The sequence below is a fragment of the Parabacteroides sp. Y3-G-102 genome (genome assembly GCF_023656845.1).
GTDB classification, from domain to species: domain Bacteria; phylum Bacteroidota; class Bacteroidia; order Bacteroidales; family Tannerellaceae; genus Parabacteroides; species Parabacteroides distasonis.
In genome coordinates, this window is record NZ_JAMOKU010000012.1 from 1 (window position 1) to 115,343 (window position 115,343).

At 44.4% G+C, this 115,343-nt stretch carries 102 protein-coding genes and 1 pseudogene (1 of these 103 running past the window's edge); 63 read left to right on the forward strand and 40 right to left on the reverse strand.

Features of this window, described 5'->3' with window-relative positions; all coding sequences use genetic code 11:
* Positions 1-87 precede the first annotated feature (87 nt).
* The 11 genes from NBH16_RS07615 (at position 88) to NBH16_RS07665 (ending at position 10,716) form a co-directional block, all read left to right on the forward strand.
* Positions 88-690, forward strand: a complete 603-nt coding sequence (locus NBH16_RS07615; protein WP_250788327.1) for an acyltransferase — start codon at positions 88-90, stop codon at positions 688-690.
* A 76-nt stretch (positions 691-766) separates the two neighbouring features.
* Complete coding sequence (locus tag NBH16_RS07620; protein ID WP_005865540.1) at positions 767-1,873, forward strand: glycosyltransferase family 4 protein; 1,107 nt, start codon at positions 767-769, stop codon at positions 1,871-1,873.
* Position 1,874: 1 nt separating this feature from the next.
* Positions 1,875-2,708 carry a glycosyltransferase family 2 protein gene (locus tag NBH16_RS07625; protein WP_005865542.1) on the forward strand — a complete coding sequence of 278 codons (834 nt, stop codon included), beginning with the start codon at positions 1,875-1,877 and terminating at the stop codon, positions 2,706-2,708.
* Complete coding sequence (locus tag NBH16_RS07630) at positions 2,696-3,556, forward strand: hypothetical protein (RefSeq protein ID WP_227154289.1); 861 nt, start codon at positions 2,696-2,698, stop codon at positions 3,554-3,556. Before NBH16_RS07625 ends, NBH16_RS07630 begins: the two co-directional genes overlap by 13 nt.
* Positions 3,557-3,565: 9 nt before the next feature.
* A complete protein-coding gene (locus tag NBH16_RS07635; protein ID WP_048928343.1) occupies positions 3,566-4,879 on the forward strand; it encodes a UDP-glucose dehydrogenase family protein in 1,314 nt (437 codons plus the stop codon).
* A complete protein-coding gene (locus NBH16_RS07640; protein ID WP_227713816.1) occupies positions 4,876-5,985 on the forward strand; it encodes a glycosyltransferase in 1,110 nt (369 codons plus the stop codon). The genes NBH16_RS07635 and NBH16_RS07640 overlap by 4 nt, the downstream gene beginning before the upstream one ends.
* Positions 5,982-6,566, forward strand: coding sequence for a DapH/DapD/GlmU-related protein (locus tag NBH16_RS07645; RefSeq protein WP_009018610.1), 585 nt, complete (start codon positions 5,982-5,984; stop codon positions 6,564-6,566). The genes NBH16_RS07640 and NBH16_RS07645 overlap by 4 nt, the downstream gene beginning before the upstream one ends.
* A gap of 95 nt (positions 6,567-6,661) precedes the next feature.
* Entirely contained in the window at positions 6,662-7,753 is a 1,092-nt protein-coding gene (gene gmd, locus NBH16_RS07650; protein ID WP_005865553.1) for a GDP-mannose 4,6-dehydratase, read from the forward strand.
* On the forward strand, positions 7,753-8,835 hold the full coding sequence (locus NBH16_RS07655) for a GDP-L-fucose synthase family protein (protein ID WP_048928356.1): 1,083 nt from the start codon (positions 7,753-7,755) through the stop codon (positions 8,833-8,835). Before gmd ends, NBH16_RS07655 begins: the two co-directional genes overlap by 1 nt.
* Positions 8,836-8,923: 88 nt before the next feature.
* Positions 8,924-10,132, forward strand: coding sequence for an AAA family ATPase (locus NBH16_RS07660; RefSeq protein WP_005865557.1), 1,209 nt, complete (start codon positions 8,924-8,926; stop codon positions 10,130-10,132).
* A gap of 11 nt (positions 10,133-10,143) precedes the next feature.
* Positions 10,144-10,716 carry an RloB family protein gene (locus NBH16_RS07665; protein WP_005865560.1) on the forward strand — a complete coding sequence of 191 codons (573 nt, stop codon included), beginning with the start codon at positions 10,144-10,146 and terminating at the stop codon, positions 10,714-10,716.
* An 83-nt stretch (positions 10,717-10,799) separates the two neighbouring features.
* Here the strand turns inward: NBH16_RS07665 and NBH16_RS07670 are convergent, their stop codons facing one another.
* The 5 genes from NBH16_RS07670 to NBH16_RS07690 form a co-directional block, all read right to left on the reverse strand.
* Complete coding sequence (locus NBH16_RS07670) at positions 10,800-11,825, reverse strand: glycosyltransferase family 2 protein (protein ID WP_044546465.1); 1,026 nt, start codon at positions 11,823-11,825, stop codon at positions 10,800-10,802.
* Positions 11,822-12,712 carry a lysophospholipid acyltransferase family protein gene (locus NBH16_RS07675; RefSeq protein ID WP_005865563.1) on the reverse strand — a complete coding sequence of 297 codons (891 nt, stop codon included), beginning with the start codon at positions 12,710-12,712 and terminating at the stop codon, positions 11,822-11,824. Before NBH16_RS07675 ends, NBH16_RS07670 begins: the two co-directional genes overlap by 4 nt.
* A 1-nt stretch (position 12,713) precedes the next feature.
* Positions 12,714-14,048, reverse strand: coding sequence for a tRNA (N(6)-L-threonylcarbamoyladenosine(37)-C(2))-methylthiotransferase MtaB (mtaB, locus tag NBH16_RS07680; RefSeq protein WP_250788329.1), 1,335 nt, complete (start codon positions 14,046-14,048; stop codon positions 12,714-12,716).
* Between the two features lie 332 nt (positions 14,049-14,380).
* Positions 14,381-15,448: a DUF4934 domain-containing protein gene (locus tag NBH16_RS07685; protein WP_121962482.1), complete on the reverse strand. Its 1,068-nt coding sequence runs from the start codon at positions 15,446-15,448 to the stop codon at positions 14,381-14,383.
* Between the two features lie 85 nt (positions 15,449-15,533).
* Positions 15,534-17,249, reverse strand: a complete 1,716-nt coding sequence (locus tag NBH16_RS07690) for a beta-N-acetylhexosaminidase (RefSeq protein ID WP_121962483.1) — start codon at positions 17,247-17,249, stop codon at positions 15,534-15,536.
* 82 nt (positions 17,250-17,331) lie between these two features.
* Between NBH16_RS07690 and NBH16_RS07695 the strand changes: the two genes are divergently transcribed.
* The 3 genes from NBH16_RS07695 (at position 17,332) to NBH16_RS07705 (ending at position 21,564) form a co-directional block, all read left to right on the forward strand.
* The gene (locus tag NBH16_RS07695; RefSeq protein WP_217773214.1) at positions 17,332-18,996 is read left to right on the forward strand and encodes an AMP-binding protein; all 1,665 of its coding nucleotides are present in this window, start codon (positions 17,332-17,334) and stop codon (positions 18,994-18,996) included.
* Between the two features lie 165 nt (positions 18,997-19,161).
* The gene (locus tag NBH16_RS07700; RefSeq protein WP_057319968.1) at positions 19,162-19,377 is read left to right on the forward strand and encodes a PG1828 family lipoprotein; all 216 of its coding nucleotides are present in this window, start codon (positions 19,162-19,164) and stop codon (positions 19,375-19,377) included.
* A gap of 81 nt (positions 19,378-19,458) precedes the next feature.
* The gene (locus NBH16_RS07705; RefSeq protein WP_005865572.1) at positions 19,459-21,564 is read left to right on the forward strand and encodes an outer membrane beta-barrel family protein; all 2,106 of its coding nucleotides are present in this window, start codon (positions 19,459-19,461) and stop codon (positions 21,562-21,564) included.
* Here the strand turns inward: NBH16_RS07705 and NBH16_RS07710 are convergent.
* The 17 genes from NBH16_RS07710 to NBH16_RS07790 all read right to left on the reverse strand — a co-directional run bounded on the left by NBH16_RS07710 (position 21,559) and on the right by NBH16_RS07790 (position 42,542).
* Positions 21,559-22,869 (reverse strand): NAD(P)/FAD-dependent oxidoreductase, encoded by a 1,311-nt coding sequence (locus tag NBH16_RS07710; RefSeq protein WP_057326801.1) that lies wholly within the window; start codon positions 22,867-22,869, stop codon positions 21,559-21,561. The genes NBH16_RS07705 and NBH16_RS07710 overlap by 6 nt on opposite strands.
* A 444-nt stretch (positions 22,870-23,313) precedes the next feature.
* Positions 23,314-24,159, reverse strand: coding sequence for a helix-turn-helix domain-containing protein (locus NBH16_RS07715; RefSeq protein ID WP_005865576.1), 846 nt, complete (start codon positions 24,157-24,159; stop codon positions 23,314-23,316).
* A gap of 351 nt (positions 24,160-24,510) precedes the next feature.
* A complete protein-coding gene (locus NBH16_RS07720) occupies positions 24,511-25,932 on the reverse strand; it encodes a sialate O-acetylesterase (protein ID WP_158532761.1) in 1,422 nt (473 codons plus the stop codon).
* An 81-nt stretch (positions 25,933-26,013) separates the two neighbouring features.
* A complete protein-coding gene (locus NBH16_RS07725) occupies positions 26,014-27,213 on the reverse strand; it encodes an AGE family epimerase/isomerase (protein WP_057326803.1) in 1,200 nt (399 codons plus the stop codon).
* Positions 27,206-28,597 (reverse strand): MFS transporter, encoded by a 1,392-nt coding sequence (locus NBH16_RS07730; RefSeq protein ID WP_057326804.1) that lies wholly within the window; start codon positions 28,595-28,597, stop codon positions 27,206-27,208. Before NBH16_RS07730 ends, NBH16_RS07725 begins: the two co-directional genes overlap by 8 nt.
* An 18-nt stretch (positions 28,598-28,615) precedes the next feature.
* On the reverse strand, positions 28,616-29,788 hold the full coding sequence (locus NBH16_RS07735) for a glycoside hydrolase family 130 protein (RefSeq protein WP_044545548.1): 1,173 nt from the start codon (positions 29,786-29,788) through the stop codon (positions 28,616-28,618).
* A gap of 99 nt (positions 29,789-29,887) precedes the next feature.
* Positions 29,888-30,994 (reverse strand): glycoside hydrolase family 26 protein, encoded by a 1,107-nt coding sequence (locus NBH16_RS07740; protein ID WP_005865587.1) that lies wholly within the window; start codon positions 30,992-30,994, stop codon positions 29,888-29,890.
* Between the two features lie 85 nt (positions 30,995-31,079).
* On the reverse strand, positions 31,080-32,546 hold the full coding sequence (locus tag NBH16_RS07745; RefSeq protein ID WP_250788331.1) for a TolB-like translocation protein: 1,467 nt from the start codon (positions 32,544-32,546) through the stop codon (positions 31,080-31,082).
* Between the two features lie 6 nt (positions 32,547-32,552).
* Positions 32,553-34,322 carry a DUF6057 family protein gene (locus NBH16_RS07750; RefSeq protein ID WP_250788333.1) on the reverse strand — a complete coding sequence of 590 codons (1,770 nt, stop codon included), beginning with the start codon at positions 34,320-34,322 and terminating at the stop codon, positions 32,553-32,555.
* Between the two features lie 7 nt (positions 34,323-34,329).
* Positions 34,330-35,802: a TolB family protein gene (locus NBH16_RS07755; protein WP_005865593.1), complete on the reverse strand. Its 1,473-nt coding sequence runs from the start codon at positions 35,800-35,802 to the stop codon at positions 34,330-34,332.
* Positions 35,799-37,364 carry a DUF6057 family protein gene (locus tag NBH16_RS07760; protein ID WP_250788335.1) on the reverse strand — a complete coding sequence of 522 codons (1,566 nt, stop codon included), beginning with the start codon at positions 37,362-37,364 and terminating at the stop codon, positions 35,799-35,801. Before NBH16_RS07760 ends, NBH16_RS07755 begins: the two co-directional genes overlap by 4 nt.
* The gene (locus NBH16_RS07765) at positions 37,348-37,950 is read right to left on the reverse strand and encodes a DUF4369 domain-containing protein (RefSeq protein WP_005865597.1); all 603 of its coding nucleotides are present in this window, start codon (positions 37,948-37,950) and stop codon (positions 37,348-37,350) included. Before NBH16_RS07765 ends, NBH16_RS07760 begins: the two co-directional genes overlap by 17 nt.
* Before the next feature lie 184 nt (positions 37,951-38,134).
* Complete coding sequence (locus NBH16_RS07770; RefSeq protein WP_005855219.1) at positions 38,135-39,262, reverse strand: aspartate aminotransferase family protein; 1,128 nt, start codon at positions 39,260-39,262, stop codon at positions 38,135-38,137.
* A gap of 14 nt (positions 39,263-39,276) precedes the next feature.
* Positions 39,277-40,245, reverse strand: a complete 969-nt coding sequence (gene argC, locus NBH16_RS07775; RefSeq protein ID WP_005855221.1) for an N-acetyl-gamma-glutamyl-phosphate reductase — start codon at positions 40,243-40,245, stop codon at positions 39,277-39,279.
* Complete coding sequence (locus tag NBH16_RS07780; RefSeq protein ID WP_005855223.1) at positions 40,242-41,441, reverse strand: argininosuccinate synthase; 1,200 nt, start codon at positions 41,439-41,441, stop codon at positions 40,242-40,244. Before NBH16_RS07780 ends, argC begins: the two co-directional genes overlap by 4 nt.
* Before the next feature lie 38 nt (positions 41,442-41,479).
* Positions 41,480-42,073 (reverse strand): GNAT family N-acetyltransferase, encoded by a 594-nt coding sequence (locus NBH16_RS07785; protein WP_005865603.1) that lies wholly within the window; start codon positions 42,071-42,073, stop codon positions 41,480-41,482.
* A gap of 28 nt (positions 42,074-42,101) precedes the next feature.
* Positions 42,102-42,542 (reverse strand): arginine repressor, encoded by a 441-nt coding sequence (locus NBH16_RS07790; protein WP_005865605.1) that lies wholly within the window; start codon positions 42,540-42,542, stop codon positions 42,102-42,104.
* Between the two features lie 381 nt (positions 42,543-42,923).
* Between NBH16_RS07790 and NBH16_RS07795 the strand changes: the two genes are divergently transcribed.
* Positions 42,924-43,715, forward strand: coding sequence for a M48 family metallopeptidase (locus tag NBH16_RS07795; RefSeq protein ID WP_009276803.1), 792 nt, complete (start codon positions 42,924-42,926; stop codon positions 43,713-43,715).
* Between the two features lie 45 nt (positions 43,716-43,760).
* On the opposite strand, the gene NBH16_RS07800 is transcribed toward NBH16_RS07795, so the two are convergent.
* Positions 43,761-45,569 carry a MutS family DNA mismatch repair protein gene (locus NBH16_RS07800; RefSeq protein ID WP_158532767.1) on the reverse strand — a complete coding sequence of 603 codons (1,809 nt, stop codon included), beginning with the start codon at positions 45,567-45,569 and terminating at the stop codon, positions 43,761-43,763.
* Between the two features lie 154 nt (positions 45,570-45,723).
* Here NBH16_RS07800 and NBH16_RS07805 point away from each other — a divergent pair, with 154 nt between their 5' ends.
* The 11 genes from NBH16_RS07805 to NBH16_RS07855 all read left to right on the forward strand — a co-directional run bounded on the left by NBH16_RS07805 (position 45,724) and on the right by NBH16_RS07855 (position 56,722).
* Entirely contained in the window at positions 45,724-46,557 is an 834-nt protein-coding gene (locus NBH16_RS07805; protein ID WP_005855233.1) for a phospholipase A, read from the forward strand.
* 141 nt (positions 46,558-46,698) lie between these two features.
* Complete coding sequence (locus tag NBH16_RS07810; RefSeq protein WP_005855235.1) at positions 46,699-48,243, forward strand: acyl-CoA carboxylase subunit beta; 1,545 nt, start codon at positions 46,699-46,701, stop codon at positions 48,241-48,243.
* Positions 48,244-48,255: 12 nt separating this feature from the next.
* The gene (gene accC / locus NBH16_RS07815) at positions 48,256-49,767 is read left to right on the forward strand and encodes an acetyl-CoA carboxylase biotin carboxylase subunit (RefSeq protein WP_087345734.1); all 1,512 of its coding nucleotides are present in this window, start codon (positions 48,256-48,258) and stop codon (positions 49,765-49,767) included.
* Positions 49,768-49,784: 17 nt separating this feature from the next.
* A complete protein-coding gene (locus NBH16_RS07820) occupies positions 49,785-50,309 on the forward strand; it encodes a biotin/lipoyl-containing protein (protein ID WP_029257277.1) in 525 nt (174 codons plus the stop codon).
* Between the two features lie 168 nt (positions 50,310-50,477).
* Positions 50,478-51,905 (forward strand): sodium:proton antiporter NhaD, encoded by a 1,428-nt coding sequence (nhaD, locus tag NBH16_RS07825; protein WP_121961111.1) that lies wholly within the window; start codon positions 50,478-50,480, stop codon positions 51,903-51,905.
* 8 nt (positions 51,906-51,913) lie between these two features.
* On the forward strand, positions 51,914-52,768 hold the full coding sequence (locus tag NBH16_RS07830; protein WP_005865617.1) for an ATPase: 855 nt from the start codon (positions 51,914-51,916) through the stop codon (positions 52,766-52,768).
* Positions 52,769-52,771: 3 nt separating this feature from the next.
* Positions 52,772-53,602, forward strand: a complete 831-nt coding sequence (gene murQ / locus NBH16_RS07835; protein ID WP_005855245.1) for an N-acetylmuramic acid 6-phosphate etherase — start codon at positions 52,772-52,774, stop codon at positions 53,600-53,602.
* Positions 53,603-53,645: 43 nt separating this feature from the next.
* Positions 53,646-54,308: an MgtC/SapB family protein gene (locus NBH16_RS07840; RefSeq protein ID WP_005855247.1), complete on the forward strand. Its 663-nt coding sequence runs from the start codon at positions 53,646-53,648 to the stop codon at positions 54,306-54,308.
* A gap of 63 nt (positions 54,309-54,371) precedes the next feature.
* On the forward strand, positions 54,372-55,013 hold the full coding sequence (locus NBH16_RS07845) for a DUF8491 family protein (RefSeq protein ID WP_005855249.1): 642 nt from the start codon (positions 54,372-54,374) through the stop codon (positions 55,011-55,013).
* Positions 55,010-55,585 (forward strand): uracil-DNA glycosylase family protein, encoded by a 576-nt coding sequence (locus NBH16_RS07850; protein WP_009018630.1) that lies wholly within the window; start codon positions 55,010-55,012, stop codon positions 55,583-55,585. The genes NBH16_RS07845 and NBH16_RS07850 overlap by 4 nt, the downstream gene beginning before the upstream one ends.
* Before the next feature lie 207 nt (positions 55,586-55,792).
* A complete protein-coding gene (locus NBH16_RS07855) occupies positions 55,793-56,722 on the forward strand; it encodes an Abi family protein (RefSeq protein ID WP_284705626.1) in 930 nt (309 codons plus the stop codon).
* 444 nt (positions 56,723-57,166) lie between these two features.
* On the opposite strand, the pseudogene NBH16_RS07860 reads toward NBH16_RS07855, so the two are convergent.
* From NBH16_RS07860 to NBH16_RS07895, 8 genes and pseudogenes are all read right to left on the reverse strand, one after another.
* Positions 57,167-57,330 (reverse strand): annotated as a pseudogene (locus NBH16_RS07860) (Fic family protein); the annotation flags it as partial.
* 904 nt (positions 57,331-58,234) lie between these two features.
* Positions 58,235-58,606 (reverse strand): hypothetical protein, encoded by a 372-nt coding sequence (locus NBH16_RS07865; protein WP_034532378.1) that lies wholly within the window; start codon positions 58,604-58,606, stop codon positions 58,235-58,237.
* A gap of 12 nt (positions 58,607-58,618) precedes the next feature.
* Positions 58,619-59,467: a hypothetical protein gene (locus NBH16_RS07870; protein ID WP_250788336.1), complete on the reverse strand. Its 849-nt coding sequence runs from the start codon at positions 59,465-59,467 to the stop codon at positions 58,619-58,621.
* Positions 59,468-59,494: 27 nt separating this feature from the next.
* A complete protein-coding gene (locus tag NBH16_RS07875) occupies positions 59,495-61,273 on the reverse strand; it encodes a RagB/SusD family nutrient uptake outer membrane protein (protein ID WP_250788338.1) in 1,779 nt (592 codons plus the stop codon).
* 12 nt (positions 61,274-61,285) lie between these two features.
* The gene (locus tag NBH16_RS07880) at positions 61,286-64,519 is read right to left on the reverse strand and encodes a SusC/RagA family TonB-linked outer membrane protein (RefSeq protein ID WP_250788340.1); all 3,234 of its coding nucleotides are present in this window, start codon (positions 64,517-64,519) and stop codon (positions 61,286-61,288) included.
* Between the two features lie 364 nt (positions 64,520-64,883).
* Positions 64,884-65,762: an AraC family transcriptional regulator gene (locus tag NBH16_RS07885; RefSeq protein ID WP_250788341.1), complete on the reverse strand. Its 879-nt coding sequence runs from the start codon at positions 65,760-65,762 to the stop codon at positions 64,884-64,886.
* Positions 65,763-65,796: 34 nt separating this feature from the next.
* Positions 65,797-67,995, reverse strand: coding sequence for an alpha-galactosidase (locus NBH16_RS07890; protein WP_250788343.1), 2,199 nt, complete (start codon positions 67,993-67,995; stop codon positions 65,797-65,799).
* Between the two features lie 70 nt (positions 67,996-68,065).
* Positions 68,066-69,559 (reverse strand): IMP dehydrogenase, encoded by a 1,494-nt coding sequence (locus tag NBH16_RS07895; protein WP_005855263.1) that lies wholly within the window; start codon positions 69,557-69,559, stop codon positions 68,066-68,068.
* A gap of 160 nt (positions 69,560-69,719) precedes the next feature.
* On the opposite strand from NBH16_RS07895, the gene NBH16_RS07900 reads away from it, so the two are divergent.
* Positions 69,720-70,433, forward strand: coding sequence for a pirin family protein (locus tag NBH16_RS07900; RefSeq protein ID WP_008774439.1), 714 nt, complete (start codon positions 69,720-69,722; stop codon positions 70,431-70,433).
* Positions 70,434-70,508: 75 nt separating this feature from the next.
* Here NBH16_RS07900 and NBH16_RS07905 read toward each other — a convergent pair whose 3' ends face one another.
* Positions 70,509-71,801 (reverse strand): M64 family metallopeptidase, encoded by a 1,293-nt coding sequence (locus tag NBH16_RS07905; RefSeq protein ID WP_250788345.1) that lies wholly within the window; start codon positions 71,799-71,801, stop codon positions 70,509-70,511.
* Between the two features lie 109 nt (positions 71,802-71,910).
* Between NBH16_RS07905 and NBH16_RS07910 the strand changes: the two genes are divergently transcribed.
* Positions 71,911-72,393 (forward strand): pyridoxamine 5'-phosphate oxidase family protein, encoded by a 483-nt coding sequence (locus NBH16_RS07910; RefSeq protein WP_005865637.1) that lies wholly within the window; start codon positions 71,911-71,913, stop codon positions 72,391-72,393.
* 34 nt (positions 72,394-72,427) lie between these two features.
* Here the strand turns inward: NBH16_RS07910 and NBH16_RS07915 are convergent, their stop codons facing one another.
* The gene (locus tag NBH16_RS07915; protein ID WP_008774437.1) at positions 72,428-73,060 is read right to left on the reverse strand and encodes a peroxiredoxin; all 633 of its coding nucleotides are present in this window, start codon (positions 73,058-73,060) and stop codon (positions 72,428-72,430) included.
* A gap of 172 nt (positions 73,061-73,232) precedes the next feature.
* Here NBH16_RS07915 and NBH16_RS07920 point away from each other — a divergent pair, with 172 nt between their 5' ends.
* From NBH16_RS07920 to NBH16_RS07940, 5 genes are all read left to right on the forward strand, one after another.
* The gene (locus NBH16_RS07920; protein WP_121773109.1) at positions 73,233-75,101 is read left to right on the forward strand and encodes a PAS domain-containing sensor histidine kinase; all 1,869 of its coding nucleotides are present in this window, start codon (positions 73,233-73,235) and stop codon (positions 75,099-75,101) included.
* Positions 75,102-75,271: 170 nt separating this feature from the next.
* Positions 75,272-76,498 carry a quaternary amine ABC transporter ATP-binding protein gene (locus NBH16_RS07925; RefSeq protein WP_008781005.1) on the forward strand — a complete coding sequence of 409 codons (1,227 nt, stop codon included), beginning with the start codon at positions 75,272-75,274 and terminating at the stop codon, positions 76,496-76,498.
* Positions 76,495-77,328, forward strand: a complete 834-nt coding sequence (locus NBH16_RS07930) for an ABC transporter permease (RefSeq protein ID WP_005865644.1) — start codon at positions 76,495-76,497, stop codon at positions 77,326-77,328. Before NBH16_RS07925 ends, NBH16_RS07930 begins: the two co-directional genes overlap by 4 nt.
* Before the next feature lie 28 nt (positions 77,329-77,356).
* On the forward strand, positions 77,357-78,250 hold the full coding sequence (locus NBH16_RS07935; protein WP_250788347.1) for a glycine betaine ABC transporter substrate-binding protein: 894 nt from the start codon (positions 77,357-77,359) through the stop codon (positions 78,248-78,250).
* Positions 78,237-79,016, forward strand: coding sequence for an SGNH/GDSL hydrolase family protein (locus NBH16_RS07940; protein WP_121962498.1), 780 nt, complete (start codon positions 78,237-78,239; stop codon positions 79,014-79,016). The genes NBH16_RS07935 and NBH16_RS07940 overlap by 14 nt, the downstream gene beginning before the upstream one ends.
* Positions 79,017-79,098: 82 nt before the next feature.
* On the opposite strand, the gene NBH16_RS07945 is transcribed toward NBH16_RS07940, so the two are convergent.
* Entirely contained in the window at positions 79,099-79,581 is a 483-nt protein-coding gene (locus NBH16_RS07945; protein ID WP_250788349.1) for a ferritin, read from the reverse strand.
* An 87-nt stretch (positions 79,582-79,668) separates the two neighbouring features.
* Positions 79,669-80,097 (reverse strand): Hsp20/alpha crystallin family protein, encoded by a 429-nt coding sequence (locus NBH16_RS07950; protein WP_005855288.1) that lies wholly within the window; start codon positions 80,095-80,097, stop codon positions 79,669-79,671.
* Between the two features lie 348 nt (positions 80,098-80,445).
* Here NBH16_RS07950 and NBH16_RS07955 point away from each other — a divergent pair, with 348 nt between their 5' ends.
* The 6 genes from NBH16_RS07955 to NBH16_RS07980 all read left to right on the forward strand — a co-directional run bounded on the left by NBH16_RS07955 (position 80,446) and on the right by NBH16_RS07980 (position 85,423).
* Positions 80,446-81,909: a DUF4153 domain-containing protein gene (locus tag NBH16_RS07955; protein ID WP_250788351.1), complete on the forward strand. Its 1,464-nt coding sequence runs from the start codon at positions 80,446-80,448 to the stop codon at positions 81,907-81,909.
* 6 nt (positions 81,910-81,915) lie between these two features.
* Positions 81,916-82,542 carry an NUDIX hydrolase gene (locus NBH16_RS07960; RefSeq protein WP_005855292.1) on the forward strand — a complete coding sequence of 209 codons (627 nt, stop codon included), beginning with the start codon at positions 81,916-81,918 and terminating at the stop codon, positions 82,540-82,542.
* A gap of 43 nt (positions 82,543-82,585) precedes the next feature.
* Positions 82,586-82,936 carry an L-rhamnose mutarotase gene (locus NBH16_RS07965; protein WP_250788352.1) on the forward strand — a complete coding sequence of 117 codons (351 nt, stop codon included), beginning with the start codon at positions 82,586-82,588 and terminating at the stop codon, positions 82,934-82,936.
* An 8-nt stretch (positions 82,937-82,944) separates the two neighbouring features.
* Positions 82,945-84,168 carry a sugar MFS transporter gene (locus tag NBH16_RS07970; protein ID WP_146334484.1) on the forward strand — a complete coding sequence of 408 codons (1,224 nt, stop codon included), beginning with the start codon at positions 82,945-82,947 and terminating at the stop codon, positions 84,166-84,168.
* A 153-nt stretch (positions 84,169-84,321) separates the two neighbouring features.
* Entirely contained in the window at positions 84,322-84,870 is a 549-nt protein-coding gene (locus NBH16_RS07975) for a PDZ domain-containing protein (RefSeq protein WP_250788353.1), read from the forward strand.
* Position 84,871: 1 nt separating this feature from the next.
* Positions 84,872-85,423: an MshD gene (locus NBH16_RS07980; protein ID WP_122370082.1), complete on the forward strand. Its 552-nt coding sequence runs from the start codon at positions 84,872-84,874 to the stop codon at positions 85,421-85,423.
* Positions 85,424-85,477: 54 nt separating this feature from the next.
* Here NBH16_RS07980 and NBH16_RS07985 read toward each other — a convergent pair whose 3' ends face one another.
* Complete coding sequence (locus tag NBH16_RS07985) at positions 85,478-86,311, reverse strand: OmpA family protein (protein ID WP_011965889.1); 834 nt, start codon at positions 86,309-86,311, stop codon at positions 85,478-85,480.
* Between the two features lie 101 nt (positions 86,312-86,412).
* Between NBH16_RS07985 and nrfH the strand changes: the two genes are divergently transcribed.
* From nrfH to NBH16_RS08025, 8 genes are all read left to right on the forward strand, one after another.
* Positions 86,413-87,003, forward strand: coding sequence for a cytochrome c nitrite reductase small subunit (nrfH, locus tag NBH16_RS07990; protein ID WP_008781009.1), 591 nt, complete (start codon positions 86,413-86,415; stop codon positions 87,001-87,003).
* Positions 87,004-87,021: 18 nt separating this feature from the next.
* Complete coding sequence (gene nrfA, locus NBH16_RS07995) at positions 87,022-88,506, forward strand: ammonia-forming cytochrome c nitrite reductase (protein ID WP_005865667.1); 1,485 nt, start codon at positions 87,022-87,024, stop codon at positions 88,504-88,506.
* A gap of 2 nt (positions 88,507-88,508) precedes the next feature.
* Positions 88,509-89,699: a cytochrome c biogenesis ResB family protein gene (locus NBH16_RS08000; protein ID WP_122246894.1), complete on the forward strand. Its 1,191-nt coding sequence runs from the start codon at positions 88,509-88,511 to the stop codon at positions 89,697-89,699.
* Between the two features lies 1 nt (position 89,700).
* Positions 89,701-90,495, forward strand: coding sequence for a cytochrome c biogenesis protein CcsA (ccsA, locus tag NBH16_RS08005; RefSeq protein WP_211737195.1), 795 nt, complete (start codon positions 89,701-89,703; stop codon positions 90,493-90,495).
* Positions 90,496-90,511: 16 nt separating this feature from the next.
* The gene (locus NBH16_RS08010; protein ID WP_211737197.1) at positions 90,512-91,804 is read left to right on the forward strand and encodes an alginate export family protein; all 1,293 of its coding nucleotides are present in this window, start codon (positions 90,512-90,514) and stop codon (positions 91,802-91,804) included.
* Between the two features lie 59 nt (positions 91,805-91,863).
* Positions 91,864-92,529 (forward strand): Crp/Fnr family transcriptional regulator, encoded by a 666-nt coding sequence (locus NBH16_RS08015; protein ID WP_005865675.1) that lies wholly within the window; start codon positions 91,864-91,866, stop codon positions 92,527-92,529.
* Between the two features lie 58 nt (positions 92,530-92,587).
* Positions 92,588-93,928 (forward strand): sigma-54-dependent transcriptional regulator, encoded by a 1,341-nt coding sequence (locus NBH16_RS08020; protein ID WP_211737199.1) that lies wholly within the window; start codon positions 92,588-92,590, stop codon positions 93,926-93,928.
* A gap of 128 nt (positions 93,929-94,056) precedes the next feature.
* The gene (locus tag NBH16_RS08025; protein ID WP_122370090.1) at positions 94,057-95,772 is read left to right on the forward strand and encodes a sensor histidine kinase; all 1,716 of its coding nucleotides are present in this window, start codon (positions 94,057-94,059) and stop codon (positions 95,770-95,772) included.
* 20 nt (positions 95,773-95,792) lie between these two features.
* Here NBH16_RS08025 and NBH16_RS08030 read toward each other — a convergent pair whose 3' ends face one another.
* The 4 genes from NBH16_RS08030 to NBH16_RS08045 all read right to left on the reverse strand — a co-directional run bounded on the left by NBH16_RS08030 (position 95,793) and on the right by NBH16_RS08045 (position 98,115).
* The gene (locus NBH16_RS08030) at positions 95,793-96,629 is read right to left on the reverse strand and encodes a head GIN domain-containing protein (protein ID WP_009276823.1); all 837 of its coding nucleotides are present in this window, start codon (positions 96,627-96,629) and stop codon (positions 95,793-95,795) included.
* Positions 96,630-96,771: 142 nt separating this feature from the next.
* Positions 96,772-96,993, reverse strand: a complete 222-nt coding sequence (locus NBH16_RS08035; protein WP_005855327.1) for a hypothetical protein — start codon at positions 96,991-96,993, stop codon at positions 96,772-96,774.
* A 75-nt stretch (positions 96,994-97,068) separates the two neighbouring features.
* On the reverse strand, positions 97,069-97,491 hold the full coding sequence (gene mscL, locus NBH16_RS08040) for a large-conductance mechanosensitive channel protein MscL (RefSeq protein ID WP_005855329.1): 423 nt from the start codon (positions 97,489-97,491) through the stop codon (positions 97,069-97,071).
* A gap of 81 nt (positions 97,492-97,572) precedes the next feature.
* Entirely contained in the window at positions 97,573-98,115 is a 543-nt protein-coding gene (locus NBH16_RS08045) for a lipocalin family protein (RefSeq protein ID WP_005855331.1), read from the reverse strand.
* Between the two features lie 398 nt (positions 98,116-98,513).
* Between NBH16_RS08045 and NBH16_RS08050 the strand changes: the two genes are divergently transcribed.
* From NBH16_RS08050 to NBH16_RS08125, 16 genes are all read left to right on the forward strand, one after another.
* Positions 98,514-99,446, forward strand: coding sequence for a tyrosine-type recombinase/integrase (locus NBH16_RS08050; protein WP_217773415.1), 933 nt, complete (start codon positions 98,514-98,516; stop codon positions 99,444-99,446).
* A gap of 507 nt (positions 99,447-99,953) precedes the next feature.
* The gene (gene nusG, locus NBH16_RS08055) at positions 99,954-101,072 is read left to right on the forward strand and encodes a transcription termination/antitermination protein NusG (RefSeq protein WP_195284181.1); all 1,119 of its coding nucleotides are present in this window, start codon (positions 99,954-99,956) and stop codon (positions 101,070-101,072) included.
* 65 nt (positions 101,073-101,137) lie between these two features.
* Positions 101,138-101,518, forward strand: a complete 381-nt coding sequence (locus NBH16_RS08060) for a hypothetical protein (RefSeq protein WP_158533096.1) — start codon at positions 101,138-101,140, stop codon at positions 101,516-101,518.
* A 387-nt stretch (positions 101,519-101,905) separates the two neighbouring features.
* Positions 101,906-103,723 carry a Coenzyme F420 hydrogenase/dehydrogenase, beta subunit C-terminal domain gene (locus NBH16_RS08065; protein ID WP_158533095.1) on the forward strand — a complete coding sequence of 606 codons (1,818 nt, stop codon included), beginning with the start codon at positions 101,906-101,908 and terminating at the stop codon, positions 103,721-103,723.
* An 18-nt stretch (positions 103,724-103,741) separates the two neighbouring features.
* A complete protein-coding gene (locus NBH16_RS08070) occupies positions 103,742-103,975 on the forward strand; it encodes an acyl carrier protein (protein ID WP_005859218.1) in 234 nt (77 codons plus the stop codon).
* Positions 103,972-104,949: a 3-oxoacyl-ACP synthase III family protein gene (locus tag NBH16_RS08075; RefSeq protein ID WP_158533093.1), complete on the forward strand. Its 978-nt coding sequence runs from the start codon at positions 103,972-103,974 to the stop codon at positions 104,947-104,949. Before NBH16_RS08070 ends, NBH16_RS08075 begins: the two co-directional genes overlap by 4 nt.
* A 45-nt stretch (positions 104,950-104,994) precedes the next feature.
* Positions 104,995-106,515, forward strand: coding sequence for an amino acid adenylation domain-containing protein (locus tag NBH16_RS08080; RefSeq protein ID WP_227154296.1), 1,521 nt, complete (start codon positions 104,995-104,997; stop codon positions 106,513-106,515).
* On the forward strand, positions 106,508-107,314 hold the full coding sequence (locus NBH16_RS08085) for a GNAT family N-acetyltransferase (RefSeq protein ID WP_158533092.1): 807 nt from the start codon (positions 106,508-106,510) through the stop codon (positions 107,312-107,314). Before NBH16_RS08080 ends, NBH16_RS08085 begins: the two co-directional genes overlap by 8 nt.
* A 37-nt stretch (positions 107,315-107,351) precedes the next feature.
* Positions 107,352-107,585 (forward strand): hypothetical protein, encoded by a 234-nt coding sequence (locus NBH16_RS08090; protein WP_008779271.1) that lies wholly within the window; start codon positions 107,352-107,354, stop codon positions 107,583-107,585.
* 119 nt (positions 107,586-107,704) lie between these two features.
* On the forward strand, positions 107,705-109,168 hold the full coding sequence (locus tag NBH16_RS08095; RefSeq protein ID WP_227157558.1) for an MATE family efflux transporter: 1,464 nt from the start codon (positions 107,705-107,707) through the stop codon (positions 109,166-109,168).
* A gap of 29 nt (positions 109,169-109,197) precedes the next feature.
* Complete coding sequence (locus tag NBH16_RS08100) at positions 109,198-110,103, forward strand: hypothetical protein (protein WP_005859204.1); 906 nt, start codon at positions 109,198-109,200, stop codon at positions 110,101-110,103.
* Positions 110,104-110,105: 2 nt separating this feature from the next.
* Complete coding sequence (locus NBH16_RS08105; RefSeq protein ID WP_158533090.1) at positions 110,106-110,939, forward strand: SDR family NAD(P)-dependent oxidoreductase; 834 nt, start codon at positions 110,106-110,108, stop codon at positions 110,937-110,939.
* A 153-nt stretch (positions 110,940-111,092) separates the two neighbouring features.
* On the forward strand, positions 111,093-112,043 hold the full coding sequence (locus NBH16_RS08110; RefSeq protein WP_229036883.1) for an acyltransferase family protein: 951 nt from the start codon (positions 111,093-111,095) through the stop codon (positions 112,041-112,043).
* Positions 112,044-112,114: 71 nt separating this feature from the next.
* Positions 112,115-113,266 carry a polysaccharide pyruvyl transferase family protein gene (locus tag NBH16_RS08115; RefSeq protein ID WP_158533087.1) on the forward strand — a complete coding sequence of 384 codons (1,152 nt, stop codon included), beginning with the start codon at positions 112,115-112,117 and terminating at the stop codon, positions 113,264-113,266.
* Positions 113,267-113,633: 367 nt separating this feature from the next.
* Positions 113,634-114,662: an EpsG family protein gene (locus tag NBH16_RS08120; RefSeq protein ID WP_192922605.1), complete on the forward strand. Its 1,029-nt coding sequence runs from the start codon at positions 113,634-113,636 to the stop codon at positions 114,660-114,662.
* Positions 114,663-114,670: 8 nt separating this feature from the next.
* Positions 114,671-115,343, forward strand: partial view of a glycosyltransferase gene (locus NBH16_RS08125; RefSeq protein ID WP_158533085.1) — the 5' portion only. 443 nt of this gene lie beyond the right edge of the window; only the first 673 of its 1,116 coding nucleotides appear in the window; it begins with the start codon at positions 114,671-114,673; its stop codon lies off the right edge, out of view.

A 115,343-nucleotide genomic window follows, 5' to 3' on the forward strand; every position in this document is an offset into this window, starting at 1 on the left:
GTATAAAGTGTGGGGACAGAACATGATTCACGGTCTTTATGACTAATGAAAACTCGGTCTTATTCCACACTTTGATGTTGAATGTTTATGCAAATTTATAACGATAAATTATTATACAATGAATATTTTTATCCAACCCCAGCTCCCTCATTATTGTTTATGATAAATGGTACGATGGTACTAGAAGGTGACGTTCAATTCTCTTCAGGCTGTACTTTGCGCATCAATGATGGAATATTGCAACTGGGAGAAAATGTCTGTTTTTCAGGTGGATGTAAAATCTTATGTAACAATCGGATATTTATTCGAGCGTATAGCCAGTTCGCTTTCGATTGTGTTTGTTGTGATACGAACTTTCATTATATACTTCAGAAAGACGGCTTGGTAAAGGATTGTGTGGGAATTATCGAAGTGGGGAATAGGAACTGGATTGGAAATTCTACTACCCTTATGCGGGGTACTCAACTTCCCGACAATACCATTGTGGCAAGTAGGAGTTTTGTGAATAAGAGTTTTTTAGGTTACCATGATGATGGAATACTTATAGCAGGTAGTCCTGGTAAAGTGGTTCGATTAGGGGATCAGCGTGTTTTTTCCGCACAGAAAGAGATGGAAATCAGAGCTTTCTTCAAAAAAAGTAAGATGACTGAAATGTGGTTAGCTGAATCAGATTTTTTCTTTTATGAATGATGAAATGAAGCTGTAGTATATTTATTGAATAATTGTTGATCCACAAAGTAACTAAAAAGTTGTAATTCTATAAGCGATGAAAATATTGCATGTTTTATACGAATTGAAATTTTCTGGGGCTGAGATCATGTATGTTGATGCAGCCGATGAATTTAGAAGCCTTGGGTGTGAATTGTATGTTATAAATTCGGCAGAAAGGTTGGGTAAATATGCCGACATGTTTAAAGATGCAGGTTACAAAGTATATCATCTACCTTGTCCGAGTGGATTGATTACCAGATGGAGTTATTGCCAACAAATAGTCCGGTTGGTGAAAAAAGAAGGAATAGATGTCATTCATACCCATGCATCGAATATGAAATGGGATATGGCTTTGGTTGCATGTCTGGCGGGAATACGTTCTGTCTACACTTTTCATAGTTGCTTTAAGTCCAGACCTATTTCATACCTTTACCATATATGGTTAAGATGGAGTGCAAAGAATTTGTTGAGTTGTAAATTCCAAACGATATCAGATAGTGTGTACGATAATGAACGTTTATATTATCATAATGACACGATAAAAATCTATAATTGGTTTGGGAATAAACGATTCTTTCCGGCTGATAAGGCAGAGAAGCAAGCTGTTAGAAAAGAACTTGGCATCTCAAAAGATAGTTTTGTTATAATTTCCGTAGGAGGTTGTAGTGTTAATAAACGGCATCATGACATTATCAAAGCACTTCCCGATTTGCTAAAAGAAAAAAATAATCTAATGTATCTTCACCTTGGACAAGGAGATACTACCGAAGAAGAAAAAACTTTGGCAAGAAAACTTGGAGTTGAGAACAAAATTCGTTTTATGGGAAATCAAAAAGAGGTGAGAAAATTCCTTATTGTTTCTGATGTATATCTTATGACTTCACACTATGAAGGCATCTCCTTAACTACTATAGAAGCCTTGGCTTGCAAAATTCCGGCAATATTATATGATGTTCCCGGATTGCGGGATTTCAATAAAGAACAGTTGTGCTCTTTATTGATACCAGAGCAATCGACTGAGATCGTAAAAGCAATCAAAAAGCTAAGGACAAACAGCGGTGAAAAGGAAATGATAATCAAGAACGGATATGAAATGGTTATGAGAAAGTTTTTTCTGCCAACAAACGTAAGGCAAATATTCAAGTTATATCAAGGATCTTAAAATGGAACAGATAGAGGCAAACATTGCCGTATTACTGACAGTTCATGACAGGAAGAATAAAACATTGAGATGTTTGGAAAATCTTTATAAACAAGTATTGCCAAATTATTTGCGCCTCGATATTTATCTAACCGATGACGGTTGTACGGACGGAACACCGGAAGCGATTAAAAGGCAATTCCCGAAAGTTCATATTATCAAAGGTGATGGTAACTTATTTTGGAACAGAGGAATGTATAGGGCATGGGAAGAAGCTGCCAAACAAGATTATAATTTTTATCTATGGTTGAATGATGATAGCTATTTATTTGACGGTGCGTTGTTTACTTTGTTAGATAATTCTGCAAAATGCAATCATCAGGCCGTAATAGTAGCACCAATGAGGTTAAGGGAAAAAGGCGTTACTACGTATAGCGGATATGATGGTTCGCAAAAAATAACTCCTAATGGAAAGTTGCAGGAATGTGAAAAGTTTAATGGAAATTGCGTTTTGATACCACAATGTGTTTTTAAAAAGGTTGGCAATCTTGATTGGACTTATCGTCATGCCATTGGAGATATTGATTATGGATATAGGGTACGGAAAGCCGGCTTTAAGAATTATGTTGCTACTGGATATCTAGGCATTTGCGAGAGCAATCCAAAGTTGCCTGCATGGGCAAGAAAAGAGATCCCGTTCATTAGGCGGATAAAAAATCTTTATTCCCCCTTAGGGTATGCAGAACCGATACCTTTTTTCCTTTTTGAAAAAAGGCACATCGGATTTGTGACAGCCGTCAAGCATTTTATTACAATTCATATAAGAGTTTTATTTCCGCAATTATGGAAACAATAAATAAATCCATGTTTGTTTTTCAAACAGATTCGGATATTGTACGTAATGTGTATGATACCCAACACAACTATCTGATTGAGTATAATGAACAATGTAAGGATAAAACGTATTGTGCTGTCTATTTTTGCAGCAATGATCTATATTATCCAAACGTTGAAGATATTTTCAGGAAAAGGATTGTAGAGAAAAACTTCTTTGAATGGTATAATTTAAGGATAGAAAAAGCGTATAAACATATTTTTGTTCGTGATGTATTCAAGCAGTGGTATTTGTCCGGTATCAACCAAAGCATTGATTCTCCGGAAAGACTAATCGAATTTCTGAAAAATGAAACCGATGGATACCGTACTATCATGTCTGGCAGTTCAGCAGGTGGTTATGCGGCCATTTTGTATGGTTCCATCCTCAAAGTCGAAAGGGTATTTGCTTTCAATCCTCAAGTAGAATTGACATCCCTATTAACAAAGAGTAATGAAAAGACAAATCCGCTAATCTTTAGATTAAAGGATGGTCCTTATAGGAAGTATTTTGATATTGTCCCATTTATTATGCCTATGATGAATATTTATTATTTCTTTTCCAATCAATCCAGATGGGACATCGAGCAGCGGTCATATTTGGGAGACACAAAGGGAATCCATTTACTGCCATTTAGATCAACACATCATGGTATCCCTTTCTTGAAAGTGGCTCTTCCTGTCATATTAAATATGGAAGATATACAATTAAAGAAGTTTGAGAACAAAATTCAGCATCCGCTTATATTCACGATGAGACTTGTGGGATTGAGAAAAACAATCATAGGATTCTTTTCACAGGTATATGCGACATGCAGGAAAAGACGTTAAAAGATAGTTATGAATATAGCAATTGTTGGTACAGGTTATGTCGGATTGGTTTCTGGCACCTGCTTTGCGGAAATGGGTGTTCATGTCACTTGCGTGGACGTGAATCGAGAAAAAATAGAAAACTTACAGAACGGTCGGATTCCTATTTACGAACCCGGATTGGATGAAATGGTGATGCGCAATTTTCGTGAAGGAAGGTTGAGCTTTACGACCCATCTAACGTCTGTCTTGAATGATGTGGACATTGTGTTCTGTGCCGTGGGGACACCTCCCGATGAAGACGGAAGTGCCGATTTACGATATGTATTGGCAGTGGCAAAACAATTTGGTGAGAATATTCAGAAATATACCCTGCTTGTCACCAAATCAACAGTTCCTATAGGGACTGCCCAAAAAGTGAAGGCTGTTATTCAGGCAGAGCTTGATAAACGATGTGTGAATGTTCCCTTTGATGTAGCTTCCAATCCTGAATTTCTAAAAGAAGGAGCAGCCATCAAAGATTTCATGTCGCCAGACAGGGTTGTGGTAGGAGTGGAATCGAAAAGAGCCAAGGAGTTGATGAGTAAACTTTACCGTCCTTTCCTGCTGAACAATTTCCGGGTAATATTTACCGATATACCCAGTGCGGAAATGATAAAATACGCAGCAAACTCTATGCTGGCTACCCGTATCAGCTTCATGAACGATATTGCCAATTTATGCGAATTGGTGGGAGCTGATGTGAATATGGTGCGAAAGGGAATAGGTTCGGACAGCCGTATCGGAAGCAAGTTCCTTTACCCGGGTTGCGGTTATGGCGGTTCGTGTTTCCCGAAGGATGTTAAAGCTTTGATAAAGACCGCAGAGAAGCATGGATATGAAATGAAGGTGCTAAATGCGGTGGAGTCTGTGAATGAAAAGCAAAAGAGTGTACTTTTCAATAAATTGTTCAAGCATTATAAAGGGGCTTTGCAAGGGAAAAAGATTGCTGTTTGGGGACTTGCCTTCAAACCGGAAACAGACGATATGCGTGAGGCGACTTCATTGGTCACTATTGATCGGTTGCTGAGGGAAGGATGCAAAGTACGGGTGTATGATCCTGTGGCAATGGAGGAATGCCGTCGTCGTATGGGCGGGGGTGTGGAATATGCCGCAGACATGTATGATACTGTCTTGGAAGTGGATGCTTTATTGATACAGACTGAGTGGAAACAGTTCCGGCTACCCAATTGGAGCCTATTACTGAAATTGATGAACAATCCGGTCATCATTGATGGGCGGAACATTTATGACGCAGAAGAACTTCAACATTTGGGCTTTGATTATTACTGTATAGGAAGATGAATAAGTTGAAAGCATTAGTCTTTTACCAGTACCTATCTCCATGGAGGATTGATGTGTTTAATGAGATGGGTAAATATTATGACATGACCATCGCATTTACGGATGCTGACAGTGAGGGATTCACCTATAACAGGAAAGAATTGCTGGAAAAACTGGAGAATATTAAGGTCCTTTTCTTGACTAAAGGATTCAGGATTGGAAATAGGCCTGTACGTCTGGGAATTTTCAATTTAATCAAAAAAATAGATCCCGATGTCATTTTCTCCCATGAGTATTCCTATACAAGTATTTTGGTAGCCTTGTATAAGCAAATGGGGCTATTTCACTACAACTATTATCTGACAACATCTGACAACTTGAAAATGGCCGAAATATCTTCCGGATTGAAGGCTAAATCCAGGAGCTATGTATTGACCCACAGCAATGGGATTATAGTCTATGGTGATGCTGTGAAGCAATGGTATCAAAGAAGATTCCCCCGATTGCGGATAGAGGTATGTCCTAATATACAGAATCCTCAAACATTGTTGGCTTATCGCTCACAGTTTCAACCTATCCTTCAAAAATACATTCAACAATATGGTTTGGCAGGGACTTCTGTTATTCTTTACACAGGTAGGTTAGTAAAAGCAAAAGGGTTGGATTTGCTGTTAAATGCGTTTGCAAAAGCACAAATCGTAAATTATAGATTGGTCATTGTAGGTGAGGGGGAACTATCAGAAAGCTTGCAACAACAAGCAAAGCGACTTGGGCTGAAAGACAAAGTGGTTTTTGCCGGATTTCATACCGATGTCGGTTTGTATGCATGGTATGAAATAGCCAATTTTTTTATTCTGCCGAGTAGGTATGAACCCTTTGGCGCTGTTATTAATGAGTCTTTGGTTTACGGATGTCCCGTGGTGGCAAGCAAGTATATCGGTGCCACGGATTTTGTGACCAAAGGCAATGGAATGTTATTTGATCCCATGAATGAAACAGAATTCATTTACATAATAAGGCAAGCCTGTCGGAAATATTCCAATAAGCCTTTATCTAGGGCAAACTTGATGCCATGCTCTTTTGACAATTATGTATCTGCTTTTTATAATATTAATCGAAACAAGTGAAAATAGATTATCATAACATGCCGAAAGGGGCAGGTATGACAACGTTTGCCATACGCTACATAATGAACATTGTTCGAACATGGTATTTATTTCATTTGAAATATCCATGGGTGAAATACAATGGTTTCGTGAGAGTTATGGCTCACACTACTTTTGCCAGAGGCATGAAAATAAGTATTGGTCATAACGTCCAGTTTGGAGAATATTGCAATATCGCTTCTGATGTCGTATTTAAAAATAATATCTTGATAGCCGGACGTGTTTGTTTTGTCGGAAGAAATGATCATCAGTTTGATACTGTGGGTGAACTTATCTGGAATAGTTCAAGAGGGTACAATGGCATAACGATTGTTGAAGATGATGTATGGATAGGGCATAGTGCTACAATCGTGGGCGGTATCACTATCGGCAAAGGGGTGGTAATAGCGGCTGGAGCTGTAGTGACACAAGACATTCCGGACTGTGAAATTTGGGGAGGTGTCCCTGCAAAGAAAATAAAGGATCGGTTCTCGACAATTAGTGAGAAAGAACATCATCTACGATATATTAAAAGGATACAAGACAATAAAAGAAAGAATTAATATTACAATGATAATAAGCGGACTGCTTCACATAAACTTTCAGTATAATGGACTATCAAGATCTATGAATATGAAAAGATAAACATGAAAATAAAATGAGAAAAGTAGCATTAATTACTGGTATTACCGGCCAAGACGGTTCCTTCTTGGCCGAATTCCTTTTGGAGAAAGGATATGATGTACATGGCACCATTCGCCGCTCATCTGTTGATTTCAGGGAACGGATCGCGCATTTGGAAGGCCATCCCGCTTTCCATCTTCACTATGCGGATCTAGGGGATTCCACGAGTCTCTCGCAGGTGGTGAAGAGGGTAAAGCCTACGGAGATTTATAACCTCGCTGCGCAGAGCCATGTGCAAGTCTCTTTTGATTCACCGGAGTTCACGGCTGATGTGGATGCTACCGGGGTATTACGTATTCTAGAGGCGGTAAGGCAAAATGATCTTACGGGTACTTGTCGTATTTACCAAGCCTCTACTTCCGAATTATATGGGAAGGTGGAGGAGGTTCCTCAGAATGAGAAAACGCCTTTTCATCCGTATAGCCCCTATGCGGTGGCGAAGCTGTATGGTTATTGGATCGTAAAGGAGTATCGGGAGGCTTATCATATGTTTTGCTGCTCGGGTATCTTGTTTAACCATGAATCGGAACGACGGGGCGAGACTTTCGTGACTCGTAAGATCACGTTGGCTGCCGCACGTATCGCACAAGGGAAACAGGACAGGCTTTTATTGGGTAATTTATCGTCGCTTCGTGATTGGGGGTATGCCAAGGATTATGTGGAATGTATGTGGCTGATCCTTCAAAATGAGAAACCGGAGGACTTCGTGATCGCTACGGGTGAGCAACATTCCGTACGGGAGTTTTGCGAATTGGCTTTCCGTTATGTGGGCTTTGAATTGTACTGGCAAGGTGAGGAAGAAAATGAGAAGGGAATCGACCGCAAGACGGGAAAGGTGCTGGTGGAGGTATCTCCCGATTTCTATCGTCCCACCGATGTGGTTAATCTTTGGGGAGATCCATCGAAAGCGAGACGTGAGCTGGGGTGGAATCCGCGAAAGACTTCTTTTGAGCAACTGGTGAAGATAATGGTGGACGCGGATATGGCGAAGGTGGCCGTGGAACGTGCCTCTGCGCATGTTCGTACTAATTTGGCTGAGTATCTAGAGAAGGGCATCGTGAAATGATGGAGAAGAACGCTAAGATATATGTAGCCGGCCATAGAGGATTGGTCGGCTCTGCCATTTGGGAGAATCTGGAAAGAAAGGGATATGAGAATCTGGTAGGACGTACGCATAAAGAGCTGGACTTATTGGATGGCATCGCTGTCAAGCGCTTTTTTGATGAGGAACAGCCGGAGTACGTGATTCTCGCAGCCGCTCATGTAGGGGGGATTATGGCGAATAGTAAGTATAGGGCTGATTTTATCTACCGGAACTTACAGATTCAGCAGAACGTGATTGGTGAGAGCTTTCGCCATGGGGTCAAGAAATTGTTATTTTTAGGTAGCACTTGTATTTATCCACGTGATGCGGAGCAGCCGATGCGAGAGGACGCTTTGCTGACTTCTCCGCTGGAGTACACGAATGAGCCGTATGCGATCGCCAAGATCGCAGGGTTGAAAATGTGCGAGAGTTTTAATCTGCAATATGGTACGAATTATATCGCTGTGATGCCGACTAATTTATATGGCCCGAATGATAATTTTGATTTGGAACGTAGCCATGTATTGCCAGCTATGATACGGAAGATCCATTTGGGCAAGTGTTTGAATGAGGGAGATTGGCAAGGTGTTTGCCGGGATTTAGATGCCCGTCCAGTGGAGGGTATTGATGGACATTGCTCCCAAGAGGAAATTCTTTTGGTTTTGGCTCGTTATGGGATCTCTTCGGATAAGGTGGAGCTATGGGGAACTGGTAAGCCGCTTCGAGAGTTCTTATGGAGTGAGGAAATGGCAGATGCGAGCGTATATATCATGGAACATGTGGATTTTAAGGATACTTATTCGCAAGGAGATACTGATATCCGTAATTGCCATATTAATATAGGTACCGGGAAGGAGATTTCGATCGCTACTTTGGCAGATTTGATCGTGAGAACAACCGGTTATCGAGGTAAGGTAGAGTTCAATCCCACAAAACCGGATGGAACTATGCGTAAATTGACCGATGTGGCCAAACTGCATGAGTTGGGATGGCATCACCGGGTGGATATAGAGGATGGCGTGAGAAAAATGTATTATTGGTATCTAAGCGCTGTTATAAGATAAATGATTGCTTATGGATACGCATGTTGTTATTGCCTGAATACCTTGTATTCGGTTTTTATATGTATCTTTGTGAGAAAACAATAGATATATGATAGCTGAAATTAAATTCAAGAATATGTTCTCATTCAGAGATGAGACAGTTCTTAGCTTTGAGGCAGATAAGAGTAAGGATTTGGAGTCATATCATGTTGTTGAGCTGGCTCCGGATGTAAAATTACTTAAGTTAGCTGTCATTTATGGAGCCAATGCCTCAGGAAAAAGTAATATTATTAAGGTTTGCGATTTTATAAGGTCCTTTATAACTTGCACTCCACTTAATAAAGCGGAGCTAATTAAGATTGTTCCGTTCTTGCTAAATAGAACAAGTAAAGAACAAGCATCAGAGTTTTCTGTTTCATTTTATGCCATGAATGGAGACAAGGCTATCAGATATGTCTATTCCGTATTGTTGGAGACTACGCACATTGTCCGGGAAACCTTGATTTATTATCTCAGTCAACAACCGGCCACTGTTTTTGAACGTAGCATGGAAAACAATGTCTCTTCCATCAAATTTGGTCAAAAAGTTAAAATCAGTACGGCTGCAAAAGAGGAAATAACCTTAAAGTGTTTACCTAATATGTCTGTCTTTGCAGCTTACATGCAGGTAAATACCAATATTGCAGAAATGGAAACAGCCCTTCAGTATTTGACTAAACAAATGATGCCTGCGATAGTACCTACATCATCACTTAGCCGCTATGCAGAAGAGGCAATTAAAAAAGAAACTGCCAAAGAATATATCCTAAGGTATTTGCAGGAAGCAGACTTCAATATTTCGAATATTTCTTCAAAAGAGCAGGAGACTAAAAAGGGAGTAGTAAATTATACCATGTATCAGCACAAGGTCTCTTCCGGGTTGGGGGGGAATGATTACTATGAGTTCCCGGAGTTGTATGAATCAGATGGTACCATACGAACATTCGGCTTGGCATCCCAGATACAAAATAGTATTGGAAGCAATGCATTCCTTGCTGTAGATGAAATAGAATCATCTCTTCATCCTAAGTTGATCGAATATATGATTGAACGTTTCTTGAAGGAGTCAAAGCAAGCTCAGTTACTGCTTACTACTCATTATGACGGTCTGTTGGGGGAAGAGGATCTGCTTAGAAAAGATAATATCTGGTTCGCCGAGAAGAACACAGATGGAGCCAGTGTACTATATCCTCTAACTGATTTCAAAGGCTTGAATAGAATAAGCTCTCTACAAAAGGCGTATAAGTTTGGTAAATTTGGGGCAGTTCCTAATCTATAAATACCGGCCTTATGAGAAAAGTTAGAAAGAATATTGCCACTAGACAAGTCATTCATATTGTGGGTGAAGGACTGACTGAATTGTTTTATTTCAGTCATCTTAAAAAGTTTCTAGGCTACAGATACTCTATATCTCCACGTCTGTTTGAGAATAATAGTATCGAGAAGATTGATAAAAAGATAAAGGAGCTTCTAAATGAAGATGTATTTGTAATCTGTGTTTTCGATGCCGATGTTAGCAGACGATCAGATGCTGAAAATAGGAAGATGGCAGCTCTGAAAAAGAAATATGAGAAGAATGGTAATGTTATTCTGTGCGACAGTTTGCAATCAATCGAATATTGGTTCCTTTTGCATTTTGAGGATACTTGCCGTCATTTCCTAGATTCAGCAGCTACAGAAAGGGCTTTGAAGCGCTATCTTCCAACATACGGCAAAACACGTAAATATCTGGAAAAAGATAGCTGGGTAAGGGATATGATTGCAGATGCAAAAATGATTAAAGCTTGTGAACTTGCTGAGAAGTATCAAGGTCGAGATTCATATAGTGAGATTTATAAAGCTATTAAAAAAGTAAAAGAATAGTAATCCATAATCTATTCTCTATCTTATCTCCAAGCTCTCCGGTCTTCTTTTTCTCCTTAGGGGAAGTAAGAAGGCCGGTTTCTTTATCGTCTATCCTTTATCGCTTTGAATGTCCTCTTCCTTTTTAGATAAAATGCCAGAATTAAACTGTCCCGCATAAGTTCCGGGATGGTGCTCAGTGTACTTTTCTCCAGATTCTCTTTACGCTTGGGCGCATATTCCGGCTTCAGCTGGTGATAGGCTTTCCGTGCCTCATAAACCGCTTTCGCATTTTGGATATGACCTTCCATCAGAAACTTAGCGGCGGCGATATAGTCCAGCCAAAAGCGAATGCGCATCACATGCTTTAAATCAGCTTCCCGGGAGTTCTTATAAAGCATCAGCAAACTATTCCGGAAATTGAGGAAGGTCTTGCGGGGACTTTCCGCGTTCAAGGTGGCTCCACCGACGTGGTAAACGATGGATTGTGGGACGCATACCAACCGATATCCCCGTGAACGTAAACGCCAGCACATATCGACTTCTTCTTGATGTGCGAAGAATCCGGCATCTAATCCCCCGACTTCCTTATACGTAGCCGTACGAACGAATAAGCAGGCTCCTGTCGCCCATAAGATATCGGCGGGAGTGTCGTATTGCCCCTCGTCCTTTTCCACGATATGCAAGATTCTCCCCCGACAAAATGGATAGCCGTATTTGTCAATGTATCCTCCGGCCGCACCCGCGTACTCGAAGTATTCTTTATTTCGTTGAGCCCGTATTTTGGGTTGGACACAAGCGATTGACGGATCAGAGTCGAGAGTGGCAATCGGGGCATCTAACCAATTGGGAGTAACTTCTACGTCGCTGTTTAATAAAACGCAATATTCATGGTCGAGCCTTTTGAGCGCTTGATTATATCCTTCGGCAAAACCATAATTCTGGTTGAAGGAGATAATGCCGACGGTCGGGAATTTTGCTTTCAACATCTCGATCGAGTCATCGGTAGAACCGTTATCTGCTACGATAACCTCCGCCCATTCCGGAGAGTTGGATACGACGGAAGGAAGGAATTCCTCCATTAGCTTTCTTCCGTTCCAGTTTAAGATGACAATCGCTACTTTTTTCATCCTTGTTGCTCGTGTTTATGTTTCCAACGTTTATGGGTCCATAGCCAGTAGGCCGGATCACGCAAGATCATTTTCTCTAAAAGTCGTGCGTATCGCTCGGTGATGTAATTTTCCGGAGTCTCTTTTGGATTCTCCGTAATCAGCTTCATGTCTACGGTGTAATATCCTCTTTTTACTTTTTGGGTATCGAGGAAGATCACAGGCAGGTTCAGTTTCCGTGCGATACGCTCCGGACCGGTTAATATGGCTGTATCTTGATGAAGGAACTCGGTCCAATAATGCAGGTTGGCCTTGCTGGGTGTCTGGTCCGCCAAGAAGATGACGACAGATTTGGTTTTGTCTTGTTTTAACTTGATGATATCCCGTATCGTATCGTTTTTCTTGATGCCGAAAGAACCGAACTGTGTCCTGAGATCGGCGAATAGCTTATCAAAGGCCTTGTTGTTTAACGGACGGTATATCTGATAGATGCGTGAGTCCTCGAAACGGGTGGTCGATCCGGAGAACCATTCCCAGTTGCCATAATGCCCCATCGTGAGGATGAAGCAAGTATGGCCTTTCTCCATAAGTTGGTCAACCAATTCCGGGTTCTTCAGATAGGCTCGCTGTTGTATCTCATCCAGAGAGATATGGGCCAATTTAATCGTTTCCACGATATAATCGGCGAAATGATGGTAGAACCGGCGTTCCAACTGACGCCACTCAGCCTTGGATTTATCCGGGAAAGAGGCGGTTATATTACGGCGCACTACTTTTACCCGGTATCCGGCTATCTTATAGATAAGGACATATAGGATGTCTGATAACACGTATAAAGCTCGCATGGGAAGTAAGGCGTGTACTTTTACCCAGCTATAAAGAAAGGCATATTGTATTTTATCCCACATCTTAGTTGACGGTTGATGATTGATTGTTGACTATTAATGCGGTGCGATCCTCATTCCAGCCGCCTAGTACGACTTTGCGGGTCTCATTGACCAAAGCGGCATCATAAGGGATTTCTACCTTTATATAGTTCTCGGTGAAACCGTGCATCTTGCCGTCTTTCTTGGTGTGTTCGAATAAGACATTCGCTTCTTGTCCGATATGGGCCTCATAAAAGGCATGAAGTTTCTGGTCTGAGATATCCAAGAGTTGTTGACTGCGTGCGTGTTTGGTCTTTGGGTCTACTACATAATCGATCTTCAGCGCTTGGGTACCCGGGCGTTCCGAATAACTGAACACGTGCAGTTGGCTTATATCCAAGCTATCGATGAATTGGCGGGCCTCCTCGAAGTACTCGTCTGTCTCGCCACGGGTTCCAACGATTACGTCTACGCCAATGAAAGCATGCGGCATTATTTCCTTGATCTTTTCGATCTTATGACGGAAAAGAGCGGTGTCGTAACGGCGGCGCATTAATTGCAAGACAGCATCGCTACCGCTTTGCAAAGGAATATGGAAATGAGGAGCGAAACGTTTGCTATGGGCCACGAAATCTATGGCCTCGTCGGTAATCAGATTCGGCTCGATGGAAGAGATACGATAGCGTACGATTCCATCTACCTCATCCAAAGCACGGATTAAGTCGATAAAGGTCTCGTCGGTACTTTTGCCGAAATCCCCGATATTTACCCCTGTCAATACGATCTCCTTTCCTCCTTTACGTGCGACTTCCTGCGCCTGTTCCACCATGCTGGCGATCGTCCCGTTCCGGCTTCTTCCACGGGCGAAAGGAATGGTACAATAGGAGCAATAATAATCGCATCCATCTTGTACTTTCAAGAAATGACGTGTACGGTCATCGGCCGAGCAAGAAGGGGAGAAGGAACGTATATCCTTGCTTTGTGAGGCGATAACAGTTCCTCCGTGTTCTTTCTTCTCCAGGTTCTCCAGATATTGAAGGATCTCTAATTTCTGTTCGGCGCCAAGAACCAAATCAACGCCTTCTATATGGGAGACTTCCTCCGGCTTCAACTGTGCGTAGCAACCGGTCACCACGATAAAGGCACCGGGGTGTTGCTTGCTGATCCGACGGATCGCTTGCCGGCACTTCTTATCGGCCAGTTCCGTTACGGAGCAAGTATTCACCACGCATATATCCGCTTTTTCCCCGGGACGCACCTTGCGTACCCCTTGTTCGGCTAATAGCTTTCCAATGGTAGAGGTCTCCGCGAAATTTAGTTTGCAACCCAGCGTATAATAAGCGGCCTTTTTATTGTTAAATACGGTCTGATCTATCATTTTCGATTTAGTTAGAGTGCAAAGGTACTAATTAAGCCCGGATTAGTAAAGAGTTCGGATTGAGATGGACTTAAAAACTCTTTACTATTGCATAAATAGTTTTCCGGAAGCCTATCTATTCTTCTTTACTATTGGATATATTCTACAAACCACGTCGTGGTCTGTGCGATTCACGTCGTGGTCTGTATAAACCATGACGTGGTCTGTAAAAACCATGCCGTGAACTTAAGGAATAGATACAGTCAAGCAACATTATTTATGAAGACTTGTTATCGAATAGTCCTTGCTGCGGCCTTGTTTTGTTTATTGTGCCGATAGAGGAAATACGGCAACTAGGGCTCCACTAAGATTAATACCGGATTGTTATCATTCTCGGGTTGCTCCCAATCGATTAGGTAACGGTTGTCGTTTGAGATGTATTTGGGAGTGAAATAGGCTTCTTCGGGAAGTTCAAATGAGTTTTCCGGGTATATGAATTGTACATAGGCTAATTGCTTCTCCGCTATATCATAATATAATGTATAGGTATCTTTATCGGAGAAGTTATGCATATAGAGCCGGTCTCCGATTTGCCCGGGTATGACAGGGATCGTCTTTGTCCTGAACAGGTCGTTTTTTATATCGTCTATCGTGATATTATAACGGAGTTCCTCGGGCGTTCGGTATTTACCTAGATCGAGGACGGCATAAGGAGTTAGCTTCATGTCGTTGGAAACTTTAAATATCGTATCGCAGAACAACTCCTTAAATGCGGCAATCTTATTTCCGTCGAAAGGACGGAACTCATAGGTAAATGTCATGACGAAAGGAGGTTCTGTATAAGATTTATAGTAAGGTATGCTATCCGATATGACTGTATCTTGGCAAAAATAGAACCGAATGGGTGCGTTGCCAGAGAGGTTGGGTACGTGACCTAGGATAACGTTCGTCTTAGGGAGGGGATAAAATCCCCGGATGTTCTTATCCGGAATTTGAATGGTTTGGTGGAATTTCCCTTGCCAATCGTATATCTTTATTCGGATGGGGCTATCTTTTATATAAATAAGATGATCATGAGGTTCTAGTCCGGATATACGACTAAACTCATCCGGACCTCCTCCTTGTTTGCCGATATCGTATAAATATTTTCCTGCCAAGTCGAAAACGGAAGCTCTGTTATCATGCTGCACCAATAGCTTATCGCCGTGTTTAATAATGCGGGAGATGTATTTGATCAAGATTGAGTCATTCGTTTGCAGAGGGATGAATTGGATGGATTTCGCCCATTTCTTTAAGGCTACTTCTTGAGGTTGATGGTCAAAAACAGTTGCTAGGTCAATTGTTATACATTCCTCTGATTTCTCGCTTGTGCCGGTACAAGCGGTTAGTAATATCGCAAATATAATAAGCCATTTATTCATAAAAATATCTTTGTCCTAAAGTTAATAGGACAAAGATATTTAATTTATTTCGAAATATTCGTAATATTATGAAGATTTTGTACTGTTATTTCCAATCCACTAAGGATGATTTAAAATAGTTCCAATCGGCCTTTTCCCATAAGGGGGCTTGCGCGCCAAGTCTTACTTTATATTCGTCCCAATGTGTGTTCTCTACTTTGGACCAACCTTTTTCGGCGACACCAGCCAAACGGGGCATTAACAGGAATTGCAGATCTCTGAAATTGGTGATCGTCTCGCACCAGATAGCGGCTTCTATACCCGCTACATCTTTTTGAGGATTCTCTACAGTTGGGTTGAAGGTCATCGGGTCCCAGTCGTACATTTCTTGGATCGTTTGTTTCTCATAGGCGGCCATGCCCAGACGTTCTTGCTCCGCGTTTTGGGTGGAGTCCGCACTTGGTTCCAGATATTTATGGTCCAGATAAACGTAACCGCTCGGCGAGAGAATCACTTTCGCTTTTTTGGATATACCAAGACCCGGATCTTTTGGTGCCTCTTTCATGAATTCCGCGAATAAGGCCATGATCTCTTTATACTCGGCAGGTATATTATCTTTTTTCTTAGAAGAGTCCTCGCTTTTTTGCTTCAGATAAATCCAGTGCTGGATGACATCGCCTTCCGAGATATCCGCACGGGCGGTTTCTTGCCAGCCGACCATTTTCTTTCCATTCTTCAATACGATTTCCCGTGTCTTATTTATAAAACGGACGAACTTATCATGGGGTAAGCCGATCGCCTCGTCGCCTCCGATATGGATGTAGTTTCCGGGTGCTAAAGCGGCTAGCTCCGCGATAACATCCTCCGTGAATCGCATCGCTTTCGGATCATCTACGTCGAGCGCATTGAAGGCCTGCCCCGGGATGTTAACCTTGGTCTTGAATTTGACAGCGTTCTTGAAGTCTGGATAAGCGGCGAATACGGCAGCTGTATGCCCCGGGATATCTACTTCCGGGATGATCGTGATGAAGCGTTCGTTCGCGTAATTCACGAGATCCTTGAATTCCTCTTGCGTATAATAGCCACCTTTTCTGCCGTTGTTGGGAAGTTGACCTCCTATTTCCGCTAGCTCGGGATATTTCTTGATCTCGATACGCCAACCTTGGTTATCGGAAAGATGCATATGCAGTACGTTCATTTTATATAAGGCGACCATATCGATCACTTGTTTCACTTCCTCGGGATCGAAGAAGCAACGAGATACATCGAAAGAGAGTCCGCGCCAAGCGAAACGAGGTGCGTCCTTCACTTCCAGTAGCGGTAGATAAATCTTCTCGCCTCCGGGCTGTAGGTTACCACCCACGATTTGTTTCAAGGTAGTGATACCTCGATAGATACCTTCTAGGGTAGTGGCCTTGATGTAGATGTTTCTCTTTTGGATGGAGAGGGAGTAAGACTCATCTACGGGGACACTATCTTTCGGACTCAATCCATAAGCTTTTGGCAGGTCGGCGAACTCTTTCGGATCTGTCAACTCGAGGAAGATGATGCAATTCGATTCTTTGTCTGAGGCGGAAGCCAGCTTGATGCCGGATAGCTTTTCTATCTCGTTGGATAGCAACTCGCCCATACCCTTTAAGGATTCGTCCGCATAACCGATCTCGATGCCGGGATGGATCGTGAATGTACCTTCGCCTACTGTCATTTGGGCCGGAGCGGGGATAATACTTACGCTTCTTTCTCCAACATCTGGGGATGAACAGGCGATAAATGTAATAAAACTACAGAGGGTCAATGCCCATGCGAGAGTGATTCTTTTCATTCTTATTTTAAATTTATAGGTTATATCATGGCAAAAGTAAGGATTTGTTTTTACTTTTACGCGAATTTCACAAAAGTGTGCTATGATCAAAGAGAATTTCATTAAGATTTACGAGGAGAGTTTCAAGGAAAACTGGGCCTTGCCGGCATTAACGGATTACGGGAAAAGTAAAACCTTTACTTTCGGTGATGTAGCAACGGAGATCGCACGTATTCATCTTTTATTCCATGAGTGCCAAGTCCGTCGTGGAGACAAGATCGCGTTGATCGGTAAAGACAGCTCCCGTTGGTGCATCGCTTATATGGCGGTTGTTACTTATGGGGCGATTATCGTGCCTATTCTTCAGGACTTTAATCCGAATGATGTACATCATATTATTAACCACTCGGAATCTGTCTTTTTGTTTGTTAGCGACCGGATTTGGGATTCTTTGGAGGAAGATAAGATAGAAGAGGTTCGCGGTGTATTCTCTCTTTCTGATTATCGTTGCTTGCATCAACGGGATGGAGAGAATATCCAGAAGTTGATGAAATCGCTGGATGAGAAGATGACCGAGAAATATCCGGGTGGCTTCACCCAAGAGGATATCAAATACGCTGAGCTGGATAATGATAAGGTGGTAGAGATCAACTATACATCGGGTACGACCGGATTTAGCAAAGGGGTTATGTTGACGGGGAATAATTTAGCCGGAAACGTGACGTATGCCCGGACACTGGATCTATTGTTCCGGGGTGAACGTGAGTTATGTTTCCTGCCTCTGGCCCATGCCTATAGTTGCGCTTTCAATTTATTGGTACCCATGGCATTCGGTGTGCATGTCTATTTATTAGGTAAGGTGCCGTCTCCTAAAATCTTATTAAAGGCATTCGAAGAGGTGAAGCCGAACTTGATCTTGATGGTTCCCCTGATTTTGGAGAAGATCTATAAGAAGATGATCCTTCCTCAGTTGAATAAGCGAACCTTGAAGTTGGCCTTGAATATCCCACTGTTGGATTCACGTATCTATGCGCAGATCCGCAAACATTTGGTGGATGCCTTGGGAGGACGTTTCCGTGAAGTGATCGTGGGGGGCGCCGCCATGAATCAAGAAGTAACGGATTTCTTGTATAAGATCAAATTCCCGTTCACGATCGGTTATGGTATGACGGAATGTGGCCCGTTGATCAGTTATGACCATAATAATGAGTATGTGCCCGGTTCTTGCGGACAGATCTTGAAAGGGATCATGAAAGTCCGTATCGATTCGGAAGACCCTTATAATAAGGTAGGCGAGATTCAAGTATCGGGCGAGAACGTAATGAAAGGCTATTATAAGAATGATGAGGCAACCCAAAATGTCTTCACGGAAGATGGCTGGCTAAGGACGGGTGATTTGGGTACGATCGATCATGACAACCGTATTTTTATACGTGGACGTAGCAAGACGATGATCTTGGGCGCTAGCGGACAAAATATTTATCCGGAAGAGATTGAATCCAAATTGAACAATTTGCCATTCGTGATGGAGAGTTTGGTCGTGGAGAAAAACGGGAAATTGATCGGGATGGTGTATCCGGATTACGATACGGTGGATAGTACGGGTATCTCGCATACGGATCTTCCAGTTATCATGGAACAAAATAGGATAGAGTTGAACAAGCTCCTGGCTCCTTACGAAACGATCTCGGAGATACAATTGTATCCGACAGAATTTGAGAAAACACCGAAGAAAAGCATTAAGCGTTACCTATACAGTAATTATTGATAAATAAATAGAAAGCAAACGCAGCTAATATTCAGCATATTGTAAAAGCGGTAGAAAATAATTCAAAAAAAAACGTCTTATGTTGTACAACATATATGATTAATACATACATTTGCATCGTTTTACAACAACAAGATATTATAGACCGTTTAAATTAAGAACAAAATGAAAAAGTTAGTTGCATTTGCTGCTGTTATCGCAGCTGTATCATTCGCATCTTGTGGCAACAAATCTGCTGAAACTACCGAATCTGTTGCTGAAACAGAAGAGGCTACTGTAGTTGAGGAAGCTCCTGTAGTAGAAGAGGATGCTGCCGCTACTGATTCTGTAGCTGTTGAGGTTACTGACTCTGTTGCCGTAGAAGCTGCTCCTGCTGAATAATAATCAGTAAACGAGTTTTGAGGACAGTCTGTATGCGTTGAACATACAGACTTTTTTTGTTTATAAACCATAGATAATGATATGAGACAAATTTTACTTCTTCCATTGGCCGCTCTATTGGCTATGCCGGTATTCTCGCAGACTCCTGCCGATACGACGCTTACGATCCGGAATATAGAGATTCAGGGTACCCGTTTCGCCGGGTTGAGCGAGAGGGGCGGGATGAAAATCTTGCGGGTAGATAATAACTTGAGTAGCGTTACCAATACGGCGGCGGATGCTTTTCGCCAATTGCCTTCTGTCATAACCGATATGGAAGGAGCCGTTACATACAGGGGCTCCGGTAATGTCGGGATGCTTGTCGATGGAGTTCCTTACGGTTTGCTGGAAGAATATAGCGGTGACGTGCTGATCCAACTTCCCGCCCTGTTCTTTAACCAGATCTCATTAGGGGCATTTCCTCCGATTAATGCGGTGCCGGATGGTGATGTGGGCATACTCAATCTGGTGCCTCGTATGTATGGAACGGGAGATTCCCCTCTATATGTTACGCTTGGGGCGGGATGGAATGAGCGATATAACGCAGGAGCGGTATTGAATTTGCATCCCGGAAAATTCCATATCAACGCGAAATACAATTATAGGAGGGAATACCGGGAACGATCTTTCAGCAAATCGACCGCGACCGCTAAAAACCGGACGGAGATGAATAATAATGCCACGGCTCGTCCGGACGTACATGTGGCGGATATGAAAGTAGACTATGATCTTTCCGCGAAAGACCGGATCACCGTGCATGGCCTGTATCATTTGATGGATTATAGCCGGTATGGACGCATTAACAACCGGGTATTCAACCCGAAAGGGGAGCAAATGAAGTACGTGATCCGTAACCGGTATAACGACCAGCGTCAGGAAGCTTATGCCGCCGAAGCGTATTGGAACCATGAGATTTCGGAGAATCAAGGTTTTTATACCGTATTCAACTATAATAATTTCTCGTATGATGAGGATAATGATTTCAAGAATGAGAATCCTCAAAACGGGAATATCGTCTCGGAGGATAACCAATCTATCGACCATACGAAACATAATTATTTCTGGGGATTTGGATATGGGCAGGAGATCGATGGTTGGGATTTCAAGCTTGGTTATATAGGTCGTGCGCGAAACGAGGATTATCTGACGGCTGCTTTTGATAAGGTGGACGGTAGTTTTGAGCTAAGTCCGGCGAAATCGTATAATTACGATTTCAAACGTTATCTGAATTTGATCTATGCGGACGTGGTTAAGAATTGGGGCGCTTTTAACGCGGAGATAGGGATACAGGCGGAATTTAGTCATTTTAAGATGAATGAGTTTAGCCCTTCTTGGATCAACGACCCTTATTGGCAGGGGATAAAAGGCAAAGAGAACAAGAGCTCTCGTTTTCATTTGTATCCTCGTGCCCGTTTTACTTATGAGGTGAATAAGAGCAATCGTTTAAGCTTGAGTTATCAGCAACGGGTGATTCGTCCGAATGGCAGCTATTTGTGCTCTTTCTTGAATAACAGTGATCCTACCCATATCATACAGGGGAATCCGGGCTTGAAGGATGAGTTTATCCATAACGTAGAGCTAGGATATCTGTTTTCGGCTCCCCGTTTTCGTTTGACTCCGGCTATTTATTACCGGAATCGTACGAATCGTATCATGGAAACCGCTAGCCAAGTAAATGACGAGACGGTTTGGAAGAAAGAGAATATCGGACATAGCCAAGCAGTCGGAGCCGACTTGTCCGGTAGCTGGAATCCGGTACGTATCTTGACGGTCGGTTTCTCCGGGGATATCTATCGGGACGAGATCGATGGGCGTACGATAGGCTATGGCGAGAAGAAATCCTTGGTTTGCTGGGATGTGAAGGGGAATGTGAACGTAAGTATTACGCCGACTACGGATTTTCAGGTAGACGGCTTCTACGTTTCCGACCAGCTTACGCCTCAAGGTAAGATCAAAGGCCGTTATAGCGTAAATGCCGGTCTCTCTCAATATTTCCTCAATCGTAAATTATGCGCGAACTTAAGTATCAACAATATATTCGATAGTTTAGAAGAAACAACGATTATTGATGCCCCGAACTTAGAAATGACGCAAAAGCGCAATCGTGATGCCCGGGTAGCTTGGCTTACGTTGACTTATCGTTTATAAAGTAGGTTCCGTGCCCTGTGTTCCATCTTGTTTGTGCTTTTGGATGAACAAGATGAAACGCATGGAACGGTCGTACGTGAAATAATTCCAGATCCAGTCGATCAGTACAATTAGCTTATTCTTGATTCCTAAGATGGAACGTAAATGTACGAGCATCCAAACCAACCATGCCGTAAATCCATGTAATTTCACCTTATTTAAATCGGCAACCGCTTTATTCCTGCCGACAGTAGCTAAAGTTCCCAAATTCTTATAATGGAAAGGTCTCGGTTTTTTTAGAGCCTCGATCCGTTGTAGATTTTCGGCTAATAACTCACCTTGCTGAATCGCTACCTGAGCGACTTGCGGATGTCCGTTTGGGTAATCCGGTTCTGCCATCCAGCAGACATCTCCTATGGCGAATATATTGGATAAGCCTTTTACTTGATTACATTCATTGACGATAATCCGTTCCCCCCGGGTCAAGAGTTCTCCTTCGATATGATCGAAATGCACCGCTTTCACACCACTTACCCAAAGTAAGGTTCTAGTGGGTATGGTTTGTCCGTCATCTAAGAAAACGTTCCCATCCTTATAGTCCACGACACGCTTCTGAAGAATGATGTTAACGCCCATATCCACTAGGAAGCGTTTAGCGTTGGAGGAGGCTTCCGGAGACATGGCCCCTAGTAATTTAGGGGACCCTTCTATCAGATAGATATTCATATGAAAGTTTCCTAGATCCGGATAGTCTTTCGGCAAAACAAACCGTTTCATCTCGGATAAAGCGCCGGATACTTCTACACCTGTAGCCCCTCCACCTACAACTACTATATTTAGCAAAGCTTGCTTCTCGTCTGGGTCCGTACAAGTAGTCGCTTTCTCTAAATTAATTAATAAGGTGTCTCGTAAAGCTAACGCCTCTTCTACCGTTTTCATGGGTAGAGACTGTTCCTCGATCGTTTTGTTTCCAAAGAAGTTGGTGATAGTTCCAGCGGCGATTACAAGATAATCATATTCCAATTCGCCGATGGAGGTTTGAATGGTATGCCCTTTCGGATTGACGCCATATACCTCTGCCAACCGGAAGTAAAAGTTCTTTCTCTTCTGGAATATCTTTCGATATGGAAAGGATATTTCATTATATTCTAAGCCGGAGGACGCTACTTGATAAAGCAAGGGAGGAAACTGGTGATAGTTGTTCTTGTCGATTAAGACTACTTGAAACTTGCTCTTTTTCAATTTCTCAGCTAGTTTTAACCCTCCAAATCCGCCCCCGATAATTACGACCCGCTTTTTGTCTGTGTAAGGAATGTTGAAGCCCATGATCTAAACGCTTTTTTTATATAAACATAGAAAGAAGCGAATTGGTTCTTCCGTTAATTATTAATGAATGTAAGCGGGTAGAGGCTTTATTTACAGGAAGGTTTATCGTGTTTCGGGGAAATACGTTTCTTTACCTTCCGCTTCAATCGCAAAAACTGCAATATGGAAAGTATACGCATCAAGATTATGAATAAGATAACCCCTAGCAAAATATAGCAAATTATCGGCGATGTCATTTTACCCTCTTCTTCACAAATTTTATCCCAGTCTTTAATTTGGAATAGTAAAACATAAAAAAATATGGTGGTCATTATACACTATCTTTTATTAGATCATCCATACGGATAGGTGTCTAAAATCAATGAGGCAAAGATAAATGAGTATAACTTATTAGGAGTTATACAACTTGACAATTTAAATGTATATTCTGATAGGGGGTGTTTTTTACAATGATTTAAGTTTTTTCCTTAGCTCCGTGGGACTATATCCAAAGCGTGCCTTGCAAAATTTGTAGAAATGCGAATGCGAGGAGAAATCGAATTCATCTATTATATTCTTAAAATCATCCTCGCTGTTAGCTATGGCGACCAATAGTCGTTTGGATTTCTCTTGCATCAGCCATTCGTAGGCTGGAATACCGAAAACTTTTTTAAACTTCATCCGAAAGGAATTTACTCCGTAACCTATCATTTGAGCTAGATCTGTTACTGTTTTAGCTTTTATATAATTCTCGGCGATGAGTCTCTCAAACTCTGCTGAATGCGTACTTGATAAATAGAAAAAGTAGTCTAATTCCTCTTTTCTATAAAGCTTTTTCAGTAAGTAGAATAATTCCGTTCTCTTTAATTCATACAAAGGGTAGTTCAGGAAATTATTTTCAAGATATTGTCCGACAAGTTCTAGAAAACCGTATAAAGGTTCCACTATTTTCAGTTCTATCCACTTAGAGATAGGTTGAGGTAATATTCCGTACGGATGTTGGTAATACGGTAATTCATTCATCGTTAAACTGTCAAAAAAGAAAATGATGATTTTTGAACCTAGTGTGATATCATATGTGTAATTTTCAAATGATCTTAGAAAGATCATATACTGTTCACCGATTGTTTTCTTTTCTTCTTTAGTGGAATATATAGTTATGGATCCGCTTAAGATAAAAATAATCATATCGCTGGATAAACCAGATAAGGTTTGTGTTATTTCCTCTGACATCAATATGATACTAAAGCCAGCGTGTAAGATTCGGTTTTCAGATGTTTCCGGAGAAATTCTGTTAATAAGCTTGTTCATGAAATTATTGTTATTTAGTTTGTTATACAAATATTTCCCCCTTCAGTAAATCTAGATGCAAAAAAAGCGCAATGTATTAGTATGGTCTGTATACAAACTATCATTTTTTGTATACATTATGATATGAATGAAAAATAAATAGGAATCAGAGGAGGTCTCTGATTCCTTGTAAAATAAGATCTCCCATTTTTTTAAGGGAAGAATTAAGTTTACTAATACTTTAGGAGGGTAATTTCTATTATCACAATAGAATGAAATAAAAACTAAATACGTCTTACAAATGAAAATAAGACATTACGTATGAACAAGCTTGAATATTATAACGTATTGTGTTTTATTTTCTAAGTCGTTTTATTTATCCGTGCGGAATGGAAGCACCGGTAATCCTTGTACGTTTTGCAAGTTGCCAATTTGGAAATTCCGGAAACCATAACGAGCGGCTATTGGGGCTTTTACGCCTGGAGCTGAGATAATAACGGTTTTCTTGTTAGCGTCTATAGTTGCGTTTGCCTTGTGGAAACGCATGTCTTTTCCGGCTATCTCGAAGCCTATGATCCCGTTATCTCGATTGAAGCCATCTTCCGCATTCTTGAAAAAAAGAATGATTTTATCTTTATCTATTTCCATATGATCGTATTGGGGGCCCTCACAAGCGATGGTTGTATAACCATAGGTTTTGTTTAGAGCCATATAACAAAGACGCTCACCGATCTTTTGTTTCTCTTTGGGGTGTATTTGCCGTTTCTCGTAATCCTGTACCAGATCGTTCGTGGAAACAATACCGCTATTGGGGATCAACCGGGTAGCTTTGTATTGCTCTTCACGAAGGTATGCGGCTTGGTCTCCTTCTCCATATTCGTAAGGGGCGATTTCTACCAGATAGAAAGGTAATTCTCCTTGTCCCCATAATCCTCTCCAATGTTCTACCATTGTCGCTAGGCGTTTAGCGTAGTCCGGGTGTCCGACATTTGACTCTCCTTGATACCATAGGAAACCTCTGACCGTATATTTGCTGGCTGGTTTCAGCATTCCGTTATACATGATCATGGGTTGTAGCATCGGATGGATTTTCTCATCGTTACCCGCTAAGGATAGATCGATATCGCTATAATTCCGCAGGATGTCTTTGGGCAACCAACCTTCAACCGTGGAGCCGCCCCAGCTACAATTGATGATACCTACCGGCACGTTCAACACCTCGGTCAACAGGGTTGCGAAGAAATAGGCGGTAGCTCCGAACTCCGGGGCGTTTCGCGGATCACATACTTTCCATTCGCCACCTACCGGATAATCTTTCGGTTCCAAGGCTCCGACTCGTTGGATCGTAGCGTAACGGATCGAGTTCTTATATTTCCCGGATGTAGCGATAGCGTGGTTACCTCCCTCGATAGGGCAGTGCCAGAAACCTCTTAATGGCATTTCCATATTGGATTGGCCGGAACCGAACCATACCTCGCCGATCAGAAGATCATGCAAGACAATCTTGTCTTGTCCATTCTCTAATGTTAACTGTTGCTTTTCGAAACTGGCCGAGGGCGTCTGAACCCAGATTTCCCATCTGCCTTGATCGTTTACTTGGGCCGTGTATTCCGTATTGTCCCAAGAACTACGGACTTTCAGGCTTGAATTTGGGGTTGCATTTCCCCAGAGCCGTACTTTAGTGGCTTGTTGGAGTACCATGTTGTCGCCTACCAAAGCTGGCAGCTTGATCTCGGCCCGGAGGTTCACCAAACCGAGAAGGAGGCCGATCGCCATCCAATAGAATTTGTTCATATCGCTTGTTTTTTTGATGTCGGAAACTTCCGACGGTTGTTAATCTGATAAAAAAGAGCCGGCAGGCGGTCTTTCGGACGGCTATTCGCCGGCAAGTCGTTCGATAATCTCCATACACATCCGTCCGTTGTGATAGGGACATTTCCAGAAACCGGCCTTGTCATCCTCGCGATTGATCTCGTGATCGAGCGATACGCTCCAATGCCATTCCCCTTGTTCCTTGTCGATCAAATAACGCTGAATGAATTTCCAGCATGTATAGGCTGTGCCTAAGGCAGGCTCATCTCCGAAATGTTGATACAAGTTGAAATGACCCACTACATTCTCGGCTTGCACCCACCAATGCAGGTCCGTGTCGGCTTTCTTCTCATCCGGGTGATACTCGTAAATGAGGCTACCGTTCGCTAATAACCCGTCTTCGGCCGCTATCGCTACCTTTTGAACCAAGGGCTCTACTTTCTGAAGAATCTCGTTGTCTCCCAATTCGATAGCGGCCTCATGCAGTAACCAAGATGCCTCTATATCATGACCATAGGAGATGATACGGTATTTGCTTTCCCAATCCTCGTTGAAAAAGAGGTTTAAATGATAGGTACGGTGATCCAAAATCTTGTCGGTGAAAATCAGGATCAAGTTTCGGAGTTGTTTTTTGAGGTGCTCGTCTTTCCATACCCGATACAAGTTAGTATAAGGTTCGAGGATATGCAGATGGGTGTTCATAGTTTTTTTCTCATTCTCATCCTTGTCGCTTAGTCGCATATCCTCTATCAGTTTCCAGTCTTTCGTAAAGGCTTCCATATAACCGTTCTTTTCCGGGTCGAAACTATATTGTTCGATTGCCTTGAAGAGACGGATCGCATAATCCAACGCTTCTTTATCTCCGGTAGCCCGGTTGTACTCGCTTAATCCGTAGATAGCGAATCCTAAGGCGTAGATTTGCTTTTTGGTTTGCACGGGTTGACCGGTATAGTCTAATTCCCAGTAAATACCCTCGAATTCTTGGTCGTAGAATTTATCGATAAGGTAACGTTTGGCACGGGTCGCCGTTTCCAGATATTCCGGCTTTCGTAATAAACGGTATGCGGCGGAGAATGTCCATAGGATACGGGCGTTCAAGATGGCGCCTTTAGGGGCATGTACGACTCGTTGATTGTTTCCCGTGATTTGCCCATGGAAACCGCCATACTCACTATCTATCATTCGGTTCATCCAGAAAGGGAGGATATTGTTCTCTAGCTCCCATTGAACCTCGTTTTGTAAATCTTCGGTGATTTTATTCATTTGTTTCTTTTCTTTTGGTTTCTAACGTAGCGGTGATTTCCTTCATCTTTGTCTCGCTAAGCGGGTAGAAGGCGATAAATACAACGGACAGGATCGTACCTACGGCCGGTAAGAAACTGAGGAACATCTTGATTCCGCTAATCGTTTCCTCGCTTTGTACGGTATTGGCCTGAAACCCGAAGAAAGCGAGTAGCCAGCCTGTGATAGCCGTGCCGATCGCCCATCCGAATTTCTGGCTCATGGACGAGGAACTGAAGATCAATCCTGTGGCACGGTTCCCTGTTTTTAGTTCTGAGTAGTCCGTGCAATCGGCATACATGGACCAAAGTAGGGGGAAAATACTACCGGCGCAAATACTGATGAACACTTGGAACGTGAATATCAGGGCTATATCCGTCTTGTCGAGCCAGAAAAAGAGGATGCTTAAGACCGAGGCGATCAGCATGGAGCCCATATAGGTTCTTTTCTTTCCGATCTGGTTGCTTAATGGGGCGGCCAAGATCACGCCGACAATATTGGCCGCCTGTCCTACCGCCAGATATAATCCGCTTAAGACGAAGGAGACTCCGAAAAGAGATACATTGGCATAGGCTTCCTCAATGATAAAGTATTTGAAATAATATACGGTAGCCCCGTCGCGGATGGAATTGAAAACCAGAGCGGAGACACCTGCTCCCAATAGTATCCACCAAGGCTTGTTGTGCAATAGATCTCTCAAGTCATCTTTTAACGAGCCTTGTTGCTCTTTAATCGGTTTTACCCGTTCTTTTGTCCACGCGAAACATCCATAAAAGAGAATGGCGCACAGGATAGCGATAACTACGACAGCCATGGTCCATCCATGTTGTTGATCCGCCAATTCATCGCTATTTCCACTAAAGAAACGCACCATCGGCATGAATAGCAACAGGGCTATAAAACTGCCAATATAGGCGAATACCATACGGTACGTAGAAAGGGTATTACGGTCTTGTGGTAACGGGCTCATTACTCCAAGCAAGGACGCATAAGGCACGTTTATAGCGGAGTACACCATCATCATCAAGGAATAGGTGATATAGGCATAGATCAAATTACCTGTTTGTCCGAAAGAAGGAGTCATGAAAGTGAGCACTCCGATAGCGGCGAACGGGATCGCCAGCCAAAGCAAATAAGGGCGAAATTTTCCCCAGCGTGTTTGCGTACGATCCGCTGCGACGCCGACAATCGGGTCAAAGACCGAGTCCCATATACGAGTTATCAAGAACATCGTACCTACGGCTGCTGCCGGTAATCCGAATACGTCCGTATAGAAAATCATCAAGTAAGCGCCAAACAGTTTCCAGAACATGGACGATGCCATGTCCCCGAAACCGTAGCCTATCTTCTCTGTTAGTTTAATCATATGAGTGGTTTTTGTAGGTTATTTCAGGAGTGGAAGATTTCGATCGATCAGCTTTTTCAGCGTCTCGACAGATGCGGTCGTAGTCAGCCCGTCGGCCGGAGTGTTCATGCAGTAATCTACCAATTTATCGATTGTGGATACAGCCACGTGCATACGGGTATCGGAGGATGCGTAGTAAATATATACGGTTCCATCCTCATCCGCGATCCATCCGTTAGAGAATAAAACGTTGGATACATCGCCGATCCGTTCCTCATTTTCCGGAGCCATGAAATAGCCGGCGGGTGTGGCGATAGGTCTCGTGGGATCTTCCAATGCGGTCATATACATATAAAGCACGTAACGTAATCCGGCGGCGCATCCCCGTACGCCATGGGCGAGATGTAACCAGCCTCTCGGCGTTTTGATCGGGTGGGGGCCTTCGCCATTTTTCACTTCCTTGATCGTATGGTAGTAACGTTGGTCGATGATGGTTTCTTCCTTGACTTCGGCGTGCGTGATATCATCAATCAAGGCCCATCCGATACCACCGCCACTTCCCGCGTCGATAAATCCGTCTTGGGGGCGGGTGTAAAGGGCATATTTACCATTTACGAATTCCGGGTGTAATACGACGTTACGTTGTTGGCTCTTGGTCTTTAAATCCGGGAGACGTTCCCAGTTTTTCAAGTCTTTTGTCCGGGCGATAGCTGCCGTGGCGGTTGCCGAGGATAGATCTCCGGGAGCTGCGTTCGGGTCATGGCGCTCGGCGCAAAAGATTCCGTAAACCCAGCCGTCTTCATGAGCGGTTAGGCGCATGTCGTAAATATTCGTGGCCGGGACAAGATCGTCCGGCATGGTTACCGGGTAATCCCAAAAACGGAAATTGTCTACTCCGTTCGGGCTTTCGGCTACGGCGAAGAAGGATTTACGGTCGCTTCCTTCTACACGTACCATTAATATATATTTACCATTCCATTTGATTGCGCCGGAGTTCATGGTTGCGTTCATGCCGATGCGTTCCATCAAGTAGGGGTTTGTCTTTTCATTTAAGTCATATCTCCAGAAGATCGGGGTATGTGCGGCTGTCAGTACAGGGTGTTGATAACGGGTGAAGATTCCGTTTCCGTCTTCTAAAGGGATATTTTTCCGGCTTAACAAGGTTTCGTGTTTAGCGAAGAGTTCGTTTACTTTTTCTTGAAATTGTTCCATGATGTTTTTGCTTTAAATGATATTATCAGATGGTGGGAGACGGGGCACGCCCCGTCTCTACAACTGGATATGACGTGATTTATCTGGTTATGTATGATGTTATTTATATAGGTTGATATCGGAGGCGAACAATGTTTTCGGATTTTCAAAGAACTTCTTGAAATCCTCGGCAGAGGCTTGTCCGGGATAAGGGCCAAAGAAGTGAGTGACTTTTTCACGGGCGTTTCTCCATACCAATACATAAGCGACCGGATATTTCTCCATGGCAGGCAGCAGGGTTCCCGTCCACCATGTGGAGTCTGGTATCCCTTCGTAGCCGGTCTCCGTGACCGCTATGATCTTATGGTTGGCTTTGCCTATGCTGTCTATTACTGAAAGACTGGTATCCATGCTTTTCAAGAAGAAATCCTTATCTTCCCGTTGGTAAGCGTCGAAGCCTAGGACGTCGATCAAGTCATGTCCGGGGTAACGTTCCAGATAAGACGCTTGATCCTGCGGCTCTGTACCTGTGGAATAAGCGTATACGATCTGGTCTGTTGCTCCGTGAGCGTTTAGATAATCGGCGGTCATTCGCCATAGCGCCTTGTATTCATCCGTGGTACATAAATTCTGTCCCCACCAGAACCAACTTCCGGTGTGTTCGTGCCAAGGACGGAATAGGACGGGAATCTTGGTGCCATCGCTTGTTTTCAAGGAAAGGATGAAATCATTCACTTTGCCTAGCCAACTTTGGAATTTCTCATAGTTCTCCCCTTCCGGAAGGATCGATTTCACGACAGCATGGTCTGATACGTCCCAAGCGTCCCCTCCGGTTTTAGGGTTACGGGGATGCCAACTTAAAGATACCAAGCCTCCCCGGTTATATTGGTTGATGATTTCCTTGCGTATTTTCTCGAAAGGTACTTTATCAAGGCTTTTATCTCCCCCGAGTTCGATCTCTCCAAGATCAAAGCTGATAACGGCCGGATAATCGCCGCATACTTTTCGCACGTCTGAGCCTCCTTCGTCAAATTCCCATCCGATCCCATAAACCGTATCATCGTGATGTCCGAACATGATTCCTTTTTGTGGAATCGCACGTAGGTTCTCTATTAAACGTTCTCTCGGCGAACCCTGTTCGCTTGTCGGCTCTAGTCCTTTCTTCGATGGTGAACAGGCGATTAATGCCCCTAGGCATAACATGGTAATTAATTTCGTGTTCTTCATGATAACTGTCTTTCTTTATGAACGCGAATGTAAGAGGTATCGGGCAGACAATCTAGTATTATTTTATCGGATAGTGGTATTATTTTTATTTCTTAGCTTGTACCTGTATACGTTCTTTCGAGGTTATCTTCTTCTCAAATACCCTTGTGTCGATCTTGATAGGCTCGCTCGTGAAATCCGGGACATTATAGGAATAGACAGAGCGATCGTAATAGGTTTCCGGATCTTCCTGGGGAAGGAGAAAGGGCTTGCTTATCTTGCCATTCTCATCCATGCTAGCCAGATAAAGGCGGGTATAAAGGCCGTCACCCCGGCGGCTACTGAAGACAAACCAGCGGGAGTTGCTACTCCAGTTGTGAAAGCTTTCGGTGTCATCGCTATTTACTTCGGATAGCTTGCGGAGGTCTCCGCTTGTCAAGTCCAGTAACCATAGATCCGCCTCTTTATGCCAGATCGAAAAGTTTCCGTAATCGGATAAGGTGAACATAATATATTTGCCGTCATAGGAAGGACGGGGGAAAGATACGCTTTTCCCTAAAGCCTCAGCGTTCACCAATGTATCGATACGGCTCCCGAATGTACCGGCAGAGGGATCAAAATCTATACTACATAAATTATATCTTATCTCTTTATATTCTTCGGGAATCTTTTTAGCCTCGGCGGAACAAAAGTAAAGCGTACGACCATCCGGGGAGAATGCGGGGAAGGTCTCGAACCTGTCTTTCTTTTGCAAAGAATCGCAAAGAAGTAGACGATGATCTGCCGGATGGTAAACGACTACATCAGATTCCAAATCCAAGACTTCTACCCGCTCGTCCTTAACCGTATGGAACGATTGCCGGGTGTTGTTCGTGGAATACGCTATATATTCGCCTCCGGGATGCCAGTAGGGATAGACGCAAGCGGCGATTGTCTGATCTGTTTTCGTGTTGAGGTATTCATCCTTATTGCCGGTTCTCACAAAAGTAGCTCCATGCGTTCCTCGGATGTGAAGACTGAAATGGCTCGGGTCCGTACGATTGAAGGCATGGCAGTTTACGCACATACCTTTGACCAGCGTGTTTTCCACCAAAGGTCTTTCTTTATGAGACGATAGATCACGCTCATAAATACCCATACGGCTATAGACTTCATAACCGGGAGCGATCTTTCGGTATACTAGGCCGTAATCGATCGGGTGGGGGCTGATGTACATGGGGAAAGGTTTGTAAGTACTCCATTTACCCTTTTGCTTGATACTGACAGTAAAGAGTAAACTATCGCCTTGATTGGAGTTGAGCAGTTGCTTCCACTCTTTTTCCGGGAAATTGACATGCTTCGCGTTTATATGTACCTCTTTGCCTTGGTGCCCTTTTACGATAACATCTATCCGTTCATAGGAGGTATCCGTATAAGAGAAATTCATTGGAGCTATCGTGGCGGGAACTGTTACCCCGATATAATCCGGATAGATGGACGGGTATTTCTCTATTTGTTCGGGGGATACCACCGAATCCCCACAAGCGGTAAATAACGCTATACATATACTATATAATAAGATAAGCTTTCTCATGGCCGTTTATTTTCTGAATAATAAGTAATACCAAAATGTCTTCTCGTATTTCGGGCGAAGGATAGGCTCGGAGTCTTTCTGCGTCATATAGACACGGGCGAACTCGCTTACCCCTTCCAATACGTTGCGGGAGATGCTCCAAGGAAGGCCTTGGAAATTAGGATGCTGCTGTGTCCAAATGAAAATCAATGCCTCTTGATAAGAGATGGGTATGTGGTTATAGCCCAGATCTTTTCCCAGCGGATAATATTTCATGAAACGTTCCAGATCCTTCTTTTGCAAGACATAGGCTAACATATACTCGAAAGCCATCCGGTTACTTTTGTTATGTTGCAGCAATAAGCCTAGCATGACATCCATTTCCGTGTCGCTAAACAAGAAATCTTCCGTATATCGGGCTTTTCTCAACCATCCCCATTCGGGATGCTTCTCTATCTTTTCATCGTTATTTAGGTAGCTCATGGCATGGGTCGCCCATTTCTTATAGAACAAGGTATGCTGCAAAGCCCGCAGGTATTTGGCGGCGACAGCGTATTGTCCATTGATCAAGTTGGTCTCGGCCAGACGCATATAGGCACGTCCGCTTTTCTTATAGTCGGGGATAGCCTCCATCGCCTCGAACATATAGCGCTGTGAGGAGTTGATCATTCCCAGATGATAGAATATCTCGCTGGTTGGGAGCGGTGAGGTAAAATCTCTTTGGAAGGTCGGGATCAATCCTTCCGTTCCATTCTGGTAGAAATGGAACATGCGATCCCCTAATTGTCCGGTCTTGGCGAGAGCCAGATTTAAGCAGGTCACGGAGAAGGGGGAATTAGGCTCTTTGTTTTCTGCCGCCTTGATGATCTGGTTCCATTGTTTCATGCGGGTGAGGTAGTCGTATTTCATAGCCTCCTCCTTATCCGAATTGCTGGCGGCGTGAATCCATGTGCCACCACCGATAAGGAGCAGGGTGGAGATAATACCCATCCATGCCTTAGTGCTCTTTACGGATGGGGGAAGTAAAGCAAGTGCCCCGGGGGTTATGGCAACGGTAGCAATAACAACTAACAGGGTGTTGGGAACGATCATGGGGAAACGATAATAATCGATGCCGGTCATGAGGCTAAGCAATGGATATTGCGTAAGGCTTTGTGCCAATAGGGGGCATAGGATTCCAAGCAAGATGTAGATAGGAATCCAAATATAGGATTTGTTGTATGTGGCTGGCACGGATTTGATGCAATGCCCGATTATTACTCCGATCACGAAGATGAAATAGGCCCCACCACCTACCACCCTGTAGAGCACCGGCATCATTAGGAGCGTATAGATAATTCGTCCCCATGAATGAGCGGTTTTTCGCTGGATGACTAGAGCGAAGAGGGCGAGAGTTATGGAGACGGGGAATGCCAGCAGGGCATTCTCATCACATAAAAATACCCAGAGCAGGATGGAAGGGAGAAAGCTGAGCGGATACCAAAAGTCGGAAGCCCCCATTTGTTTGGCCAGCCAGTTTATTTGCCGTTGGATAAGCACGATAACGATCGCCAAGATCGTAGCCCCTGCCCAAGCGAAATAATAGAACTGCGTCAGGAACTCCGCTATATATTCAGCGATGCCTCCGGGATGGAGACATTTGTCGATTCCATATTCCGGCGTGAATAGGAATAACTGGAATTGCTCGTGGTAATGTAAATGATGAGGATAATAAAGTCCCCAAAACAGGCAAATCGCACAGCCGAATAATAAGGAGGCGATTCCTCTTATGTATCTATATTTACGTGTATTTTCCATGATTCTATTATTTAAAAGTCTCAGCTTCCTCGTCGTAGTAGATCTCTTGTACATCTTCAGCGTCGAAAGGAAGCTCGCTAGTGGATAATTCAGGTATATTATAAGATTTTAACGTGATATCGTAATGTTCCGGATCCTCTTGCGGGAGTACGAACGGTTTATAGGCTTTTCCCGTACTATCCACGTAAGAGAAATAAGGCTTTCCGTATAGTCCGTCATCCCGCTTACTGGCAAAGACAAACCAATGGCTGTTAGAGGACCAGCTATGGTAGGTATCCGATTTATCGGAGTTGACGGCAGGTAAGGTATCTATCTTCCCGGTCTGGAGGTTCATCATATGCAGGTCTGTTTCTCGGTGCCAGATCGGGAAGGTTCCATAATCGGCTACCGTGAAAAGCAGGTATTTACCGTCGGGCGATATCTTGGGATGGCAGGCGGAGCCATTATGCTTCTGGGCATCCCATACGGTCTCGATCCGTTGGCCCCATTCCTTGGTATCTTTATGGAAAGATATGCGGCATAGGGAATATTTTAGGTTATGGATACTATCGGGCAACGGCTGGATGGGAGCGGAGCAATAATAGATCCAGTTCCCATCGGGCGAGAAAGTTGGGAAAGTCTCTAACTCATCCTTCCGGCTAGTCAATGGGGAGGTGATGAGTTGTTTCTTTCTGAAATCTGCGACCATTAGGTCGGAGGTCGTATCATAGACTTCCAACCGCTTACTCCCTAACGAATGAAAAGCAGGGATGATAATATTCGTGGAAAAAACAGCGAACTGCCCCGATGGATGGAAATCGCCATAAACAGCCCCGTTTGGCAGATTGTCGTTGCTCAGTTTCAACTTCCTCAAATGTCCGTTACGGTTCAGCAGGGTGCCTCCTTGCTTTCCCCGTAAATGGAACATGGATAAACTTCCTTTCTTATTTCCGTAAATATGGCAGTTCATGCAAGAACCGTCGGTATCTTTGTTGTCGGCGATAATCCGTTCTTCAAAAGAATTAATCTCCCGTTCGCATAATTGGATTTTGTTCCATACCTCGTAACCCGGTTCGATAAGCCGGTAGCTTATATAACTATCCAGTTTCTCCGGAACTACTTGCCAGTAGAAAGAGGGGTAACGGAGCCATTTACCCTTGATACGGGCGACTACGGTTATTTGCAGGCGGTTGCCCACTTCCTGCTCTAAAAGGCTTTCCCATAGGTTTAAAGGGAAAATAGCTTTCTTTCCGAAAGATAATTGTATCTCTTTTGATTCCCCTTTCAAAGTTACTTGCATAGCGTCCGCATCGTTTCTCAATAAGAAGTTGAGAGGGGCGATATTCGTGGGAATCATGATATCCGTATAATCGGGATACATAGGGATTGGGTCTGTGGTATCCTCTATTTGCTTCGGGGTAGGGGCACATCCTGCCAGCAAGCAGATTATCCAGACGAGGTAATAGGTTATGTTCTCTTTCATGATTCTTACTTCTTTCATGGCTTACTCTCCTTTCCGGGCTCTGTGGTCGCAAAATGATAATAGAACCAATAGGTCTTGCCGTATTTCTCTTTCAAACTCGTGTCCTTTGCCTCATAAAGCCGGGTATAATCGGCGAATTCTTTCGCTATCTCTACCGGGATTTGGTATTTTATAAGCTCTTCCGCACGGATATTACCTTGGCGGGCGAGATGGATCAGCAGGGCCTCGGCGAAAATGGGACTAGAGACCTTACCCGGTACATAATCTTCTACAAAAGAACGGAGATCTTTGGAGAGTAAATGATAGCAGAGTAAATATTCGTAAGCACGGAGATTGCCGGCGTTCGAGGCGACTAAGTTCTGTAAGGAAGTCACGGCATCGTTACCGGAACGTAGTTGGTCTTGGGTCGGGATGTCTCTGCGTTTCTTCTCCAGCCACTCCTTTACTTGCGGGGTTTGCTGACCGGGTATTCTCTTTTCGGCCCAGCTTTTATGAAGGAGTGTCTTGTCTAATATACGTAGATATTTAAGAACTGCCTCATCATCCCCATTGACCAGATTGATCTCAGCCAGCCGTTTGATCATACGGCTACCCGAATTGCGAGGAGAGAAGATCATACTTAGCATGGCGCAATGCTCGGCCATAGTCATATCTCCTAACGTGAACCATAACTCGTTGGCGAATAGGATAGAGAGAAAAGAAGCGGATGGGTTCACGGGAAGGATCAACCCATTCGTACCCGGTTGATTCCACGCTAGGAGGTTCCGGGAGAGAGATACGGGTGAGTTGATCTCGGATGGATGCGTGGCATTGTACAGGTTCCGGTAATAGGTCACCCAAAGGATTTGGCGGTCTGTCTCGAGATGTTTCCTCATCTTTTGTATATTTCCGAAATAATGTTCCACATCGAGGCTGAGTACATACTCCCGGTCGAGATCCGGCTTACTCCACCAAGTGGTAGCGGGATATTGGGTCGCTGGAAGAAGCAATATACCAACTGCGAGCAGGGCACTTAGCTTTTGATGGTGCGCTATGATTCCGGCGGCCAGCATAAGGGCCAGACAGAGCCATGCCCCGTACCCGAAGCACCAATAGCAAAGAAGCATGGCGGGAATGCAGGTAAGAAGACGTTGCCCCTCAGTTTGGCTCCGGCTATATAACAGGAAAACACCTTCTGCTCCGATCAAGGAGAGAGTTGCGGATAACGGATAGGCGAGTCCGCAAGACCTTCCGGCCTCCCATAATACAAGTAGTATCATAAGAGGAAGGGCGTATCTCTTGCTGACGAATTGCCGGAATGTCCGATAGGTAAGCAGGGCAAATAAAGTTAAGACAACGCTTAGGATGAACGGGCCTCCCCCGATATAATAAAAGAATTGCGTGAGGAAATCGCCGGTGAGACAAGCCAGCCACGCTTCCTCCTGAAAATATCCACGGAGAAACTCACCGCTGTACAAGAACAGCATCATTTGCTCTTTGTGGAACAAATGATAGGGGTACATCCAGAAGAAGAAAGCGAAGATCGCTATCGCCAGTACCGCTAGCGTGATCGACAGATCCTGTTTAATGATTCGCTTCATCCAGTTCCTTTCGTTGCTCTTCGGTCAAGGAGGTTTTTATCATCTTATAGAGGAATTTCCCGACCGTTTGGTTGATATGTTCTTTCATGAACGCATAATTAAAAGCTTGCGTCTCTACTCTCAAGGAATCCCATGTCTGCTTGATGCGGGTGGAATCTTCCGGCGAGCAAGTCTTAAGCGCTGTCCATAGGGCATAGGATTCGCTATTGGTCTTTTGCTTCCGGTCTTTCCAATGCTGCAAGGCGTCGTTTTGCGGTGTACCGGAGGCCGAGCTGATGGAGTCTATCCGTACTGAGGTCACACCCGGTTCCGTTACGACCAGTAGCTCTTGGAACTTGAGACGCAAAAGGATGCGCATACGGAGGACTTTCATCTCTTCTCCCGTTCCTTGGAAAGTAAACCGTGCGTTCTCTATTCTCGTAGAATCGATATTTTCGATTGAGGCGTTTTCCATGGGTGCCAGATAAATCCATTCCCCATCCTGCTGCGCAGTGGGTAAGGTGCCTTCTATGATGTATTGGGAGTCGTTAGATTGACAGGCAAATAGGCACAACAAAGTGAATACTCCTATAAATAGATATTTCATCGATCGTGTTCATTAGTAATTAGAGACTCAAAGTTTAGACTGCGTAAAGTTAGTGTTTTTTCGGAAAAAGGAATGATGTTTTTTTGACAAAGGGTGATACTTAATTTACGTAGCTGTTGGGGAGGAATGAAAAAAAGGAGGACGCTAATTCAGACATCCTCCCTTTTTATGAAATAAAGAACAATTAAGCGTTTAGGACTTTCTTGAAGCGACGGATAAATTCCTTGGCCTCATCCATCGTCAAGCAAAGCGGAGGAAGCAGACGGATCGTATGGGTTCCGGCTACACCCGTGAACACTTTCTCCTCAAAGAGAAGTTTGCTACGCACTTCCTTGATAGATTCCTCGAACTCGATACCGATCATCAAACCACGGCCCCGAATTTCCTTGATACCCGGAAGTTTATGAAGCTCTTCCAATAAATAGGCACCCACTTTCGCCGCGTTATCAATCAAACGCTCGTCTTCCATTATATCAAGAACGGCGATAGCGGCCGCGCAAGCCAAATGGTTACCGCCGAAAGTAGTGCCGAGCATACCATAAACCGGCTTGAATTTCGGGCTGATCAATAACCCACCCATCGGGAAGCCATTGGCGATACCTTTCGCTACTGAGATCAAATCCGGCTTGATACCGGCATATTGATGCGCGAAGAATTTACCGCTTCTTCCATATCCGGACTGGATCTCATCCAAGATCAGACAGGCATCATAAGTCGTACACAGGTTGCGTAACTCACGCATAAAATCATCCGTTGGCAATTGGATGCCACCTACACCTTGGATACCTTCGATGATCACGGACGATACATCCCCCTTCTTCAACTCTTCCTCTACGGCGGAAGCGTCGTTCAATGGAAGATAAGTAACCGCTAGATCCTCATTTACCGGAGCGATGATCTTCGGGTTATCCGTGACACGGACGGCGGCGGAGGTACGCCCATGAAAGGCGTGCTTGAATGCGATCACCCGCTTCTTGCCATTATGGAAAGAGGCGAGCTTTAACGCGTTCTCGTTCGCCTCCGCTCCGGAGTTGATCAAGAACAACGAATAATCATCGTAGCCGGAAGCCTTCCCTAGCTTATCCGCTAATTTTTGTTGCAAGCTATTGATAACCGAGTTCGAGTAAAAGCCTAATTTATTTACCTGCTCGGTAATCGCCTTTACGTAAGTAGGGTGGCTGTGCCCCACCGAGATCACGGCATGGCCGCCATATAAGTCGAGGTACTCGTTTCCCTCGCTATCCCATACATGACATCCCTTGCCTTGTACGATCTCTATATTAAATAATGGATATACGTCGAATAAATTCATCTTTATAGTATTTTTTAAAACGCGGAGGGTTTTAAGTGTAAGCCAACCGTCTCCTCCAACCCGAACAATAGATTCATGTTGTGGACCGCTTGGCCGCTAGCGCCCTTCAATAAGTTATCGATCATAGAGATGATAAGAAGCTTATCATCTATTTTCTGTAAGTGGATCAAGCATTTATTCGTATTTACCACTTGTTTCAAATCCGGGTTCTTATCAGTGATAAACGTGAAGCTGTGATCATCATAATATTCCTCATAAATACGTCGGATCTCCACCAAGTCGATCTTGCAATCGATGTACGTCGTGGCGAATATGCCACGGGAGAAATTACCGCGTACGGGGATGAAGTTGATCCGGCTTGAATAGCTCTTCTGCAACTGGCTCAAGCTCTGGTTGATCTCGGCCAAGTGCTGATGCGTAAAAGGCTTATAGATCGATATGTTGTCGTTGCGCCAGCTAAAGTGAGAGGTGGAAGAAGGCTTCACGCCCGCTCCCGTCGATCCCGTGATGGCATTGACATGCAAGTCGGAATTCAGCATCAAGTGCTTCGCCAACGGCAATACGCCCAATTGGATGCAAGTAGCGAAACAACCGGGGTTCGCTATATGCCGGGCGTTGCAAATCCGGCGGCGGTTCAATTCCGGCAGGCCGTACACGAAATCGTGCTCCGGGCCTTCGATCCGGTAGTCCATGCTCAGGTCGATAATCTTCACGTTCTCGGGGACCGTGTGGCTCTCCATGAACTTTTTCGTATCGCCATGAGCGGTACAGAAGAACAGAAGGTCGATGCTATCTAACGGCAACTCGCTGGTGAACACCAAATCCGTCTCGCCATAAAGACCGCCATGCACGTCCGTGATCTTGTTACCGGCGTTACTGCTACTGTTTATAAATGTAAGCTCGGCATCAGGGTGGTTTAGGAGCAGGCGGATCAATTCACCCGCCGTGTAACCCGCTCCGCCTATAATTCCGCATTTAATCATATCTCTTCGTCTTTATGGTTCGTATAATAAACACGCAACGGAGTGGAAAGAACCTTGATGAAGCCTTTAGCGTCCTCGGCGGTCCAACCTTTCTGCATCTCTCCGTACTCACCGAATTTCGTCTTCACCAAGTCATCCTCAGATTCTACGCCAACGGTAGAGAAGGACAACGGACGAAGCTCCAGAATAGCCGTACCGTTCACGTTACGCTGAGACTCTTGCAACATCGCCTCGATATCGCGCATCACCGGTTCCAGATATTGGCTCTCGTGCAAGAACATGCCGTACCAGTTCGCTACCTGATCCTTCCAGTATTGTTGCCATTTGCTCAACGTATATTTCTCTAGGAAGCGGTGCGCCCCGATAATCAACATAGGAGCGGCAGCCTCGAAACCGACCCGTCCCTTGATACCGATGATCGTATCGCCCACGTGCATATCACGGCCGATACCGTAAGCGGCCCCGATCTCCTCGATCTTCTGGATAGCGGCGATCTTATCCTCGAACACCTCACCATTCACGGCATGAACCTCACCGTTCTTGAACTCGATGCGCAATTGCTCGCTGCCGGTCTTCTCCACTTGTTTCAGATAAGCGCTCTCGGGCAGTCCTTGCGCGGAATCAAGAATCTCGCCACCGCAGATAGAGGTTCCCCAAAGACCTACGTTATAGGAATATTTCAACTTCGTGAAATCGGCCTCGAAACCGTGCTCCTTCAAGTAGTTGATCTCTTCCTCGCGGCTCAAGGCCATATCGCGGGTCAACGTGATAATCTCCACGTTCGGAGCCAATACCAAGAAAGTCATATCGAAACGGATCTGGTCGTTACCGGCTCCGGTAGAACCATGGGCGATAGCGTCGGCGCCAATCTCGTTCGCGTAGCGGGCGATCGCCAAGGCTTGGAAGATACGCTCGGAGCTTACGGAGATCGGATACGTACCATTACGCAGCACGTTTCCGAAAATCATGTACTTCAAGCTCTTCTCGTAATACTCTTTCGTAACGTCGATCGTCACGTATTTCGTGGCGCCTAGCTTATAGGCGTTCTCCTCGTTTTGTTTCAATTGTTCCTCGCTGAAACCACCTGTGTTAGCGCAAGCGGCGTATACCTCGTATCCTTTTTCTTTAGCCAGATACATGACCGTGAATGAGGTATCCAAACCTCCGCTGAACGCTACTACTACTTTCTTCTTCATCGTTTCTTTATTTTATGTTGTTTTTCTATCGTATTAATTTAGTCCTTTTTAGTCTGATTACGGGCCTCCCGCTCTCGTTGCGCACGATGCGGATCGGCCGGGTCGAACAGCATGGCCGTGCAGATGCAATACTTACGTTCGGTGCGTTCCAAGATATCGTGGTTCACGCAACCGTTGCAACCTCGCCAGAAAGCCTCATCGTCCGTCAAGTCGGAGAACGTAACCGGTACATATCCCAGCTCGGTATTCATCTTCATCACGGCAGCGCCGGAGGTAAGGCTGAATATCTTCGCTTTCGGCCAGCGCATGCGGGCAAGTTGGAAAGTCATGTCTTTGATGCGTTTCGCGATACCCAAGCCCCGGAAATTCGGATGTACGATCAAGCCGGAGGTAGTCACGTACTGCTTGTTTCCCCATGACTCGATATAACTAAACCCGGCGAACTCGTTTCCCGCCAAGGCGATCACCGCTTTGCCCTCTTTCATCTTCTGGGCCACATACTCGTGCGTACGTTTGGCGATACCCGTGCCCCGGACTTTAGCGGCAGACTCGATCGTATCTAGGATCGTATCCACATATACCTCGTGAGAGGCATCAGCGATCATAACATCAATTTCTATTTCTTGTTCCATTTTATTGTTTGTTCTTAGTTTTTTCCTTTTATATAAAATGTGATAAAGCGGCAATCACCTTCTCTTGGCTCACACCGTTGCGGGGGATTACCAAGATCGTATCGTCTCCGGCTATGGTGGCCAGTATCTCGCTGGGGGCATGGGAGTCTATGTCCGAGGCAATTCCCATGGCGTAACCCGGTCGTGTCTTCACCACCGCCAAGTTTCCGGAAAACTCGATATTCGGCTTTTTCTTGCCTTCAGGCTGTGCTTGTTTGCTTATACTCTCTTCGGGAAGGCGATATACATAATCTCCGGTTCCGTCGTGTACCTTGGCTACTTTCAGTTGCTTGATGTCGCGGGAAAGCGTAGCTTGCGTAACCGAGAATCCGCTATCTTCCAGTTCTTTAAGCAGTTCTTCTTGATTACTTATCACTTTCGTCTGTATAATACCGCAAATGGCATCCAATCGTTCCTTCTTTGTACTCATGTTGTATATTTATGCAAAACAGGCTGCAAATATAAAGAGTATTGTTGAATAAATATACAATCAAGGGCTTTTTTTTCTGATATAAGTAGGGGGTAAGGGATTTTCCTGCTTAGTCTAGGTTTAATCACTGTAAGTGTTAGGCATTTCATCTATTTATATTCATCTTCTATCAGCCGTTGGAGGATCATGCAACAGCTGTTAGAAGATCATGTACCAATTGGTAGATGATTATGCAACGGATGGTAGATGATGAATGTCATTCAAAGAAAAGGCTAATACTTCCTATAGAAAGAACGAAAGGGTGTGGTCGTTTTGAACAAAATGGTAGTATCTTTGCGTTATTAAAAAGAGAGTATCAGGTTTAATTTCAAGTAAAAGGATATGAGAAAAATAGCAAGTTTATTCGTGGCCTTGCTTTTATTGGCAGGCTGTTCCAGCGTACCGTTGACAGGACGTAAGCAAGTGTTGTTGGTTTCGGACCAAGAGGTGTTGTCGTCCAGCCTTACCCAGTATAACGATTATATAAAGACGGCGAAAAAATCGACGAACGTGAACAAGAGCGCTATGGTAACCCGGGTCGGAAAGAAGATAGCCGCCGCTACGGAGGACTATTTGCGGGCGAACGGGATGGCGGATGAGGTAAAAAACTTCTCTTGGGAGTTTAATTTGGTGAATGATCCGCAGGTGAACGCCTTCTGTATGCCGGGAGGCAAGATCGTGGTGTACGAGGGATTGCTGCCTTTAGTTTCCTCGGACGATGAATTGGCGGTGGTCATCGGGCATGAGGTCGCCCATGCCGTAGCTAAACACAGCAATGAGCGTATGAGCCAGCAACTAATGGCCCAATATGGGGCGGCTATTTTAGGTGCGGCCGTAAGCAATAAGAGCGCGGCGGTACAGCAAGCGGCCAATACAGTATATGGTGTGGGAGCGCAGTATGGCGTAATGCTTCCTTTCTCCCGTAAGCACGAGTCGGAAGCGGATTATATGGGATTGGTATTCATGACTATGGCGGGATACAATCCGGACGTGGCAGTCAACTTCTGGCAAAAGATGTCCGCCGGAAAGAGTGGCTCTACGCCGGAATTTATGAGTACGCACCCCAGTGATGCCACTCGTATAGCGGAAATCCAAAAAGTCCTACCCGCAATCAAAACCAAATACAAAAAGTAGTTGACAGTTGACAAGTGACAGTTATTTTACCACTTGTCTCAATTTTCAATTAAACAAGATTCCCATCTTGTTCATTAAGAAACAAGCATTCATATTCTGGGCTATCCCTTCTCTTAGTTGATAAGAGAAGGATAGCTCCTCGTCTTTTATATCCGCTTCGAAGCGGTAATTCTTTATTTGTTCCGGGAACTCTTCCTCCAAAGTACCCAACACTAAATCGTGGGTGGCGATGATGCCGCAAGCCTTATAAGCGACCAGCTGTTTCATAAGGGCAAGAGAGCCTTTCTGCTTGTCGATAGAATTTGTTCCCTTCAAGATCTCGTCCAAGATGATAAATAGCTTCTCCCCGTTTTGCAGCCTGTCGATAATCATTTTCAGCCGTTTCAACTCCGCGAAGAAATAAGACTCGTTGCTAGCCAAGGAATCCGAGGTACGCAAGCTGGTAACCATGTGGGCGGGATAAACCGTCAAGGAGGCGGCACAGACCGGAGCGCCTACGCAAGCCAATAAGTAATTGACACCGATCGTCCGGAGGTATGTACTTTTTCCGGCCATATTCGCTCCAGTGATAATCAGGAACCAAGGACTTTTGCGGATATCGATATCGTTCTTTACGCAGACATCCCGGTTCAAAAGAGGATGTCCCAAAGCCTTGCCTTCCATTTGGAAATAAGTGTCGGCAATCTCCGGATAGATGTATTCCGGATGGTTGAAAGCGAAACCACCCAACGAGTTCAGCGCGTCGAAACGAGCCAGCGCGTCGAACCAAAGCGGAAGTTTATCGGAGTAAGTCTGAATCCAGCGTTCCAAAAGGATGGCATGGCGTGTATCCCGCAAGTAGAAGAGATTGAAAATGATACCCGCCAAACTGAATCGTTGGTCTAATCCTCCGATATACGACGACAAGCGTTTGATAGCATGCGAGGCCAATTCCTTCTCATTCGCTAATTGCCCGCTGATCTCTTTCAGCTCTTCCGACTGGAAATTATCTTCTTCCACACATTGCATCAGCTTTGAGTACCGATTGAAAATAGACTCCATCTTATTGACGGTCGCGTAAAGCGCATTGATTTCCTTGGCTCGTCCGTAAGCGATCACTAACGTGATTAAGAAATAAATATTCAATAAACTCCCGCTGATCCAATCCAGCGAGTAAGCGATACCCAATACGATCCACAACACTGGGACCGCCCAGATCAATAGTTTCCACGGTAGGCTATCAACGAATTTATGCTTACGCTGAGTGAGTCGGTCCATAAAGTTGATATCGTTGTCTCTCGTATCTTGCGTGTCCTGCCGGATGATTCCCGTCACATAGAAATGCTGCCGTAAGGCGGATAAAGCCGCTAATTCCTTGACAGCCTCTTGCCGTTTGACGATCTCCTTCTTATCTGTCAAGGGATTCGAGAGCCAACCGGCCAGTCGTTCCCGCCCGAACCCGGTTACGGTACGATTGAGCGATTGAAACAAGGAGCGGTCTCCAAACACATCCAGATCCAAGCAGAAAGAGTGCTCGCCCGAGATCTTATCGGCCGCCCCGTCGAACGCGCTGAAATCATAGTCTAGTCCTTTTAGCTCATCCTCGTTCAGTTTGATCAAGGTCTCGGCGTATACTTTCCGTGCGTACATTTTATTATGGTACCACATCAGGAGCGCGAACGGGATGATATAAGCGAAGGTGATCCCCGTCAGCCATTGCCAACTCTCATCCCTGAATATCCATAAGGAGAGGATCGCTCCCACCACTAAAGCCAACCGGATACTCCCCATCAAATGGATCTTCTTTTTCAAATTACCCAAGCGCCGTGTATAAGCGTCGATATTTTCTTTGTAATAACTATAGATTTCTTCCATAGCCGCGAATATAGGAAAAATGAACTAACCTCTTGAATTTTGGTTTATATATTATATTCATAGGTGAAATGACCATTATTCATGTAATTTGGGCGATAAAGCCAACTGCCGTTTCCCCTATATTCGCGGACATATTTATAATTTAAGATCATTTATGAAAAAAACGATTATATCCTTTCTCTTCCTTCTTGTTTGCGGTATGGCACATTCGCAAGTTTTAGCGAAAGGGCCGGAAGAGAGTTATAATGCGGATAGTATTCGTGCGATTTTGGATAAGTCACCTTATTTTACCTTATTCAAGGACAATTATTTTATTGGCGGTATCCCTATCGGCAACAAGCCTACGGCGAGAAACTCCGACGTTAAATTCCAGTTGAGCATCGCCCAGCGTCTTACGAAAAGTAAACTCCCCTTCGATACCTATCTTTTCTTGCAATACACGCAAAAGGCTTTTTGGAATGTCTTTCAAGAGTCCTTGCCGATGCGCGACTTGAATTTTAATCCGGGTATCGGTTTGGGGCACCTTATCGTGCATAAGAATAAATATATCGGGAAAGGCTATTTGATGGTCGAGCACGAGTCGAACGGTAAAGATAGCATCTTCTCCCGAAGTTGGAACAAGATCACCCTAGCGGCGGCTGTCCTGTTGAATAAGAACTGGGAAGTTCAATTCAAGGGCTGGATACCGATCGTGGACGGTAAGGAAAATAAAGACATCCTTAAATATAATGGTATATTCCAAGTAGCCGCCAATTACCGGACAGACAACAGGCGCTTTAACTGCGGGGTTATCTTGACCAAACGAAAGACTTGGTTCAGCTTTAACACTCAGATCGAGTTGAGCTATAAGTTTAATAATAACGAGAACCAATATTTCTTCCTGCAATATTATAATGGTTACGGTGAGAACCTTTTGGAATACAATCAATACAAAAGCATGCTGCGGATCGGTTTCGTGATCAAGCCGCAAGATTTCAGTATTTACTAAAAAATATCCTTCTTGATAGATCTCATTGATCGGGCGATAGATGTAATATATGATACATTTCGTTTCTTTAGGAAACAATACATTTACAGACTTTGTTTTCTAATATATTGAACGTTTCCCGGATAATTAAAGAGATACGCCATGAAGGAAAAAATTGAACAATTAAAAGCTCTCAACCACAAAGCTGAGTTAGGGGGCGGAGAAGACCGCATCGCGAAGCAACATGCGGCAGGTAAACTAACCGCTAGAGAAAGAATCGAACTACTATTGGAAAAAGGTAGTTTCGTGGAAATCGACAAGTTCGTGACACATACGTGCCATGAGTTCGGTTTAGAAAAACAGCGTCCATTAGGGGATGGCGTGGTCACCGGTTACGGAATGATCGGGCAACGCACGGTATTTGTTTTCGCTCAGGACTTCACGGTATTCGGTGGAGCCTTGTCCGAGACGTATGCCCGTAAGATCTGTAAGATCATGGACATGGCAACGGAACTAGGCGCTCCGGTGATCGGGTTGAACGATTCGGGAGGCGCACGTATTCAAGAAGGAGTTCGTTCCTTGGCGGGATACGCCGAGATATTCCTCCGGAACTCGTTGGCTTCGGGCGTGATCCCGCAGATTAGCGCCATTATGGGCCCGTGTGCGGGTGGAGCGGTTTACTCGCCGGCGTTGACGGACTTTATCTTTATGGTAAAACAAACGAGCTATATGTTTATCACCGGCCCGGAGGTCGTGAAAAGCGTGACGCAAGAAGAGGTTACGATGGAGAATCTGGGAGGCTCGGAAGTGCATAGCACCCGTTCCGGAGTGGCTCATTGCACGGCGGATAACGATATGGATTGTATCTTGAAGATACGTGAGTTGATGTCGTTCTTGCCGAATAATAATATGGAAGAGCCGCCATTCGTTCCTACTACCGATAGCCCGAACCGCATCGATCCGCAATTGGATCTGCTGGTTCCTACTAATCCCAACCAGCCGTACGACATGAAAGAGTTGATCCTTTCCGTGGCTGATGATCAAAACTTCTTCGAGATACAAGAGGAATATGCCAAGAACATCATTATCGGTTATATTCGTTTGAATGGAAAGACGATCGGTGTCGTGGCGAATCAACCTGCCGCGTTGGCCGGTACGCTGGATATCAACGCGTCCGTAAAGGCCGCCCGTTTCGTCCGTTTCTGCGATGCGTTTAATATACCGTTGTTGACGCTGGTGGATGTACCGGGTTTCTTGCCGGGCGTGAACCAAGAGTACGAGGGAATTATCCGTCATGGCGCTAAGTTATTGTATGCGTATTGCGAGGCTACCGTGCCGAAAGTGACCGTCATTACCCGAAAGGCTTACGGCGGCGCTTACGACGTGATGAGCTCCAAGCATATCCGGGGCGATATCAACTTCGCTTATCCAACCGCCGAGATCGCTGTCATGGGACCGGATGGTGCCGTGAATATCTTGTTCCGTAAGGATTTGAAGACCGCGGAAGATCCCGAAGGCAAACGGAAGGAATTGCAAGCCGATTACCGGGAGAAGTTCGCTAACCCGTACCGGGCCGCTGAGTTAGGCTATGTAGACGAGATCATCGAGCCGTCTATCACACGCAGCCGCTTGATCCGTAGTTTTGAGTTGCTGGCCAACAAACGGCAATCCAATCCTCCGAAGAAGCATTCCAATATTCCTCTTTAAAAACGAATCCTTATGATAAAGAAAGTATTAGTAGCCAATCGTGGCGAGATAGCGATGCGGATATTCCGCACCTGCCGGGTGATGAACATCCCAACCGTAGCGATCTATACGCATGTGGATCGCGGAGCATTACATGTACGTTATGCGGAGGAAGCCTACTGCATCTCGGAAGATGAAGCGGATACCTCTTACTTGAAGCCGGACTTGATCCTTGAGATCGCCAAGAAGACAGGAGCCGCCATTCATCCGGGTTACGGCTTTTTGTCGGAGAACGCCGACTTCGCCCGTCGTTGCGAGGAGGAGGGCGTGATCTTTATCGGCCCGAGCGCCGACGTGATTGCGAAGATGGGTATCAAGACCGAGGCTCGTAAGATCATGAAAGAAGCCGGTGTGCCGGTTGTACCCGGAACGGAAAAGCCGGTGACGGACATAGAGGATGCCAAGAAGGTAGCCGCCGAGGTGGGTTATCCGATTATGCTAAAGGCGCTTGCCGGAGGCGGTGGAAAGGGTATGCGTTTGGTACATAGCGAGGATGAGATGGAAGCGGCTTTCCGTATGTCTCGTTCCGAGGCGGCCAACTCGTTCGGAAACGACGCCATCTATATCGAGAAGTATATCGAGAACCCCCATCATATCGAGGTGCAGGTACTCGGGGATAAATATGGGAACGTGATCCATCTGTATGAGCGTGAGTGCTCTATCCAGCGCCGTAACCAGAAAGTGATCGAGGAAGCGCCCTCTCCATTCGTGAAGGAGGCCGCTCGCCAGAAGATGTTGGCCGTAGCGGTGGAGGCTTGCAAGAAAATCGGTTACTACAGTGCCGGGACGTTGGAGTTCATGATGGATAAGGACCAGAACTTCTATTTCCTCGAGATGAATACCCGCCTTCAAGTGGAGCATCTGGTGACGGAGGAGACAACGGGCGTGGACTTGGTTCGCGATATGATCTTGGTGGCCGCAGGAAATCGTCTGCCTTATAAGCAGGAAGATGTGGCTTGCCGGGGGCATGCCTTGGAATGCCGTATCTATGCGGAGGACCCGGAAAATAACTTTATGCCCTCTCCGGGCGTGATCAAGGTGCGTGAGGCTCCCGAGGGACGTAACGTACGTCTGGATAGCGCCGCTTACGCCGGTTTCGAGGTGTCCTTGCATTACGATCCGATGATCGCCAAGCTTTGCACATGGGGCCGGACCCGTGAGTCCGCCATCTCGAATATGATACGTGCCTTGCGGGAATACAAGATCTTGGGAATCAAGACAACGATTCCGTTCCACCTGCGTGTGTTGCATAACGTGACCTTCTTGAAGGGGAATTACGATACGACCTTTATCGACACCAAGTTCGATAAGGAAGACTTGAAACGTCGCCAGAACAGCGACCCGACCGTAGCCGTGATCGCCGCCGCCTTGAAGCATTACGAGGAGGAGAAAGAGGCGGCCGCCCGTGCGACGACCGTTCCGCTGGTAGGGGAGTCCCTGTGGAAACACTACGGGAAGTTACAAATGTTGGCCAATAACTTTTAATGAGAGGAGGAATGATTATGTCAAAGGCTTTAGCGACTTATTTTGCCACGGTTAACGATATTCCCGACACAGAGTTCAAGGTAGAGATTCTGGAAGACGGGCCTATCAAGAAAGTATCCGTAAACGGTACCGTTTATGATGTAGATTACAATCTGGGCGGAGATACGATCCACTCGATCATCATGAACCATAAATCTCATGGCGTACAAATATCCAGTGTTGGAGATTCCACCTATGAGGTAAAGAATAAAGGTGATTATTTCCAAGTACAGGTGATTGACGAGTTGAAGAAATTACGCCTGTCGAGAACCAGTTCCAAGACGGTCGGCCGTCAGGTCATACAGGCCCAGATGCCGGGCGTGATCCAGAAGGTATATGTCAAGGTAGGCGATGAGGTCAAGGCGGGAGACCCGCTTTGCGTATTGGTTGCCATGAAGATGGAGAACGAGATCCGTACGCCGATCGATGGAGTGGTGAAAGAGGTGTATGTCAATGAGACGGACAAGGTCTCCGTGGGTGATAAGATGTTGGTTGTAGAGTGAATTGTTTCGGGGTTATAGTTTTCCCTCGAGAGAATAGGAAAGGAATCGGAGTAGTCCGGTTCCTTTCGCATGTTTGGTAAAATTATCTTAAAAAACATTCTGTTTTTCTATCGTGTTACAGAGTTATTATTTCTACATTTGTAGCGTTTAAACCTAAATCATGAAGTTATGTTGACAGCAATGGTCATTGTGTTCCTTGTCGGTTATTTGATGATCGCATTGGAACATCCTCTAAAGATAAACAAGGCGGGAACGGCTTTGCTTATCGGTACGGTCTTATGGGTTATGTACACGTACGCGGCCCCGTTTTTCATCCCGAGGGCCTCGGCAGAGGAATTCAGCTTGTTCTTGGAATCGTTCCCCTCTTTGGGTTCTTTAACGTTTAAGGAACAATGTACCCGGTTCGTCGTGGAGCATCAGGTTCTGGATAGTATCGGAGAGATCGCCGAGACACTTATATTCCTGATCGGGGCGATGATAACCGTGGAGCTGATCGATGCCCATGGCGGTTTCATGTTTATCACGAATCATATTACCACGAAGAAAAAGAAGAAACTGCTGGCGTTGATCGCCGTGATCACGTTCTTTATGTCGGCCGTGTTGGACAACCTTACCACCTCGATCGTCATGATCATGTTGATCCGTAAGTTGCTCGGGAATTATAAAGAGCGGTGGGTGTTCGGCAGTATCATTATTATAGCGGCGAATAGCGGTGGCGCTTGGTCACCGATCGGCGACGTGACTACGATCATGCTTTGGGTAAGGGGAAATATCTCCACCTCATCCACGATCCCCCATTTGATCCTGCCGAGTATCGTATCGGCGTTGATCCCGGTCTTGATCGCCATGCGTTTCTTGCATGGCAACGTGACGCCCCCTAACGCATTCTCGCAAATGGAGGCGGACAATGAGTTGCTGAAGAAATTGAAGGATAAGGAGAAGTTATCGATCTTGATCATCGGTGTGTTGTGTTTATTGTTCGTGCCTGTATTCAAGACGGTTACTCATCTTCCCCCGTTTATGGGTATCTTGATGGGAGTGGGTATTCTTTGGTTCTATACGGAGATGCTATACGCCCGTAAACCGATCGACGAGGACTTGAAATTGCGTTTGTCCAAGGTGGTTCACCGTATAGACGGGGCGACCTTGTTATTCTTCCTCGGAATCCTTTTGGCGGTGGATGCCTTGCGTTGCAGCGGCGTATTGTCGGATTTCGCTTTCTGGCTGGACGATACGGTAGGCAATGTGTATGCGGTGAACCTGATTATCGGCGCCTTATCGTCTATCGTGGATAATGTTCCGTTGGTAGCGGGGGCTATCGGTATGTACCCGGTGGCTACGGACGCTATGGTGGCTGCGGCGACTGATCCGGCTTATCTGGCGAACTTCGTGCAAGACGGCGTGTTCTGGCAGTTCTTGGCTTATTGCGCAGGAGTAGGTGGAAGTATGTTGATCATCGGTTCCGCCGCCGGAGTCGTCGTGATGGGCTTGGAACGGATCAATTTTATTTGGTACTTGAAGAATATCTCTCTGTTGGCCTTGGCGGGATATTTGTCCGGCGCGGTGGTATATATTCTCCAGAACTTAATATTCTAAATAAGTATATGATATTAATTGCGGATAGCGGATCTACGAAGACGGAGTGGTGCCTGGCGGATCAAGGCAGACCGGTCCGTACGGTCGTGACAGCGGGTACCAATCCTTATTTCCAGACACGGGAGGAGATTGCCGGAGAAATCCGGGGTGCCTTATTGCCTGCGTTGAGGGGTGAGCGGATCGATGCCATTTACTTCTATGGCGCCGGTTGCGCCTTCCCGGAGAAGAACCGGATCGTGGAAGAGGCGATTACGCCTTATATCCCGGCTCCCATAGAGGTGTATAGTGACTTGATGGCGGCTGCTCGTGCCTTATGCGGGAGCCGTCCGGGAATCGCCTGTATATTGGGGACGGGATCGAATTCTTGTCTGTATGACGGGACGGAGATAACGGAGCATATCTCTCCCTTGGGATTCATTCTGGGGGATGAGGGTAGTGGCGCCGTGCTCGGGAAGTTATTGGTAGGGGATTGCTTGAAGCGTCAGTTGCCGGCGCCTTTGGTTCAGAAGTTTATGGATCAATATGAGTTGACGCCCGCCTTATTGTTGGAGCGGGTATATAAACAACCTTTCCCGAATCGTTTCTTGGCTACCTTATCCCGTTTCTTGTTGGAGAATATCACCGAGCAACCGATTTATAATTTGGTCTATACGAGTTTCCGTAGCTTTTTCCTCCGTAACGTGGCGTTATATCCGGGAGCTGATACGTACCCGATTCATTTCGTAGGCTCTATCGCCTATTATTATCAGGAGGTATTGAAAGCTGCGGCCTTATCCTTAGACTTGAAGGTCGGTACGGTCGTACAGGCTCCCATGAACGGATTGATCCGGTATCATTTTACGAACGAAGAAAAAAATGAATGAGTTATGGCATTTCAAAAGATAACCGAGTCGGAATCGTTGTACGATAATCTGGATCAGATGTCTGTCCGGGAGTTGCTGGAAGGCATCAATAACGAGGACCGGAAAGTGGCGATCGCCGTTGGCCGGGAGATCCCGAAGATCGAGAAGCTGGTAACCCGTATCGTAGAGCGGATGCGGAGAGGCGGCAGGCTCTTCTATATCGGGGCGGGTACGAGTGGTCGCTTGGGTGTCTTGGACGCCTCCGAGATCCCTCCCACGTACGGTATGCCGAATACCTTGGTGATCGGTTTGATCGCCGGCGGTGACCGGGCGCTCCGGAATCCAGTGGAGTCGGCGGAAGACGATCTGGATAAGGCTTGGGAGGAACTTCAACAATATCATATCAATACGAACGATACCTTGGTGGGGATAGCCGCCTCGGGTACGACTCCCTACGTGATTGGCGCCCTGCGTAAGGCACGCTCCGAGGGAATCCTGACGGCCTCTATCTCCTGCAACCCGGACTCCCCGATGGCGGCGGAGGCGGAGATCGCCATCGAGCCGGTAGTAGGTCCGGAGTTCGTCACCGGAAGTACGCGGATGAAGAGCGGTACGGCCCAGAAGATGGTGCTGAATATGATCACGACCTCCACGATGATCAAGCTTGGCCGGGTGAAGGGGAACCGGATGGTGAACATGCAACTGACCAACCAAAAATTGGTGGATCGTGGCACCCGTATGATCATGGAAGAGCTTCGTCTGGATTACGAGCAGAGCAAGAATCTCCTGCTCCTACATGGCTCCGTCCGGGAGGCGATCGATTCTTATCACCGTGAATGGCGGCTGAATCAATAAATAATTCCTATCTTTCGGGGTAAAACCTAAAAGATCGTTGATTATGATGTGGGATTTCATACTAAGACTTTTCGTGGCAGGTATTCTGGGCGCCGTTGTCGGGCTAGACCGTGAGTACCGTGCGAAGGAGGCGGGTTACCGGACTCACTTCCTTGTTTCGTTGGGTAGCGCGTTGATCATGGTTGTCTCCCAATATGGCTTCCAAGATGTCATCCTAGAGAATAGCGTAAGTCTCGATCCGAGCCGTGTGGCCGCCCAAGTGGTGAGTGGCATCGGTTTCATCGGGGCGGGTACGATCATCATCCAGAAACAATTCGTGCGGGGATTGACTACCGCCGCCGGTATCTGGGCGACCGCCGGTATCGGTCTGGCCGTCGGCTCAGGCATGTACGGGCTCGGTATCGCCGCCACTTTGTTGACGCTCGCCGGGCTGGAGCTGTTGAGCGTTATTTTTAAAAGCATTGGGATGCGAAGTTCCTTGGTGGTATTCTCTACCTCCGACAAGGAGGCGATCAACCGGATCGCCCGTGTTATCTACGAGAAAGGTTTCCTGCTGGTAAGCTATGACATGAAAAGACTGGGGCATCAGGAGAAGGACGAGTACGTCGTCAGCATCGTGTTGAAGGCCCGTAAAAACACGGAGGAAAGTCCACTGTTGCTATTGATGGAGCAATTTCCGGAGGTTACGGTGGAGAGAATTGAATAGTTATTCTGCATTGGCGGTAAGTTTTCGTATATTCGCGGCTCGAAACTATTTAATAATCGTACGATGAATTTTATTTCTAAGCTATTCAAGAAGAACGTATCTGAGGCGGAAGAGGCCGGCAAAGGTTCCGTGGAGGAGTTCGTATCTTTAATCCGTGTATATTATCAAGCCGTTATGGCTGTGAACTTGGGTATCACCAACTTGAACATGCTCGCCGATATGGCTTTGTTCAAACGCATGTTGAAGATACCGACCCAGAATAACAAATTGGGTGTCGCCGAGAAATCCCGTGTGCGCAAGGTGTTGATGGAGGATTACGGCCTAAGCGAGGCTTTCTTCAAGGAGATCGACAGCTCGGTGAAGAAGAACTGCAAGAACCAGAACGATATCAAGACGTATTTCTTCATGTTCCAAGGTTTCTGCAATGACTTGTTCAACTTGCTTGGTAATCTGATGCAGTGGAAGTTCCGCTTCTCCATGCTGGTGAAGAAGTTGCTGTATAATATGACGACGAAGACGGTTCACGATATCTTGACCAAGTCCGAGTGGAAGGATATCAGCGTGCAGAAGGCCGCGTGGAGCGTGCGTAAGTATGCCGAGAAACTAGGCTACTCCGAGCAATGGATCACGGACTTCGTGTATAACGTCGTGCTTCTGGCGAAAGAGGACCAGAAGAAGGAACTCAAAAAGAACAAGGAAGCATGACCACCGAGCTGCATCCGCTAGGTTTCTTCCTCCCGGAGAATACGAGATTGCTGATGCTGGGAAGTTTCCCGCCTCCAAAAGCTCGTTGGAGCATGGATTTTTATTACCCGAATATCCAGAATGATATGTGGCGCATCCTTGGCTTGATTTTCTATGGGAACAAGGATGCGTTCCTGCGAGACAAGAAGGCGTTCAGCGAGGAGAAGGCGAAGGCTTTCTGCCGGGAGAAGGGGATCGGGATCGGTGATACCGCCATGGAGGTGATCCGCTTGAAAGCGAACGCCTCCGATAAGTTCCTTGAGGTGGTACGGCCGATCGATCTGGAGAAGGTCTTGTCCCAGATACCGGAATGCGTGGCGATCGTGGTAACCGGGCAGAAAGCGATGGATACCCTCCTCTCCGTATTGCCCGGCACGGAGGAGCCGAAAGTGGGCTTCTCGTCGGAATTTTCTTGTATGGGAAGGACGATGAGGCTGTTCCGTATGCCTTCATCCTCTAGAGCTTATCCGAGGCCGTTGGAGGAGAAGGCCGCCGTTTACCGGGGGATGTTCGAGACGTTGGGGATGGTGTGATGAACCACTATTTACTTATTCAAAATGCCTTGCCCTTGCAGGGGACTGAATTATAGAAAAAACGTAATGCACAAATACTTTTTTGTATAACCTTTGTAGATTCAGATAAAAGTATTACCTTCGCAAGCAATATGACCTCCCACGCTTCCCGTAGAACAGCGCACCCGGGGAGGTCTTCGAGTTTTTATATGGTAACTTCTGATAAAATTGACCGATAAAATTGATTATACAAAGAAGCCGTTGACTATCGCCGAGCAAATTGCACGGCTAAAACAACGGGGACTTATTTTCGATGATGAAAGCGAGGCAACCTCTTATCTTTTCAACATTAGCTACTATCGGCTTCGTGCTTACACTTATCCGTTCCAAGAGAACGGTGAAGATTGCGACCATAACTTTACCCGTAAAGATATTCACTTTGAGGACATCATTGCCCTTTATTGCTTCGATCGCAGACTGCGCTCACTCATTTTCAATGCAATTGAAAAGATTGAAGTGGCAGTACGCACAAAGGTTGTACAAGTTTATGCCGAAAGCACAGGCAATAGCCATTGGTACGATGATGAAAGTTTGTATCGCTTCGGCTATGACGACTTGATGGAACATATCGAAGCGGACGTAAACCGTAGCAACGAGGATTTTATCAAGCATTACAACTCCAAATACAATGACCCGCCGATGCCACCAAGTTGGATGGCGCTCGAAGTGGTGTCGTTTACCACATTGAGTCGTTTGTTCCAATCCTTAAAGTTAGACAACCGCAAAGAGGATATCACCGAACAATTCGGCTTGAAGAAAGTGGCTATCTTGGAGAATTGGCTACACGCCATATCCAATCTTCGCAACTGTTGCGCTCACCACAGCCGCGTTTGGAATCGCCGCTTTATGGTCAGCGTGACCTTACCATACAACACTCTTTATCTGTTTATGGATAGAACCACAATCGGACAAATTCGCACAAACAAGTTGTTTGCCGTGCTTTCCTGTATCGCCTATATCCTTGACATCATTAGTCCCGGTAGCGACTTCAAAAAGCATATCAAAGAATTGCTTAAGTCTGATTGTCATCTGCTCGAACTTAAAGATATGGGATTCCCGAAGTATTGGCAATCCCTCCCGGTTTGGCGAGAAAAATAGCAAACTTTGCGTCTTAAAGCGCACCCCGATAGTTTACTTCTTTACTTTTGGTAGCCCTTGACTCGTCAAGCTATCTGGTTTGTTTTTATATACCCCTCACCAAGTTTTTCTTGTGCTATAAACTTTTCTCTTTTGTAATACAGATCTTGTACCTATGTGTGGGGACTGTATTAGAGAAGATATACTCTCTCATGGGGACATGTCTGGGGACTAATTCAGTACCACCTTAAAAGCTTCTTCTTTTCCGTTTGAGGCATATAGCTTCAAGACAGGTATAACACTACGAGGTCCTGCGTTTAGGATGATTGAGTAAGTATCTCCTTGGGATAAATCGATTTGAGTGGTATAGGTGCCACTTGTTTCGGAGGAACTTTCAGATGCGGATTAGACGCTGTTTGTGGATGCGAATGAGAATTTTCGGATGCGTCTGTTTCGCATGCCCTCTTTCTCCCGTCCAAACATACAGGAAACGATATGCTCCTCATGGGTGCGATACCGGCCAATCTCTATTTGCGAGCCCTCACTGAAACCGGTTGGAAGAATGCGGCCTGCCATGCACAAATATTCTCTTTAGTCAGCGGCCGGTCATAATGGCTTACATATTTTAAGTACTTGATGCGACATTAGAACAGGAGAAACGTCGCAATATTCACGACGTTATTCAGCTTAAAACGTCTGATTATGGAGTTTAATGCACGAACTTATTTCCATTGAGGATGCAAGATACAGTTGTAGCATCTTATCGCCGTAAGATGTATGATCTTACTGTTGTAGGATGTATCATCTTTCACGGATACTTGACATCTCCTTGTCTTGCGTCTTTTAGCAAAGTGACAGTTTGTAAATTTAAGTCATGGAGAATCGATTCTTTCGGGTAAAGGTAAGGTATGCTCCCGAAAACGAAAGAAAAAAACGACAATCGATTGGTTGATAGGCTAATGTTGAATAACGGCCTTTTATTCTAGCGGAATTTATTCATCGTATTTCATGTTTTGGGGGCAGGAAGGGAAGAAAAACGGTGCTACAATAGGGTTATAACAGGGTAAGAATGCCCATTCGCGACTACTCATAACCCTATTCTTGACTACTTACGATGCCCAACGGCAGTATCGGCGTTGCCTAATACGACTAGTTATGCAGGCTTCCGGCACCTATTGTGTGTGGAAAACGCTGTATTTTAACAAAAAGGGGTGCTTATTGCTACTGCTTTCTCGCTATTTCGCTAGGTTTGGAAAATAGGTGTGTCAAGGTAAATGCTCTATGGTAATCAAAAAGATGGCCGGAGAGCGGTTTGGTTGACGGAAGGATATTTGCAGGGCGAGTACCGTGTAAGATAAAAAGAGAGGAGACGGAACGATAAACGCTCCGCCCCTCTTATATAACAAGAATGAATGAATTATTGGGATAATCTCATCATAAAATATTGCTAGTGAGATACATCTTCTTCATTTATCCGATCAGAGATACTCAATGTCACGGAGAACATTGAGTATCGTGATATTCATTTTTAGATCAATTATTTACGTAAAATCCAATATGCCCAGTTGCGCCGCTAAAAGTTATGACAGATCCTACTTGAACTGTAGATCCATTACAAGAGACTCTATATCCCTTATCTATGGAAACAACTTTATACTTTCCATGTTCAACAAAGTAAACCCATGGACCTCCACTATAAAAACCACTGGTGATAGTATATTCCATGAAATTTTGATCTTCAATAACCATTGATATATGGGCGTCCTGATTTTGAGCTGTAACGTACATTTTTGAATACCCTTCTCTTTCTGCGGCATAGGAAGGTGATGGACCATTTACGTCAGCATTGATATTAATAACAGTTGTTGTTAATAGTGCAAATAGAATGAATAATACTTTCTTCATGATATATTTTCTTTATTTTCTTGTTTTAAAATTCCAGAACCAAGCCTCTCCCCAATCACCTGCGCCGGGTTTCGGAGCCGCTAGTTTAAGATGCTCACCATCCGCTTCCAAGATGTGATATTCATATTGAGGAGCGAAGGTATCATCAGTGTCTCCCATTTTCACCAGTCCTAATAAAGGAATGGTTCCGGTGAACGTTAATGTACCTTGATCCCAACCTTCTTTGGCTACAGCGGATAAGTCCCATGCGATTGTTCCGGATTGACCGCGGCTGGTTTCTACTTTCTTGCCAGCCAAGGTAAAAGTCATCCAACCTTCTAACCCATCTTTGGCATATCCTTTCTCAGTACATTGTTGGTCGATGTCTGTGGCTTGAACTTGCCACCATTCCGGACCTGTGCTTTCCATATAAGCACCATTTCCCCAAAGGCCGTTGCTGGCATCTGTATCCCAAACCCAAGTTACAGAATTATACTCCGGTCCGAATAATCCTTCATAAATAGAAGGCACATCCACATACTCGGAGATCGTCACATCGTTAGAGAAAGAGGTGATGGAGCCGTCTTGGTTCATAACCCGGACGGTCAAGCTCGTGAGGGGAGGAGTGCCGATGATGGAACCCTCGGTTCCGGTGGCTAGGATGGCCCCGTCTTGATCCAATACCTGTACCGTCAGTGTGGGATTGGTGGAGAAGGTGAACTTGTTTTGTCCGACCGTCGTTTGCGTAAGCGCTACACGGGCTTGCAGATCCGCCTCGGTTAAGTTGGCGGACATGCCCGGATCACTTTCTGTGATTGGGTCGCAGGAAACCATCATTCCTGCGATCAATGCCATTACTATATAATATATATTCTTTATCATGATTGTATATTCTGAATTAAAAGGTTATTAATTAGCCCAGCCATTGTACTCGGCGTCCGCTCCCCAACCTTCGTTCTGCTGGAGTTCACTGGAGAGTGAGATCTGGCTCTCAGGTATCTTCATGAAACCGGCGGAGGTGTTGTAGCGGGAGGCGTAACCACCATTTTGCGCCTTGTTCGTGGCTGGATTACCTGCGATGTAGATAGGCGTACCTATCTGTTTCTGCAAGGCAGCGGCGGCAATGTGCCAGCGGCGGATGTCGTTCCAACGGGTACCCTCCAAAGCTAATTCCCAACGGCGCTCGTTTTGCAGAGCTTGGAGCGAGTAGCCGATAGCCGGAAGGCCGGCACGCTCCCGCACCTTATTCATACCGGTGGCATCTCCCTTGAGCTCGGATTGCATCAAGAGAACGTCAGCGAAGCGGATCAATACCAAGTCGTGGATGTTGTCCAAGGCTTGGTTATTCGCACCTTGCGTCCAGCCATCGATTCCGTACATCTCGTTCTCGAAGGTCTTGAAGTAGCCACTCTCGTCATTGGATGTCTTGCATGCGACAGGAGACCATTTCATGGCATAGTAGTCCGTTTCCTGTACGAAGTCCGCCCAACCGCCTTTGTTATAAGCGGGTAATTTGTCCGTACGATATACGGAAGCGTCGCGACGCATGTCCTTTGGTTCTGCGCTTGCCCAATCGTTCACGAAATTCGGTGCTACAGGCCCGGCTCCCCAACCTTGTCCGAAGGGGAAGGTATTTGCTACGTCTTGATCTCCGCGAAGACCGAAATGAAGCGCGTAACCATTGGCGAAAGCGATGGTAGTATTCCAACTGGCCAGCTTATTGAACTTGATGGCGAACATAGATTCCGGGTTGACGGCGTTATCATCCTCTACCCATTTCAATCCTTTTCCGGCGGTGTATTCGAAATCGTTCACCGTGCAACGGTTCGTGTAAGCCCAAAGGCTACGGAAGTCGGATGCTAAGGAATATCCGGAATTGTTCACGCAATCATCGATATAAGAGATCACTTGATCCTTCGTTAGGGTAGAGCCGTCGGCCAAGGTGACGGAGGTCAGCGGGTTGTAAGTGGCGCTGGTCAAGGCGGCTATATCTTCGCCATTCCCGTACATGCCGGTGTAGAACAACCAAGCACGGCCTAACATGGCCTCGGCGGTGTACTTGTCGACGTGTCCTGCCTCAAGGGATGACGTACCTCCACGCCATGCGGGCATGATGTCGGCGGCTGTCTTAAGGTCTAGCAAGATCTGTCCCCAGATCTCGGCGGGGCTTGCCTGTGGCACGTCGCTTGTCTGGGATGTAGTGATTAGGGGTACACGATTGTACATCGAGGCTAGCTCGTAGTAGAAATAGGCACGTATGAAGAGAGCCTCGCCCATCAATTGGTTACGTGCTTCCGTGGAAGGAAAGTCCGGACAGTTATCCAAGGTCTCTATGGCGCTGTTGGCACGGAATACGCCGGCATAACGGTCTTTCCAGAACTGGCGGGTCATGTCGGACTGATAGTTGCAGAGCAGGTCCATGGCCTGCATCAGCTTGTCGTTCGAGCCGCCCCCGCCTAGCGCGTCATCGCTGGCTAGTTGGGCGTAATAAAGGAACGATCTCTCGGGGTTGGCGCAAACGGATGCCATGCTGGCGTAAACGCCTGCTATCATCTGCTGGGCATCGTCGTACGACTCCGGGAATGTAGCGGTTGTCTTCTCTGTGTAATTGGTCGTGTCGAGCATGTCCTCACAACTGGAGAAGGCTACGGCAGCGCCCATACATATTGCATATATTAACTTTTTCATGTTGCTTTTCTCTTAAAATTTAATGTTAACACCTACCATATAAGTTCTGGGTGAAGGATAAGAACCTAAGTCGATACCTCTTGCCCAAGGATTGTCCTCGCGATAACTATCGTTCGTACCGATTTCGGGGTCCATACCCTTGTATCCCGTGAAGGTGAAGAGGTTCTGGGCGCTTACGTACAGACGTAATTGCGGCAGTGGGCAGTTCTTCCATAGGTTCTTGAAGTCGTAGCCCAAAGTAACGTTCTGGATGCGGAAATAGCTGGCGTCTTCCACGAAGATATCGGATATCTGTTGGAAGTTGACACCTGTGTTACCCGGAACCAGACGAGGATAACGATTGGAGGTTCCCTCACCGTGCCAGTACTCAAATACCTCGGAGGTGTAATTCTCCACGTTGCCGTCGGTAAACTTACGATAAGAGCGCATATTTTGTTGTCCGAAGGCCCCATAGGTGGTTACCGCTAAATCGAATCCTTTGTAACCAACGTTGAAGCTTAGACCCATCGTGATATCCGGGTGCGGGTTGCCGACTTCGGTCTTGTCGTCCTCGTTGATCACGCCGTCGCCATTCACGTCTACGAATTTCAAGTCGCCCGGTTGGATGGAGCTACCTTGCAGGAAGTTGGCTGCGTTGCCTTTACAGTTCTTATCCAGATAAGCCTGCACGTCGGCGGCGTTTTGCATGACACCTTCCGTTTTATAGGCCCAGAAATAACCGATCGGGTGTCCTACTTCCATACGGGATACAGGACGTGTGTTCTCGGCCAGTACCTTGTCCGGACCTAGGATGTAACCGTCTTTGTTGTTGATCTGCGTAACCTCGTTCTTGTTATGGGCAAGGTTTAGGTTCACGCCATACGTCCAGTCGCCCTTTTGGTCGTTCCAGCCTAAGCCGATCTCGACACCTTTATTTTCCACGGTACCGCCGTTGATATAGGGAGCGTTCGTTCCGTAAGAGTCTAGGATCGGGGCAACGATCAACAGGTCCTTGGTTTTCTTGTTGTACCAATCGAAGTTCAAACTCAATCGGCCGCTTAGGAAACGGGCATCTAGACCAAGGTCTAGCTGCTCGGAAGTCTCCCATGTCACGTCCTCGTTCGGCATGATGCTGGCATAACCGCCTTGCGTGGCCGTACCCTTGTTGTTGCCGAAGGAATATTGTCCGAGGTGGTCGAACGCTACGGTCGAGAAATATTGGAAGTTATCGATATTACAGTTACCGTTCTGACCCCAGCTGGCACGGATCTTCAAGAAGTCCATCCAGTCGTGCGTGTTTTCCATGAAATCTTCATTGCTCACGACCCAACCAGCCGATACGGAAGGGAACGTACCCCAGCGTTTACCACGGGCGAAGTTCGAGGAACCATCCGTACGTAAGATCACGCTAGCCATGTATTTCTCGTTGAAGTTATAGTTGATACGTCCGAAGAATGACGCTAAGGCGTTATCCCCTGTCGGATATCCTTTGGCTGAGGTCGGTTGCGAAGCCATGCTATTGCTGATATAAGCCCGGTCCCAGTCGGAGAACAGAAGGTCGTTCGCCGTTGCCTCCAGATACTCGCCCATACCGAAACCGCTCTTCTTGAAGGATTGACCGACTAATACATCGAAGTTGTGTTTCTCGATGTTGAAGGTGTAGCTAAGCGTATTCTCGATCTGCCAGTCCCAACCAGTCGTCATGTTCTGGGTAACCTCATTGGTTAGTTTTTGATCGGTAGAGGTTAGTTTATAAGCCGGACTGTAGCCACGGTAAGAACTGGAGTTCTGTTTGTAGCTGACCTGTCCTTTATAGACGAGTCCCTTGATTGGTTGTACCTTCAAGTAGCCAACCATAGTTAATCCGTAGTTTTTGCTCTTGTTGTTTCCACGGGAGGAGTTGACCATTGCGGCGATCGGGTTACTCGTATAAGAGTTGTAGTTGAACCAACCGGCCTTGTTCAAGTCGTCATACATATAGTAATCCCCGTTCTCGTTATAGATAGGAACCAGCGGGTTGGCACGTAACATCCAAGAGATGTCGTTACCGTATTGATTACCCTCGGAGATACCGGAAGATTCATTATGATTATAGTACAGGTTCTCGCCGAATGTGATGATATCCAAGTCACCCTCTTTCCACAAAATATGTTCAGAGTTCATGCGAACCGTGAAACGTTGGTAGTCGGAAGCGACCGGCTTGCCTAGCGTACCTTCCTGTTTCGTGTAGGATACACCCGTGGAGAATTTGGAGCGTTCCGTACCACCGGCCAAGTTTAGGGAGTGGCTGGTAGTGATGGCGTTCTTGTTGCGGATTGCGTCAAGCCAGTTGGTACCCTCATCCTCGCCGCTCATGTAACGGTTGTACTGTTCTTGTGACATGTAATTCGTCCACGTGTAAGGTTGGTTACCCGTGTTGAAGTTCAGTTGGTCCATGACTGCCATGTATTCCTTTGCATTCAGCAAGTCCGGCATCTTATATACGTTCTGGAAACCTACATAGCCGTCGTAACTAACCTGTAATTTTCCCTGTTTACCCTGCTTTGTCGTGATCAATACAACACCGTTGGCCGCACGTGAACCGTAGATCGCGGCGGAAGCGGCATCTTTCAATACGTCTAAGCTCTCGATATCGGCGGGACTTAAGGAATTGATGTCGCCTTCGACGCCATCAATAATGTATAGCGGAGTCGTGCTGCCGTTCGTTCCGGCACCACGAATGTTGATATCGAAACTCTTACCCGGCTGGCCGGAGTTCGCTACGATATTGACGCCCGGGCTTTGGCTCTGCAAGGCACCTAGCGGGTTTGTCGTGTTTAATTTTTGGATATTCTCTCCCTTTACTTGAAGGGTAGCACCTGTCACCAACTTTTTCTTTTGTACACCATAACCTACTACCACTACCTCGTCCAAACTCTGTGAGTCCTCTTTCAAGGTGATCTGTAAGTCGGATGTTTGGGCGGTTACGGGAATCTCTTGGGTCATATAACCGATGTAGGAGATCTCTATGATAGAGCCGGGGACGGCCTCTAAGCTGAACTTACCATCCAAATCGGTTATCACTCCGTTTGTCGTTCCCTTTACGATAACATTGGCACCGATGACTTCCATTCCTGTTGCGTCTTTCACGGTACCAGTGATTCTTTTTGTTTGTTGCATGACTTCCATCGAAGTACTAGGGGCGGCTAACATTTGTGGTATGCCACCTAGCTGGAAGGCCATACATGCGCCTAAAAACAGCGTCGTTTTCTTAATTGTTGAATTCATTATTTTTTACATTAAATCATATAAGGCTAAACTAAAATTCATTTACTCAATAGGGTCATTAGCGGTTAACTGCTAAAAACATTAGATTCTCGGTCCTTCCTCATAGGCAATTGTTTTTTGTTGTTAATATGTATTGTTAATTTCTGTCGCAAAATTACGTCGGATCCCAAGTGCGTTCAAATACTATTTTATCCAAGAATAATACTTTTTTGCCGGAGTGTATTTTTAACACATCGATGGGGTAGCCGTAGGCATGAAAGCCTTTGTGACTGGTCGCAAAGATAGATGTGTGAAGGAAAAGAGAAGGGGGGATTTTGTATAGAAATAGGGGGGGATATGTATTTATCCCTGTTAAAAAGGTCTCTTATACAATGATTTTTGTCTTTTTGTAGTTATCCCGGAACTCTTTGGGAGAGCAGTTTTTCTTTTTCTTAAAGATACGGTTGAAGTTCGAGAGGTTATTGAAGCCGCAGTCATAACAAATCTCCGCGATGGATCGTTGCGTGTCCACCAGCATGCGGGCGGCGTAACCGATACGGATATCGGTGATATAGTCGGAGAGGGTCTTCCCGGTCCTCAACTTGAAGAAACGGCTGAAAGCGGAAGGGGCCATACCTACGAGTTCAGCCAGTAGGTTCAGGCGGATATCCTGTTGGTATCGCTCGTTGATGTAATTTTGTACTTTTTGGATACGACGACTCTCGGAATGTATATCCGTTATTTTAGCGAACGAGGAACTAGCCAATACTTTGTAGTCCTCCTCGATGGAAAGCTCATACAAGATGGTCAAGAAGTTGATGACCGCATAAAAACTTTGCTCCTCGGAAACCAGTTTTTCCAGTAAATGGTAAACCTTCAAGATGGAAGACATCGGGAAACTGATGCCGCATTGAGCTTTCTCCAACATTTTCCGGATACTGTTGAATTGGTTTTTCTCCAATATATTATTCCCGAAGAGATTGGGAGAGAACTGGATCGTGATCTCATGGATCAGAGGCGATTTACATGCGTTCTGCTCCCAGACATGCTCCAGTTCTTTCCCGGTTATCAATACTAACTCGTATTCTCCGATCACTTCCGCGGAATCACCGACCACACGCCTTACCCTCGGAGCGTGCTCAATGAAATTGAGCTCGTACTCCAAGTGGCAATGGATCGGATAGGTAAATTCTGTCTTACGTCGGTCTACGATGTAGAAGCAATCCTTTTCCGATAGTGGGGTTATTTCGTGGATAATGTCCATGTTTAGCTGACTGTTGATAGTTGACAATTGACAGTTAATGAACCTCGGTCAGCTCTATGACCTTGCTACGGGCATGGGCCGTAGAGAATACGTTCAGACCTATTTTCATCAAGAAATCTCCGCTGAAGGTTCCTCCGTCGGTAGCCAAGGCGGATTTCTTGCCCGGCATGAGGTTTATCTCTTGTACCTTATATTTCTTATTCGGGTCCAATCCTTGTAGCTTTACGGGGAAAGTCTTTTCTCCGAAGCGAGGGTGGATATCATAAGCGAATAGGACGGATTTGCTTTTTGCCTTATCCACGTACATCACGGATGAATGGTTGGTCTCGTAGGGGGAAACAAGACGGTAAAGATCGCCGTCGAGGATCGTGCCCTTTAGACGTTTGTAGTTGGCAACCGCTTCTTGGCAGTATTTCATCTCGTCGTCGTTCATTTCCTTCAAGCTGATATCGAAGCCCATCTTACACATCATGGCCACGTCGGTACGGAACTTGACGGAGGTATTCTTGTTCCAGCTAGTCACGTGGGCACACATTGCCTTTGCCGGGAAAAACTGGGAGAATCCCCATTGGATATACAAACGCTCGATCGGATCGGTGTTGTCGCTGCACCAGAATTCCGTGAAGTATTTCAATGCCTCGTAATCACAGCGGGCTCCACCTCCGGAACAAAGCATGATTGGTAGGTGAGGGTATTTTTCGGCTACCCGTTTGAATACGTTATAGACTCCTCGTACATGATCAATATATAATTGATTCTGTTTCTCCTTGAGGTAAGGAGAATAGACATTGGTAATCGGGCTGTTGCAATCCCATTTGAAGAAAGCCAGATCCGGATTCTCGATCATGATATTATCCACTACGCTGAATACGTAATCCTGTACTTTCGGGTTACTTAAGTCCAAGACAAGTTGATTGCGGTAGTAATAAGTCTCACGATTCGGTAGATGGATCGCCCAATCCGGGTGTTTCTCGAAAAGTTCGCTCTTGGGGTTTACCATCTCCGGCTCGATCCAGATACCGAATTTCACACCGGCATCTTTAGCGGTCTGCACCAGATGAGGAATGCCGTTCGGCAACTTATCATGGGTAACCTCCCAATCTCCCAATCCGGCCTTATCGTTTTGACGAGGGTATTTATTAGCGAACCAACCATCATCCAGCAAAAACATATCTACACCTAGATGCTTGGCTTCTTTCATTAGTTCCTCCAATTTCTTCTCGTTGAAATTGAAACCGGTCGATTCCCAGTTGTTCAGTAGGGTAAGGCGATCGCCTTTACCATCCTTGATCTGGTAATTACGTGCCCAATCATGGATATCACGACTGGCTTTTCCGGTTCCTTGGTTACTCAACGTAAAGATAAACTCAGGGGTGACGAACCATTCGTTCGGCTTCAATTCATAGGCGGACGCATAGGGATTGATGCCGGAGATGACACGAAGGTTACCGGCGTTGTCCACCTCGAACGTAAAGCGGTAGTTTCCAGTCCAACCGATCGTTCCCATTAAAACATCTCCTGTATTCTCGCTGGCCGGGGCACCTAACCCAATCTCAAAAAACGGGTAAGCGTGCATGGCGGCACGGGAGCCTAGTTTCGTATCGATAATCTTTTTCCCGAATTTCAAGTCTTGGCTGCTCATCTGTACTTCCTTGGCCCAGTCACCGCTAAACTCGGTCAATACATAGCGAGGACTCTCGAAATAAAGCATATTGGAAGCGTATTGGGTAATCGTGACCGGTTTTTTCTCCATATGACGAATCTCGGTCCAAGCCTTGATGACGTTTTCTTTAGCGAAAGTTACATAATGCAATTTAGCCTCCACTGGGTATACGTCGTCTTTCAGGGAGATGATTGTCTCCGTAACGTTATTGTCTAGTTTCTTGGATTCGCTGGAAACATACTTGAATATACTGGTCATGTTCCCATCGTTGTGCTGGATGGCGAAAGCCGGTTCGAAATAATCCTCCGCTCCTGAACAAGGATACACTTCCCATCCACGGGTTGATACGCTGCCATCCGTTCCGGCTTGGATATTCCATGAGAGGTTCTCAAATTCGGATTCGTCCACTAATTTATTTCCCAGATAAGTTTGGTAGAGCCGTCCGTTGGGGGCTACTTGTAAAATCAAGTCCGTCTCGTTGGTCGAGATTAAGATCATCTTTTGATCGGCGGCTTTTACGAATGGCAAACAAAAACACAAAAGGATAACTGTAAGTAATAGATTTTTCATGGTAAATTATTTGAATGTGTAAATAGTAGAGACGTAGCGTGCCACGCCTCTACTAGAATACATATTGTAATTAATTCTGCTCTTTCAGGATCACGTCGTGAGCGCCACCCTCAACGATACTTGTAGAGGAGACAAGCGTGATCTTGGCATGCTGCTGCAACTCTTGGATAGAGATGGAACCGCAGCTACACATCGTAGCGATCATCTTACCCAATGTTACGTTTAAATTATCTTTCAATTTTCCGGCATACGGTACATAGCTGTCCACGCCTTCCTCGAATTTCAAGGACTCGTTTCCACCCATGTCATAGCGCTGCCAGTTCTTCGCACGGTTAGATCCCTCACCCCAATACTCCTTCACGAAGTTGTTTCCGATTTTCATCTTCTTCGTAGGAGACTCGTCGAAGCGGGCGAAATAACGGCCCATCATCAGGAAGTCGGCACCCATAGCCAACGCTAATACCATATGGTAATCGTGTACCAAGCCACCATCGCTACAGATAGGGATATAAACGCCGTGTCTCTTGAAATACTCGTCACGAGCTTTCGCTACGTCGATCAAGGCGGTAGCCTGTCCGCGACCGATACCTTTCTGCTCACGGGTGATACAGATGGAACCACCACCGATACCTACCTTGATGAAATCCGCTCCGGCGTCAGCCAAGTAGTTGAAACCATCTTGGTCAACCACGTTTCCGGCACCAACCAGTACCTTGTCTCCGTAGGTATCCTTGATCCAGTGCAAGGTCTCGTACTGCCATTCGGAATAGCCGTCGGAAGAGTCGATACACAATACGTCAACGCCAGCCTCTACCAATGCCGGAACACGTTCCTTATAGTCGCGGGTGTTGATACCGGCACCTACTAATAATTTCTTATCTCCGCCGGATAACTCTTTCGGATTCTCACGGTGGCTATCGTAGTCCTTGCGGAATACGAAGTATTGAAGCTTCTGATCCTTGTCGATGATTGGCAATGTATTCAACTTATGATCCCAGATAATCTGGTTCGCCTCTTTCAAGGTCATGCCTAGCTCGCCAACGATTAGTTTAGCGAACGGGGTCATGAAATCTTTCACTTTCATGTCGATCGGGTCTTTGCCTTCACGGTAATCGCGACTGGTTACCATACCTAGCAATTTGCCGTTAGGCGTACCGTCATCTGTCACACCAATCGTAGAATGTTCTGTCCGGCGGACTAGCTCAAGCACGTCGGCCAAGGTATTCTCGGGCGTAAGGTTAGAGTCGCTGATAACGAATCCGGCCTTGAATTTCTTTACTTTGCGAACCATATCCGCTTGGCTCTCGATCGGTTGCGAGCCGAAGATGAAGGAAAGTCCTCCGTTGCGAGCCAACTCGATTGCCAGTTTAGGGCCGGAAACCGATTGCATGATCGCGGAAACGAAAGGAATATTTAATTCAATAGCGGATTTCTCGCCAGACTTGAATTTCACAAGCGGCGTTTTCAATGAAACGTTTGCGGGAATACATTCTTTGGTGGTTAAACCGGGAATAAGTAAATACTCACCAAATGTTCTCGATACATCGTTTAAGTAGATTGCCATAAGATTTTATATTTACAGGATGAGTTTTTTTAATTGCGCAAAAGTAGCGATTTCTGTTCATATATGAATCACATGTTTACATGAAATGTTCGAAATATGCGTCCCGCAACATTTATAGTTATGGATTTGTTATTAATGTAGATTTAAAAAGGAGGAAAATATGAGAGTTGTAGTTGATAAGGCTCAATCCAGAGGGTATGCGAATCACGGTTGGTTGAAAACACATCACACGTTTAGTTTTGCTAATTATTACAATCCGGAAAGGGTTCATTTCGGGATGCTACGTGTATTGAATGATGATTCCGTGGCGCCGGGTGAGGGATTCGATATGCATCCACATAAGAATATGGAGGTTATCTCCATCCCGTTAAAGGGATATTTACGCCATGGGGATAGCATAAAGAATAGCGAGGTGATTACGCCGGGAGATATTCAGGTGATGAGCGCCGGTACCGGTATCGTACATAGTGAGTTCAACGACAGCGGTAATGAACAATTGGAGTTCTTGCAAATATGGGTATTTCCCCGTGAGGAGAATACCAAGCCTCATTATGCCAGTTATGACGTGCGTCCGGTTACTTCGGAAAAGAATAAGTTGTCCTTGATCATCGCTCCGGATGGTAGCGCTCCTGCGTCGATCAACCAAGACGCTTGGTTCTCTTTAGGAAACCTAGATGCCGGTCAAGTAAAGGAGTATAAGCTACATAGTAAAAATAATGGGGTTTATTTATTCGTGATCGACGGAGAGGTGGAGGTAAGTAATACGATCCTGTCTAAGCGTGACGGGGCCGGATTCTGGGAAACCGAAAGCATTACGATAGAAGTCTTGAAGCACGCTAAAGTTCTTTTGATAGAAGTTCCGATGATGAAATAAATGTTGATAGGTTAGTGCTAGCGGGTATCTTAATAGTTGATGTAACAAAGCTATTAGGGTACCCGCTCTTTCTTTTTAATGTTTTATCAGTTTATCCGTGAAGTAATCGATCATCTGTAAGATCGCCCGGCTACAAGCTGGACAGAATGGAGCGTAATCACGCATCATACAGTGATCCATCGGGCGATAAATGCCTTTAGCGATGTAACCGCCTCCCTCGAATACGCCTGCCTTATCTTTATGAGCGTCATCTAATGGGGTAGGTACCGGTGTATTAGCCGGCAGAAGATCTTTCCATTTAGCATCGAAGTTAACCAAGGTCGTGATGTTCGGTTCCCAAGGCTCGTACTTCAAATTATAAAAATCTTGATAAGCGACCTCGGAACTGAAGTATTCATCGGCTAGGCCGGCGAAACTATGTCCGAACTCGTGAACGAATACGACTGGGGTACGTGGGTTATCGGCGGTTCCCATGGCATAAAAATTATACATACCGCCACCACCGTAAGCGTCCGTGTTTACCAAGATGAAGATTGCGTCGCAAGGAGCGTTCCATACGGCGTCACGTATAGACTTCATATCCGGGGTGGTTAAATAGCGATCTACCCCAAACGTATAATAACCGGAATTCAATGCGGTATTCTTGAATATACCTTTACCGGATACATCTGTTCCCGATTCTTCCGAAACGGCATCTACCGCCCAGACATTGAAATCTTCCCGGCGAGTGTCATAAGGCGGGGTCTTAAACAATGCCTCCGTAAAACGTTTGGCATCAGCTACAAATTTCTCTTGCTCGTCCGCCGTATAACCTTCCGCTAAGAATACGAGGTCTACTTTCCCGGAGGAATCCCCGTTATATTGGATTTTTGTGATCCGGTTTTCCTTGAGTTTCCCCCGGTCAATAAAAATACTGGCCGGATCAATCTCTTGTTTCAATAAAGGATGGAACTGCATGTCGGCCTTGTCTCTTGCCGTAATCTCAATGATGACAGGAGCTTTCGGATAGGGGATAGAGATGCTATTTGTCCAAGATTGTGTCTCGGTCTTCGCTTGCTCCGTACTTCTCCATTCTTCGAATAACGTATTGAATCCTCGTGAGTAGATCAACTCTTTACCGGCTTTATCATATACATTAATATAATACCCTCCATAACCAAACGGATCGATCAAGTTTTTGACCGGCCCCGCCCAGACAGGTTCTTCCCGGAGTTGTTGTATAGCGGCGGCTTGGAAATCCCAATTTCCACTCAATGCGAAATCAATCCGGAGACTTTTCTTCGTGAAGTGTTTTTCAAAATTAGTTTGTGCCAGACAAGTGAAACTGTAAAGAATGGCGAATAATAATAAGGTTATTCTTGCTCTCATAGATCTATAATATTTATCATGTGTCAACTTTATGACGCAAATGTATATTATTTTTTTTTAGATTTGCCACGATTAGTGTATTATACTCGTTTATAAATAAATTAGACCTATGTTTAGAGAGATCAGACGAAAAGACCGGATTTTGGATAATGAGTTGGCAATTCGTTTATTGGAGGAGGCGGAATATGGTTTTTTGGCCATGTCGGGGATAAATGGGTATGGGTATGGAATCCCGATCAATTATGTAAAGGAAGGGGATTCTATTTATTTCCATTGCGCTCCGGAAGGGTATAAGCTGGAATGTCTACGAGAAAACCCGAAAGTGAGTTTCACGGTAGTTGGCGCTACACAAATCGTTCCGGGAAAATTCACGACAGGTTACGAGAGCACTATCGCTTTTGGAGAGATGCATTTGGATTTGCCGGAAGAAGAGCGTCGGTATGCCTTGCGGCTACTCGTGAATAAATATTCATCGGCGTTTAAGGAGATCGGCGAAAAGTATATTGAGAAATCTTTTTACCGGACTAATATCTTACGTCTAGATATCTCGCATATCTCGGGAAAGTGTAAACGATTGTCTCAATTAGTATAAAAAAAGGGGGCCTAACCCCCTTTCCTGCAATATATCAATGATGGCTTAAATAATTAGAGACTCCTGCGTTTGTCGCTTTCATGGCGTCTTTTCCTTTGGACCAATTTGCCGGGCAAACCTCGCCATATTCTTCGAAGTGCTGTAAGGCGTCGACCATACGGAGAGCCTCGTCTACGTTACGGCCTAATGGTAAATCGTTGATTACATAATGACGGATCAAGCCCTCTTTGTCAATCAGGAACAGACCCCGGTAAGCGACCGGATTTCCTCTGGAGATAAGTTCTCCACTTTCGTTCGTAATATAATCAGCGGCCAATACGCCAAAGTTTTCAGAGATGGTTTTGGAAAAATCGGATACGAGTGGATAAGTCACCCCATGGATACCTCCTTTATTCTTATCTTGGTTTAACCATGCGAAATGAGAAAATTGAGAATCGACGGAGCAACCAACCACCGCTACGTTACGTCTTTCGAATTCCTGTAACTTTTGTTGGAAGGCATGTAATTCTGTCGGGCAAACGAATGTAAAGTCCATCGGATAGAAAAACATGACTACATACTTCTTGCCTACATATTGTTCCAAAGAGAAATCCTCGATGATCTCATTGCCATTCACTACTGCCGGAGCGTGGAATTCCGGTGCCTTTTTACCTATTAATGCTTTCATATTATAATTAATTTGTTTGTTAAGTAACAAGCGTAAGTGAAGGTTTGTTGTTGCTTTTTAGTAAAGAGACTGATTTTCTTGTGAAATAGACCTAAAGTTTATGCTTTAAAATTTCTCTGATTTTCAAAGATTTTATTTCTTTGTAACTTATTGATGTTAATAAAGAAAGTATATGGAGGTTTCCGAGGTAAAACAGCGTTTGCTGACAGATTTTTTTACATATTATCCCATGGGAGGTGCTCTGTATGATAAAAACGGTGCGCTAATTGATATAAATAAGTCCTTAAACGAGAAATTTCCTTTTACGAATGAAGCGGACTTCTTATTAAATAATCTTTTTCGTACAGATTTGTTGACCGATCTTCAAAAACAATATCTGCGTGGGGGAAGCGTGGTTTCCGGTTCTTTGCCTGTACCGTATTCTATCATCCCCTCAATGCATGAGAATAGAGAGATTCTTGGATATACCTTATTATTAACGGGTAATCCGGCGGTCGGGCAGGAGGCAGCCGGTTATGACCGGGAATTGAAGGAATTGACGGACATGTCGCAAAAGATGGCGGAAGCGGTTCCTGATACGATCCTTTTGGTAAACAAGCAACTGGTTGTAGAGAGGATTATCGCTTATGCTATGGAGACTTGTATAACACCAGAGTCGATCAATCGGCGTATCGATGATCTTCCGGGTTTCATTTATCCGGATGAGACTAAGCGTCGTGTGGCTGCGATCGTGCAAAGTTGCTTGAATAAGTCGGAGATCATGAATTTAGATTTATCGATTCCGGGACATAACGCTCCGATCGTTTATTTTAAACTACGGTTGGTACCTGTACATGACCGGTATGTGATTATTTATATACGGAATGTATCGGAGCTCGTTGAGCAGGAGAAAGCGAATGAGGCGTTAAGCAGTAAGTTGTCCGAAAGTCGGATGATGATGGAGCTTGCTTTGCAGAATAGCAAGATTACGACTTATTCTTTTAATTTCAGCCGATTTAAGTCTTGCGATAAAGTACATTGTAACCGTTGTTTCCAGTTTTATGGCACGACCAATAGTTTATTGAAACGTAATCAGTTCATCTGTCAGGCTTTGCCGCAACTTCGTCACCCGGACGATTCTGGCGACTTTTTCTATCTATTCAATACGATCCGTACGAATAAATTGGATGAATATAAAATAGATTTTCGTCTAAAGAACGATGATAACACCTATCGGATCTATGAGGTGATCGGTAAGACGCATGAAAAGGATGAAAATGGTTTCCCGAATTTGATTGTTGGCTGTATGATCGATGATCAAGAACGATTGGAGTTTGAGGAAGACTTGATCTTAGCCAAGGAAAAAGCGGAGGAGGCGGATATGCTTAAGTCGACTTTCTTAGCGAATATGACCCATGAGATCCGTACACCGTTGAACGCTATTGTCGGTTTCTCTGATTTGTTAGGAGTGGAGGAGGATTCGGAATTGCGCCAAAATTATATTAGTTTAATCAAGATGAACAATGATTTACTTTTAAGTATAGTAAATGATGTTTTGGATATTTCCAGAATCGAGTCTGATATGATGACGTTTACTTATATGGATGTTTATTTACCTTCCTTTATGAAAGATCTATATAACTCCATACAATTACGTAGACCGGAAGGGGTGGAAATGACCTTGGATGCATGTCCCGATATCATATTTAATATAGATCGAAATCGATTATGGCAAATCTGCATGAATTTATTGACGAATGCGGTTAAGCATACTAAAAAAGGTCGTATTTGGTTTGGGTATACGCTTGAGGCTGAGGAGAAAATGATTAAGTTTTATGTTTCGGATACAGGTTGTGGCATTCCCAAGGATGAATTGGATAATATCTTTGCTCGGTTCGTGCAATTAAGCGATTTTGAGCAAGGAGTCGGATTGGGATTAGCAATTTGTAAAGGTCTGGTATTAAAAATGGGCGGTAATATTTCAGTGATGTCCGAAGAAGGATTTGGTTCTACATTTATTTTCACTTTACCTATGAAAAGACCCAATAGTTGGAAAAACTAGTGAACAATACTCTTTGAAATTCGGTTGTCTATATAAGAGATGATTTAGGTTGTAGTCAATTTCCATAATAAGCATTAACTTATATATGCTTTTGGTTTATGTTTTGCCATAAGAAATTCTGGACTTATGGCCTAATCTTTTTGTATCATACCAGTAATCAAAGATTTTATATGACGAAAATAGAAATAAAGAATTTATCTATTCTTTTCGGCCCGGAGAAAATGCGTGCGAAAAGAATGCTAGTAGCGGGAAAAAGTAAACAAAACATTTTGAAAGAAACGGGTTGCACGGTAGCTGTACGTAATGCGAACCTAAAGATTGAGGAAGGGGAGTTATTTGTGATAATGGGACTTTCCGGAAGTGGAAAATCTACGCTGTTACGTTGTATTAACCGATTGAACGAGCCCTCTTTGGGAGAAGTCTTTATCAACGGAAAAAACATAACGACTTCCTCGGATAAAGAATTATTGGATATACGGCGTAAGGAAATGGCTATGGTTTTCCAGCATTTTGGATTGCTGCCCCATCGCACGGTATTGAGTAATATCGCTTTTGGCTTGGAGTTACAAGGGGTTCCTAAAAAAGAAAGAGACCAGAAAGCTGTGGAAAGTGTAGCCCTAGTAGGGTTAAAAGGATACGAGAACCAGAAGGTTAGCGAGTTGTCTGGAGGTATGCAGCAACGTGTCGGATTGGCCCGTGCGATCGCAAATGATCCCGAGGTGCTCTTGATGGATGAGGCTTTTTCTGCCTTAGACCCATTGATCCGTGTACAGATGCAGGATGAGCTATTGAAACTACAAGAGAAGATGCAAAAAACGATCATCTTTATTACGCATGATCTTGACGAGGCGATTAAGTTGGGGGATCGTATCGCCATTATGAAAGACGGGGAGGTCGTGCAAGTAGGTACCCCTGAGGAGATCTTGACAGATCCGGCCAATCATTATGTCTCTAGATTTACGGAAAATGTAGATCGTGGACGTATCGTTACAGCCTCATCGATAATGATAACCCAGCCGGTTGTCGCTCGTATCCGTAAAGATGGCCCGGAGACCGTGTTGAGGAAAATGAAAGAGAAAAACTTATATGTATTGCCGGTTGTGGATGGAAATAGGCAATTTCTGGGCGAGGTTCGTTTGAAAGATGTCTTGGCTCTTCGGAAAGCGGGGAATCATGATCTCTCGTCGATTGTGATGAAAGAGGTTCCTTCGGTTCTGGAAAACACGACGGTTGAGGATATGCTTCCTTTGTTACCGGAGATCCGGCAGGCCTTACCGGTCGTTAATGAGGCCAACCAATTGGCTGGCTTGGTTTCTACTTCATCGATTATAATCGAGATGACGGGGAAGGATAAAGAGGAAATAGATCAAATTGTTCAAAATGCGATAGAATTATGATAAATATAGGAAAATATATAGAGATTGCCATTAATTGGCTGACTGAGCATTTCGCTCGTTTTTTTGATGTGATAAATGATGGGGTCGGAGGATTTATCGATGCTTTTCAAGATGGGCTGACTTGGATTCCGTTTTATGTGATGATTTTGGGCTTGGCATTGTTGGCTTGGTTCAAGGCAGGAAAAGGAGTCGGCGTGTTCACGGCATTGGGTCTATTGTTAATTTACGGAATGGGTTTCTGGGTGGAAACGATGCAGACTTTGGCCTTGGTACTGTCTTCTACCATCATCGCCTTGATGATCGGAGTTCCGTTAGGAATTTGGACCGCACGCAGTGATCGGGCGGATAAGATCATCCATCCGGTCTTGGATTTGATGCAAACGATGCCGGCTTTCGTCTACTTGATACCAGCCGTTTTGTTTTTTGGTTTGGGACCGGTACCCGGCGCTTTCGCAACGGTGATTTTCGCCATGCCTCCGGTTGTACGGCTGACCGATCTGGGAATCCGTCAAGTCCCGGCCGATATTGTGGAGGCTACCCGCTCATTTGGCGCTACTTCCTCTCAGTTGCTTTATAAGGTGCAATTGCCATTGGCTTTGCCTACGATCATGACGGGAGTGAATCAAACGATCATGCTTTCACTTTCTATGGTAGTTATAGCGGCCATGATCTCGGCAGGAGGATTGGGTGAGATTGTCTTGCGAGGAATTACCCAAATGAAAATAGGTTTAGGTTTCGAAGGAGGTATAGCGGTCGTTATCTTGGCTATTATCTTGGACCGTATTACGCAGGGCTGGGCGAAAGGTAAAGTGAATAAACAAAAGAAATAAGAAACATAGAAAAGAAAGAAATAGATATATGAGACGATTTACGATTATTATTGGATGCTGTATGCTTTTGGTGACCTTACAATTTATTTTCAGTTGTGTGGATAGCAAGGATCGAAAGAAAATATCGATAGCGTACGCTAATTGGGCGGAGGGCATTGCTATGACCAACTTAGCCAAAGTGATATTAGAGGATCAAGGATATCGGGTAACATTAAAAAATGCGGATATCGCCCCGATCTTTACTTCTGTCGCTTCGGGAAAAGCGGATGTGTTCATGGATGCATGGTTACCGGTGACCCATGCGGATTATATGGAACAATACGGGGACCGGCTTGAGACACTCGGAACGGTTTATGAGCATGCGAAATTGGGCTTGGTAGTTCCGGAGTACGTTACCATTCGTTCCATCGAGGATTTGAATGCCCATAAAGATCAATTTAAAGGTGAGATTATAGGGATCGATGCCGGCGCCGGTTTGATGAACTCGGCGGATAAGGCGGTTCAAGATTATTCTTTGGATTTTGATTTGAAATCTTCCAGTGGGGCTACGATGGTTGCTTTCTTGAAGAAATCGATTGATGCGAACGAATGGATCGTGGTTACCGGATGGACCCCTCATTGGATGTTCTCACGTTATCCGTTAAAATTCTTGGAAGACCCGAAAGAGGAATTTGGAGACTCGGAGCATATCGAGGTTATCGCTACGAAAGGATTCTCTGAGAAAGATCCATATGCAGCCTCTTTTTTCAAGAACTTTAAGTTAACCGATGAACAACTGAGCGAATTGATGTATTATATGGAAGACGGGACACGTACGGAATTGCGATCAGCCCGTGCTTGGCTTGAAAAACATCCCGAGATAATCAAATTATTCTTACCTTCGCAGGAGAATCAATTGAATGGGAGCCATGAGACAAATTAAGGGAGTCATATGTATTTTAATAAGTATCGTTATGTGTTGGTCTGCTTCAGCCGCAAACAATAAACGTTATGTGAATATCGTATTTATCGGGAATAGTATCACGTTTGGCGCCGGGTTACCGAAGCCTGTCCATGATGCGCCTCCTGTAAAGGCTGCGTTGTTTTTAAGCAAGTGCCCGGAAGTGGCTTCGGTCAAGTATTCCAATAGAGGACAGAGCGGCTGTACTACCGTTGATTATTTGCCGGATACGAATACGCTCTTCCCGTGGGCCGTACGTGCTGCCGATAAATTTAAGGATGAGACTTGGGCGGATTTGGTGTTCTCTATTATGCTGGGGACGAACGATAGCGCGATAGAAGGCACGAACGGCTGCCCGGTAGCGCCCGAGCGGTATTATGAGAACATGAAGACAATTATCAATCGCTTATTAGCTTTATACCCGAATTGCCGTATTGTGGTACATCGTCCTTTATGGTATAGCCCGAATACGTATAATGGAGCTAAATATTTGGAAGAAGGCTTGCGAAGGCTCCAAGATTATTATCCGCAAATACAACGATTAGTCGATTATTATGCGTCTCATTTTCCCGGACAAGTCTTTCTGGGAGATACGAAAGGATTTGATTACTTTAAGGAAAAACATTTAACGGATTTCCAAGCGGAGAAGGGCAACGCCGGAGTGTTCTATCTTCATCCGAATGAGAAAGGAGCGGTCCGGTTAGGCGAATTGTGGAGTGAGGCGATTCGTCAGGCTTTAGGGCTTTGACCTCTATAAAAAAGCCATGCCATCCCAAGAAGACGACATGGCTTTTTAGGCCCATTTATAGGCATGACAAGCAGGTATTCGTTTATCTTTTTCCTAATCGATGATCCATTAATACGGCATGATGTTCTCCGTATAATTTAAGTTTCTCGACAATATTTTTCGCTGTAGCCTCTTCCTCTACCTGCTCTCGGACGAAGCCCCATAGGAAATCTTGTGTCGCCTTGTCTTTCTCTTCGGAAGCGATATCGACAATCTTGTCGATTGATCCGGATACATGCACCTCATGCTCGTAGATATGCTGGAAAATCTCCAACGGCTCTCCCCATGCTGTAGGAACGGAATTAACTACTCCGATCGTCACTTGTCCGCCACGCTTGATTGAGTAATCGATCATTTTATAGGCATGTTCAAGTTCCTCTTGCGATTGTTTTAACGTCCAATGCGCAAAACCATCCAGCCCTATCTGAGTGAAATGTACCGACATGGATAAATATAGGTTGGATGACCACATCTCCATGTTGATTTGCTTGTTGAGAGCATCTGATAATTTTCTGCTTAAAATCATAATGGCTTATTCTATTTTATGTTGTTTATAAATAGAACAAGCCATTATCGGTTTTGTTGAGTTTTTACGAAGGAAAGTGTATCGAGGTTATTTGATCTCGATTACTTTCTCGGCCATTTTAGCCTCTTCCTCAGTTCTTTTCGGTATGCTGATACTCAAGACGCCGTTCTCAACCTTCGCCTCAATCTTGTCTTTCTCTACATTGTCAGGCAAAACCATGGTTTGTTGGAACTTGCTATAAGAGAATTCGCGTCTCAGATAGCGTCCGTCTTTCTTATCCTCATTCTTTTCTTCTTTTTTCTCCATAGATACGACCAAGTTGTTGTTCTCATCGATCTTGATGTTGAAATCGTTCTTCGTCATACCGGGAGCGGCTACCTCAACTCGATAATCCTTATCGGATTCTATCACGTTGATGGCTGGAGCTGTAGAGTTTGCTTTTATCATCCAGTCGTTGTCAAATAAATCATTGAATACATACGGTAACCAATTTTGACTTCTTCTCATCGGTGTCATAATACAGTCCTCCAATTATTAGTTAAACATTCTATTTACTATTCTTATTTCTGAACTCGTCCTTTTTAATCTCGAATTCGCTATAGATACTTCAAATGGCATGCCAATCTGATAATGTGTGTGTTAATGCGGATAAAAGAGATTGAATAAGGTTTAACCCACGCATGGGGAACTTATGATTCGGGGGATGCGGGTGCAGGGAATAATATCTTTTAGAAACTGGAATAAAATACAATGAAACGGAAATCTGTAATATTGGCATAATATACGTTATTTTGGCACGATAGAATGACGGGTTGGATAATAACTTTTATCTTTAGACGTTTTTAATAGTAAATCGGTTCGTATATGAGAAAAAAGATAGAGCTGTTTGGACTGCGAATGAAAGCTGCGGTACAGAGCCATCCGGTAGAGGTGTCGCTTTCGGTTTTGGCCTGTGCGATGGGATGTTATGATTATGAAAGCGAGGGTAGTTTTTTCGACATGGTACTACAGTATATGCCAGTTGTTTTCTTGTTTGTTTATACCTTGAACAGGTGTTGCGCGAGGATGAGGAGACGTTTGTTGTATTATTTCTCGGCGTTGTTATGGATTCCTTTTTTAATGATGCCGGTAGAGCGATCTTTCTCTTCTACGCATCTGGTTTCGTTGATCATTGTGATACTCGTTTATTTGGGAAGTGGATGGATGAAAGATAACAAGCGCTTTGTGGAAAATACGCTTTTCTTTGTCCGGTCGCTTTTATATGCGGGCGGGCTTTCGGTGGTTATTTATCTGTTATCCGGATCGATCTATAAGTCAATCCAATATATTTTCGAGATCTGGCAAGATGAGGCAGAAAGAATAATCGCTTATACGGCCTTTGTCGTTTTTAGCATCATTTTCCCACTATTGTTCTTGATGTTTAATGAACGAAGGGAGCGATCTTGGCTTCCTTTCAAGAGCAAGCTATTTGATGTTTTGCTAAACTATGTGCTTTCTCCGGCATTGCTTATTTATGCGGTGATCTTGTATCTGTATTTTATTAAGATCGCTGTCCTGTGGTCATTGCCTAAGGGAGCGGTTGCTTCTATAGTGGTAAGTTTTACTGCCGCTGTGTTTATATTAAAAGGATGTCAGGTATTTCTTACCCGGAGGTATTACGATTGGTTTTATGATCATGCCAGCCTTGCCGTGTTTCCGGCGTTGGTGATGTTTTGGATAGGCACGCTTTATCGGATTCGTGAGTATGGGTTTACCGAACCAAGGGTTTATTTAGTTGTCGTGGGGTTGATATTGACCGGGGCTGCCGTTTTATTTTCCGTCAAACGTTGGGCATCTTATTTATACGTAGCCTGTTGGGCGATCCTTTTGCTGGCGAGCGTAACTTATATCCCGGGGATGACGGCCAAAAATATTGAACATATCTCCCAAATGTCTCGAAAAGATGATCCGATAAAGAAGTCTTGGGAGGTGGAGTATATTCATATTTCCTCGGATAAGCCGGTTGATATCCGGGGATATAATACAATGGCGAGCTTACGGAGTTATAAAATGAGCGATGCTGCTCGGTTAGTGGCGGAGAATGATACGATTGCGGTTTTCGATGAAGAGGATGTCTTGGTCTATCAAAAATCCTATGATGGTTTTTTGGACGGGCAATTGCGGAAAGTCGGGCTTTCGCAGCTGGCTCCTATCCCAGAGTCCGTCTATCCCGATCTTCTCCGGATCGATCTGGATTCATCCGCCATTATTTTGGAGGCGATAGACTTGCGGAGAGATTCCGCCAATCATATTAACTATATCATAGGATCATGTTATCTAAAACAGTAAAATTGTATGTCTAGAAGTAAGGAATTGATTTTATTGGCCCAACGTATCCGGGCCTTGTCTCAGACGGGGTTGGTTTATTCATTAAGCGAGTACGATACGGAACGTTATGAAGAGTTGAGCCGCCTAAGTGATGAAATAACGGCTCTGGCTACCGGATTGAAGCCCGATGATGTGGCGAGTGGTTACCGCCCGGCCCAAGAGTATGTAACCCCGAAAGTCGATATCCGTGCGGTTGTCTTTAACGAGAAAGACGAGATTTTGCTGGTCCGTGAGAAAATGGACGGATGTTGGTCGTTGCCCGGCGGATGGAGCGATGTGGGGTATTCCCCGAAAGAGGTAGCGGCGAAAGAGGTGAAAGAGGAGACGGGCTTGGATGTGCTTCCGGTCCGCTTGCTGGCCGTGATGGATATGAGCAAGCATCCGCATCCCGCTATACCTTATTATGTATATAAGTTTTTTATCCTTTGCGAGTTGAAGGGCGGGTCGTTTACCGAGACCTTCGATATCTTGGGGAAAGGCTTCTTTCGATTGGAGGAGTTGCCCCCGTTGTCCTTGGAGCGTGTGCTGCCGGAGCAGATCCAACGGATGTATGCCTATTATAAGCATCCGGGCGAAGATGTTTATCTGGATTAAGGATACTTTTGTACCTTCGCGACTTCATTTTAAAAACAATGTTATGAAAAGATATTGTCAGACCTTGGATCTGAAAGAGGACGAGCAGTTGATAAAAGAGTATTGCTATTGGCATTCGCCGGAACATATCTGGCCGGAGATACCGGAAGGAATCCGTGCGGTAGGGATCTTGAATATGGAGATTTACCGTTTGGGAATCCGGTTGTTCATGATCGTGGAGACGCCCGATGATTTTGATTGGGATGCGTCGTTCGCCCGTTTGGCGACGATGGATAAGCAAGCGGAATGGGAGGACTTCGTGGCGAAGTATCAGAAAGCCGTTCCGGGAAGTTCCTCGTCGGAGAAATGGCAGTTAATGGAATGTATGTTTAAATTGCCGGGCGCGAGTAAATAGACGGAAGGATGGAAAAACAAAAGAAACAGTCGCTGGTGGCCGCCCCGGGAGGGAAATCTTATTTGGTCCCGTTTATCTTGATCACGAGTTTGTTTTTGCTTTGGGGATTCGCCCACGGACTCTTGGATGTGCTGAACAAGCATTTTCAAGGAGTCTTCACGATGACCAAGGCAGAGAGCGGTTTGGTGCAATTCTCTACGTATATCGCTTATTTCTTGATGGCGTTGCCGGCGGGGGCGTTCATGAAACGTTACGGATATAGGAAAGGGATTATCATGGGTTTGCTATTGTTCGCTATCGGAGCTTTTGGGTTTATCCCGGCGGCTTTTTTGCATTCGGCTACGCCTTTCCTGATCGCCTTGTTTGTGATCGCTTGCGGGCTTTGTATCTTGGAGACGGCGGCGAATCCTTATTCTACGATATTGGGGCCGTCCGCTTCCGCTGCGCAACGGCTGAACTTATCCCAGTCTTTTAATGGATTAGGTTGGATATTGGGGCCATTGGTAGGTGGTTTGTTGATATTCGGGGCATCGGAGGGAGATTCGATGGCGTTGACTAAACCTTATATCTTGGTAGGTGGTATCGTCTTGTTCGTAGCGTTGCTTTTCTTTTTCACGAAGTTGCCGGAGATTAAGCCGGAAGAAGAGGAGGAGGTGACCGCTATTGTCGAGGAGAAACCCGCTGCCTCCCTATGGAAACGTAGGCAGTTTGTACGTTCCGTGGTCGCCCAATTCTGTTATTGCGCCGCGCAGACGGGAATCTTCGGGTTCTTTATTAATTACGTGACGGAGATGGACCCGGGTATCAGTAATTTGCGAGCGTCTCGTATTTTGGCATTCGGTGGAATGGCCTTGTTTATGATCGGGCGTTTGAGCGGTAGTTTTACGATGAAGTGGTTGGCTCCGGGCCGCTTGCTGACTTGGTATTCTTTGTTGAGTGCCGTTTGTATGGCTTTGGTGGTGGCTTCCGTAGGTACGCTTTCGCTATACGCTCTTTATTTATCCTTTTTCTTCATGTCCATCATGTTCCCTACGATTTTCGCCTTGGGGCTGGAAGGTATGGGCGTTTATACCAAGAAAGCCTCTTCTTATATCGTGATGGGAGTCGCCGGCGGCGCTTTCAGTCCGATGCTGATGGGATATATCGGCGAGGAGAATATGGCGCTGGGTTTCATCGTCCCGTTGATCGCTTTCTTGTATATCTTGTATTTCGCTATCAAATGTAATCGATAAATTTGGAATGCTGTTTTTTACTTATGGAATCCGGATAATAAACCAGTATGGCTTGTGTATGAAGGCTTGGGTTTCATGGGATAAATGTTACGCTCAAGTAATATCTGCTTATCTATATCGTTTTCATTTTAAATAAAATAAAAGAGAGTGGATATGAATAAAGGTTTGTTTTTGTGTGGGCTATTTATAGCTCTATTTCTGGCTGGTTGTGGGGATGATGAGGTTAAAATCGCTAATCAGATGACTTTATATTCAAGGCCGGATACGATTCATCTGGGGGGTGACTTAGGGATGGATTCCATATTGGTGAAGGGCTTCACGGCTTGTGAGGCGTATGACGCGAAATGGGGAACATTGCCCGGGGATGTTGCGCGAGAGTTTGATATGAATGCCTCTTATCTCTATTTCTCGTATGAGGCAAGGGTGGTTTTATTGGAAGATAGCATTTATGACATAGGTATAGGACACTTTTGGGATGAGAAAGCTGGATTCTCGGAGGATTTGAGTTCGTATGGCTTCGTTATCAGTACGTTTGGCATGCAAAAGGATAAGAAGCAAGTGCTGGCGTGTACCTATTTAATATATGTAGAGAAGAACTCAGATGGAGAGAAGATCGATCGCTGGCTTCCTGTACGACCGGAGGAGTTGCGGTGGCGTTATCTCCGAATAGAAGACTTTGATCAATTAAAAAATGTAGAATGATATGAGACATTTAATAGTTGTATGTCTAGCTTTTATGATGGGCCTTAATGTGGCTTGCTCACGGGTGGAAGATCTCGGTAAGGATGATTTGCATTCTGAACCGACAATAGAGATCGTAAGTGGTGATACCTTGGATATTGTAGGGTTCACTCTTGCGCATGAGCTGGCTACTAGTGAAGGGCGTTTGCCTTATAACGTAGGGGATGAGTTTGGTTATACGGGTTCTTACACCTATAAGTCCTATGTGGTAAGGACGGAATATACGTATCAGGATGATGGAAATAGTATTTGGGTTTGGGAGGATACATTGAGTTCAATAATAGGTTTTTATCCTTATCTTAGATCTGAGGTATATGATCTTGCGGATGTTCAGTTCCATATCCGGTCGTGCGCTCAAGGGGGATCGGTCTCTGTCGGGGAAAGGACAGATATGTATGATACGGCTCTCCTCCATATCATTCGTTCCGCGAATGGAGAGGATATGGATGTATGGATTCCTTGTAAACCATCGGAATTGAGGTATCGGTGTGTTGTCTATCATTTGGAAGAGTGAACGTTTTAGCCAAGCTCCGGCAGTAGATAATACCCGGAGCTTGACAATACATTATCACTGCAACATCTGCATCAACTTATCCAACTTAGGAGCCATGATGATCTCCGTACGGCGGTTCTTGCTACGTCCATCGGCGGTCTCGTTATCAGCGACCGGCATAAACTCCCCACGACCACAAGGTTGTATCTGTAGCGGATTCACCCCGTAATCCTTGGTAAGGATACGTACTACGGAGGTCGCACGGATCACGCTTAGATCCCAATTATCCTTGAATTGGGCGGTATTGATCGGCTTGCTGTCCGTATGGCCCTCTATATAAACGTCTATATCGTTTTGCTTATTCAACACCTCGGCCAACTTAGCCAACGCTTCCTTGCCTCGTTTATCGACCTTTGCGCTACCCGATTGGAACAGAAGCTTATCCGACATGGCTACATATACTTTACCATTCTTCTCGGTTACGGTCAGCTCATCACTGTTGAAACCCAGCAAAGCGTCTTTCACGCTACTCAACAAATTCTGTACCTTTGCGTTCTGTGCGTTCATCATATCCTGTAGCTCGTTGATGGTACGCTCACGCTCGTCCAGCTCACTCATCTTTTGCTGTAACAAGGCATTCAGCTTGTCCTGCTCACCCATATTGGTATTCAACATGGTCTGGTAATTACGGATATCACGCCCCATTGTGGTCGTATCCCTTATCAAGGCGGCGATCCGGTTGTTGAGCGCGTCGTTATCGTCCTTGCATTTAATCAATTCCTCCTTCAAGGCGTCGCCACGTCCGATCGCCTCCAACCGGCCGTTCTCGGCAAGGAGGTATTTCTTTTTACTCACGCACGAAGAACATAAAAGGAGTGCGGAGACCGAGATAAATAACAATCTTTTCATTTTACGCATAAAATTTCGTGCAATGTAATATTTATTACAATTTCCTACACGCAAGTTTAGGATATTTGTGTCTCATAAACCAATATTAAAGAATCAGCGGTATGAAAATAAGAGAAATAATACAAACGCTGTTCCCGACAAGAACTTGGAAACTAGCCGCTATCATAGCCGGAGGTGTCCTTTGCGGGCTGGGGTCTTATACCTTATATGCTTCCCGGGCGTGGACTTATTTGTCCGACGACCCGGCTACTTGCGTGAATTGCCACATTATGGGCCCTTATTATGCTACATGGAATCATAGCTCGCACAGCCGTAACGCCACTTGCAACGACTGCCATGTGCCGCACGAGAACGCCGTGAAGAAGTGGTTCTTCAAAGGTATGGACGGAATGCGCCACGCCTCGGTATTCATGATGCGAGGGGAACCGCAAGTGATACAGGCGATCGACGAGAGCGCGGAGGTAATCATGAATAACTGTATCCGTTGCCATACGCAATTGAATACGGAATTCGTGAATACCGGAAGGATCGATCATGAGATGGCAATGGCGGGAGAAGGGAAAGCTTGCTGGGATTGCCATCGCGAGGTGCCGCACGGAGGTACGAACAGCCTGTCTTCTACACCGAATGCGTTGGTGCCTTATCCGAAGTCCGTATCGCCGGACTGGTTAAAAGATATGCTAAGTAAATAATAATAAATCAGTATAGTTATGGAAAAGAAATTAAAATCATGGCAAGGTTGGTTGCTGTTTGGAGGAACCATGGTCGTTGTTTTTGTTTTGGGTATGATCGCTGCTTCCGTGAACGAGAGACATGCGGAGGTCACTAGCGTAATGAATAATAAGAAGACGGAGATCACAGGAATCGAGGCTCGCAATGATAAGTTCGAATCGAATTATCCACGTGAGTACCAGACTTGGGAGGCTACGGCGGATACGAGTTTCAAGAGTTTATACAATGGAAATCAGGCGGTCGATGTTCTGGAGGCTCGTCCGGAAATGGTGATCCTTTGGGCTGGTTACGCTTTCTCTAAGGATTATTCTACCCCGAGAGGGCATATGCATGCGATCGAGGATATGCGTAACACGTTGCGTGTAGGCGCTCCGATGACAGAGAACGAGGGGCCGCAACCGGCTACTTGCTGGACTTGCAAAAGCCCGGATGTTCCCCGTATGATGCAAGCGATGGGCGTGGATAATTTCTATAAGGGCAAATGGGCTTCTCTGGGTAAAGAGATCGTGAATCCGATCGGTTGCGCCGATTGCCATGAGCCGGAGAATATGAACCTGCATATCAGTCGCCCGGCTTTGATCGAGGCTTTCCAGCGTCAAGGCAAGGACATCACGAAAGCGACTCAACAAGAGATGCGTTCCTTGGTTTGCGCGCAATGCCACGTGGAATATTATTTCAAGGGCGATGGTAAATACTTGACTTTCCCTTGGGATAAAGGTTCTACGGTTGAGGATATGGAGGCTTATTACGATGAGGCCGGTTTCGCCGATTATACGCATAAGCTAAGCCGTGCTCCGATTTTAAAGGCACAGCATCCGGATTATGAGATCTCCCAGATGGGTATCCATGCGCAGCGGGGTGTATCTTGCGCCGATTGCCATATGCCGTATAAGAGCGAGGGGGGCGTGAAATATAGTGACCACCATATCCAAAGCCCGTTGGCTATGATCGACCGTACGTGTCAGGTTTGCCACCGTGAGAGCGAGGAGACTTTACGCAATAATGTGTACGAGCGTCAGAATAAGGCGAACGAGATGCGTAACCGTTTGGAGACCGAGTTGGCGAAAGCGCATGTAGAGGCGAAGTTCGCATGGGATAAGGGAGCTACCGAGGATCAGATGAAAGATGTATTGAAATTGATCCGTCAGGCACAATGGCGTTGGGATTTCGGCGTGGCTTCTCATGGTGGTGCGTTCCACGCTCCGCAAGAGATTCAAAGGATATTAGGCAATGGATTGGATAAGGCGATGCAGGCTCGTCTGGCTACCGCGAAAGTGTTAGCGAAATTAGGTTATACGGATGATGTTCCGATGCCGGACTTCTCTACGAAAGAAAAGGCTCAGCAATATATCGGTTTGGATATGGCCGCTGAACGTACCGCCAAGGAAAAATTCCTAAATACAATCGTTCCTCAATGGGTGAAAGAGGCGCAAGAAAATAATCGTTTAGCGAAGAACATTTGATTATGTGGAAACAACCTTGGGGATATGCTGAAGGCTGGGTCATCTGTGCCGGTTTACTGATTACGGGATTTGGCTTGCAACTGATCACCGGCCCGGTTCAGGCAGGGTTGTTCCAATATCCGGTGAATGTGGCCGGAGGATTGATTTTTCTGTTGGTTCTATGTATAGGGTTTGTTGTTGGCCGGAAAATCACGGTTGTCCAGTGGTTTTCCGGGTTAACGGCGAGCATTACCTCTTTATCGGCTCTTTTGTCAGTTGTGTTGGTTATGGGATTTGTGGGTCCGGGTATCGAGCGGATTACGATGTCGTGGCCTTTTATCCTGCTGTTTCTCTATTTCTTGTTTGTCTTGGGCTTTGTCACATTGAAGCGTATCGTATCGTTTCGCTGGAGGGATGTTCCGTTTATGCTGAACCATGTCGGTTTATTTATCACGCTGCTGGCGGCGATCTTGGGAAACGGGGATTTACGCCGTTTACGGATGACGGTTCCGCTGGAGAATCCTGAGTGGAGGGCTTCGGACGAGAAGAACGAGATGATAGAACTACCGCTTGCCATCGAGCTTCGTTCGTTTACGATTGATGAATATCCTCCTAAGTTAATGCTAATCGACAATACGACCGGAAAAGCGCTTCCTGAAAAGCAACCCGAGAACATATTGGTGGAGGAAATTCCCTTAGCCGGAAACCTGCAAGGCTGGAAGGTTGAGGTTACCCGTTCACTACCGATGGCGGCTTGCGTGATGGGGCAGGATACGATAAACTTCGTGGAATTTCACTCCGAGGGGGCGACCACCGCTTTATACGTAAAAGCACGTAACGAACTTACCGGACGGCAGAAGGAAGGCTGGGTGAGTTGTGGCAGCTATATCTTTCCATACATATCGCTCCAACTGGATGATGCGGTCAGTATGGTGATGCCGGAACGGGAACCGAGACGCTTTGCCTCGGACGTAATGGTCTATACGAAAGATAAACAGACCAAGGAGGCGCGTATCGAGGTGAATAAGCCACTCTCTATTGCCGGATGGAAAATCTACCAATTGAGTTACGACGAGACGAAAGGTAAATGGAGTCGGATGAGTGTATTTGAGTTGGTAAGAGATCCATGGTTGCCGATCGTTTATACAGGGATCTTAATGATGATAGCCGGGGCGATCGGATTATTCCTGTCCGCTCCTGTAAAAAAAGAATAGTATGGATTGGAGTTACTTTATTTATTTCGCCGCTCCGGCGTTATTTTGCTGGATAGGTGGGGCATGGTTGGCTTATCGTCCTTCTTTTTCCAAGGGGGCTGTCGCTTGGACCGTGTTTGGCTTGGCTATATTTTCCGCTTTTATCATAGGGATGTGGATCTCGTTGGAGAGGCCGCCCTTGCGCACGATGGGCGAGACTCGTCTATGGTATTCTTTCTTCTTGCCGGTGGCGGGCGTGATCACTTATGTCCGTTGGCGGTATAAATGGATACTTTCCTTTAGTACATTGTTGGCCTTTGTCTTTATCTGTGTCAATCTGTTTAAGCCGGAGATACATAACAAGACCTTGATGCCCGCTTTGCAAAGCCCGTGGTTCGCTCCGCACGTGATAGTCTATATGTTCTCTTACGCCATGCTGGGCGCCGCTGCCCTTATCGCCATTTACCTGCTGATCCGTGCGAGGAAGAAGGGGATTGACGAGGGGATGATGAGTTTATGCGATAACTTGGTATATGTCGGTATGGCCTTTCTCACGATTGGGATGCTGTTCGGCGCTTTATGGGCCAAGGAGGCGTGGGGGCATTATTGGAATTGGGACCCGAAGGAGACATGGGCGGCTGCCACTTGGTTGGGATACTTGATTTATATCCATTATCGCCTTCGCCATCGCTTGGGTTATTCGGCGGCGTTGGGGCTTTTGGTTTTCTCTTTTCTTTTGCTACAGGTGTGTTGGATTGGCGTGAATTATCTACCCTCCGCACGAGGATATAGTGTACATACTTATAATATGGAATAATTAAAATCAGAGGTATATGAAAAAACTAGTTGTTTTAGTAGCGGGCTTGCTTTCCGTGGCCCTTTTCGCGCAAGCGGAAGAAACACAAAATACGAAAGAGAACACGTTCTCGATGAAAGTACAGATACGTCCGAGAGCCGAGTACCGGAACGGGGTCTTATTCCCCCGGCCTAAAGATGCCGAGTCCACCGGGTTTATCAATAACCGTACCCGCCTTTCTTTGGGGTATGAGCGGGATCGTTTGTCTATCGGCTTGTCCGCGCAACATGTTGGAGTATGGGGACAGGATCCTCAGATCGATAAGAATGGCCGTTTTATCTTGAATGAGGCGTGGGCGAAGCTGGATTTCGGATCGGGTTTCTTCGCTAAGTTAGGTCGCCAGTCATTGGTATACGATGACGAGCGTATCATGGGTGCGTTGGATTGGAACGTGGCCGGTCGTTATCATGATGCTTTGAAGCTAGGCTACGAGAACACGAATAACCAACTGCATTTAATTCTCGCATTCAACCAGAATGATGAGAAAACGATCGGAGGAACGTATTACGCTCCGGGTGCGCAACCCTATAAAACGATGCAAACCCTTTGGTATAAGCATCTCTTCGACAAGAGTTTTAACGCATCCTTCTTGTTTATGAACTTAGGGATGGAAGGCGGTGATGCCGAGAAACAAAACTCGGATACAAAATACCTGCAAACCTTAGGAACGAACTTAATCTATACGCCTAGTAACTGGACGATAGGTGGTACTATCTATTATCAATTCGGCAAGACGAAAAGCGGACGGGATGTTTCCGCTTTCTTATGGGCGGTAAACGCCGCTTATCAAATCGATCCGCAATGGAAGATCGGTGTAGGTAGTGATTATCTGAGTGGCTCGGATGGGGCCGACGGGAAATATAAGGCGTTTGATCCTCTGTATGGAACCCATCATAAGTTTTATGGTGCCATGGATTATTTCTACGCCTCCTCTTTTGTCAACGGATTGAATCCGGGTTTATGGGATAATCAGATAAATGTAGCTTATAAACCTTCTTCCAAGGTAAACCTGTCTTTATCCTATCATTATTTCTCCATCACGGGCGACGTATACGAAGGTAATGATAAATTGAGTAAAGGTTTAGGTTCGGAATTGGATTTCCAAGTGGATTGGGTAATCATGAAAGACGTGAAATTATCCGCGGGATATTCTACGATGTTGGGTACGAATACCATGAAGGCCGTGAAGGGTGGAAATCCGTCTCATTGGCAAGATTGGGGTTGGTTATCAATAAATATTAATCCAACTATATTCACGACGAAATGGTAACAGTTCTCAAGGAAAAGGGTATATTTGCAGGAGTAAACCTTTTTTCAAAACAAGATACGATGGATATAACCGATATGTTTAAAATCCCGCTTTTTAAGAATTTTACGCTTAAGATGCGGGAAGAGTTTTTGGATAAACTTGAATATACAGTAGAGGAGCATCCAAAAGGAAAAACCATAATTCATCAAGGGACGACTTGTAACGCCCTTCATGTTTTATTGGAGGGAAAATTGAACGTGGATGTTTTGGACGTATCAGGTAACATCGTGCGCGTGGAGACGATACAGGCTCCACGCACGTTCGCTACGCCTCATATCTTTTCCGAGAAAAACCAATTCCCCGCTACTTTTACCGTCGACGAGGATGTGGTATTGCTTAAGGGTTCCAAGGAGTCTGTATTTACCTTAATGCATTCTATGCCGTTATTCCTGCATAATTTCCTTTGTGTCAGTACAAGCTGTAATAAATGTACGATGACTCGTTTGAAGGTGCTTTCGTTTCGTGGCATCCGGAACCGCTTTATTTATTACTTATTCGAACATCAGCAAAAGGATTCGAATGTCGTGGAACTAGAACATACCCAAGAGCAGTTAGCGGAGTATTTTGGTGTTACCCGCCCGGCTTTATCGAAGGAAATCGGGAGATTGGTGGATGAGGGATTTATCAGCATTACAAGGAGAAAGGTGACGATTTTAAATAAGACGGCGTTAACATGTATGCTTTAATGCTTTTGGGAAAAAGGTAAAAAGCGTACATTTGTGCCCAAATAAATAACTCCGGTGTATGGGCAAAGTTTTAATTATTGACGACGAGAAGCAGATTTTAGGTTTACTTTCACGCATTATCGGTTTGGAGGGATACGAGGTCTTACAGGCTGCTACTTGTAAGGCGGGGCTGAGGCAGATGGAGCAACATTCGCCAGAGGTGGTATTGTGCGATGTGTTCTTGCCGGATGGTAATGGTGTGGATTTGGTGTCGGACTTAAAGAAACTTCGCCCTCTATCCGAGATCATCCTACTTACCGCGCATGGTAATATTCCGGATGGCGTACAGGCAATCAAGAATGGAGCCTTCGATTATATCACGAAAGGGGATGATAATAATAAGATCATTCCTCTGGTAGCCAAAGCGATGGAGAAAGCTTCTGCCGCTTATCAACAGCAAAAGAAGGAGGCTACGTTCGTCGGGAGGCAATATTCGTTTGATACGATTGTCGGTAAATCACCCGCTATCCAAGCGGCGATAGCGTTGGCTCAGAAAGTCTCGGCTACGGAGGTTCCGGTTCTGTTGACTGGTGAGACCGGTACGGGAAAAGAGGTCTTTGCTCAATCCATCCATCAACATAGTTCCCGGAAAGGGAAGTCTTTTGTCGCTATCAATTGTTCCTCTTTTAGTCGGGATTTATTGGAAAGCGAGATGTTCGGTCATAAAGCGGGGGCTTTTACCGGTGCTTTGAAAGAGACAAAAGGCTTGTTTGAGGAAGCTTCCGGAGGTACGATCTTCTTGGATGAGATCGGGGAAATGGCTTTCGACTTGCAAGCGAAATTGCTCCGTATCCTTGAGACCGGGGAGTTTATCAAGATCGGCGATACGAAACCAACGAAAGTGGATGTACGAATTATTGCCGCTACCAACCGTGATTTAGAGAAAGAGATCGAGCAAGGGCATTTCCGGGAAGATCTATTTTATCGGCTTTCCGTTTTCCAGATCCATCTTCCCGCGCTTCGTGAACGGGTCGAGGATATCCCTCTCCATATAAAAGCCTTTGTTTCCGCTTTTTCCTCCAAGATGGGAAAGAATATCCGAACAATTTCGCCCGAATATATAGATGCCCTGAAAAAACGAGCTTGGAAAGGTAACGTACGTGAGTTGCGTAATGCAATTGAGCGTAGTCTGATTATTGCCGATGGAGATACCTTAACCTTGGATGCCCTCCCTTTGAATATGCAAACCTCCTCTGCGGCGAGTACGGAATCTTATAGCGGTTTTGACCTGAGTGGCGTAGAGAAAATGCATATCCAAAAAGTGCTCAAATACACAAAAGGCAATAAAACCGAAACTTCCCGCCTTCTAGGTATAGGCCTCACTACTCTTTATCGGAAGATTGAGGAGTATGGGCTTTAATCTCATATTCTGCATTATTATGTATACCCGAAAGCATCTTGAAGATATGTAAGGAGAAACGGACATTGCTAAATAGTTTATCTTTGCTGAACGTAAACTTAATAATAATCGCTTAAAATACATCACCTATGAGTCTGAAGATTAAAACAAAACTAAGATACGGAATCGGGCTGCTGTTTGCCATGATCGTTTTGCTGGGAGGTCTATCGGTAAAGAACATCTCCGATATGTCTGCCGACACAAGGAACATATTGGCCGATAATTATAATTCTTTACTCTATTCACGCCGGATGCTGGATGCACTGGAACGAATCGATAGCGATCCTTCGGCTCAAGCCGATTTCGAGAAAAACCTAGGGCTACAGAAAAAGAATATCACGGAGGTCGATGAGAACGTGGCCACCTCACATCTAGTCGCTCAATACGAGCAATTGGCGAAAGAGCGTAATGAGGAGAATATCCGTCGTGTACGTCTCGCCTTAAATCAAGTCATGAGTTTGAATATGGCTTCTATCTACAGGAAAAGCCAAGTGGCGGAGTCTACGTCTCAAAAGGCTTTATTTTGGATTTGGGGGATTGGCCTCTCTTGTATGGTGGTCGCTTTCGCTTTTTTAATACGTTTCCCCCGTTCGATAAATACCCCTATCCGTATGTTGATGGACGGTATCATGGAGATCGCTAACCATAATTACGAGAAACGATTGGATCTCGCTAAATATGATGAATTCGAGGGGGTAGCGAAATCCTTTAACCGGATGGCGGAACGGCTTACGGAATACCGGAAAAGTACGTTGGCGGATATTATTCAAGGAAAGAAATATATAGAGGCTATCGTGAATAGTATCACGGAGCCAATCATAGGCTTGGATCGGGATCGTAAGATTCTTTTCGCCAATAACGAGGCTTTGACGATCTTGAATCTCAAGCGGGAAAACGTGATCGGAAAGTCTGCCTCGGAATTATCCTTACGGAACGATTTGCTTCGCAGGTTAGTTCGGGAACTGATCCAGCCGAGCGAGAAGAAAGAGCCGCTTAAAATTTACGCGGATAATAAGGAAAGTTATTTTCAAGTGCAATATATACCGATCCGTGTGTCGGAGAATGGCGAGGCGGAGGAGTATGTGGGCGACGTGATCTTATTGAAGAACATCACGGAGTTTAAGGAGTTGGATTCCGCTAAGACCACTTTTATCTCGACGATCTCCCATGAATTGAAAACTCCGATATCGGCGATCATGATGAGCCTGAAATTGTTGGAGGATGCCCGTGTGGGAGTCATGAACGACGAGCAAAAAGCACTGGCGGAAAGTATCAAGGAAAGTAGTAATCGATTACTGGAAATTACCAGTGAGCTATTGAAAATGACGCAGGTGGAGACCGGCAAGCTACAATTGAATCCGAAAATCACCAAACCGATCGAATTGATCGAGTATGCGATAAAGGCGAACCAAGTGCAAGCTGATCGCTTCAATTGCCATATAGAGGTGGAATACCCGGAGAAGATTTCCAAGCTTTTCGTGGATAGCGAGAAAATCGCATGGGTCTTGACGAATCTATTATCGAACGCAATTCATTATACCCCGGAGAATGGCCGTATCATAATCGGTGCCCGCCAGCAAGATCATAGCGTGGAGATCTATGTGCAAGATTTCGGTAAGGGCATTGATCCCCGATATCATCAAAGTATATTCGATCGCTATTTCCGTGTGCCGGGAACGAAGGTACAAGGAAGTGGTCTAGGGCTGGCTATCAGTAAAGACTTCGTGGAAGCTCATGGAGGAACACTTTCTGTTGATAGCGCGGTTGGAAAAGGAAGTACTTTTGTTATAAAATTCAACGTATAAGAGGGTAAAAAAAGAGGGTGTTAATTACCCTCTTTTATAATATCGCTTCCTCCGGAAGTGGATGTATCCGATCTTGCCGAACCTTTGTAATGTACATCACTACCTCCGCTTGCCGAAGCCTTGATATAATCGGTTACGTGCGTATAAATATCGGAGCCACCACTGGCGGAACATTCCAACTGGTTTAAGATAAGATCATAAGCCTTGATATCCGAGCCACCTGAGGCGGAATATTCGCCGTTCTCCGCTTTTCCCGTAAGCTTGAGATCGCTACCTCCGCTGGCACGGCCTCGTATTATTCGGGTAGTAAGATCGTTGATGATAATATCGCTACCGCTGGTCGCTTCAATTATGCAATTAGATACGTTGACCGGTTTCTCCATTTTCACGTCGCTACCCCTTGTCGCTATAATTTCCAGATCATCTCCGGATAAAGCGCTTCTCAGGACAAAATCCATACAACCGGACATCTGGATTTTTTCCAGCTTCTTGGAAGTGCCCTCTATTTTAAATCGGGTAGGGCTTAATTGTGTACCATTCTCTGTGGAGATTGAAAGTTCTTCATTTTTTACTTGAACGTTTATATAAGGATATAAATTCTCGTCGATCGTGATTCGTAAGGACGCTGATTCTCCTTGCGTATACCCGAAAACGTACGACGGATTTCCTCCACGACTGAATAGGCTGAACCAACTGTCGCTATACCCCATGGCGGTTGAGCCGACTTTTATCGCTGAATAGTCTCTGACGGAGATTTCTTTCGTGATAATATCCCCATTCCCTTTTACTTTCTTCGCCTCGATAGGCATCACGCAAAAAGCGATCAACGCAAATAAGGCCATCATTCTTGTTCTCATATGAAGTGTAATTAATTTATACTCTTTTCTTATAAGACGAATGGATTTGAAAAAACGTTACATCTAAAATGAAAAAAAAAGAAGCTATCATTGACTTTTTTTGTGATAGCTTCTTTTTCTTACCCTAATACAGGGAGGTCGATTAATTACTTTTAGGTTTTTCAACCATATGTTCTACTCTGTCTTTGACGTATTCGACTTGATTTTTACCCGTGTCTACCACGTCCTTTACTTTTTTCTTCGCCTTATCTGTAAGACCGTGGAGTTCGTTCTCCAGACATTCGAACTGTCCTTGATCTTCCATCCTGCGAAGTACGTAACCAACAACTACACCTACGGCTAAACCGAATAATACATTTTTCATAACTACTACTTTTTATGAGTTAAAACATTATTTTTTGTAATTATGAAACAGCAAGTCAACCGATAAGGTTGGTGTTTATTTGTTATTTTTCAGTAAATCCCTAATCTCGGTAAGTAATTGGATATCCGCAGGGGGAGCGACCGGAGCTTTCGGGGCTTCTTCCTTCTTCTTGCTTAAAGCATTAACGCCTTTGACAAGTAAAAAGACGGCGAAAGCAATGATTATAAAATCCAGTGTCACTTGTATGAAATTTCCGTAGTTAATGGAGACCGCCGGAGAGATCACCTTGTCTCCCTCCATTACAGCGTGCTTCAAGGTGATTTTTAAATCCGTGAAATTGACGCCACCTACAAGTAAACCTACCGCCGGCATGATCAGATCCGCTACGATAGAAGATACGATCTTTCCAAAGGCACCACCGATAATGATACCTACCGCCATGTCCACTACGTTACCTCGCATGGCGAACTGCTTAAACTCTTGTAATATTTTTTTCATAAAACAACGCTTTTTATATTATAACAACAAAATTAGCCATAAGTTGAATATTTTCAATGCTTATAGCGAAATTTGAAGAAATTATTTTTGATTTTCATGTTTTTGTTTGACCCATTTGAGCATTGATGTGTTATATCCTCTTTCTTTGGCCTTAGTCAATAAAAAGAGAATAGCCTCTTCTGGGAGTGTAGGCGTACGACTAAGTAGCCATAAATAGTCTGAGGTATTACTGCCTACGAGAGCGTATGAGTAATTATCCTCGTCAATTTCCATAATGTTGTACTCGGCGTAGAACCGCATAAAGAAACACACTTTTAATTTACTAGGACACGTAGGATCTGTTATTTTGGCTATACCTTTCGCTCGTTTGAAGGAACCGGAAAAATTACCCCAATATCCGCTGTTAACAACTTCTATATCTCCATTCGGGAGAAATGAGTATTCCACGGTAGCCCCTACGAGATTATGCTCAAAGCGATGATCAAAGCGTGCTATTTCAAACCATTTCCCCATATAGCGGTGTAAATCCAAAGTCTGGACGGTTTCTTTGTTTATAATGTGTTGAGTGCAAGATAAATTACACTGCATTATAAGACAGATGAGGCCTATTAGTTTAAATCGCATAGGTTTTTATTTTTATCTCATAATAAACATAGAGAGCCTCTAAAAAGTTTGAAAACGTTCATATTTTAGGGTTTTTATTTTTTCGACAACCTGTGCTTTAACTTTTAATTTGAAATTTCTATCCTGTCTGAACTGAGAAATTCGTAGTTGTGGCATTTCCGGACGATAGATTTAGATCCACGTTTTTATATGTTTTTTTGTATTGAAAATTTCATAGTTATGATTTGGAAAAATCATAACTATGAAATAAAAAGTCATAACTATGAAATAAATGACTCTTTACTGTGAAAAGAATATATGAAGATGTTTTAATTGTAAATGCTTGTTTGTGAATTAGTAATCGTCAAGATGTCTAACTTTGCGTGTTTGTTTTCAGTTGGAATTTAAAATAGAGAGATATGGATGAGAAAGATTTGGTGGAAGGGATGCGAGAGTATATAAGTCTGTTACAAAAGGAAGGACGGTATTCCTCGGCGAAAAGTTATCAGGATGCGATGAACTCTTTTATACGGTATAGCGGGACGGATCGTATCCCATATACATATATAAATAAGGATACTCTTCGCCGGTACGAGGCTTATTTGTTGGAGAAAGGCTGCATGCGTAATACGGTCTCCACGTATATCCGCCGTTTGCGTTGTATCTATAACAAGGCGGTGGAGAATGGCGAGGCGGCGTTTATCCCTTCTTTATTCAAGGGGGTTTTTACGGGTGTGGAAAGCCAACGTAAGAAATCCTTGCCTCTGGGGGATTTGAATCGTCTGATGACTGTTCCGGTAAAAGGAGAGACGTTGAGGAAGACACAGCTGGCGCTTTGCTTGATGTTTCAATACGGGGGAATGTCGTTCGTTGATTTCGCTCATTTGAATAGAGATAATATCAAGAACGGCATATTGGATTACAATCGCCAGAAGACCGGGACTTCGATGCGGCTGGAGGTTTTGGATACAGCGGAGGCTATGTATAAGGAACTGGTAGGTGAGAGGGCAGGAAACTCGGGGTACTTATTTCCCTTTTTAAGTGGGACGAAGAACGGCCATGAGGAATATCTCGAATACAATGCGGCCTTGTCCCGGTTCAACCGGAATTTGAAGACGTTGAAGGAGGTTGCCGGAATAGCCCCGGATGTGACTTCTTACACGATCCGTCATTCTTTTGCCATGGCATTGAAGGAACAAAATGTCCCCATTGAGATGATCAGCGAGTTATTAGGCCATAAATCCATCAAGACAACCCAGATTTATTTAAGAAGTTTCTCCTTGGAGAAAATGGCGGTGGTAAATAAGTCTTGCTTTGAGAATGTATATAATTATATACCAGAGGTGGGATGAGGCTACTTGGGAAGTAGCTGTATTCTTTCATGGCGCAAAAGTAATAAAAAATAACAAATAACAAACAATCATTAGGTTAAGTTTGTGCTTTGATTTTGATTCTCCTTAAATCTTCGTTCTTATTCCTAGTGTATAGACATGGCAATAGAGACGAAATGATCTCGTATTTCCTACATCATCACGTCCCTTCTAAAAATCGAACCTACATTCTTGTAGAGACAGGGCGTGCCCCGTCTCATCCCCTCAAAATGGTATTCAAAATTACTGTCAGACGGTGGGAGACGGGGCACGCCCCGTCTCTACAACTGGGTGATAACCATTTTCCAACCTTTTACGCTACTTCCCAAGTAGCCTAATATTTCAACCGATGGTGATTTTCAGAAAAGCCATTTTTAAAAATATAAAGTATTGTTTATCAGGAGTAAATAGGGCGCTCTTGGTAAGGCTTTGAATTGTCGTGAGGCTTGAGTGGAGATCCTGATATAATCTTAGGAAAAGATAATCATAATGATGAATGTTTTGAGAGACGGTTGCTCGGAGAGGGGTACGGCGCAGGTTGGCAAGCGTCATGACCTGAAGACTGTACGCTGGTACGTGCTCACGCTTCCTACTACGGGTGTGGCACGACGTGACAAGATCAGCCCTGCGAAAAGCTTGGATGCCGAGCTTTCCCGGCGCAAGCGTCGTGGGGAGACGTTGTTCGAGTATTTCGCCCCCTCGTATGTGGAGGTAAGGAAGGTGGATGGCAAGATGGTCAACACGAAGCGGCCCTTGCTGTTCAACTACGTGTTTATTCGCTCCTCGGTAGAGGAAATCTTCCGCATGAAGCGTACGCTCCCCCTGTACAATTTTCTTCCCCGGGTTTCTTCTGGGGGTATGACCCATTTCCCTTACCTCTCGGATGACGAGATGGGAAATTTACGTTGGGTGGCGGAATCTTATTCCAACGAGCTTCCGGTGTACGTTCCGGACAGCGGCCGCTTGCTGAAGGGTGACCGTGTGCGTATCACGTCCGGCTATTTCGCCGGAATGGAGGCGGAGGTGGTGATCCAGCCGGGTGGCGGGCATAAAGATGTGATGGCCCGTATCCTCGATTGCATGTGGGTCCCCTTGTTGGAGGTGAAGCCGGGCGAGTATGAGCTGATCGAGCTGAACACCAAGGGCAAGCACGTCTATACTCATCTGGACAACGACCGCCTGCGGGAGGGCTTGCACGATGCCTTGGGTCGTTACCACACCTCCGGCAGTGTATCTGAGGATGATACTCGTTTTGCCCGTGAGGTGTTGAGATCCTACGGTTCCCTTTGTGCGGAGACGGACGTGATGCGTTGCAAGATTTACTCGTCGCTCCTTCCTGCCTACAAGCTGTTGGGCGAGGAAGATGAGTTCGTGCGCTTGCTTGCCACGATGCGAAGTATGCTCCCGGTGGTAAAGGCGGCGCAATCCCGTGCCTTGTTGCTGGTGACACTCTACGGTTGCACGGACAGCAGTCTCTACCGGCAGATGGCGCATGAGGTGGTGGATCCGTGGCGGGGTGAGTCCTCGCCCAAGAAAAGCAAGGCGGTGTTGATCCGCCGGCTGGACGATTACGATCGCTGGCTGAAACACGAACGAGTTGACAGTTGACAAGTGACAGTTGACAAGTGACAGTTGACAGTTTAAATCATAATTCAAAATTCATAATTCAAACCATGTCTTCCCTTCCTTCCGGCGTTCGTTTGGTGAGGTTGCTGAACGAGCATTTGAATGATATCATGAGTTGCGAGCGTACGAATACCGCCTCTATCCACTTGTATTGCACAGGTCCTTACTGGGTGGCATTTGAGTACTCGGCCTATCAGTTGCGCCGTGCGTTCCCGGACAGCGAGGTTACGCCGATGCGCTTGTTCGGCTACCCGTTTCCAGTGGTGATGGTCTCCGTGACGGATCGTTCGCTCCGCTCGTATGCCCGCAAGCACATCTTGCGAAGAGATGACAAGGATTACAAGCAATTGACTGTACCCAGACTCTCCCTCATGGACTACCAAGAGTGGCACGCCGGCGAGGTGGAGGGGTTACCTTTATTGAGTTAGAAAGTATGAGTGGAAAGGTCGCCCAAACATCCTATTACAGATACTTTTGAGAGTCAACTATATCTACAAAAAGACAGTAGTAGGCCTACCGTATTCGATATGCAGCTATTGATACAAATCACTGTGTGCTGTTTAGAGGTAAACTGATAGGTAGTGAGCGACAAATGAAAGCCTTCTGCAAAGTTGGCAAGGTAAGTGACAAGGAGATAAACTGAACATGTGAATATAGGCTCTACATGAAGAATGTCAATTGAATTATAAACAAATAACAAATGAGTTAAGCACGAAGAGCCGTGTGATGGAAGCCTGTTAAGACGGTTCCGTGAGAAGGAAGGGTGAAAGTCCCTCTCCTTACTCGACCTTTAATATTTAATGTTTATATTATAAATGATTCAAATTACAGATAAAAGTAAATGCTGTGGCTGCAATGCTTGTGGTGATGTATGTACCCATAAGGCTATTACTTTCAAGACCGATATAGAGGGATTTTGGTACCCGGAAGTTGATAAAAATAAATGTACAGATTGTGGTCTTTGTGAAAAGGTCTGCCCCAATCTGCACTCTGAAGAGCTAAAGAAAAATGATTTTGAGATTCCTGTTTGCTATGCCGCCATACATAAGAATATCGAGGTACGTTTCGACAGCACTTCTGGTGGAGCGTTCACAGCCCTTGCCGAATACGTTTACAAGCAAGGCGGCTACGTGGGTGGTGCGGTCTATAATGAAGACTGGTCTGTGTCTCAGTTCCTTTCAGCAGATAAGACCGACTTGCCTCGTTTGCGCTCTAGCAAATACCTTCAGAGCCGTTTCGATGGATTTTATATCGCTGTTCGTGAAGCCTTGAAGACTGGCAAGCCCGTGCTTGTTTGTGGAGGTCCATGTCAGATGGCAGCCCTGCGCGGCTTCCTGCACAAAACTTATGACAACTTGATTTTGGTGGATTATATCTGTAGGGGTATAGCCTCGCCATTGCTTTTCCGGAAGTACATAGAATATCTGGAAAACAAGCATCATTCAAAGGTTGTCTATTTTAAAGCTAAAAACAAGGAGTTGGGATGGCGTAAGCATACTTTTAAAATTCTCTTTGAAAATAGAGATGTCGAATATCAAACGTTGGAGAACAATCCGTGGCGTATTCTGAATTATGTCGTTCCTGAGGTATGTCGGCCGAGTTGTTTTGAATGCCCCTTCAAGGGTTTCCCTAGAGCTACAGACATTACCATTGGTGATTTATGGGCTGATAAAAAGTATATACCTAAAGAGCTTGACAATGATTTGGGAACGTCCGTAGTCTTTGTACATAGCAAAAAAGGCGCTGACTTGATACAGAATATAAAAATGCTGAAAAAGCAGGACTTCCCTCTAGACAAGGCCATAGCAGGAAATTACCATTTAATGAAGCCTTTGTGCCATTCTAGTCATGACAGGGATGCGTTCTATGCTATCCTCAATGAATCACTGGATGCCTGTATCAAGAAGTACTTGCCCCATTTTGGGAAGAAGGGGGTTAGCGTCAAGGAAAAGCTCAAGAACGTAGCCCGTTTCTTATTTAGCGTAAAAAAAGCCTCTGGATGGAGTCTTGGCACATGGGAAAAAAACTTTCGATATAACTTCTTTTGCGGCCAAGTAAAAGGAAATGTTTTGGAAGGAAAATTCTTCATCATAAATAAGTATTGCACTATAGTTCTAGAGTCTAAAGCACAACTGATATTGAATGCGCCCTTCTATTTCGGAAGTAAGCGTGTCAAAGGATCTCGCCTGGACAGCAGGCTCTTGATTGAGAACGGAGGGAGGATGGAGATTAAATATGAACCTTATAGTGTTGCGTATGGTGCCGACATTGAGGTGTTCAGGAACGCTACTTTGGAAATAGGAGGTGGTTTAGGTGCGAATATTGGCTTGACGATCATATGCGCTGACAATATTTCTATCGGACGGCATACCGGATGTGGACGTAATGTCACTATCCGCGATAACAACGGGGAACACTTTATATCTATTCGCGGCTATAAAATTTCCTCTCCCGTCACCATCAAAGAGCATGTATGGTTAACAGAAAGCTGTACGGTGATGCCTGGGGCGGTAATCGAACCAGGTGCCATAATCTCTGCTCGTTCGGTGGTTTCCGGTCACATACCTGCTTTCAGTATAGTGAAAGGCGATCCCGCCGTGGTGGTGGAGAAAAATATTCTTTGGAAGGCTTAGATAAAAAATACTTGATATATGGAATTAAAAGATTTTATTGGCAAATTTGTTTCCCAATTCGAAGAGGAAGATCCTGCTATTTTTGAAGCTGATTTGGATTTTCATGAACTGGATAGTTGGTCATCGCTGACAAGTCTTAGTGTCGTGGCGATGGTATATCAGGAATATGGGGTGGAATTAGATACTCAAGACGTGCGTAATGCCGATACAATAGAAGATCTTTTCAATATCGTAAAAGAAAGAAAGGCATGAAAACAATCATACCTGATGTCTCTATCCGCAGTATTGCAAGCTGGTTACCGAGTAATAAGATTCCCTTGTCTTCTTTCGCCGAGCAATATGGTGAAAAAGAGACAAGAGATGTTATCCGTACAACAGGAGTTGAATGGGTTTACAGAACCGATGCGAATCAGAAATCATCCGATTTGTGCTTCAACGCTGCCGAATATCTAATCAGTAAGGATAACATCGACAGAGAGAGCATAGACGGCTTGGTTGTATTGACTGTGACTCGTGATTGGGCGCTCCCTGATACTTCTGTCTATCTCCAGCATAAATTAGGATTGAAGAATGAGACCGTTTGCTTGGATATTAATTATGGTTGTACCGGTTATATCTATGGTTTGATGCAAGCAGCCATGTGGATACATAGTGGATTGTGTCAGAACGTTTTAGTTCTTGGAGGTGATATGCTGAAGAATTGTCTTGACCCTAAAGCTGTTGGTAGTATTGATGCGAGCGATATAGGTACTGCTTCACTGATTTCAAAAGGAACAACTGGCATGGCCTTCCATCTCTGTTCAGATGGTGCGAGATACGATCGGATCATGATGCCCCATGGTGGATATATATGCCAAGATGGAATGGGGGTTTTCTCATTTAGTATAGTGAACGGTCCTAAAAGCATTCGCGCTGTGATGGATTTGATGAAATGGGAGGATTCTGATGTGGATATATATGCGTTGCATCAATCCAGTCAGTTGATTATTAAGAATGTTAGAATGGCATTGAAGTCAAGTCAAGAGAAATTTCCAGTGAACATGAAGGACTTTGGTAACTCAAGTAGCTCCACTATCCCCAATTTGTTATGTGATCTTTATGGATTGAACAAGGCAAACCGTCCGAGGCATGCCGTTTTTTGTTCCTATGGCGCTGGCCTTACGTGTGGAAGTGTTGCTCTAGATCTTTCCAAAACTCATTTCTATGAACCGCTGAATAAACAGTGACCGATCCATTACTCGTAAGAATCGAAAAATATTTATTAGATAGTTATGATGAAGATTAATCTCATTGAGTACTTTGAGGAGAGCGTACAGCGATGTCCTCAAAAGACTGCGGTGATAGACCGTGACCGTACCATAACCTTTTCCGAACTTCGTGGAAAGGCTTTGGTGCTTGCCTCTGCCATCGGATGTATCAAGCGCCCTGCGGCTGTGTTCTTGAACAAGAGTATCGAGAGTGTGTATGCGGATTTGGCGATTATTTATTCTGGTAATTTTTATATGAATTTGGATGTGAGGTACCCTGCGGAACGTCTCAAGAACATCTTGGATTTGGTTTGCCCCGGTGTCATCATCACCAATAACCAATACATGAAAAGTATCGTCAGTGTCATTCCGTCCGATGTTCAAGTGATTAATTTAGACGGGATGGACTTTACACAACAGGTGGACGAATCCGCTATTTTCACCAATCTTGGGAAGTTGATTGACACCGACCCGTTGTGTATCATCAACACTTCCGGCTCTACGGGAACACCCAAGGGAGTGGTACTTAACCATAAGAGTTTCTTTGATTTTACCGAATGGGCGTTGGATACGTTCAAATTTGACGATAACGAACTGATGGGCTCCTTGTCACCATTGGTGTTTGATATCTACAGCTTCGAGTTGTGCATGCTGATGGCCAAGTCAAGTACCCTTGTTGTCATTCCCGAACACTTGTCGGCCTTCCCTGCTTCTATTCTGAAAATATTAGAGGAACACAAGGTTACTTTCTTGTTCTGGGTACCCACCATTATGGTGAACATAGCCAATATGGACTTACTTTCCTCCATTCAGTTGCCCGCATTAAAGACTGTATGGTTTGCAGGCGAGGTATTTCCTACCAAGCAGTTCAACTACTGGCGCAAGATGTTGCCTCAGACGACGTTTGCCAATCTGTATGGTCCTATCGAGATTACGCTTGATTGTACCTGTTTCATCGTCAACCGGGAAATTAAGGACGAGGAGTCTATTCCCATCGGATTCCCTTGCCGCAACACGGATATCCTTATTCTGGATGCGGACAACAAGCTGGTGACAGAAGCCGGCAAAGAAGGTGAACTCTGTGTACGTGGCACTTCGTTGGCTATGGGCTATTACAACAATCCCGAAAAGACTGCGTCTGCCTTTGTGCAGAATCCTCTGAACCATGCTTATCCTGAAACAATCTATCGCACGGGCGATGTTGTGGTTATCAACGAGCGTGGTGAGATCGTTTTCAAAGGCAGAAAGGATACGCTGATTAAGCATATGGGCTATCGTACCGAGTTGGGCGAGATAGAGCACATCATCATCAACAAGCTCAAGCTGGTGAAGAACGGATGTGTGGTTTATAACTTCTCCAAGAAAGAGATCACCCTGTTCTATGAATCGCCAGAGGAGATCACTCCGGCAGAGTTTCGTAAACGTATAGGACAGGAGTTACCGAAATATATGCTGCCCACTGTGTATCATCATCTCGATGAGTTGCGACGTAATACGAACGGTAAGATTGACCGCCTGTTCTATAACAACCAAGTCAATGGATAAGATAGATTCACTTGATAAGATTAATGCCTTTGTGAGCGATATTCGTTCTTTGCGTAAGGGCTATCTGACCAATTTCTTCTTGGATAGGAAGAAGCACTCTCTATGGATAGAGAAAGGGGAACTCTTTTACGTATCCTTCCCTGACTGCTATTTTTTGCTCCATCTGACTAACTCGGTCAACAATCTGTTCTTCATTACCACAACCTCACAACAGTTGGCAGAAAACTTGAAAGCCTTTCTGCCAATATTTGCCGAGCAAATGGTCGTGGACATTGTAGGTGATGCAAAGATCGTGGATTTGAAAGATGTGTTTGTAGAGCAAGGCTTCAGCGTGTATGAGCAGCTCTACCGTATGAATCGTATCGGAACTCTGGAATTTAAAGAGATCGATACCCCCAATGTTTGCTTTGCGGAAGATGTCGATGCTCAAGTGGTGTTAGATATGCTTCACTCTTACTTTGATCCTTTGTCCGAACAGTTGCCCAGTTATGAGGAAATACTGTATTTTATATCGCAGAAGAGCGTTCTTGTATATAAGGAAGCAGGTAAGGTGTATGGATTCGTTATCTTTGAATTGAACGGGCAGACCTTATATCTGCGTTATTGGTTTGTCTTGCCCGAATACCGGGATTTAAAGATTGGTTCCCGATTGTTCAATGAATTTATGCGAGCTGGTCACGCCACCAAGCGTCAACTCTTTTGGGTGATAGCTAGTAATGAAAATGCCATTAAACGTTACCGTCATTACGGCTTTGAAGTAGAGAGACTTTATGATTATGTATTAATTAGAAATAAATAAGGGTATATAATTGCCAAGATTAAAGGAGAAAAAGATTATGAGAGAGAAAATTATTTCGATTTTGAGTGAGTTACGTCCCGAATTCGATTTCAGCGAGCCTGTAAACTTTATAGAGGAAGGTATGCTCGATTCCTTCGATATAGTGACGCTGGTCGATACTCTCGACACCGAATATGATATCGTCATTGATGGTATTGACATCATTCCCGAAAATTTTGACAGCCTGGATAGTATTGTGAGGCTGCTGCAGAAGAACGGGGTGAACGAATGATAATCGTGTGAATGCTATTTAAATAAAAGGGGCAGTCTGAAATGAGTCAGGAAGTATCTTCAACAAATAAGCGTATAGCAAAAAATACACTTTTTCTATATGTGCGTATGTTACTTGTCATGGGGGTAAGCATATTTACTTCCCGTGTGATACTTCAAACGCTTGGTGTAGAGGATTACGGTATTTATAATGCGGTAGGTGGAATTGTGGCCGTAATAGGAGTGCTTAACGGTGCCCTGTCTTCATCAACCAGTCGTTTTCTGGCTTACGAATTGGGAATGAAGAACGCAGAGATGCTGAAGAGAACTTTCTCGGTTTCATTGAATTTGCATATGGCTGTGGCTTTTATTGTCTTGCTGTTGGCTGAGACTATAGGCCTCTGGTTCTTTTACGAGAAAATGGTTATACCGGTGGAACGACTATCGGCTGCGTGGTGGGTCTATCAGTTTTCTATTGTTACGGTGATGGTTAACTTCACCCAAGTACCTTACAATGCTTCACTGATAGCCCATGAAAATATGTCTATTTATGCCTATGTAGGCTTATATGATGCGTTTTCGCGATTAGCTATCGCTTACCTCCTTTCCTTATCTCCCATGGATGACTTGGTGTTTTATGCTTTGTTGTTAATGCTGAATACTTTTTTGATTCAGTTTTTTTATAGGTTTTATACGTATCGGCGTTATCAGGAGTGCCGTTTCAGATGGATTACGGATAAGACTTTATATAAAAGGCAGCTGGCTTATTCAGGGTGGGAGATGTTTGGCGGATTGGCATCAATAAGCCAAGGGCAAGGTATTAATATCCTTCTCAACTTATTTTTCGGTCCCATGGTCAACGCGGCACGTGCGGTGGCTTATCAAATCCAAACGGCTGTCAACCATTTTGTGATTAATTTTCTTATGGCCACGAGGCCGCAGGTAATTAAAAGTTTTGCCGAACACAATTATGAGAGGATGTACTCACTTACGTTTAAGTCCGCACGTTATTCGTTCTTCTTGATGTTGGCATTAATCTTGCCCATCTGTTTTGAGTTGAGGTTCATATTAAACTTATGGCTGGGCAAAGCCACTCCTCCTGATACGTATGTATTCACTTTGATCATACTTTTACTCAGTCTTGCCGAGGTTTTCCGTGCGTCCATGATTATGGCCTTTCACGCTATCGGCAAGATGAAGCTGGGGAATTCGCTCAATGGAACCATAATGATATTGTCCTTGCCTATTAGTTATGCCATATTGAAAATGGGTGCTCCTGCCTATGCGGTGTTCATAGTTCTCGTCATCATTAATATAACTGTTATGATTGATGCTTATTTCATTGTCTATTCTTATGTACATTTCAACATACGTGAACTTTTAGTTGGCGCTGTTCTCCCATGTGTCTTAGTTGGTGCCTGTTCTGTAATTGTGCCTACGGCCATCGTATATTTGATGGAGGATGGATGGCAGAGGTTCATTATTCTATCCTTGCTTACAGAGGTCGTATTGATGATTCTTATCTTATACGTAGGAATAACACGTGCCGAAAGAAAAAAAATAGTCAGTTGGATTCAGACTAAGATGAGCAAGACTAAACAATGATCAGAGAATTTGTTAATACAGAAGATCTCATGAAACATTATATAAAGAACAAAATCAATACATTCATTAAGTCTTCTCATTGGTACAACGAGGTCCTTTTCAAAGATTGCGTGAAATTTTGGGAAATGAAAGAGGAGCCATTGGACGTTGTGAATCTAGGCAGCAGTTCCGGCGTATATGATTTCGATTACAGCGATATGGGATGTAAGGGAATGAACTGGGCTGTGGCGCCGCAGACGATGGTAGGCGACTTTTTGATACTCAAGCGATACCGCAAGTTTCTAAAGGATAATGCTATTGTGTTTTATCCGCTTTGTCCGTTTACGTCGATCAGTGGAGCGGTGGATTACATAGAAGACCGTTGCTATAGTTTTTTGGACTATCGAACGATTCCCGGTGGACACTATATCCGGAATAGTAAAATAAAGGGATATAAAAATAGCCCTATATCTATATACCCATTGGTGGAATTTATCCGTGACATTAAGACACGTATCCTTCCGCCCAAAGAAGTGATAATGGGAGATAGGCAACTGGAGCGTGATGCTGAGAATTGGATAAAGGGATGGACTATTCAGTTTAATATCAATAACTTGAATGATAAATTCGTAGAGAGTCATAGAACGGTATATGATAGGACTATATCTATGTTAAAGGATATGATTGAATATTGCAAAGAGGAGAAGTTAAGGTTGGTCCTGGTCATACCACCTATGCATAGATCTTTGTGCCGTAAATTTCCCTCTGTTGCCAAAGAGCAACTGATAGACTCTTTCATTACAGAAGCCAACGGGGGGGAGACATGGTACTTCGACTGTATGGAAGAGCCTGGATTTTCGGATGACAAATCCTTGTTTCGCAACTGCTATTATCTTAACAAGAGAGGAGCCCTACTATTCACTAAGTACATAATGGATAAAATAGATAATAAGTAATTATGGGAATAAAGTCTTACATCGTGAATTTCTTGAAATTCCTTAAACATGGGGGAGTAAAATATGTCTCTGTTACATTTACCAATCCTGATGCGAGATATACCAATAAGAAAGTATTTATTTCTGGCGGTAGCGAGGGATTGGGCAGAGCTATGGCTAAGGCGTACTTGGCAGAGGGTGCTGAGGTTATAGTGACTGGAAGAAGTAAAGAAAAACTGTCAAACTTCCAGCTTTCCGAAAGTAATGCCAAGCTTCATACGTTGGTATGGGACGCCTTGGATTTTGACTCTTATAAGCAGAAGTTCGATGAAGCCGTTTCCATGATGGGTAGAATCGACATATTCGTGAACAATGTAGGAGGTGGTATGTCTAAGTATGAACCGTGGAATGCATATACCGCGGAAGTACTGGACAGGACATATGATATCAATACGAAAAGTATGTTTTTGATGTGCCAAATGGAAGGGCTGTATATGATTGACAATAAAATCAAGGGGAATATACTCAACATTACCTCTATCGCCGGCTACCAAAGACTTTTCGACCCTTATGCCGTGGCCAAGTGGGGCGCTCATAGCTTGACTGGTGGAATCGCAAGAAAACTTATTGCTTATGATATCGTGGTGAATGGTATTGCGCCTGGCACATGCCTGACCTCCAATCCTGCGTTGCCTCATAATAGGAACTTTGAAGACAACGCTTATTTCCAAGGACAGCCGAGTAAACGTTTTACAATGCCCGAGGAAATAGCTAAAACCGCTCTCTTTCTCACTAGTGGCGAAGCAAGGCAAATTGTTGGCTATATAATCCCTGTAGATGGGGGTGTCTTGATTTGAACGTACTGATTGGCTATTGGATATCCGTAAAGTGTATTAATTGAAAGAATGTGTTTTTGAATGTTCATATTCGTTGTTATGTATGATTAAAATCCAAGAACAATGGTGAGAGACTATTCTATTGATTCGGTAAAAGGTGTATGCTTATTGCATATGTTCGTCCTGCATATTTTTATAATATATGGTTTTTTTGATGCAAAAGGTGCCGCATCCGAATTCTATTTTAATGCCCTAAGTTTTTTTATGTCCTCTTTTTATTTTTTTAGCGGCTTTTTCTTCAAAAGCCCTGAGAATGGAAATGAGATGAAGTATATTAGGAGTAAGGTTAAGAAGTTTATCATACCGCTGATAACATGGTCTGTCATTTCTTTGCCCTTTGTTTATTGTAAGGATTATTTATTAACAAATATTAATACAGGGGGGGTGAAATGGCTTGAGCCTTTCACGTTCGTTCTTCCATTAGGATGTTTACGTTCAAATGATGCTTTGTGGTTTCTTTCGTCACTGTTTTTAGTGAATGTTATATTCTTCATAGTGAATAGAAGGCTTTCAGGCAAAAGGCTGTTTGTCTTTATTTTGCTTTGTTACCTATATTCTTTTGTTGATAGTAAAATACTCCCATGTGTTTTTAATAGTTCGAATGTTAGCTTGGGTATTGTCTATTTTTATGGGGGATATATGTTTCGTAAAGCTTCAATGAAATACTCTATATTTAGGGTTTGGTATTTTATATTGGCTTGTGTTCTCTACGTACTAATTATGACATTTGATCCACAGTATTTAATGTTTGTCTCGTTAGGGCAGGTAAAGGGATACTACATTTTGAATTTAGTATTCTCCATATCGGGAATTTATATATTATGGTTTGTTTTCAAGAAACTTCCACGCATATCATTATTCGTATATTTTGGTGAACACTCTATGTCGTTGTACGTATGGCACATGATACCGTTGCGTTTAGTCTTAGATCCATTGATAAAGTATTATTATCCAGAATGTCCGTTCATTCTGTATTTTATTACGATGCTCGTTACGATATGTTTAACCGCATGGATTATAGAATATTGTCTTGGCAGAAAATTCAGTATCCTGTTAGGCTACTAGTTGCTCGAGTAAGGAGAGGGACTTCCACCCTCCTTACTCGACTATAAGGAAGAAGATAAATCGATGAACAAATGAGAATAGGAATCGTTACGTTTTGGCAAAGCGATGATAATTACGGTCAGCAATTACAATGCTGGGCTTTGCAACGTTATTTAAAAAAGCTTGGGCATGAGCCGTTCTTAATACGTTACCTCTATAAAGAATCCGTTTGGAGGAAGTGGTTGAAGATTATGGTGAAGACAGCTCTCATATATCCACTTCTTGGTTGGTGGAGACATCGGGAAGTCAGGCGTATGGAAGCTGTTAATAGGGTTAAGAATAAAGTGCGCCGTTTTGAGGAGTTTAGGGACAACCATATCAATCAGACTCAACGGATTTACGGTACATTAAAAGAGTTACGTCTGGATCCTCCCGTTGCGGATGTATATATAGGGGGGAGCGACCAGATTTGGCATCCCGTATTATTGAGGTGGAAAGACAGCCGTGCCTTTTGGCTGGATTTTGGGGGAGATAGGGTAAGGCGTATCGCTTATGCGGCTAGTTTCGGAGTGGATAAATGTCCTTCGGGGCTTCAAGCGGAACTTTCCGGACGATTGTCTCGATTCGATGCCCTGTCCGTACGAGAGGAAAGCGGGGTTTCTATCTGCCAAGCAGCCGGAAAAGAGGCGGTACATGTCCTTGATCCGACATTGTTGCTCTCGAAGGACGATTATCTTTCTCTCATGGAAGATATACCGGGAAAGTTTTCTCCTTACATGTATATATATAGTATCAATATCTCTAAGAAGGAGGATATACGATGGTCGGAACTTCGAGGGTTTGCCGAGAGGGAGGGACTATCGTTGATAGTGACACCCGCCAGTGGGTATTTACCCGGTCGGGAGCTGTTTGAGGGGGTGGAATATCGTTATGCTACTATTCCGGAATGGCTTTCTCTCATCCGGTATTCCGGCTTTGTGGTGACCACCTCTTTTCATGGCGTGGTTTTCTGTATTTGTTTTCACAAGCCATTCATTTATTTTCCCCTGTCCGGGACGCACGCCAAGGGAAACAGCCGCGTATTAAACTTGCTTTCCAAACTAAGCTTGTCGGATAACGTTTGGAAAGTCCCCGGAGATTTTGAACGGATTTATAATCTCCCTGTAGATTGGGATAAGGTGGAGGAGTTGTTGGCTCCTTTGCGTGATAAATCAGTTTCTTTTTTGAAACAAGTGTTGAGTTAATGATGTAATGAATAAAAAGATTTTGGGGGTATCAGTAAGCCTTTAATTAAGGGCTCAATAGTTAAATCCCTATCGTTTGTTGCTAACGAATTTAAAAGTTTATGTATTATAGTAGCGAAGATTTAGAATACTTTTATTTGTAAACACTAAGTTACTTAAAGGAATTTTTCCGTGAAATCGTCAAAGGCTGCAGGGACTATGAGAATCTGCTGTCGATAACCATAGGGGTCAGCACTAACAATATTCAAAAACTGAACGTTTACTTTATGCTATATATTTTGTGTTGGACTGTTATATTCTGTTCTTTTTGTTGTTGGATTGAAAGTGTAACTACATGTAATATATGTTTACTTATTTGATATATAATATGATTTTAGTGCTGTCTTTTTTGTCAGCATATCTTGCTGAGTTCTCAAAAACAAAATTTCAGCGGATCGTATGTCGAATTGTTCTTTTCAATATTCTTTTTATACCAGCAGCTATTCGTTATAATGTAGGAACTGATTATCCTAACTATGTGGATTATTTTAATTCTGTTTATGGGAATGATGTGAATGAATATGGATTCTATGTATTAACTGTGTTCTTGCGAAATATAGGACTTCCTGTACATAGCTTATTCGTTGCTTCTAGTTTTCTTTCTTATTTTCCATTATTGTTTTTGTCTAGAAGAAGTTATTCGATAAAAATTTTATTTTATGTGTTGTTGTTATATCTGATTTCTTTAAGTGCTATAAGAAATGCAATTTCTATATCTATTGTTTTGCTTTCTTTTGATTTGCTTTTTAATGGGAAGGTAAAAAAATCTTTAATGATATATCCTGTTTCTATATTATTTCATACTTCTGCTTTGTTTTTTGTTCCTTTTTTTATTGTTAATAGGTTAGATGTAAATAAAAAAATACTACTAGTATTCTCGGTTGCTGTTTTTGTGCTTTCTTATTTCGATGTTTTGTTTATGTTTCTATTGAATAGTGATTGGTTTTATGGTACAAGGTATGGTCGCTATGTTGCTACTTCTTTTTTCTCTGAAACAATTTTTAATACGGGATATGGTATGATACTTAAATTCTTAGTTCCTTTCTATGTTTTAAAACGTTTGTTGGTGGTTGATTATAAAAATGGATCTGTGTATTATCTGGTGATTGGTTATTTGTTGTCGATTGCTTTGGCTGCCAAAATTAATATATTTGGTAGGGTTTTAGAGGTTTTTGGAATAGCTTTAATTTTTGCTATTCCTCTTTATTTTGCTTGTAAGAAAAATAATATATGTATTAAATACGCTATATTGTTATTTTATGTGTTACTTTTTCAGCTTTTTATTAGAGATAATGATGGAAGTAGTGTTTATGGAGATAATGGAATTTATCCATATCAAACATTTTTAATTAAATAGTTTATAGTATGAAGATTGTTTATTTGGTTAATGATGCAGGAGTTTATGGCGCAAACCTCTCGTTGATTAATATGATTAAAGGATTAGGTATATCAAGGGATGTTTTTGTTATATTGCCTTCTGGTGGCCCTTTTGTTGCACTGTTGGAAAGTTTGTCTATCCCATATAAAATTATACCATTTAGATATAATAGTTATATTTATAAAAATAATGTTTTAAGTGTTTTTTTATATGTGTTTAGGTTGATTTATTATTGTGTGCTGAATAAGTATGCTTATTATATAATATTGGATTTTATTAAAAAAAATAATATTGGTTTGATTCATACTAATAATACTCGGGTTAGTGTTGGATTTAAAGTCGCTAAAAAAATGAATATACCTCATATATGGCATTTGAGGGATTTGTTAGATTTACATTTTAGTATGAGGCCATTTGTTGGGTTTGAAAAATTATGTAAAGATTATAATGAATCAACATTTGTAATTTGTGTTTCTAATATTGTAAAGCTTCATTTTTCTATTAAAGACTCGTCTTCAATAGTTATATATGACGCTGTTGAGTCTGTTAAAAATATATCATTTGAGAGAGCTGATAAAGATAATTATTTTATTTATTGTGGTATATTGAGTAAAAGTAAGGGAGTGTTTGATGCATTGTATGCTTTTTCAAAGATTGCTA

Coding starts and splice junctions, on each gene's coding strand:
- NBH16_RS07615 (WP_250788327.1), top strand. CDS start 88: ATGCAAATTTATAACGATAAATTATTATACAATGAATATTTTTATCCA.
- NBH16_RS07620 (WP_005865540.1), top strand. CDS start 767: ATGAAAATATTGCATGTTTTATACGAATTGAAATTTTCTGGGGCTGAG.
- NBH16_RS07625 (WP_005865542.1), top strand. CDS start 1,875: ATGGAACAGATAGAGGCAAACATTGCCGTATTACTGACAGTTCATGAC.
- NBH16_RS07630 (WP_227154289.1), top strand. CDS start 2,696: ATGGAAACAATAAATAAATCCATGTTTGTTTTTCAAACAGATTCGGAT.
- NBH16_RS07635 (WP_048928343.1), top strand. CDS start 3,566: ATGAATATAGCAATTGTTGGTACAGGTTATGTCGGATTGGTTTCTGGC.
- NBH16_RS07640 (WP_227713816.1), top strand. CDS start 4,876: ATGAATAAGTTGAAAGCATTAGTCTTTTACCAGTACCTATCTCCATGG.
- gmd (WP_005865553.1), top strand. CDS start 6,662: ATGAGAAAAGTAGCATTAATTACTGGTATTACCGGCCAAGACGGTTCC.
- NBH16_RS07655 (WP_048928356.1), top strand. CDS start 7,753: ATGGAGAAGAACGCTAAGATATATGTAGCCGGCCATAGAGGATTGGTC.
- NBH16_RS07660 (WP_005865557.1), top strand. CDS start 8,924: ATGATAGCTGAAATTAAATTCAAGAATATGTTCTCATTCAGAGATGAG.
- NBH16_RS07665 (WP_005865560.1), top strand. CDS start 10,144: ATGAGAAAAGTTAGAAAGAATATTGCCACTAGACAAGTCATTCATATT.
- NBH16_RS07670 (WP_044546465.1), bottom strand. CDS start 11,825: ATGAAAAAAGTAGCGATTGTCATCTTAAACTGGAACGGAAGAAAGCTA.
- NBH16_RS07675 (WP_005865563.1), bottom strand. CDS start 12,712: ATGTGGGATAAAATACAATATGCCTTTCTTTATAGCTGGGTAAAAGTA.
- mtaB (WP_250788329.1), bottom strand. CDS start 14,048: ATGATAGATCAGACCGTATTTAACAATAAAAAGGCCGCTTATTATACG.
- NBH16_RS07685 (WP_121962482.1), bottom strand. CDS start 15,448: ATGAATAAATGGCTTATTATATTTGCGATATTACTAACCGCTTGTACC.
- NBH16_RS07690 (WP_121962483.1), bottom strand. CDS start 17,249: ATGAAAAGAATCACTCTCGCATGGGCATTGACCCTCTGTAGTTTTATT.
- NBH16_RS07695 (WP_217773214.1), top strand. CDS start 17,332: ATGATCAAAGAGAATTTCATTAAGATTTACGAGGAGAGTTTCAAGGAA.
- NBH16_RS07700 (WP_057319968.1), top strand. CDS start 19,162: ATGAAAAAGTTAGTTGCATTTGCTGCTGTTATCGCAGCTGTATCATTC.
- NBH16_RS07705 (WP_005865572.1), top strand. CDS start 19,459: ATGAGACAAATTTTACTTCTTCCATTGGCCGCTCTATTGGCTATGCCG.
- NBH16_RS07710 (WP_057326801.1), bottom strand. CDS start 22,869: ATGGGCTTCAACATTCCTTACACAGACAAAAAGCGGGTCGTAATTATC.
- NBH16_RS07715 (WP_005865576.1), bottom strand. CDS start 24,159: ATGAACAAGCTTATTAACAGAATTTCTCCGGAAACATCTGAAAACCGA.
- NBH16_RS07720 (WP_158532761.1), bottom strand. CDS start 25,932: ATGAACAAATTCTATTGGATGGCGATCGGCCTCCTTCTCGGTTTGGTG.
- NBH16_RS07725 (WP_057326803.1), bottom strand. CDS start 27,213: ATGAATAAAATCACCGAAGATTTACAAAACGAGGTTCAATGGGAGCTA.
- NBH16_RS07730 (WP_057326804.1), bottom strand. CDS start 28,597: ATGATTAAACTAACAGAGAAGATAGGCTACGGTTTCGGGGACATGGCA.
- NBH16_RS07735 (WP_044545548.1), bottom strand. CDS start 29,788: ATGGAACAATTTCAAGAAAAAGTAAACGAACTCTTCGCTAAACACGAA.
- NBH16_RS07740 (WP_005865587.1), bottom strand. CDS start 30,994: ATGAAGAACACGAAATTAATTACCATGTTATGCCTAGGGGCATTAATC.
- NBH16_RS07745 (WP_250788331.1), bottom strand. CDS start 32,546: ATGAGAAAGCTTATCTTATTATATAGTATATGTATAGCGTTATTTACC.
- NBH16_RS07750 (WP_250788333.1), bottom strand. CDS start 34,322: ATGGAAAATACACGTAAATATAGATACATAAGAGGAATCGCCTCCTTA.
- NBH16_RS07755 (WP_005865593.1), bottom strand. CDS start 35,802: ATGAAAGAAGTAAGAATCATGAAAGAGAACATAACCTATTACCTCGTC.
- NBH16_RS07760 (WP_250788335.1), bottom strand. CDS start 37,364: ATGAAGCGAATCATTAAACAGGATCTGTCGATCACGCTAGCGGTACTG.
- NBH16_RS07765 (WP_005865597.1), bottom strand. CDS start 37,950: ATGAAATATCTATTTATAGGAGTATTCACTTTGTTGTGCCTATTTGCC.
- NBH16_RS07770 (WP_005855219.1), bottom strand. CDS start 39,262: ATGAATTTATTCGACGTATATCCATTATTTAATATAGAGATCGTACAA.
- argC (WP_005855221.1), bottom strand. CDS start 40,245: ATGATTAAATGCGGAATTATAGGCGGAGCGGGTTACACGGCGGGTGAA.
- NBH16_RS07780 (WP_005855223.1), bottom strand. CDS start 41,441: ATGAAGAAGAAAGTAGTAGTAGCGTTCAGCGGAGGTTTGGATACCTCA.
- NBH16_RS07785 (WP_005865603.1), bottom strand. CDS start 42,073: ATGGAACAAGAAATAGAAATTGATGTTATGATCGCTGATGCCTCTCAC.
- NBH16_RS07790 (WP_005865605.1), bottom strand. CDS start 42,542: ATGAGTACAAAGAAGGAACGATTGGATGCCATTTGCGGTATTATACAG.
- NBH16_RS07795 (WP_009276803.1), top strand. CDS start 42,924: ATGAGAAAAATAGCAAGTTTATTCGTGGCCTTGCTTTTATTGGCAGGC.
- NBH16_RS07800 (WP_158532767.1), bottom strand. CDS start 45,569: ATGGAAGAAATCTATAGTTATTACAAAGAAAATATCGACGCTTATACA.
- NBH16_RS07805 (WP_005855233.1), top strand. CDS start 45,724: ATGAAAAAAACGATTATATCCTTTCTCTTCCTTCTTGTTTGCGGTATG.
- NBH16_RS07810 (WP_005855235.1), top strand. CDS start 46,699: ATGAAGGAAAAAATTGAACAATTAAAAGCTCTCAACCACAAAGCTGAG.
- accC (WP_087345734.1), top strand. CDS start 48,256: ATGATAAAGAAAGTATTAGTAGCCAATCGTGGCGAGATAGCGATGCGG.
- NBH16_RS07820 (WP_029257277.1), top strand. CDS start 49,785: ATGTCAAAGGCTTTAGCGACTTATTTTGCCACGGTTAACGATATTCCC.
- nhaD (WP_121961111.1), top strand. CDS start 50,478: ATGTTGACAGCAATGGTCATTGTGTTCCTTGTCGGTTATTTGATGATC.
- NBH16_RS07830 (WP_005865617.1), top strand. CDS start 51,914: ATGATATTAATTGCGGATAGCGGATCTACGAAGACGGAGTGGTGCCTG.
- murQ (WP_005855245.1), top strand. CDS start 52,772: ATGGCATTTCAAAAGATAACCGAGTCGGAATCGTTGTACGATAATCTG.
- NBH16_RS07840 (WP_005855247.1), top strand. CDS start 53,646: ATGATGTGGGATTTCATACTAAGACTTTTCGTGGCAGGTATTCTGGGC.
- NBH16_RS07845 (WP_005855249.1), top strand. CDS start 54,372: ATGAATTTTATTTCTAAGCTATTCAAGAAGAACGTATCTGAGGCGGAA.
- NBH16_RS07850 (WP_009018630.1), top strand. CDS start 55,010: ATGACCACCGAGCTGCATCCGCTAGGTTTCTTCCTCCCGGAGAATACG.
- NBH16_RS07865 (WP_034532378.1), bottom strand. CDS start 58,606: ATGAAGAAAGTATTATTCATTCTATTTGCACTATTAACAACAACTGTT.
- NBH16_RS07870 (WP_250788336.1), bottom strand. CDS start 59,467: ATGATAAAGAATATATATTATATAGTAATGGCATTGATCGCAGGAATG.
- NBH16_RS07875 (WP_250788338.1), bottom strand. CDS start 61,273: ATGAAAAAGTTAATATATGCAATATGTATGGGCGCTGCCGTAGCCTTC.
- NBH16_RS07880 (WP_250788340.1), bottom strand. CDS start 64,519: ATGAATTCAACAATTAAGAAAACGACGCTGTTTTTAGGCGCATGTATG.
- NBH16_RS07885 (WP_250788341.1), bottom strand. CDS start 65,762: ATGGACATTATCCACGAAATAACCCCACTATCGGAAAAGGATTGCTTC.
- NBH16_RS07890 (WP_250788343.1), bottom strand. CDS start 67,995: ATGAAAAATCTATTACTTACAGTTATCCTTTTGTGTTTTTGTTTGCCA.
- NBH16_RS07895 (WP_005855263.1), bottom strand. CDS start 69,559: ATGGCAATCTACTTAAACGATGTATCGAGAACATTTGGTGAGTATTTA.
- NBH16_RS07900 (WP_008774439.1), top strand. CDS start 69,720: ATGAGAGTTGTAGTTGATAAGGCTCAATCCAGAGGGTATGCGAATCAC.
- NBH16_RS07905 (WP_250788345.1), bottom strand. CDS start 71,801: ATGAGAGCAAGAATAACCTTATTATTATTCGCCATTCTTTACAGTTTC.
- NBH16_RS07910 (WP_005865637.1), top strand. CDS start 71,911: ATGTTTAGAGAGATCAGACGAAAAGACCGGATTTTGGATAATGAGTTG.
- NBH16_RS07915 (WP_008774437.1), bottom strand. CDS start 73,060: ATGAAAGCATTAATAGGTAAAAAGGCACCGGAATTCCACGCTCCGGCA.
- NBH16_RS07920 (WP_121773109.1), top strand. CDS start 73,233: ATGGAGGTTTCCGAGGTAAAACAGCGTTTGCTGACAGATTTTTTTACA.
- NBH16_RS07925 (WP_008781005.1), top strand. CDS start 75,272: ATGACGAAAATAGAAATAAAGAATTTATCTATTCTTTTCGGCCCGGAG.
- NBH16_RS07930 (WP_005865644.1), top strand. CDS start 76,495: ATGATAAATATAGGAAAATATATAGAGATTGCCATTAATTGGCTGACT.
- NBH16_RS07935 (WP_250788347.1), top strand. CDS start 77,357: ATGAGACGATTTACGATTATTATTGGATGCTGTATGCTTTTGGTGACC.
- NBH16_RS07940 (WP_121962498.1), top strand. CDS start 78,237: ATGAGACAAATTAAGGGAGTCATATGTATTTTAATAAGTATCGTTATG.
- NBH16_RS07945 (WP_250788349.1), bottom strand. CDS start 79,581: ATGATTTTAAGCAGAAAATTATCAGATGCTCTCAACAAGCAAATCAAC.
- NBH16_RS07950 (WP_005855288.1), bottom strand. CDS start 80,097: ATGACACCGATGAGAAGAAGTCAAAATTGGTTACCGTATGTATTCAAT.
- NBH16_RS07955 (WP_250788351.1), top strand. CDS start 80,446: ATGAGAAAAAAGATAGAGCTGTTTGGACTGCGAATGAAAGCTGCGGTA.
- NBH16_RS07960 (WP_005855292.1), top strand. CDS start 81,916: ATGTCTAGAAGTAAGGAATTGATTTTATTGGCCCAACGTATCCGGGCC.
- NBH16_RS07965 (WP_250788352.1), top strand. CDS start 82,586: ATGAAAAGATATTGTCAGACCTTGGATCTGAAAGAGGACGAGCAGTTG.
- NBH16_RS07970 (WP_146334484.1), top strand. CDS start 82,945: ATGGAAAAACAAAAGAAACAGTCGCTGGTGGCCGCCCCGGGAGGGAAA.
- NBH16_RS07975 (WP_250788353.1), top strand. CDS start 84,322: ATGAATAAAGGTTTGTTTTTGTGTGGGCTATTTATAGCTCTATTTCTG.
- NBH16_RS07980 (WP_122370082.1), top strand. CDS start 84,872: ATGAGACATTTAATAGTTGTATGTCTAGCTTTTATGATGGGCCTTAAT.
- NBH16_RS07985 (WP_011965889.1), bottom strand. CDS start 86,311: ATGAAAAGATTGTTATTTATCTCGGTCTCCGCACTCCTTTTATGTTCT.
- nrfH (WP_008781009.1), top strand. CDS start 86,413: ATGAAAATAAGAGAAATAATACAAACGCTGTTCCCGACAAGAACTTGG.
- nrfA (WP_005865667.1), top strand. CDS start 87,022: ATGGAAAAGAAATTAAAATCATGGCAAGGTTGGTTGCTGTTTGGAGGA.
- NBH16_RS08000 (WP_122246894.1), top strand. CDS start 88,509: ATGTGGAAACAACCTTGGGGATATGCTGAAGGCTGGGTCATCTGTGCC.
- ccsA (WP_211737195.1), top strand. CDS start 89,701: ATGGATTGGAGTTACTTTATTTATTTCGCCGCTCCGGCGTTATTTTGC.
- NBH16_RS08010 (WP_211737197.1), top strand. CDS start 90,512: ATGAAAAAACTAGTTGTTTTAGTAGCGGGCTTGCTTTCCGTGGCCCTT.
- NBH16_RS08015 (WP_005865675.1), top strand. CDS start 91,864: ATGGATATAACCGATATGTTTAAAATCCCGCTTTTTAAGAATTTTACG.
- NBH16_RS08020 (WP_211737199.1), top strand. CDS start 92,588: ATGGGCAAAGTTTTAATTATTGACGACGAGAAGCAGATTTTAGGTTTA.
- NBH16_RS08025 (WP_122370090.1), top strand. CDS start 94,057: ATGAGTCTGAAGATTAAAACAAAACTAAGATACGGAATCGGGCTGCTG.
- NBH16_RS08030 (WP_009276823.1), bottom strand. CDS start 96,629: ATGAGAACAAGAATGATGGCCTTATTTGCGTTGATCGCTTTTTGCGTG.
- NBH16_RS08035 (WP_005855327.1), bottom strand. CDS start 96,993: ATGAAAAATGTATTATTCGGTTTAGCCGTAGGTGTAGTTGTTGGTTAC.
- mscL (WP_005855329.1), bottom strand. CDS start 97,491: ATGAAAAAAATATTACAAGAGTTTAAGCAGTTCGCCATGCGAGGTAAC.
- NBH16_RS08045 (WP_005855331.1), bottom strand. CDS start 98,115: ATGCGATTTAAACTAATAGGCCTCATCTGTCTTATAATGCAGTGTAAT.
- NBH16_RS08050 (WP_217773415.1), top strand. CDS start 98,514: ATGGATGAGAAAGATTTGGTGGAAGGGATGCGAGAGTATATAAGTCTG.
- nusG (WP_195284181.1), top strand. CDS start 99,954: ATGATGAATGTTTTGAGAGACGGTTGCTCGGAGAGGGGTACGGCGCAG.
- NBH16_RS08060 (WP_158533096.1), top strand. CDS start 101,138: ATGTCTTCCCTTCCTTCCGGCGTTCGTTTGGTGAGGTTGCTGAACGAG.
- NBH16_RS08065 (WP_158533095.1), top strand. CDS start 101,906: ATGATTCAAATTACAGATAAAAGTAAATGCTGTGGCTGCAATGCTTGT.
- NBH16_RS08070 (WP_005859218.1), top strand. CDS start 103,742: ATGGAATTAAAAGATTTTATTGGCAAATTTGTTTCCCAATTCGAAGAG.
- NBH16_RS08075 (WP_158533093.1), top strand. CDS start 103,972: ATGAAAACAATCATACCTGATGTCTCTATCCGCAGTATTGCAAGCTGG.
- NBH16_RS08080 (WP_227154296.1), top strand. CDS start 104,995: ATGATGAAGATTAATCTCATTGAGTACTTTGAGGAGAGCGTACAGCGA.
- NBH16_RS08085 (WP_158533092.1), top strand. CDS start 106,508: ATGGATAAGATAGATTCACTTGATAAGATTAATGCCTTTGTGAGCGAT.
- NBH16_RS08090 (WP_008779271.1), top strand. CDS start 107,352: ATGAGAGAGAAAATTATTTCGATTTTGAGTGAGTTACGTCCCGAATTC.
- NBH16_RS08095 (WP_227157558.1), top strand. CDS start 107,705: ATGGGGGTAAGCATATTTACTTCCCGTGTGATACTTCAAACGCTTGGT.
- NBH16_RS08100 (WP_005859204.1), top strand. CDS start 109,198: ATGAAACATTATATAAAGAACAAAATCAATACATTCATTAAGTCTTCT.
- NBH16_RS08105 (WP_158533090.1), top strand. CDS start 110,106: ATGGGAATAAAGTCTTACATCGTGAATTTCTTGAAATTCCTTAAACAT.
- NBH16_RS08110 (WP_229036883.1), top strand. CDS start 111,093: ATGTTCGTCCTGCATATTTTTATAATATATGGTTTTTTTGATGCAAAA.
- NBH16_RS08115 (WP_158533087.1), top strand. CDS start 112,115: ATGAGAATAGGAATCGTTACGTTTTGGCAAAGCGATGATAATTACGGT.
- NBH16_RS08120 (WP_192922605.1), top strand. CDS start 113,634: ATGATTTTAGTGCTGTCTTTTTTGTCAGCATATCTTGCTGAGTTCTCA.